Source organism: Streptomyces sp. NPDC003035, assembly GCF_042888285.1.
Classification (GTDB): domain Bacteria; phylum Actinomycetota; class Actinomycetes; order Streptomycetales; family Streptomycetaceae; genus Streptomyces.
The window spans coordinates 335,581-448,094 of sequence record NZ_JBIAPJ010000004.1 but is presented as its reverse complement, the minus strand read 5'-3'; the positions used below and the strand labels follow the sequence as shown (position 1 = coordinate 448,094).

General features: G+C 70.9%; 102 protein-coding genes, 3 tRNA genes and 1 pseudogene (2 of these 106 only partly in view). 59 read left to right on the top strand and 47 right to left on the bottom strand.

The window, feature by feature from the left end:
- The 11 genes from recF to ACFYV5_RS15205 form a co-directional block, all read left to right on the top strand.
- Positions 1-857 carry the 3' portion of a DNA replication/repair protein RecF gene (recF, locus tag ACFYV5_RS15255; RefSeq protein ID WP_355110704.1) on the top strand. The gene continues 265 nt to the left of window position 1, outside the view, so only the last 857 of its 1,122 coding nucleotides appear in the window; its start codon lies off the left edge, out of view; it ends in the stop codon at positions 855-857.
- A gap of 4 nt (positions 858-861) precedes the next feature.
- Positions 862-1,419, top strand: a complete 558-nt coding sequence (locus ACFYV5_RS15250; RefSeq protein ID WP_389168558.1) for a DUF721 domain-containing protein — start codon at positions 862-864, stop codon at positions 1,417-1,419.
- A gap of 316 nt (positions 1,420-1,735) precedes the next feature.
- On the top strand, positions 1,736-3,802 hold the full coding sequence (gene gyrB, locus ACFYV5_RS15245) for a DNA topoisomerase (ATP-hydrolyzing) subunit B (RefSeq protein ID WP_389168556.1): 2,067 nt from the start codon (positions 1,736-1,738) through the stop codon (positions 3,800-3,802).
- Positions 3,803-3,843: 41 nt separating this feature from the next.
- The gene (gyrA, locus tag ACFYV5_RS15240) at positions 3,844-6,480 is read left to right on the top strand and encodes a DNA gyrase subunit A (protein ID WP_355110701.1); all 2,637 of its coding nucleotides are present in this window, start codon (positions 3,844-3,846) and stop codon (positions 6,478-6,480) included.
- Between the two features lie 105 nt (positions 6,481-6,585).
- Complete coding sequence (locus ACFYV5_RS15235) at positions 6,586-7,182, top strand: DUF3566 domain-containing protein (RefSeq protein ID WP_355110700.1); 597 nt, start codon at positions 6,586-6,588, stop codon at positions 7,180-7,182.
- 96 nt (positions 7,183-7,278) lie between these two features.
- Positions 7,279-7,355: transfer RNA gene (locus ACFYV5_RS15230), tRNA-Ile, on the top strand.
- A gap of 69 nt (positions 7,356-7,424) precedes the next feature.
- Entirely contained in the window at positions 7,425-7,889 is a 465-nt protein-coding gene (locus ACFYV5_RS15225; RefSeq protein WP_389168553.1) for a hypothetical protein, read from the top strand.
- Between the two features lie 164 nt (positions 7,890-8,053).
- Positions 8,054-8,188: a DLW-39 family protein gene (locus ACFYV5_RS15220; RefSeq protein WP_003958712.1), complete on the top strand. Its 135-nt coding sequence runs from the start codon at positions 8,054-8,056 to the stop codon at positions 8,186-8,188.
- 169 nt (positions 8,189-8,357) lie between these two features.
- The gene (locus ACFYV5_RS15215) at positions 8,358-8,933 is read left to right on the top strand and encodes a VWA domain-containing protein (protein WP_389168551.1); all 576 of its coding nucleotides are present in this window, start codon (positions 8,358-8,360) and stop codon (positions 8,931-8,933) included.
- 11 nt (positions 8,934-8,944) lie between these two features.
- On the top strand, positions 8,945-9,331 hold the full coding sequence (locus ACFYV5_RS15210; RefSeq protein ID WP_389168549.1) for a hypothetical protein: 387 nt from the start codon (positions 8,945-8,947) through the stop codon (positions 9,329-9,331).
- 158 nt (positions 9,332-9,489) lie between these two features.
- Entirely contained in the window at positions 9,490-10,776 is a 1,287-nt protein-coding gene (locus ACFYV5_RS15205; protein ID WP_389168953.1) for a hypothetical protein, read from the top strand.
- A gap of 9 nt (positions 10,777-10,785) precedes the next feature.
- On the opposite strand, the gene ACFYV5_RS15200 is transcribed toward ACFYV5_RS15205, so the two are convergent.
- Positions 10,786-12,099 (bottom strand): protein kinase, encoded by a 1,314-nt coding sequence (locus ACFYV5_RS15200; protein WP_389168547.1) that lies wholly within the window; start codon positions 12,097-12,099, stop codon positions 10,786-10,788.
- Positions 12,100-12,160: 61 nt separating this feature from the next.
- Positions 12,161-12,709, bottom strand: a complete 549-nt coding sequence (locus tag ACFYV5_RS15195; RefSeq protein WP_355110696.1) for a DNA-binding protein — start codon at positions 12,707-12,709, stop codon at positions 12,161-12,163.
- Between the two features lie 128 nt (positions 12,710-12,837).
- Between ACFYV5_RS15195 and ACFYV5_RS15190 the strand changes: the two genes are divergently transcribed.
- Positions 12,838-12,910, top strand: a tRNA-Ala gene (locus ACFYV5_RS15190).
- Between the two features lie 330 nt (positions 12,911-13,240).
- Here ACFYV5_RS15190 and ACFYV5_RS15185 read toward each other — a convergent pair.
- Positions 13,241-13,663, bottom strand: coding sequence for an STAS domain-containing protein (locus tag ACFYV5_RS15185; RefSeq protein ID WP_355110695.1), 423 nt, complete (start codon positions 13,661-13,663; stop codon positions 13,241-13,243).
- Between the two features lie 399 nt (positions 13,664-14,062).
- Between ACFYV5_RS15185 and ACFYV5_RS15180 the strand changes: the two genes are divergently transcribed.
- On the top strand, positions 14,063-15,472 hold the full coding sequence (locus tag ACFYV5_RS15180; protein ID WP_389168544.1) for a DUF6344 domain-containing protein: 1,410 nt from the start codon (positions 14,063-14,065) through the stop codon (positions 15,470-15,472).
- A gap of 102 nt (positions 15,473-15,574) precedes the next feature.
- Here ACFYV5_RS15180 and ACFYV5_RS15175 read toward each other — a convergent pair whose 3' ends face one another.
- Positions 15,575-16,333, bottom strand: a complete 759-nt coding sequence (locus ACFYV5_RS15175) for a DUF5324 family protein (protein WP_355110987.1) — start codon at positions 16,331-16,333, stop codon at positions 15,575-15,577.
- A 168-nt stretch (positions 16,334-16,501) separates the two neighbouring features.
- On the opposite strand from ACFYV5_RS15175, the gene ACFYV5_RS15170 reads away from it, so the two are divergent.
- Together ACFYV5_RS15170 and ACFYV5_RS15165 are read left to right on the top strand one after the other, a co-directional pair.
- Complete coding sequence (locus ACFYV5_RS15170; RefSeq protein WP_389168542.1) at positions 16,502-17,029, top strand: peptidylprolyl isomerase; 528 nt, start codon at positions 16,502-16,504, stop codon at positions 17,027-17,029.
- Between the two features lie 86 nt (positions 17,030-17,115).
- Positions 17,116-17,982, top strand: a complete 867-nt coding sequence (locus ACFYV5_RS15165) for a rhomboid family intramembrane serine protease (RefSeq protein ID WP_389168540.1) — start codon at positions 17,116-17,118, stop codon at positions 17,980-17,982.
- A 285-nt stretch (positions 17,983-18,267) separates the two neighbouring features.
- Here ACFYV5_RS15165 and crgA read toward each other — a convergent pair whose 3' ends face one another.
- Positions 18,268-18,522: a cell division protein CrgA gene (gene crgA / locus ACFYV5_RS15160; protein WP_355110690.1), complete on the bottom strand. Its 255-nt coding sequence runs from the start codon at positions 18,520-18,522 to the stop codon at positions 18,268-18,270.
- A 151-nt stretch (positions 18,523-18,673) separates the two neighbouring features.
- Between crgA and ACFYV5_RS15155 the strand changes: the two genes are divergently transcribed.
- The 6 genes from ACFYV5_RS15155 to ACFYV5_RS15130 are packed head-to-tail and all read left to right on the top strand — an operon-like array spanning position 18,674 to position 22,830.
- The gene (locus ACFYV5_RS15155; RefSeq protein WP_389168539.1) at positions 18,674-19,441 is read left to right on the top strand and encodes a DUF881 domain-containing protein; all 768 of its coding nucleotides are present in this window, start codon (positions 18,674-18,676) and stop codon (positions 19,439-19,441) included.
- A gap of 33 nt (positions 19,442-19,474) precedes the next feature.
- Positions 19,475-20,170: a class E sortase gene (locus tag ACFYV5_RS15150; RefSeq protein WP_389168537.1), complete on the top strand. Its 696-nt coding sequence runs from the start codon at positions 19,475-19,477 to the stop codon at positions 20,168-20,170.
- 55 nt (positions 20,171-20,225) lie between these two features.
- The gene (locus ACFYV5_RS15145; protein WP_355111018.1) at positions 20,226-20,393 is read left to right on the top strand and encodes a hypothetical protein; all 168 of its coding nucleotides are present in this window, start codon (positions 20,226-20,228) and stop codon (positions 20,391-20,393) included.
- Positions 20,393-21,031, top strand: a complete 639-nt coding sequence (locus tag ACFYV5_RS15140) for an aminodeoxychorismate/anthranilate synthase component II (protein ID WP_355110687.1) — start codon at positions 20,393-20,395, stop codon at positions 21,029-21,031. Before ACFYV5_RS15145 ends, ACFYV5_RS15140 begins: the two co-directional genes overlap by 1 nt.
- Positions 21,028-22,116, top strand: coding sequence for a class E sortase (locus ACFYV5_RS15135; RefSeq protein ID WP_389168535.1), 1,089 nt, complete (start codon positions 21,028-21,030; stop codon positions 22,114-22,116). The genes ACFYV5_RS15140 and ACFYV5_RS15135 overlap by 4 nt, the downstream gene beginning before the upstream one ends.
- A 39-nt stretch (positions 22,117-22,155) precedes the next feature.
- Positions 22,156-22,830, top strand: a complete 675-nt coding sequence (locus ACFYV5_RS15130; protein ID WP_355110685.1) for a class E sortase — start codon at positions 22,156-22,158, stop codon at positions 22,828-22,830.
- A 149-nt stretch (positions 22,831-22,979) separates the two neighbouring features.
- Here ACFYV5_RS15130 and pknB read toward each other — a convergent pair whose 3' ends face one another.
- From pknB to ACFYV5_RS15100, 6 genes are all read right to left on the bottom strand, one after another.
- Positions 22,980-24,995, bottom strand: coding sequence for a Stk1 family PASTA domain-containing Ser/Thr kinase (pknB, locus tag ACFYV5_RS15125; RefSeq protein WP_389168533.1), 2,016 nt, complete (start codon positions 24,993-24,995; stop codon positions 22,980-22,982).
- A 163-nt stretch (positions 24,996-25,158) separates the two neighbouring features.
- A complete protein-coding gene (locus tag ACFYV5_RS15120; protein WP_355110683.1) occupies positions 25,159-26,625 on the bottom strand; it encodes a penicillin-binding transpeptidase domain-containing protein in 1,467 nt (488 codons plus the stop codon).
- Positions 26,622-28,052 (bottom strand): FtsW/RodA/SpoVE family cell cycle protein, encoded by a 1,431-nt coding sequence (locus ACFYV5_RS15115; protein ID WP_355110682.1) that lies wholly within the window; start codon positions 28,050-28,052, stop codon positions 26,622-26,624. The genes ACFYV5_RS15120 and ACFYV5_RS15115 overlap by 4 nt, the downstream gene beginning before the upstream one ends.
- A gap of 26 nt (positions 28,053-28,078) precedes the next feature.
- Complete coding sequence (locus ACFYV5_RS15110) at positions 28,079-29,566, bottom strand: Stp1/IreP family PP2C-type Ser/Thr phosphatase (protein WP_355110681.1); 1,488 nt, start codon at positions 29,564-29,566, stop codon at positions 28,079-28,081.
- A gap of 176 nt (positions 29,567-29,742) precedes the next feature.
- Positions 29,743-30,267, bottom strand: a complete 525-nt coding sequence (locus tag ACFYV5_RS15105) for an FHA domain-containing protein (RefSeq protein ID WP_389168530.1) — start codon at positions 30,265-30,267, stop codon at positions 29,743-29,745.
- Between the two features lie 10 nt (positions 30,268-30,277).
- Positions 30,278-31,168: a DUF3662 and FHA domain-containing protein gene (locus ACFYV5_RS15100; RefSeq protein WP_355110679.1), complete on the bottom strand. Its 891-nt coding sequence runs from the start codon at positions 31,166-31,168 to the stop codon at positions 30,278-30,280.
- A gap of 484 nt (positions 31,169-31,652) precedes the next feature.
- On the opposite strand from ACFYV5_RS15100, the gene ACFYV5_RS15095 reads away from it, so the two are divergent.
- The 3 genes from ACFYV5_RS15095 (at position 31,653) to ACFYV5_RS15085 (ending at position 34,358) form a co-directional block, all read left to right on the top strand.
- Positions 31,653-31,739: transfer RNA gene (locus ACFYV5_RS15095), tRNA-Leu, on the top strand.
- A gap of 243 nt (positions 31,740-31,982) precedes the next feature.
- Complete coding sequence (locus ACFYV5_RS15090) at positions 31,983-33,659, top strand: sensor histidine kinase (RefSeq protein ID WP_389168951.1); 1,677 nt, start codon at positions 31,983-31,985, stop codon at positions 33,657-33,659.
- 39 nt (positions 33,660-33,698) lie between these two features.
- On the top strand, positions 33,699-34,358 hold the full coding sequence (locus ACFYV5_RS15085) for a response regulator (protein WP_389168527.1): 660 nt from the start codon (positions 33,699-33,701) through the stop codon (positions 34,356-34,358).
- Here the strand turns inward: ACFYV5_RS15085 and ACFYV5_RS15080 are convergent.
- Positions 34,355-34,840 (bottom strand): MarR family winged helix-turn-helix transcriptional regulator, encoded by a 486-nt coding sequence (locus ACFYV5_RS15080; protein WP_355110677.1) that lies wholly within the window; start codon positions 34,838-34,840, stop codon positions 34,355-34,357. The two genes, ACFYV5_RS15085 and ACFYV5_RS15080, sit on opposite strands and share 4 nt — an antisense overlap.
- A gap of 91 nt (positions 34,841-34,931) precedes the next feature.
- Here ACFYV5_RS15080 and ACFYV5_RS15075 point away from each other — a divergent pair, with 91 nt between their 5' ends.
- The 4 genes from ACFYV5_RS15075 (at position 34,932) to ACFYV5_RS15060 (ending at position 38,937) form a co-directional block, all read left to right on the top strand.
- The gene (locus ACFYV5_RS15075; protein ID WP_389168524.1) at positions 34,932-35,999 is read left to right on the top strand and encodes a hypothetical protein; all 1,068 of its coding nucleotides are present in this window, start codon (positions 34,932-34,934) and stop codon (positions 35,997-35,999) included.
- 144 nt (positions 36,000-36,143) lie between these two features.
- Positions 36,144-37,592 carry a DUF2252 domain-containing protein gene (locus tag ACFYV5_RS15070; protein WP_389168523.1) on the top strand — a complete coding sequence of 483 codons (1,449 nt, stop codon included), beginning with the start codon at positions 36,144-36,146 and terminating at the stop codon, positions 37,590-37,592.
- Positions 37,593-37,719: 127 nt separating this feature from the next.
- Entirely contained in the window at positions 37,720-38,550 is an 831-nt protein-coding gene (locus ACFYV5_RS15065) for a hypothetical protein (RefSeq protein ID WP_389168949.1), read from the top strand.
- Between the two features lie 42 nt (positions 38,551-38,592).
- Entirely contained in the window at positions 38,593-38,937 is a 345-nt protein-coding gene (locus ACFYV5_RS15060) for a rhodanese-like domain-containing protein (protein WP_389168521.1), read from the top strand.
- A gap of 7 nt (positions 38,938-38,944) precedes the next feature.
- Here the strand turns inward: ACFYV5_RS15060 and ACFYV5_RS15055 are convergent, their stop codons facing one another.
- The 6 genes from ACFYV5_RS15055 to paaA form a co-directional block, all read right to left on the bottom strand.
- Positions 38,945-40,078, bottom strand: a complete 1,134-nt coding sequence (locus ACFYV5_RS15055) for an acyl-CoA dehydrogenase family protein (RefSeq protein ID WP_355110983.1) — start codon at positions 40,076-40,078, stop codon at positions 38,945-38,947.
- Between the two features lie 88 nt (positions 40,079-40,166).
- Positions 40,167-41,255 carry a 2Fe-2S iron-sulfur cluster-binding protein gene (locus tag ACFYV5_RS15050; RefSeq protein ID WP_389168520.1) on the bottom strand — a complete coding sequence of 363 codons (1,089 nt, stop codon included), beginning with the start codon at positions 41,253-41,255 and terminating at the stop codon, positions 40,167-40,169.
- Positions 41,256-41,753, bottom strand: a complete 498-nt coding sequence (gene paaD / locus ACFYV5_RS15045; RefSeq protein WP_355110672.1) for a 1,2-phenylacetyl-CoA epoxidase subunit PaaD — start codon at positions 41,751-41,753, stop codon at positions 41,256-41,258.
- Positions 41,747-42,472: a 1,2-phenylacetyl-CoA epoxidase subunit PaaC gene (paaC, locus tag ACFYV5_RS15040; protein ID WP_389168517.1), complete on the bottom strand. Its 726-nt coding sequence runs from the start codon at positions 42,470-42,472 to the stop codon at positions 41,747-41,749. The genes paaD and paaC overlap by 7 nt, the downstream gene beginning before the upstream one ends.
- Positions 42,469-42,756 (bottom strand): 1,2-phenylacetyl-CoA epoxidase subunit PaaB, encoded by a 288-nt coding sequence (paaB, locus tag ACFYV5_RS15035; protein WP_355110670.1) that lies wholly within the window; start codon positions 42,754-42,756, stop codon positions 42,469-42,471. Before paaB ends, paaC begins: the two co-directional genes overlap by 4 nt.
- The gene (gene paaA, locus ACFYV5_RS15030) at positions 42,753-43,787 is read right to left on the bottom strand and encodes a 1,2-phenylacetyl-CoA epoxidase subunit PaaA (RefSeq protein ID WP_389168515.1); all 1,035 of its coding nucleotides are present in this window, start codon (positions 43,785-43,787) and stop codon (positions 42,753-42,755) included. Before paaA ends, paaB begins: the two co-directional genes overlap by 4 nt.
- A gap of 111 nt (positions 43,788-43,898) precedes the next feature.
- Here paaA and ACFYV5_RS15025 point away from each other — a divergent pair, with 111 nt between their 5' ends.
- The 3 genes from ACFYV5_RS15025 (at position 43,899) to ACFYV5_RS15015 (ending at position 46,710) form a co-directional block, all read left to right on the top strand.
- Complete coding sequence (locus tag ACFYV5_RS15025) at positions 43,899-44,627, top strand: DUF5819 family protein (RefSeq protein WP_389168514.1); 729 nt, start codon at positions 43,899-43,901, stop codon at positions 44,625-44,627.
- Positions 44,628-44,773: 146 nt separating this feature from the next.
- Entirely contained in the window at positions 44,774-46,033 is a 1,260-nt protein-coding gene (locus ACFYV5_RS15020) for an HTTM domain-containing protein (protein ID WP_389168947.1), read from the top strand.
- Positions 46,030-46,710 carry a TrmH family RNA methyltransferase gene (locus ACFYV5_RS15015; RefSeq protein WP_355110666.1) on the top strand — a complete coding sequence of 227 codons (681 nt, stop codon included), beginning with the start codon at positions 46,030-46,032 and terminating at the stop codon, positions 46,708-46,710. The genes ACFYV5_RS15020 and ACFYV5_RS15015 overlap by 4 nt, the downstream gene beginning before the upstream one ends.
- A 70-nt stretch (positions 46,711-46,780) precedes the next feature.
- Here the strand turns inward: ACFYV5_RS15015 and paaN are convergent, their stop codons facing one another.
- Positions 46,781-48,493: a phenylacetic acid degradation protein PaaN gene (gene paaN, locus ACFYV5_RS15010; protein WP_389168512.1), complete on the bottom strand. Its 1,713-nt coding sequence runs from the start codon at positions 48,491-48,493 to the stop codon at positions 46,781-46,783.
- A 124-nt stretch (positions 48,494-48,617) separates the two neighbouring features.
- Here paaN and ACFYV5_RS15005 point away from each other — a divergent pair, with 124 nt between their 5' ends.
- A complete protein-coding gene (locus ACFYV5_RS15005) occupies positions 48,618-50,201 on the top strand; it encodes a 3-hydroxyacyl-CoA dehydrogenase (RefSeq protein WP_389168511.1) in 1,584 nt (527 codons plus the stop codon).
- Positions 50,198-50,791 carry a TetR/AcrR family transcriptional regulator gene (locus tag ACFYV5_RS15000; RefSeq protein ID WP_355110663.1) on the top strand — a complete coding sequence of 198 codons (594 nt, stop codon included), beginning with the start codon at positions 50,198-50,200 and terminating at the stop codon, positions 50,789-50,791. Before ACFYV5_RS15005 ends, ACFYV5_RS15000 begins: the two co-directional genes overlap by 4 nt.
- 48 nt (positions 50,792-50,839) lie before the next feature.
- Here the strand turns inward: ACFYV5_RS15000 and ACFYV5_RS14995 are convergent, their stop codons facing one another.
- Entirely contained in the window at positions 50,840-51,370 is a 531-nt protein-coding gene (locus ACFYV5_RS14995; RefSeq protein WP_389168945.1) for an Lrp/AsnC family transcriptional regulator, read from the bottom strand.
- A 192-nt stretch (positions 51,371-51,562) separates the two neighbouring features.
- On the opposite strand from ACFYV5_RS14995, the gene pdhA (ACFYV5_RS14990) reads away from it, so the two are divergent.
- From pdhA (ACFYV5_RS14990) to ACFYV5_RS14960, 7 genes are all read left to right on the top strand, one after another.
- Entirely contained in the window at positions 51,563-52,723 is a 1,161-nt protein-coding gene (gene pdhA / locus ACFYV5_RS14990) for a pyruvate dehydrogenase (acetyl-transferring) E1 component subunit alpha (protein WP_389168944.1), read from the top strand.
- Positions 52,723-53,754: an alpha-ketoacid dehydrogenase subunit beta gene (locus ACFYV5_RS14985; protein ID WP_389168509.1), complete on the top strand. Its 1,032-nt coding sequence runs from the start codon at positions 52,723-52,725 to the stop codon at positions 53,752-53,754. The genes pdhA (ACFYV5_RS14990) and ACFYV5_RS14985 overlap by 1 nt, the downstream gene beginning before the upstream one ends.
- The gene (locus tag ACFYV5_RS14980) at positions 53,754-55,157 is read left to right on the top strand and encodes a dihydrolipoamide acetyltransferase family protein (protein WP_389168507.1); all 1,404 of its coding nucleotides are present in this window, start codon (positions 53,754-53,756) and stop codon (positions 55,155-55,157) included. The genes ACFYV5_RS14985 and ACFYV5_RS14980 overlap by 1 nt, the downstream gene beginning before the upstream one ends.
- Before the next feature lie 91 nt (positions 55,158-55,248).
- Complete coding sequence (locus tag ACFYV5_RS14975) at positions 55,249-56,157, top strand: DUF6457 domain-containing protein (protein ID WP_389168505.1); 909 nt, start codon at positions 55,249-55,251, stop codon at positions 56,155-56,157.
- The gene (locus ACFYV5_RS14970; RefSeq protein ID WP_389168942.1) at positions 56,157-57,614 is read left to right on the top strand and encodes a molybdopterin molybdotransferase MoeA; all 1,458 of its coding nucleotides are present in this window, start codon (positions 56,157-56,159) and stop codon (positions 57,612-57,614) included. The genes ACFYV5_RS14975 and ACFYV5_RS14970 overlap by 1 nt, the downstream gene beginning before the upstream one ends.
- A gap of 20 nt (positions 57,615-57,634) precedes the next feature.
- Complete coding sequence (locus tag ACFYV5_RS14965) at positions 57,635-58,696, top strand: potassium channel family protein (protein ID WP_389168940.1); 1,062 nt, start codon at positions 57,635-57,637, stop codon at positions 58,694-58,696.
- Positions 58,697-58,759: 63 nt separating this feature from the next.
- Positions 58,760-59,746: an NAD(P)H-quinone oxidoreductase gene (locus ACFYV5_RS14960; protein ID WP_389168503.1), complete on the top strand. Its 987-nt coding sequence runs from the start codon at positions 58,760-58,762 to the stop codon at positions 59,744-59,746.
- Positions 59,747-59,816: 70 nt separating this feature from the next.
- Here the strand turns inward: ACFYV5_RS14960 and ACFYV5_RS14955 are convergent, their stop codons facing one another.
- From ACFYV5_RS14955 to ACFYV5_RS14935, 5 genes are all read right to left on the bottom strand, one after another.
- Entirely contained in the window at positions 59,817-60,362 is a 546-nt protein-coding gene (locus ACFYV5_RS14955; protein ID WP_355110654.1) for a bacterial proteasome activator family protein, read from the bottom strand.
- A gap of 105 nt (positions 60,363-60,467) precedes the next feature.
- A complete protein-coding gene (locus tag ACFYV5_RS14950; protein ID WP_389168501.1) occupies positions 60,468-63,326 on the bottom strand; it encodes an FtsX-like permease family protein in 2,859 nt (952 codons plus the stop codon).
- Positions 63,323-64,057 (bottom strand): ABC transporter ATP-binding protein, encoded by a 735-nt coding sequence (locus tag ACFYV5_RS14945; protein ID WP_389168499.1) that lies wholly within the window; start codon positions 64,055-64,057, stop codon positions 63,323-63,325. The genes ACFYV5_RS14950 and ACFYV5_RS14945 overlap by 4 nt, the downstream gene beginning before the upstream one ends.
- 139 nt (positions 64,058-64,196) lie before the next feature.
- A complete protein-coding gene (locus ACFYV5_RS14940; protein ID WP_389168497.1) occupies positions 64,197-64,940 on the bottom strand; it encodes a PadR family transcriptional regulator in 744 nt (247 codons plus the stop codon).
- Positions 64,941-65,927: 987 nt separating this feature from the next.
- The gene (locus tag ACFYV5_RS14935; RefSeq protein WP_389168495.1) at positions 65,928-67,562 is read right to left on the bottom strand and encodes a protein kinase; all 1,635 of its coding nucleotides are present in this window, start codon (positions 67,560-67,562) and stop codon (positions 65,928-65,930) included.
- Positions 67,563-67,832: 270 nt separating this feature from the next.
- On the opposite strand from ACFYV5_RS14935, the gene ACFYV5_RS14930 reads away from it, so the two are divergent.
- The gene (locus ACFYV5_RS14930; RefSeq protein ID WP_389168493.1) at positions 67,833-69,440 is read left to right on the top strand and encodes a protein kinase; all 1,608 of its coding nucleotides are present in this window, start codon (positions 67,833-67,835) and stop codon (positions 69,438-69,440) included.
- Positions 69,441-69,466: 26 nt separating this feature from the next.
- Here the strand turns inward: ACFYV5_RS14930 and ACFYV5_RS14925 are convergent, their stop codons facing one another.
- The 3 genes from ACFYV5_RS14925 to ACFYV5_RS14915 form a co-directional block, all read right to left on the bottom strand.
- Positions 69,467-70,483, bottom strand: a complete 1,017-nt coding sequence (locus ACFYV5_RS14925) for a phosphotransferase (RefSeq protein WP_355110648.1) — start codon at positions 70,481-70,483, stop codon at positions 69,467-69,469.
- Between the two features lie 15 nt (positions 70,484-70,498).
- Complete coding sequence (locus ACFYV5_RS14920; protein ID WP_355110647.1) at positions 70,499-70,915, bottom strand: pyridoxamine 5'-phosphate oxidase family protein; 417 nt, start codon at positions 70,913-70,915, stop codon at positions 70,499-70,501.
- Between the two features lie 85 nt (positions 70,916-71,000).
- Positions 71,001-71,660 (bottom strand): response regulator transcription factor, encoded by a 660-nt coding sequence (locus tag ACFYV5_RS14915; protein WP_355110646.1) that lies wholly within the window; start codon positions 71,658-71,660, stop codon positions 71,001-71,003.
- A 336-nt stretch (positions 71,661-71,996) separates the two neighbouring features.
- Here ACFYV5_RS14915 and pdhA (ACFYV5_RS14910) point away from each other — a divergent pair, with 336 nt between their 5' ends.
- Genes pdhA (ACFYV5_RS14910) through ACFYV5_RS14900 form a run of 3 tightly spaced genes read left to right on the top strand, consistent with a single transcriptional unit; the run spans position 71,997 to position 75,563 of the window.
- On the top strand, positions 71,997-73,172 hold the full coding sequence (gene pdhA, locus ACFYV5_RS14910; RefSeq protein WP_389168489.1) for a pyruvate dehydrogenase (acetyl-transferring) E1 component subunit alpha: 1,176 nt from the start codon (positions 71,997-71,999) through the stop codon (positions 73,170-73,172).
- Positions 73,173-73,174: 2 nt separating this feature from the next.
- Positions 73,175-74,155 (top strand): alpha-ketoacid dehydrogenase subunit beta, encoded by a 981-nt coding sequence (locus ACFYV5_RS14905; protein WP_355110644.1) that lies wholly within the window; start codon positions 73,175-73,177, stop codon positions 74,153-74,155.
- A 31-nt stretch (positions 74,156-74,186) separates the two neighbouring features.
- Positions 74,187-75,563 (top strand): dihydrolipoamide acetyltransferase family protein, encoded by a 1,377-nt coding sequence (locus ACFYV5_RS14900; protein WP_389168938.1) that lies wholly within the window; start codon positions 74,187-74,189, stop codon positions 75,561-75,563.
- A 75-nt stretch (positions 75,564-75,638) separates the two neighbouring features.
- Here ACFYV5_RS14900 and ACFYV5_RS14895 read toward each other — a convergent pair whose 3' ends face one another.
- Entirely contained in the window at positions 75,639-76,484 is an 846-nt protein-coding gene (locus ACFYV5_RS14895; protein WP_389168487.1) for an NAD(P)H-binding protein, read from the bottom strand.
- A 101-nt stretch (positions 76,485-76,585) separates the two neighbouring features.
- Here ACFYV5_RS14895 and ACFYV5_RS14890 point away from each other — a divergent pair, with 101 nt between their 5' ends.
- From ACFYV5_RS14890 to ACFYV5_RS14880, 3 genes are all read left to right on the top strand, one after another.
- On the top strand, positions 76,586-76,978 hold the full coding sequence (locus tag ACFYV5_RS14890) for a winged helix-turn-helix transcriptional regulator (RefSeq protein WP_389168485.1): 393 nt from the start codon (positions 76,586-76,588) through the stop codon (positions 76,976-76,978).
- A gap of 96 nt (positions 76,979-77,074) precedes the next feature.
- Positions 77,075-77,716 carry a GntR family transcriptional regulator gene (locus ACFYV5_RS14885; protein ID WP_389168483.1) on the top strand — a complete coding sequence of 214 codons (642 nt, stop codon included), beginning with the start codon at positions 77,075-77,077 and terminating at the stop codon, positions 77,714-77,716.
- Complete coding sequence (locus ACFYV5_RS14880; protein WP_389168480.1) at positions 77,713-79,026, top strand: nitrate/nitrite transporter; 1,314 nt, start codon at positions 77,713-77,715, stop codon at positions 79,024-79,026. Before ACFYV5_RS14885 ends, ACFYV5_RS14880 begins: the two co-directional genes overlap by 4 nt.
- 75 nt (positions 79,027-79,101) lie before the next feature.
- Here ACFYV5_RS14880 and ACFYV5_RS14875 read toward each other — a convergent pair whose 3' ends face one another.
- On the bottom strand, positions 79,102-79,929 hold the full coding sequence (locus ACFYV5_RS14875) for a maleylpyruvate isomerase family mycothiol-dependent enzyme (RefSeq protein ID WP_389168478.1): 828 nt from the start codon (positions 79,927-79,929) through the stop codon (positions 79,102-79,104).
- A 155-nt stretch (positions 79,930-80,084) separates the two neighbouring features.
- Here ACFYV5_RS14875 and ACFYV5_RS14870 point away from each other — a divergent pair, with 155 nt between their 5' ends.
- Complete coding sequence (locus ACFYV5_RS14870) at positions 80,085-80,903, top strand: carbon-nitrogen family hydrolase (protein ID WP_389168476.1); 819 nt, start codon at positions 80,085-80,087, stop codon at positions 80,901-80,903.
- Positions 80,904-81,045: 142 nt separating this feature from the next.
- A complete protein-coding gene (locus ACFYV5_RS14865; RefSeq protein ID WP_389168474.1) occupies positions 81,046-82,245 on the top strand; it encodes a trans-sulfuration enzyme family protein in 1,200 nt (399 codons plus the stop codon).
- Here the strand turns inward: ACFYV5_RS14865 and ACFYV5_RS14860 are convergent.
- From ACFYV5_RS14860 to ACFYV5_RS14850, 3 genes are read right to left on the bottom strand one after another with little or no spacing between them, the layout of a single operon-like run.
- The gene (locus ACFYV5_RS14860) at positions 82,242-82,733 is read right to left on the bottom strand and encodes an LURP-one-related/scramblase family protein (RefSeq protein WP_389168472.1); all 492 of its coding nucleotides are present in this window, start codon (positions 82,731-82,733) and stop codon (positions 82,242-82,244) included. The genes ACFYV5_RS14865 and ACFYV5_RS14860 overlap by 4 nt on opposite strands.
- Positions 82,734-82,763: 30 nt before the next feature.
- Complete coding sequence (locus ACFYV5_RS14855; protein ID WP_389168470.1) at positions 82,764-83,519, bottom strand: hypothetical protein; 756 nt, start codon at positions 83,517-83,519, stop codon at positions 82,764-82,766.
- Positions 83,520-83,547: 28 nt separating this feature from the next.
- Positions 83,548-84,993 (bottom strand): hypothetical protein, encoded by a 1,446-nt coding sequence (locus ACFYV5_RS14850; RefSeq protein ID WP_389168468.1) that lies wholly within the window; start codon positions 84,991-84,993, stop codon positions 83,548-83,550.
- 160 nt (positions 84,994-85,153) lie between these two features.
- Here ACFYV5_RS14850 and ACFYV5_RS14845 point away from each other — a divergent pair, with 160 nt between their 5' ends.
- Entirely contained in the window at positions 85,154-86,947 is a 1,794-nt protein-coding gene (locus ACFYV5_RS14845) for an NHL domain-containing thioredoxin family protein (RefSeq protein WP_389168466.1), read from the top strand.
- A gap of 31 nt (positions 86,948-86,978) precedes the next feature.
- Here the strand turns inward: ACFYV5_RS14845 and ACFYV5_RS14840 are convergent, their stop codons facing one another.
- From ACFYV5_RS14840 to ACFYV5_RS14830, 3 genes are all read right to left on the bottom strand, one after another.
- Positions 86,979-87,353, bottom strand: coding sequence for a hypothetical protein (locus ACFYV5_RS14840; RefSeq protein ID WP_389168464.1), 375 nt, complete (start codon positions 87,351-87,353; stop codon positions 86,979-86,981).
- A gap of 74 nt (positions 87,354-87,427) precedes the next feature.
- The gene (locus tag ACFYV5_RS14835) at positions 87,428-88,717 is read right to left on the bottom strand and encodes a M18 family aminopeptidase (protein WP_355110631.1); all 1,290 of its coding nucleotides are present in this window, start codon (positions 88,715-88,717) and stop codon (positions 87,428-87,430) included.
- A gap of 187 nt (positions 88,718-88,904) precedes the next feature.
- Positions 88,905-90,734 carry an acyl-CoA dehydrogenase gene (locus ACFYV5_RS14830; protein WP_389168462.1) on the bottom strand — a complete coding sequence of 610 codons (1,830 nt, stop codon included), beginning with the start codon at positions 90,732-90,734 and terminating at the stop codon, positions 88,905-88,907.
- Positions 90,735-91,021: 287 nt separating this feature from the next.
- On the opposite strand from ACFYV5_RS14830, the gene ACFYV5_RS14825 reads away from it, so the two are divergent.
- Positions 91,022-91,459, top strand: coding sequence for a calmodulin-binding protein (locus ACFYV5_RS14825; protein ID WP_389168460.1), 438 nt, complete (start codon positions 91,022-91,024; stop codon positions 91,457-91,459).
- 39 nt (positions 91,460-91,498) lie between these two features.
- The gene (locus tag ACFYV5_RS14820; protein ID WP_355110628.1) at positions 91,499-91,990 is read left to right on the top strand and encodes an SseB family protein; all 492 of its coding nucleotides are present in this window, start codon (positions 91,499-91,501) and stop codon (positions 91,988-91,990) included.
- A gap of 100 nt (positions 91,991-92,090) precedes the next feature.
- On the opposite strand, the gene gcvH is transcribed toward ACFYV5_RS14820, so the two are convergent.
- Positions 92,091-92,483 (bottom strand): glycine cleavage system protein GcvH, encoded by a 393-nt coding sequence (gene gcvH / locus ACFYV5_RS14815; protein WP_389168457.1) that lies wholly within the window; start codon positions 92,481-92,483, stop codon positions 92,091-92,093.
- 205 nt (positions 92,484-92,688) lie between these two features.
- Between gcvH and ACFYV5_RS14810 the strand changes: the two genes are divergently transcribed.
- Both ACFYV5_RS14810 and ACFYV5_RS14805 read left to right on the top strand, forming a co-directional pair.
- On the top strand, positions 92,689-93,651 hold the full coding sequence (locus ACFYV5_RS14810; RefSeq protein WP_389168455.1) for a pirin family protein: 963 nt from the start codon (positions 92,689-92,691) through the stop codon (positions 93,649-93,651).
- A gap of 244 nt (positions 93,652-93,895) precedes the next feature.
- Positions 93,896-94,939, top strand: coding sequence for an AI-2E family transporter (locus ACFYV5_RS14805; protein WP_389168936.1), 1,044 nt, complete (start codon positions 93,896-93,898; stop codon positions 94,937-94,939).
- Between the two features lie 23 nt (positions 94,940-94,962).
- Here ACFYV5_RS14805 and ACFYV5_RS14800 read toward each other — a convergent pair whose 3' ends face one another.
- Both ACFYV5_RS14800 and ACFYV5_RS14795 read right to left on the bottom strand, forming a co-directional pair.
- On the bottom strand, positions 94,963-95,781 hold the full coding sequence (locus tag ACFYV5_RS14800; RefSeq protein WP_355110625.1) for an MBL fold metallo-hydrolase: 819 nt from the start codon (positions 95,779-95,781) through the stop codon (positions 94,963-94,965).
- 238 nt (positions 95,782-96,019) lie between these two features.
- A complete protein-coding gene (locus ACFYV5_RS14795) occupies positions 96,020-98,206 on the bottom strand; it encodes a SpoIIE family protein phosphatase (protein ID WP_389168452.1) in 2,187 nt (728 codons plus the stop codon).
- Between the two features lie 135 nt (positions 98,207-98,341).
- Here ACFYV5_RS14795 and aspS point away from each other — a divergent pair, with 135 nt between their 5' ends.
- A complete protein-coding gene (gene aspS / locus ACFYV5_RS14790) occupies positions 98,342-100,168 on the top strand; it encodes an aspartate--tRNA ligase (RefSeq protein ID WP_389168450.1) in 1,827 nt (608 codons plus the stop codon).
- A 204-nt stretch (positions 100,169-100,372) separates the two neighbouring features.
- Positions 100,373-100,939: a Uma2 family endonuclease gene (locus ACFYV5_RS14785; RefSeq protein ID WP_389168448.1), complete on the top strand. Its 567-nt coding sequence runs from the start codon at positions 100,373-100,375 to the stop codon at positions 100,937-100,939.
- Positions 100,940-100,948: 9 nt separating this feature from the next.
- Here the strand turns inward: ACFYV5_RS14785 and ACFYV5_RS14780 are convergent, their stop codons facing one another.
- Both ACFYV5_RS14780 and ACFYV5_RS14775 read right to left on the bottom strand, forming a co-directional pair.
- Positions 100,949-101,287: an SMI1/KNR4 family protein gene (locus ACFYV5_RS14780; RefSeq protein ID WP_389168445.1), complete on the bottom strand. Its 339-nt coding sequence runs from the start codon at positions 101,285-101,287 to the stop codon at positions 100,949-100,951.
- A complete protein-coding gene (locus ACFYV5_RS14775) occupies positions 101,284-102,168 on the bottom strand; it encodes a helix-turn-helix domain-containing protein (RefSeq protein WP_389168443.1) in 885 nt (294 codons plus the stop codon). Before ACFYV5_RS14775 ends, ACFYV5_RS14780 begins: the two co-directional genes overlap by 4 nt.
- A gap of 276 nt (positions 102,169-102,444) precedes the next feature.
- Between ACFYV5_RS14775 and ACFYV5_RS14770 the strand changes: the two genes are divergently transcribed.
- The 3 genes from ACFYV5_RS14770 (at position 102,445) to ACFYV5_RS14760 (ending at position 103,864) form a co-directional block, all read left to right on the top strand.
- Positions 102,445-102,660, top strand: a complete 216-nt coding sequence (locus ACFYV5_RS14770) for a hypothetical protein (protein ID WP_389168441.1) — start codon at positions 102,445-102,447, stop codon at positions 102,658-102,660.
- 116 nt (positions 102,661-102,776) lie between these two features.
- Positions 102,777-103,658: a helix-turn-helix domain-containing protein gene (locus ACFYV5_RS14765; RefSeq protein WP_389168440.1), complete on the top strand. Its 882-nt coding sequence runs from the start codon at positions 102,777-102,779 to the stop codon at positions 103,656-103,658.
- The gene (locus tag ACFYV5_RS14760) at positions 103,655-103,864 is read left to right on the top strand and encodes a DUF397 domain-containing protein (protein ID WP_389168438.1); all 210 of its coding nucleotides are present in this window, start codon (positions 103,655-103,657) and stop codon (positions 103,862-103,864) included. Before ACFYV5_RS14765 ends, ACFYV5_RS14760 begins: the two co-directional genes overlap by 4 nt.
- Positions 103,865-104,114: 250 nt before the next feature.
- Here ACFYV5_RS14760 and ACFYV5_RS14755 read toward each other — a convergent pair whose 3' ends face one another.
- The 6 genes and pseudogenes from ACFYV5_RS14755 to metG form a co-directional block, all read right to left on the bottom strand.
- Positions 104,115-104,564: a hypothetical protein gene (locus tag ACFYV5_RS14755; protein WP_389168436.1), complete on the bottom strand. Its 450-nt coding sequence runs from the start codon at positions 104,562-104,564 to the stop codon at positions 104,115-104,117.
- Positions 104,561-109,084: pseudogene (locus ACFYV5_RS14750) on the bottom strand (putative T7SS-secreted protein). Before ACFYV5_RS14750 ends, ACFYV5_RS14755 begins: the two are co-directional and overlap by 4 nt.
- A 2-nt stretch (positions 109,085-109,086) precedes the next feature.
- The gene (locus ACFYV5_RS14745) at positions 109,087-109,716 is read right to left on the bottom strand and encodes a hypothetical protein (RefSeq protein ID WP_355110613.1); all 630 of its coding nucleotides are present in this window, start codon (positions 109,714-109,716) and stop codon (positions 109,087-109,089) included.
- Positions 109,713-110,171, bottom strand: a complete 459-nt coding sequence (locus ACFYV5_RS14740; RefSeq protein ID WP_389168434.1) for an SseB family protein — start codon at positions 110,169-110,171, stop codon at positions 109,713-109,715. Before ACFYV5_RS14740 ends, ACFYV5_RS14745 begins: the two co-directional genes overlap by 4 nt.
- A gap of 110 nt (positions 110,172-110,281) precedes the next feature.
- Entirely contained in the window at positions 110,282-110,908 is a 627-nt protein-coding gene (locus tag ACFYV5_RS14735) for a hypothetical protein (RefSeq protein ID WP_355110611.1), read from the bottom strand.
- A gap of 322 nt (positions 110,909-111,230) precedes the next feature.
- Positions 111,231-112,514: the 3' portion of a methionine--tRNA ligase gene (metG, locus tag ACFYV5_RS14730; RefSeq protein WP_389168432.1), read on the bottom strand. 336 nt of this gene lie beyond the right edge of the window; only the last 1,284 of its 1,620 coding nucleotides appear in the window; its start codon lies off the right edge, out of view; its stop codon occupies positions 111,231-111,233.

The window sequence follows — 112,514 nt, the reverse complement described above, 5'->3', positions numbered from 1 at the left end:
CGGGCCGCGCCAATCGCGCCCGTATCAACAGGTCCTCCCAGGTCAAACCGCGTGACGTGCTGGGGATCGTACGGACCGTGCTGTTCGCGCCGGAGGATCTGGCCCTGGTCAAGGGCGATCCCGGGGAGCGCCGGCGCTTCCTCGACGAGCTGATCACGGCGCGCTCGCCGCGCATGGCCGGCGTCCGCTCCGACTACGAGCGGGTGCTCAAGCAGCGCAACACCCTGCTGAAGTCCGCCGCCATGGCCAGGCGGCACGGCGGTCGTGGCATGGACCTGTCGACGCTGGACGTGTGGGACCAGCACCTGGCCCGGGCGGGCGCCGAGCTGTTGGCGCAGCGGCTGGATCTGATCGCCGTACTGCAGCCGCTGGCCGACAAGGCGTACGAGCAGCTGGCGCCGGGAGGCGGACCGATTCTGCTGGAGTACCGGCCGTCGGCGCCGGGCCCGGGGCACACGCGCGAGGAGCTGTACGAGCAGCTGATCGCCGCGCTCGCGGAGGTGCGCAAGCAGGAGATCGAGCGGGGCGTGACGCTGGTCGGGCCGCACCGGGACGAGCTGCTGCTCAAGCTCGGTGAGCTGCCGGCGAAGGGCTACGCGAGTCACGGGGAGTCCTGGTCGTACGCGCTGGCGCTGCGGCTGGCCTCGTACGACCTGCTGCGGGCGGAGGGGAACGAGCCCGTGCTGGTCCTCGACGACGTCTTCGCCGAGCTGGACGCGCGGCGGCGGGAGCGGCTCGCGGAGCTGGTGGCGCCGGGCGAGCAGGTGCTGGTGACGGCGGCGGTGGACGACGACGTGCCGGGGGTCCTCGCGGGGGCCCGGTACGCGGTCGCGGGGGGCTCGGTGGAAAGGCTGTGAGGTCGTGAGCGAGAACGAGAGTCCCCAGGCCGCCCCTGCCCCCAAGGCGCCCGAGGTGTCCGGGGTGGATCTCGCGCGGGTCGCGCTGCGGGCCGCCAAGGAGCAGGCGAGGGCGCGGGGCGCCGCGGCCCAGCAGAAGAAGCAGGCCCGGCGGGGCGGTGGGCTGCGCTCGGGCGCGCACGCCGACGGGCGGGACCCGGTCGGGCTCGGTGCCGCGATCAACCGGCTCATCACCGAGCGCGGCTGGGAGACGCCGGCGGCGGTCGGCGGGGTCATGGGGCGCTGGCCGCAGATCGTGGGCGAGGACCTGGCGAAACACTGCGTACCGCTGAAGTACGACGAGGCGCCGGAGGAGCGGGTGCTCACCGTGCAGTGCGACTCGACTGCGTGGGCCACGCAGCTGCGTCTTCTCGCGCCGAGGCTGGTGGCGCGGCTGAACGAGGATCTCGGGCACGGGACGGTACGGGTGATCAAGGTGCTGGGGCCGTCGGCCGGGCTTCGGCGGGGGTACGGGCCGCTCAGGGCGCCGGGGTCCGTCGGACCCGGAGACACGTACGGATAGAGCGCCGGGCGGGGGCGTTCGTCACAGCGCGCGGGCCCGCGTGGTGGAGGCCGGGTACTGGTGCGGAGCGCGCTCGCGGAGCGCCGTTCCGCTGTGCCTACCCACCCACAGCGGGGCGTCACAGCCCGAAGCGCTGGGTGGCCGTCAGAACCCTTTGGAGCCCCTCCCTGGATATGGGGAGTCGTCTCGCTCCCGCTCAGGGCGGCACATGCGGACTCAGGTACCGGCAAACCCCCATGAGTGTCAGCGCTACCGGTAGACTGGAAGACAATCCCGCCACCCTGCGGAACATGTCGAACGACGCAGCCGCTCCGGTATGCCCGGAGAACGGCCTGTGCTGTGCCAGAAAGGGCGCTTCGTGGCCGATTCCGGCAACCCCAACGAGAACACCCAGTCCGCCAACGCTGCGTCCTACGACGCCAGCGCGATCACCGTCCTCGAGGGTCTTGACGCGGTCCGCAAGCGACCCGGCATGTACATCGGATCGACCGGTGAGCGTGGCCTGCACCACATGGTGCAGGAGGTCGTCGACAACTCGGTCGACGAGGCCCTGGCCGGTCACGCGGACACGATCGAGGTCACGATCCTCGCCGACGGCGGCGTCCGCGTCGTCGACAACGGCCGAGGCATCCCGGTGGGCATCGTCCCGTCCGAGGGCAAGCCGGCCCTCGAGGTCGTGCTGACCGTGCTGCACGCGGGCGGCAAGTTCGGTGGCGGCGGCTACGCGGTCTCCGGCGGTCTGCACGGCGTCGGCGTCTCCGTCGTGAACGCCCTGTCCACGAAGGTCGCCGTCGAGGTGAAGACCGACGGCCACCGCTGGACACAGGACTACAAGATGGGCGTCCCGACGGCCCCGCTCGCCCAGCACGAGGCGACCGAGGAGACCGGCACGTCGGTCACCTTCTGGTCCGACCCGGACATCTTCGAGACCACCGAGTACTCCTTCGAGACGCTCTCGCGGCGCTTCCAGGAGATGGCCTTCCTCAACAAGGGCCTGACCATCTCCCTCACCGACGAGCGCGAGTCCGCCAAGGCGACCGTGGGCGCCGACGACCCCGACGCCGAGGCGGCGGAGGAGCAGCCGGCGAGGACGGTGAAGTACCACTACGAAGGCGGCATCGTCGACTTCGTGAAGTACCTCAACTCCCGCAAGGGTGAGCTGATCCACCCCACCGTCATCGACGTCGAGGCCGAGGACAAGGAGCGGATGCTCTCGGTCGAGATCGCGATGCAGTGGAACTCCCAGTACACCGAGGGTGTCTACTCCTTCGCCAACACGATCCACACCCACGAGGGCGGTACGCACGAAGAGGGCTTCCGCGCCGCTCTGACGGGTCTGGTCAACCGGTACGCGCGCGACAAGAAGCTGCTGCGCGAGAAGGACGACAACCTCACCGGTGAGGACATCCGCGAGGGTCTGACGGCGATCATCTCCGTCAAGCTGGGCGAGCCGCAGTTCGAGGGCCAGACCAAGACCAAGCTGGGCAACACGGAGGCGAAGACCTTCGTGCAGAAGGTCGTGCACGAGCACCTCAACGACTGGTTCGACCGGAACCCGAACGAGGCCACGGACATCATCCGTAAGTCGATCCAGGCGGCCACCGCGCGCGTGGCGGCCCGCAAGGCCCGCGACCTGACCCGTCGCAAGGGCCTGCTGGAGAGCGCCTCGCTGCCGGGCAAGCTGTCCGACTGCCAGTCGAACGACCCCTCCAAGTGCGAGATCTTCATCGTCGAGGGCGACTCCGCCGGCGGCTCGGCCAAGTCCGGCCGTAACCCGATGTACCAGGCCATCCTGCCGATCCGCGGCAAGATCCTGAACGTCGAGAAGGCCCGGATCGACAAGATCCTGCAGAACACCGAGGTCCAGGCGCTGATCTCGGCCTTCGGCACCGGAGTCCACGAGGACTTCGACATCGAGAAGCTCCGCTATCACAAGATCATCCTGATGGCGGACGCCGACGTCGACGGCCAGCACATCAACACCCTGCTGCTGACCTTCCTCTTCCGCTTCATGCGTCCGCTGGTCGAGGCCGGTCACGTCTACCTCTCGCGCCCGCCGCTCTACAAGATCAAGTGGGGCCGGGACGACTTCGAGTACGCGTACTCGGACCGCGAGCGCGACGCGCTCGTCGAGCTGGGCAAGCAGAACGGCAAGCGGATCCGCGAGGACTCGATCCAGCGCTTCAAGGGTCTCGGTGAGATGAACGCCGAGGAGCTGCGCATCACCACCATGGACCAGGACCACCGCGTGCTCGGCCAGGTCACCCTCGACGACGCGGCGCAGGCCGACGATCTGTTCTCGGTGCTGATGGGTGAGGACGTCGAGGCACGGCGCTCGTTCATCCAGCGCAACGCCAAGGACGTTCGCTTCCTCGACATCTGAGTCGGCCTCAGCTGACCGTACGAAAGGACTGAAGACCAGCAATGGCCGACGAGAACACCACTGTGATGCCCGAAGAGGAGCCGACGGTTCCGGGCGTGGGCATGCGTGTGGAGCCCGTGGGGCTCGAGACCGAGATGCAGCGTTCGTATCTCGACTACGCGATGTCCGTCATCGTGTCGCGTGCGCTGCCGGACGTACGGGACGGTCTCAAGCCCGTCCACCGCCGCGTGCTGTACGCGATGTACGACGGCGGCTACCGGCCCGAGAAGGGCTTCTACAAGTGCGCCCGTGTCGTCGGTGACGTCATGGGTACGTACCACCCGCACGGCGACTCCTCGATCTACGACGCCCTGGTCCGGCTGGCCCAGCCGTGGTCGATGCGTCTGCCGCTGGTGGACTCCAACGGCAACTTCGGCTCCCCGGGCAACGACCCCGCGGCCGCCATGCGGTACACCGAGTGCAAGCTCATGCCGCTGTCGATGGAGATGCTCCGGGACATCGACGAGGAGACCGTCGACTTCCAGGACAACTACGACGGCCGTAACCAGGAGCCGACGGTCCTGCCGGCGCGCTTCCCGAACCTGCTGGTCAACGGCTCGGCGGGTATCGCGGTCGGTATGGCCACCAACATCCCGCCGCACAACCTGCGCGAGGTCGCCGCCGGTGCCCAGTGGGCGCTGGAGCACCCGGAGGCCACCCACGAGGAGCTGCTCGACGCGCTCATCGAGCGGATCAAGGGCCCGGACTTCCCCTCCGGCGCGCTGGTCGTGGGCCGCAAGGGCATCGAGGAGGCGTACCGCACCGGCCGTGGCTCGATCACGATGCGCGCGGTCGTCGAGGTCGAGGAGATCCAGAACCGCCAGTGCCTGGTGGTCACGGAGCTTCCGTACCAGGTGAACCCCGACAACCTCGCGCAGAAGATCGCCGACCTGGTCAAGGACGGCAAGATCGGCGGCATCGCCGACGTCCGCGACGAGACCTCGTCCCGTACCGGCCAGCGCCTCGTCATCGTGCTCAAGCGCGACGCCGTCGCCAAGGTCGTGCTCAACAACCTTTACAAGCACACCGACCTGCAGACGAACTTCGGCGCGAACATGCTGGCGCTCGTCGACGGTGTGCCGCGCACGCTCTCGCTCGACGCGTTCATCCGTCACTGGGTGACGCACCAGATCGAGGTCATCGTCCGCCGGACCCGCTTCCGGCTGCGCAAGGCCGAGGAGCGCGCGCACATCCTGCGCGGTCTGCTCAAGGCGCTGGACGCGATCGACGAGGTCATCGCCCTCATCCGGCGCAGCCAGACCGTGGACGTCGCGCGCGAGGGCCTGATGGGCCTGCTGGAGATCGACGAGATCCAGGCCAACGCCATCCTCGAGATGCAGCTGCGCCGGCTCGCCGCCCTGGAGCGCCAGAAGATCGTCGCCGAGCACGACGAGCTGCAGGCGAAGATCAACGAGTACAACGCGATCCTCGCCTCCGAGCAGCGCCAGCGCGCCATCGTCAGCGAGGAGCTGGCGCTGATCGTCGAGAAGTTCGGCGACGACCGCCGCTCCAAGCTGGTTCCCTTCGACGGTGACATGTCCATCGAGGACCTGATCGCCGAGGAGGACATCGTCGTCACCATCACGCGTGGCGGCTATGTGAAGCGGACGAAGACCGAGGACTACCGCTCGCAGAAGCGCGGCGGCAAGGGCGTGCGCGGCACGAAGCTGAAGCAGGACGACATCGTCGACCACTTCTTCGTGTCCACCACCCACCACTGGTTGCTCTTCTTCACGAACAAGGGCCGGGTCTACCGGGCCAAGGCGTACGAGCTTCCGGACGCCGGCCGGGACGCGCGCGGCCAGCACGTCGCCAACCTGCTGGCCTTCCAGCCGGACGAGCAGATCGCCGAGATCCTGGCGATCCGCGACTACGAGGCCGCGCCGTACCTGGTGCTCGCCACCAAGGGCGGTCTGGTGAAGAAGACCGCGCTGAAGGACTACGACTCGCCGCGTTCCGGTGGTGTCATCGCGATCAACCTCCGGGAGACGGAGGATGGCAGCGACGACGAGCTGATCGGCGCGGAGCTGGTGTCGGCGGAGGACGATCTGCTGCTCATCAGCAAGAAGGCGCAGTCGATCCGGTTCACCGCGACGGACGACGCGCTGCGTCCGATGGGACGAGCGACGTCCGGCGTCAAGGGGATGAGTTTCCGCGAGGGCGACGAGCTGCTCTCGATGAATGTCGTCCGGCCCGGTACGTTCGTCTTCACCGCCACCGACGGTGGGTACGCGAAGCGGACCAACGTCGACGAGTACCGCGTCCAGGGTCGCGGTGGCCTCGGTATCAAGGCCGCCAAGATCGTGGAGGACCGCGGCTCGCTCGTGGGCGCGCTGGTGGTCGAGGAGACGGACGAGATCCTCGCCATCACGCTGTCCGGCGGTGTGATTCGTACGCGAGTCAACGAAGTCAGGGAGACCGGCCGTGACACCATGGGCGTCCAGCTGATCAACCTGGGTAAGCGTGATGCCGTCGTCGGCATCGCACGGAACGCCGAGGCGGGCAGCGAGGCCGAAGAGGTCGAAGGTGCCGAGTACGTCGACGGCGCGGCCGATGTCGAGGAAGGCGTCGAGGTCGCGACCGCGGCCGAGGCAACAGCCGAGGGCATGCAGCCCTCGGCCGGGGAGCACGAGGAGTAGAGCGTGAGTGGAGCCACGGGCGCCGGATCGGCGGCTGCCGGAGCTTCTGCTGGTGCTGGAGCGAACGGTGCCCGTGGTTCCGCCACGGACTCCCAGGGGGTTGCGGTGACGGACACCCGAGGGCCCAAGCCCTCGTACGAGACGTACAACGGGCCGCTGCCCGGCGAACGCGCGGGAGCGCAGCAGCCGAGCGGGCCGTACCACCCGCCACAGGCGTACGGCGCTCAGGCGCCGGCCGCCGGGGCGGGCGGTGGAGCCGGCGCGGCCGGCCCTGCCGGTCAGAACACGGGCGCCGTGCGCCGCCCGCGTACCGGGGCCCGCACCACGCCCCGTACGCGCAAGGCGCGGCTGCGGGTGGCCAAGGCCGATCCGTGGTCGGTGATGAAGGTCAGCTTCCTGCTCTCCATCGCGCTGGGCATCTGCACGGTCGTGGCTGCGGCGGTGCTGTGGATGGTCATGGACGCCATGGGCGTCTTCTCGACCGTCGGCGGCACGATCAGCGAGGCGACGGGCTCGAACGAGTCCAACGGCTTCGATCTCCAGTCGTTCCTCTCGCTGCCGCGGGTGCTCATGTTCACCTCGGTGATCGCCGTGATCGACGTGGTCCTGATGACCGCGCTGGCGACCCTCGGGGCGTTCATCTACAACCTGTCGGCCGGTTTCGTGGGCGGTGTGGAGCTCACGCTGGCGGAGGACGAATGAGCTGCGTGGGGGCCTTGAGGAACCGATTTTGGGACTGGCCCCCACGTGCGCTAATCTTCAGGAGTCAGCGCGCGGGACATCCCGCAGAAGCGCGGCGGGGCTATAGCTCAGTTGGTTAGAGCGCATCCCTGATAAGGATGAGGCCACAGGTTCAAATCCTGTTAGCCCCACCAGCACGAAGACCCCCAACCGATCATGGTTGGGGGTCTTTGACGTATCCGGCGGACATCGAAGGAGCTGCCATGGGCGAGGACGCCCGTCGACAGTTCGCAGTGGGTGACGTTCTGCTGGTCAGCTGCCCGCCGACGCCGACACGAGTCGTTCATGCGACGCCGTTCGACATCACTGTCGCGTGGCCATGGGCAGAGATCGATCCGGAGTCCGCGTATCGATGGAACGGCCACAGGGCGATTCCGCGCACTGAGCGTCTTCATGAGTGGAGCGGGCTCTTTCGCACCGTCCCCGATCCCCGGCACCTCCAGGCCGGCGACTTCTGCACGGTGGGCATTCCCGAAACCCGCGTACGCGTCATCGACATCGGTCACTACGACCCGCCGGCCGACGTGGGGTGGCTGCCCAGGCCCCACACCATGGTGATCGTGGTGCCGGTCGATCACCCGCGCCATCCTCATGCGGAGGCGGAAGGCGACACCATCGACCTCGAATCCGCGGCTCCCCTCAGAATCGAGCGGGTGGCGGGCGGCTGACCGCGCCCGCATGGCCCAGGGCCGCCGACCGGTGGTGGTGCAGCGTCCGGGGTGATTGGTTTGAGCGGGGGAACGGCTGCTCGGGTAGGTCACCGATCGGTATCGGTCGGTGTGTAGAGTGGGCGTCAGAAGTCTCCTACGTCAACGAAAGACGAGGTCGCGCGGTGAAGAAGCTTCTCCTGGTCGCACTGGCCGCCATCGGCGGGCTCCTCGTGTACCGCCAGATCCAGGCGGATCGCGCCGAGCAGGATCTGTGGACGGAGGCGACCGACTCCGTGCCCGCAGGTTCGGGTGTCTGAGACGCAGCTTGTCCGAGGGTGAAGCCCCGGCCGCGATCGAGCGGCCGGGGCTTCACCCTGTTCGCGGCGTTGTTTCAGGACCGCGACACCACCCCTCTTGAGTTCACTCTCGCAAATGATTAAGTTGCGAGAGCAAAGTTGAGTGATCGCGGTCAAGGGGGGCGGTGGCATGGGAGTGCGACGAACAGCGGCGGGCTGGGCGGTGGGGGCGTTGCTGACGCTGCTCCTCGCGCCGGCGCAGGGAGCGGCCGCGGCCGAGGGAGAGGTCTCCGGCGGCGGCAGCCTGGTGATGGTGCTCGACTCGTCCGGTTCCATGGGCGACGACGACGGCTCGGGGCGTACGAAGATGGAGGCGGCCCGCGCCGCTGTCGGCACCGTCGTCGACGGCCTGCCCGACGGGCACCCCACCGGCCTGCGGGTCTACGGTGCCGACGGGCCCCAGGGATGCACGGACACGCGCCTCGTCCGGCCGGTCGCCCCGCTGGACCGGGCCGGGCTCAAGGCCGCCGTCGCGGCGGTGAAGCCCACCGGAGACACCCCCATCGGGCTGTCGCTCCAGAAGGCCGCCCAGGACCTTCCCGAGCCCTCCGGCGGCCTCATCGGCACGCGCACGATCCTGCTGATCTCCGACGGCGAGGACAACTGCGGCAGCCCCCCGCCCTGCGAGGCGCCCGGCACCCGGTCGGCGTCGGAACGGGCGAGTTCGGCTCCTCGACCACGTACGTGGGGCGTCCCGCCGCGCTGAGCATGGGGACGGTGCCGGTCGCGTGGACGAACCGGTACGAGAGCGACTCCAACGTCGTCCCGGTGCACGCCCCCGGTGGCTTCTCCATCGCGGTCACGCTCGGCGCGGAGGCCGCCGAGATCGCGCGGACCCCCCAGATCGCCGTGGTCCTGCGGGTCGCGGTCCTCGGTGAGGAGCTCGCCGGACCGGAGCACGGTGCGGCGCCGGTCGCCGGAGAGTCCGACAAGCGGGGCGAATCACCCGCCCGCGCAGACAGCGGAGGGACGGGCGGGGCAGGATGGACTGTCACCGCAGCCGCCTCGGCGGGCGGCGGAGCCGTCGTACTGATCGTGGCGGCGGTGTTCGTGGTGAAGCGGGTACGGGGCGGGACGGCTACGGACACGAGGAGAGGCGCGTGACAAGGCGCGTGAAGAGGCAGCGCGGGAGGATGCGGGCGGCCGGGTCCCCGGTCGCCGCGACGGGTACGGCGACGGGTACGGCGATGGCCGCGCCGGCCACGGCGGCGGTGTTCAAGGCCGCGGTGTTCAAGGCCGCGGTGTTCACGGCGGCGGTGTTCATGGCCGCGGCGCTGCCGGGCGTCGCGTGGGCGGCCGGAGAGAGCCCGTACGCCTTCGACGGTGGGGCCACGCGGGTCCAGGGCGCCACGACCAGCCTGGACGCACAGCAGTTGAAGGCCGGGCAGAGCTACCGCGACAGCATCAAGAAGGACGGCAAGCTCTACTACCGGGTCGATCTCGACACGAAGCAGAACGCGTACGTGTCGGTGGTCGCCGTGCCCAAGCCCGGCGGCAAGGCGGAGTACGGCGACGGCATCAAGGTCAGCCTCCAGGACGGCTCGGGCTCGCAGTGCGGTTACCAGGACGCGGCGTTCGAGTCCGCCGGGTTCACCCGGCCCATCACCGCGTACGCCCACCGCACGATCGAGCCCGACAGCTCCACCTGCCAGCGGGCGGGTGCCTACTACGTGCTGGTCGAGCGGACCTCCAAGGCCGTCTCCACGCCCGACGACTGGGAGCTGGAGATCCGGTACCTCGCCGAGCCGGGAGTGAAGCAGACCGGCCCCACGGCGCTGCCCGAGAACTGGCCCTCCTCCTCACCCCCGCCGCCCTCCGGCGGCCCGCAGAAGCGGCAGGGCGGCGCGGGCTTCCACGACGCCACCTCGCTGAAGCAGGGCGAGTGGCGCGCCGACATCAAGCCCGGGCAGACGCTCTTCTACCGGGTGCCCGTCGACTGGGGGCAGCAGATCTTCGCCACCGGGGAGCTCGGTAGCAGTCCCACCGGCGCCACCGAGTACGTGAGCAACGCGCTGGTGCTGTCGCTCGACAACCCGGCCCTCGGCCACGTCGACCAGGACACCATCAGTTACGACGGCAAGCCGGCGACGCTGGCGCTCGATCCGCACCGGCCGGTCGCCTTCGAGAACCGCTACTCCTCCAACAGCTACACGAACGCCATGCGGTTCGCGGGCTGGTACTACCTGTCGGCCACGCTCAGCCCGGAGATCACGAAGGCGTACGGGGACAAGCCGGTGCCGCTGACCCTGAGGGTGAACGTCACCGGCACGGCGAAGGCCGGTCCCGCGTACGACGGGGACGCCGGGGTCTTCAAGGTCACCGACGACGACCGGGACGCGGCGGCCAGCGGGGCGAGCGGGGCGCAGGCGCAGAAGAGCGCCGGCATGGCCCTGGTCGCGGCGGCCGGGATCGGCGCCGGAACCGTACTGATCGTCGGGCTCGGCCTGTGGACGTTCGCCGGGCGGCGCCGGGCGGCGCGGCAGGCGCCGCCCGCGTCGCGCGCGTCGCAGGACGGTCCGCCGCAGTTCGGCCCGCCGACGGCCTGGTAGGCCGTCGGGTCAGGTCTGGGTGAGTGCCCAGATGCCGACCGCGAAGCAGATCAGCGCGACGACCAGGACCGGGATCGCCACCTTCGGGGGCGGTCCCGGTCGCCGTGCCGGGGTGGCGGGCGTCGCGTGGGTGGGAACCTGTCCGGCCTGAGCGGTGTATTGACGAGTAGAGGCTTGTGGGTACGACACCGCGGCCGTCGGGGCCTGGGCGAAGTCCGGCGCGGCGGCGGAATGGGGGGAGGCCGTATGCGCGGAAGGGGCGGGGACCGGGGGCTGCGTGGGGGCGGCGACCGGCTGTGGGGGCGGGGACAGGTGGAAGCTGCCCGTCTCGGAGGGGCTCGGCACCGGCTGCTGTGGCTGTGCCAGGGCTTGTGCGTGTGGCTGGGGGTGCGGCTGTGGCTGTACGGGGGCAGGGGCGGGGGTGGCCTGCGCCTGGGCCGGGGCCTCGGGGCCGTTCGGGCCGAAACCGGCGGGCAGCGGGCCGATCTGGTCGAAGACCTCGACCGGCTCCTCGTCCGGGCGGGGCTCGGGCAGCATCTCGACCGCCGAGGTCAGCGCCTTGCGCACGCCCGTCGCCGTCTTGAAACGAGCCTGCGGGTCCGGCTGGAGCAGGCCCGCGAGGACCTGCCACAGCGGCTCAGGAATGCCCTCGGGGGCTCCCGGCGTCCCGTGCGTCATGAAGTACTCGATCAGCGCGCGGGAATCGGGCTTCTGGCCTTGGAGGAGATAGAGCGCGACCAGGCCGACCGCGAAGAGGTCGGCCGGGAAGTCCGGTTCCGCGCCCATCATCTGCTCGGGCGCGAAGTAACCGGGCGTCCCCACCACATAGTTGGTCTCGGTGAGCCGGGGCTCGCCCTTGCGCATCGAAATGCCGAAATCGGACAGCCGCAGATGCGGCCGCCCGGTTCCGGTGACATCGAGCAGGATGTTCGCCGGCTTGATGTCGCGGTGCACGACCCCCTCCGCGTGCACCGCGGCAAGTCCGGAGAGCAGCTGGTCGAGCAGGGTGCACACGAACCGCGGCGGCAGCGGACCGTAGTCGCCGATGACGTGCGCCAGAGATCCGCCGGCCACCAGATCCATGGTGAACAGCACCTTGTCGTCGTCGGCGGCCCAGCTGGCCGGGGCGAGGACATGAGGGTGGTCGATCCGGAGCGCCTGCTCCCGGACGAAGCGGAGCAGTGTGTGGGCGTCGCTCTGCTGGAGCACCTTGGCCGCCACATAGCGGCGCCGCCGGTGATCCCAGGCACGCCACACCGCGCCGACGCCACCGCGTCCGATCGGGTCGATCAGCTCGTACCGACCGGCGAAGACCTCACCCATTGCGCTGCGCCCGCTCCCCGTCGTCCCCGGCCCGTTCCGACGGACCGGCTGCTGTTCCGCGTCAGTTCTGGTGCGACTCGTAGTGCGCGACCGCGTCCGCCGTGCGCCCGGCGCCGTACACCCGGAGGAACTCTGCCAGTTCCGGGTGGGCGGGGGCGAGCGAGTCGGCCGCATCGATGATGTCGCCGGCGGCCGCGACCGAGCGGAGCAGCGACTGGATCTCGCGGACCACGCGACGGACGGTCGGCGCGCCCGAGCTGGTGGTGGTCTGGCTGGTGCCGGTCAGCACGGAGCCGCCCTGGGACTTCTTGATCTCGCCCATGCGGTCGGTGGCCTCGGCCGCGCTGACGCTGCCGTCGGCGACCTGCGAGGCGAGCTCCTGAAGGGCCTGGACGCGCTGCACGACGGCCGGGTTGCCGATCTTGGCCCGCTGGCCGCTCATCAGCTGGGAGAGCATGGGTGCCGACAGTCCGAGCACAGCAGCGAGCCTCGCCTGATTCAGCCCGAGATCGTCGATCAGGCGACGGAAGAGCGCCCCCAGCGGCTCTCCGTACCAACTGCGCTGAAGCTCCCTGGCTCTTGCCGTGGCTTCTTGCTGCACTGCGTCCATTACTTCTCCCCATCCCTGCGGTTCGCCACTGCGAACCTCGTCAGCATCTTACGGAGCGTGGTCGCGGACCGGGAGTCCCAATCCTTTTGCAGGAAAGAGGGTGTGACCCGGTACTCTGTTCTCGTTCCGGGGCCTTAGCTCAGTTGGTAGAGCGCTGTCTTTGCATGGCAGATGTCAGGGGTTCGACTCCCCTAGGCTCCACCGGTGAAATGCCCTCTGATCTGCGGAAACGCGGTTCAGGGGGCATTTTTGGTGTGCCCACGGCGGTGCGCGTGGGTGCGCACGCATGGCGGGCCGAGGGGCGGGGATGGTGGTGCGGGTGTCGGGGCCTGCGGTTGCCGCGGGCCCCGACACCTTCCCTTGTCTACGCCGTGGAGCACAGAAGCGGAGGCGCCAGGCGGCAGTGGATCAGCGTCCTGCGAGGTGTGGGCCGGGGAAGTCGCGCACCACGGCGGTGCCGTCGCTCGCGGGGTTCCCAGTGGACAAGGAGGAGCGCCGCGAGCATCGGCCCGCAGGTCAGGAGTATGAACGTCATGACGTGGCCGCTGCGGTCGGTGAGCCGGCCAGGGCCGTCCGCCGTCCCGATGCGGCAGCCGCGTTCAGGAGGCGCTGAACGGCCCGGGAGCGATGCACGAGTCTGAGGCGACGTCCGCGCCGGGGCCACCAGCCGACGGCGGCGAGGAAGCCGGAGTCGCAGAAGGTGACTCGGGAGGTGTCCAGGACGAGGCCGGTGCAGCCGTCGTCGGATGCCGAGGCCAGGAGCGCACTCAGCGGGGCGGCGCTGTAACGATCGATCTCCCCGGCGAGGCGGACGACCAGCGTGGTGCCGAGGGTGGTGCAGGAGTCGATGACTATGACGCCGGGCGCGGTGTCCGCGCCCGAGTCGTGCAGGAGGGGAGGGGCGGGAGTCGCGAGAGGGCGGGCCAGTATCGGGGCGGTGCTTGAGGTACTCACATCTCCCTCAACGGCGCCCCCCTGGGACCGGGGAACGAGTCACGCGGCCCTTTCACTCCATGTGACCAGCGCCGATCCCCGGGAAGAGGGAAAGAGTCCACCCGGACGAGGGTGCCAGGCACGTGTGGGCGACCGAGGTCCCACGGCCGCGCGGGGTGACGTCCGGAACCGGCCCGGCCTCTACTCGTTCTGCGAAGCCCGCTGGCGCAAAGCCGCTGAGCACGGGACTCCGGCGGAACAGCCGACCGGTGCCGCGGGCTCGGGGACACGCCCCGGAGCTCCCTAGCAAGGGGAACTCGCCTGGCGGCGTGGGTCGTTCGTCTCTGTTCGGGCGGTGGTGCCGCACGTCCCGCCGTGTGCGGGCCGGGCGCCGATGGCGCGCCGGCCGGGAGGCCGAAAGTGGCCCAGGCGCTGCTGGCGGGGCTGGTCGCCCCCTCGGCCCGTACGGAGGTGCTGGCACGCCTGCAGTCCACCCTCAACGCCGGCCTCGCCGTCGGCGCCGGGATCGGCGGCCTCGCCCTGCACGCGGGCACCCGTCACGCCTATCTGTCCCTCTTCGCGCTGGACGCGGCCGGGTTCCTGCTCTGCGCCCTGGTGCTGCGCGGCCTGCCGTCCGTGCCCGCCACCCCGGCCGCGACCGCCGGCGAACCCCGCCTGGCGGTGCTCCGCGACCGCCCGTACGCGCTGCTCACTCTCCTCAACGCGCTGTTGCTCCTGCGGCTCCCGCTGCTCAGCCTCGCCCTGCCGCTGTGGATCGTCGAGCGGACCACGGCGCCCGGCTGGATCGTCTCGGCACTGTTCGTGCTCAACACGGCGGCCGTCATGCTCCTCCAGGTACGGACGGCCAGGGCGGTGACCGGACTTCCCCAGGCCACGCGCGCGGTGGGCCGGTCCGGGGCCGTCATGCTCGCCTCCTGCGCCGTGTTCGCCGTGACGGGCACCGGCCTCGGGCCGTGGACGACCGTCGCGGTCCTCGGCCTCGGCGCCGTGCTCCAGGTCGCCGCGGAGATGCGCCACTCCGCCGGGTCCTGGCAGATCGGCTTCGCCCTCGCGCCGGCCGGCCGGATCGGGCAGTACCAGGGCTTCTACGGCACCGGCGTCCCGGTCGCGCGGACCCTCGGCCCGCTGCTCGTCACGACGCTCCTGGTGAGCTGGGGAACGCCGGGCTGGCTCGTCCTCGGCGCGATCTTCCTGCTGGCCGCCGCGGCGACGAGACCCGCGGTCCGGTGGGCGAGAGGACGCGCGCGCAGGCGCCCGCCACCGACGGGGCGACGCAGCTCGTCGGCGCCCGCTGAGCCGGACGGGTGGTGTTCATCGGAAGAACTGCGCGGTGACGGCGTCGCTCCGAGAAATCCCGGCACTGGTCCACATCATGAGGAAGGTACGAAAAGCGCGCAATTCGAAATGAACCATCCGAGAACGTCACGAAAGCGAGGGGCCATGGCCACCGCCAAGGTCAAGCAGTTCTGGACCGCCTTCATCTCCGTACTCTTCGCCCTGCTCGCCTCCGTCGGCCTGGCGAGCACCGCCACCGCCGCAAAGGCTCCCGCCGTCCAGCAGCCGGAGGAGCCGGCCTCCGCCACCACCGGCGCGCGCACCACCGCCGCCGTACCGGCACAGCGGGCGGCGTATCAGTGGCCCGCCGCGCGCGACCGCGCCCTGCCGCCCACGATCAAGCAGCGCATCCGCGCCGAGGCGCACAACTCCTCGCCCTCCGTCCGCCACCTGCGCGCCGACGCCCCGGTCGAGACCGCTCTCGCGGACCAGTCGGAGCTGTCGGACCTCGCACTCGCCGCGACGGCGAAGTAGGGCGCAGGGAGTCGAGATGCTCCCCGCGCCCCACGTTCCACCGCACGAGACCTCCCTGCCGGAGACGCCACCGCACCACGCGGAGGCAGCCCGCGGGCGGCGTCAGCGACGGTCGTCGCGATCCGTATCGGTCTCGGCTTCGCTTCCGGCTTCGGCCTCCTTGGCCTCCACCTCAGGATCGAGAGCCCCACTGCCGTCGACGGACGACAGCGGCGACGTCAGGGACGACGGTTCCGACAGGCCCTCATCGACCTCGGTGGGAGCGGGCGGTTCGACCAGCCAGTCCGGGTTGGCCTGCTTGTCCCACCACTTCCACGCGGCGAAGGCGCCGCCGGCCAGCACGCCGAGGACCGCCAGTCCCTTGGCGAGGCGTCCGGCCCTGGCCCGACGCTCGTGCTTCCTCACGATCTTCTGAATTTCCTTCGGTGTCACCTGTCCGCGCAGCGCGGCCCAGGCGGCCACCGAACGCGAACCCGCCTCGTCGAGGACGGGACCGGTCGCGGCGACCGCGTGCTCGACACGCGGAACGGTGTAGTCGGCCGCCTGACGGGCGGCCTTGCGGGTGACGTGCGCGGCACGCTGTGCGGCCTCGTCGACCCGCGGCGGTACATGCGGTGCGACATGGCAGGCGTACTGCATACGAGCCTGCTTACGGGCCCGCTGAGCCGCCTTCGAGACTTTCGGCGCGAGCCGGACCCGTGCCTCGTGCGCATAGAGCGCGGCGTGGTCCTTGGCCGTGCCGGCGTACTGCACGGCCTGGTGCTTGGCCGTGCCGGCGTAGGGCGCCACCACGTCCGCGGCGTGCAGCACGCTGTCCTTGGCCGAATCGGTCGCGGCGCGCACGCTGTCCATCCGGGTCACGGGATCCTCCTCGTCGGTGGCCTCATCGGTTTTTCGCCTTTCCACCCATTTCGAAATCATGCCTGCCGCGGCGCGGTCCGGCATGCGGGGCGGGCATCCGGGGCATTCCCCTGTCTCTTCCGTGCGAGGATGCGATGCGCGTCAGTGGAGACTTACGGAAGGCGGACCGTGGCCGAGCAGCTCTACGCCACCCTCAAGACCAGCCTGGGCGACATCGAGATTCGGCTGCTGCCGAACCACGCCCCGAAGACGGTCAGAAACTTCACCGAACTCGCGCAGGGCGAGCGGGAGTGGACGCACCCGGTCACCGGAAAGGTCGCCGCGGACCGTTTGTACGACGGCACCGTCTTCCACCGGGTCATCGAGGGCTTCATGATCCAGGGCGGCGATCCGCTGGGGAACGGCACGGGCGGGCCGGGGTACGAGTTCGCCGACGAGTTCCACCCGGAGCTCTTCTTCGACCGCCCCTACCTGCTGGCGATGGCCAACGCGGGTCCGGGCACCAACGGTTCGCAGTTCTTCATCACGCTCGGGGCGACGACCTGGCTGAACCGCAAGCACACGATCTTCGGCGAGGTCGTCGGCGCGGAGAGCAAGAAGGTCGTCGACGCGATCGCCGCGACGCCCGTCAACGCGAAGACCACGCGTCCCCTCGCCGACGTGGTCCTGGAGTCCGTCGTCATCGAGACCCGCTGACCGCACGGGAACCTTTCCGCCCCGCCCGTCCGTATCAGGAGGGCGGGGCGCTGCCTCGCCGCCCCATCTCCTCGGGAGGGATCTCCATGGAGCCGCAGTCCGGCCTGCCGCGCTGTTACCGCCACCCGGACGTCGAGACAGGCATCCGCTGCACCCGCTGCGACAAGCCGATCTGCCCGCAGTGCATGGTCTCCGCCTCCGTCGGCTTCCAGTGCCCGGACTGTGTGCGGAACGGCTCCGGCACGGGCCACGCGCCCGACGCCAACCAGCCCCGTACGCTCGCCGGCGGCCGGGTCGCGGCCGACGGGCGCTTCGTCACCAAGATCCTCATCGCGATCAACCTCGCCCTCTTCATCGCCGTCCAGGTGGCCGGCGACCGGCTCGTCGACGAGCTGACGCTGATCGGCGGCAACACCATCCTTCTGAACGGCGAAGTGGTGGGCGTCGCGGAGGGCGAGTGGTACCGGCTGCTGACCTCGACCGTCCTCCACCAGGAGGTCATGCACTTCCTCTTCAACATGCTGGGGCTGTGGGTCATCGGCGGGATCGTGGAGCCGGAGCTCGGCCGGAGCCGCTACGCCCTGCTCTGTCTGCTCTCCGGACTCTCCGGTTCCGCGCTCGCCTATCTGCTCGCGGCGCCGAACCAGCCCTCGCTGGGCGCCTCCGGCGTCGTCTTCGGCCTGATCGGCGCCTGGGCGGTGCTCACCCGCAGGCAGCGCTACGACATGCGGCCGGTGGTCCTCTTCGTGGCCCTGTCGCTGCTGCTGACCTTCACCCGCCCCGGCATCTCCTGGGAGGCGCACATCGGCGGCCTCGTCGGCGGCGCCCTGGTGGCCTACGGCCTGCTGCACGCCCCCCGGGCCCGGCGGAACGTCGTCCAGTACACGGCCTGTGGACTGGTGCTCCTGATCGACCTGGGCCTCATCCTCGCCCGCTCGGCCGCGCTCACCTGAGCGTCGAGGGCTGTGGACGAGCTCCCCGGTAAAGCTTTCCCCAGAGTTATCCACAGCGCGTGGCGGCTCGTGCGGATCCCCTGGGGAACGACTGCGCCCCTCGCCGCTGAGCTGGGATTTTCCAGCGGCGGCGAGGGGCGGGGCACTCTTTTGGCGGGCGTGCGGCAGTCACACCGGCGTCAACCTACCCTGGAGTTATCCACAGATCTTCGTAAGTTATCCAGTGCTGTGCACAACGCTGTGGATAAGTTCAGGGCAGGGCTTGACGAGCAGGGCGCGGAAAAGCTACTTCCACTGGGTGGAGACGCCGAACCCCGCGGCGATGAAGCCGAAGCCCACCACGATGTTCCAGTTGTTGAGGGACTTCACCGGCAGCGTTCCGTCGGTGACGTAGAAGACGACGATCCACACCAGCCCGATCGCGAACAGCGCCAGCATCACGGGAGCCACCCAGCTGCGGTTGGTCAGCTTGATGTTGGTGGCCTGCTTGGCGGGCGGGGGCGTGAAGTCGGCCTTCTTGCGGATACGTGACTTCGGCACGAGGGACTCTCCTGTCGATGCGCTGCGTGACCGCGCAGGGAACTGTGGCTGGCGCCGGGGCGGGACGGCTGGGTGACGTAGGAGGACCACTGCGTCCCCCGGGCGTCCGTTAGCGTAGTGGTTCCGCGGCACCGAAGGGGATCAGGGTACGTTGAGCAATTCCGCCGTCTCCTCCCCCGGGCCGGGCCGACCCACCAGGTGGCGCCCCGTCCGGGTGCTGACCGCTGCCGTTTTCGCCCTCGCCGGACTGATCTTCGTGACCAGTTTCAACACCGCGAAGGGCACCAACATCCGGACGGACGCCTCCCTGCTGAGGCTCTCCGACCTGATCCAGGAGCGCAGCCACAAGAACGCCGGCCTGGACGAGTCCACCGCCACCCTGCGCGGACAGGTCGACGCCCTCGCCGCCCGCGACGACGGCTCCACCCGCGCCGAGGACGAGAAGCTGCGCGCCCTGGAGACCGCCGCCGGGACCACCCCGACCTCGGGATCCGGCCTGACCGTCACCCTCAACGACGCCCCGCCGAACGCCCAGGCCGCCCCCGGCTACCCCGAGCCGCAGGCCAACGACCTCGTCATCCACCAGCAGGACCTCCAGGCCGTCGTGAACGCCCTGTGGAAGGGCGGGGCCCAGGGCATCAAGGTCATGGACCAGCGGCTGATCTCCACCAGCGCCGTGCGCTGCGTGGGCAACACCCTGATCCTCCAGGGCCGCGTCTACTCGCCTCCGTACAAGATCACCGCTGTGGGCGACCGAGGGAAGCTGAACAAGGCGCTCGCCGACTCGCCCGCCGTCCAGAACTACCAGCTGTACGTGAAGGCGTACGGGCTCGGCTGGAAAGTGGACGAGCACAGGGCGGTGACTCTTCCCGGCTACTCCGGCACAGTGGATCTCCACTACGCGAAGCCTGTGAGCTGACTGCTGTGAGCTGACTGCGGGGAGGCCCGGCCGGTGGCGGTGCGAATGATCGTCAGGACGTTCAGCGAACTGTGCATCACCGCCGGAGCCCTGATCGTCCTCTTCGTCGCGTACGTGATGTTCTGGACCGGCGTCCAGGCCGAGAGCGCCACGGCCGGCCAGATCGACACCCTGCAGCAGGAGTGGGTCGAGCAGCCCGTCCCCGACGCCACGGCGGCGCCCCCGCCACCCCCGAAGGCGTACACGCCGGGCCGGGGCATCGCCGTCATGTACGTCCCCCGCCTCGGCGGGAAGTGGGAGTGGCCCGTCCTGGAGGGCACCTCCCCGGCCGTCCTGAAGAAGGGACTCGGCCACTACGCCGCCACCGCCCGCCTCGGCGAGACCGGCAACTTCTCCGTGGCGGGGCACCGGCGCACGTACGGAGATCCGTTCAAGGACTTCCCCCGGCTGCGCCCGGGTGACGCGGTCGTCCTCACCGACGGCACGACCTGGTACACGTACCGCATCACCACGAAGCCGTACCGGACCGTTCCCACCGACGTCGGCGTGATCGACCCCGTGCCCCGGCCCCTGAGGAAGAACGCCGCCGGATTCGACCGGCCCGGCCGCTACCTCACCCTCACCACCTGCGAGCCCGAGTGGGGCAGCAGCCACCGGCTGATCGCCTGGGGGCGCCTGGACGCCACCCACCCTGTGACGCAGGGCAAGCCACCGGCTTTGGCCGGCTGACCCCTCAGGGCGCCGATGCCCCGTACTCTGGTGCCCGTAACGAACGGAAGGGGCAGTGGACGTCATGTACGGCTGGATCTGGCGGCATCTGCCGGGCAACGCGTGGGTCAGGGCGATCCTTTCGCTCGTCCTCGTCCTCGGGACCGTCTACGCCCTCTTCCAGTACGTGTTCCCCTGGGCGGAGCCACTGCTTCCGTTCAACGATGTGACGGTGGACCGATAGTGAGCGCGCGGATTCTCGTCGTCGACAACTACGACAGCTTCGTCTTCAACCTCGTCCAGTACCTCTACCAGCTCGGCGCCGAGTGCGAGGTGCTGCGCAACGACGAGGTCGAACTGAACCACGCCCAGGACGGTTTCGACGGCGTTCTGCTCTCGCCCGGCCCCGGCGCGCCCGAACAGGCCGGTGTCTGCATCGACATGGTGCGCCACTGCGCCACGACCGGCGTGCCCGTCTTCGGCGTCTGCCTGGGGATGCAGTCGATGGCGGTGGCGTACGGCGGTGTCGTCGACCGCGCCCCCGAACTGCTGCACGGCAAGACCTCGCTCGTCACCCACGAGGGCAAGGGCGTGTTCGCCGGCCTCCCGTCGCCGTTCACCGCGACGCGCTACCACTCGCTGGCCGCCGAGCCCGCGGCGCTCCCGGCCGATCTCGAGGTCACGGCGCGGACGGACGACGGCATCATCATGGGGCTGCGCCACCGTGATCTGGCCGTCGAAGGCGTGCAGTTCCACCCCGAGTCGGTGCTCACCGAGCACGGCCACCTGATGCTCGCCAACTGGCTGGAGCAGTGCGGCGACAAGGGGGCGGTGGGCCGGTCGGCGGGGCTCGCGCCGGTGGTGGGCAAGGCCGTCGCGTGACGGCGGGGTCGCCGTGGTTCCGGGCGACGAACCTGTCGGACCAGGAGCCCGAGCCGATACCGACGCCGACGCCGACGCCGGCACCTGCTCCGCAGTACGAGGCGCAGCAGTACGAGACGGCCGCGTACGAGCCGATACCGGCGCCTGAGGCGGGTTTCGCGACGTACGACGACGCGTACGGCACGACGTACGAGGCCGCGCCCGACATGACACAGGACGACACGCACGACGAGACGATGGCCCTGCGCACCGTGGAGCCCTCTCCCGCGCCCGTACCGGGCCCCGGCAGGGCCGAGCGCCGCCGCGCCGCCAAGGGCAGGGGCAAGGGGCGCAGGGGCGCGCCTGAGCCGGTCGCCGAGGCCCCCGCGGCCCCGCTCTCGCGCGTCGAGGCCCGCCGGGCCGCCCGGGCCCGCAAGGAGAGCGTCGGCGTCGTCGCCAGCCGCGTGGTGGGCGAGCTGTTCATCACCTTCGGCGTGGTCATGCTGCTCTTCGTCACGTACCAGCTGTGGTGGACGAACGTGCGCGCCGGTCAGCAGACCGACCGGGCCAAGGAGCAGATCGAGGACGCCTGGGCCAAGGGCCGCGCCCCCGGCGCGTTCGAGCCGGGGCAGGGCTTCGCCATCATGTACATCCCCAAGCTGGACGTGGTCGTCCCGGTCGCCGAGGGGATCAACAAGCCCAAGGTCCTGGACCGGGGCATGGTCGGCCACTACGCGGAGGGCGCCCTGAAGACGGCGATGCCCTCCGACAAGCAGGGCAACTTCGCGGTGGCCGGACACCGCAACACACACGGCGAACCCTTCCGCTACATCAACCGGCTGGAGCCCGGCGACCCGATCGTCGTCGAGACCCAGGACGCCTACTACACGTACGAGATGGCGAGCATCCTGCCCCAGACCTCGCCGTCGAACGTGTCGGTGATCGACCCGGTGCCGAAGCAGTCGGGCTTCACGGAGCCGGGGCGTTACATCACGCTGACCACCTGCACGCCCGAATTCACCAGTACGTACCGCATGATCGTGTGGGGCAAGATGGTCGAAGAACGCCCGCGCAGCAAGGGGAAACCGGACGCGCTCGTAGGCTGAGACCCTACGACCCCCACACTTCAGGACGGGACGACGTCAGTGGCACGTGCGCGCAACCGGATCGCCGGAGTCATCAGTTTCTTCGGTGAGCTTCTCATCACCGCGGGCCTGGTCCTCGGCCTCTTCGTCGTCTACTCGCTGTGGTGGACCAACGTCCTCGCCGACCGCGCCGCCGACAAGGAAGGCAACCAGGTCCGCGACCGCTGGGCGGACGGCCCGGGCGCCCTGGACACCAAGGACGGCATCGGCTTCCTGCACGTCCCGGCGATGGGCGGCGGCGAGATACTGGTCAAGAAGGGCACGGACACCGAGACGCTGAACAACGGTGTCGCCGGCTACTACCTCGACCCGGTGAAGTCGGCCCTCCCGCAGGACAAGCAGGGCAACTTCACGCTCGCCGCGCACCGGGACGGGCACGGGGCGAAGTTCCACAACATCCACAAGTTGAAGAACGGCGACTCGATCGTCTTCGAGTCCAAGGACACGTGGTTCGTCTACAAGGTCTACAAGTCCCTGCCGCAGACGACGAAGTACAACGTGGACGTCCTCCAGCCGGTCCCGAAGGTGTCGGGCAAGACCAAGCCGGGCCGCTACATCACGCTGACGACGTGCACGCCGATGTACACGTCGGACTACCGGTACATCGTGTGGGGCGAGCTGGAACGCACGGAGAAGGTGGACGCGGCGCGGACACCGCCGGCGGAGCTGCGGTGACCGGCTCCTACGAGGAGGCCGGTGGTCCTAGGACGGCCGAGGCCCACTCACTTCATGGCATGGATGGGCGCCGCGCGTGATCCCGCGCAGGCACAGAGCCCCGGCATCCTTCTGGATGCCGGGGCTCTGTGCATGGGGGGGCGGTGCGGCTAGTCGAAGAAGCCGCCGCCGTTGCCGTCGTTTCCGCCGTCGCCGCCCACCGTGAAGACGGTGACCGTCTGACCGGGGGTGGCCGGGCTGCCCTCCGGCGGGTTCGTGCCCATGACCGTCGCGTTGTTCTTGTCCGAGCCCTGCTGCTGCACGCTCAGGCCCAAGGCCTCGAGCTGCAGCTTCACTTCCTCGAACTTCTTGCCCGTGAGACCCGTCGGGATCGTCGTCTGGGTCTGCTGCGGGCCCTTGGAGACCTTCAGCGTGATCTGGACGTCCTTGGCCTGCTGCGTCTCACCGTCGGGGCTCTGGCCGAGGACCGTGCCGGCGGGCTGCTGCGAGTCCTCCGGCTGCTGGGTGATGTTGGTGAACCCGAGCTGGTTGAGCTGCTGGATCGCGAGATTGACGTCCCGGCCGGTGACGTCGGGAAGCCGTGTCTGCTTCTTCTTCGCCACCGTGATCGTGACCTCGGAGTTCTGCTCGGCCTTGGAGCCGCCCGGCGGGTTCTGCTCGAGGACGCGGCCGACCTCTTCGTCGGACTCCTGGTACTTGATCTTGACCTTGAAGCCCTTGTCCTTGAGGGACTGCTCCGCGCTCTCCTGCGACTTCTCGGTGACGTCCGGGACCTCGACCTGCGGCGCGCCCTCGGAGACGACGACGGAGATCGTCTCGCCGATGTTCATCTTGGCCACGCCGTCGGCCACGGGGGTCTGGCTACAGATCTTGCCCGCGGGCTGGTCACAGCGCTCGGAGCCCGACTGGGCCACCTTCACCTGGGCGTTGGTCGCCAGGCCCTCGGCTTCCTTGAGCGTGTGGCCGACCAGTTGCGGCACGGGCACCTGGTCCGCGCCTTCCTTGGTCTTGAACACCGCCTGGCCGATCAGGATCGCGCCGACCAGCACCAGGATGCCCGCGAGCACCAGCAGGATCGTCGAGGTGTTCGACTTCTTCTGCTGGCGGCGGCGGTCCGGACGGTCGTCGTAGCCATAGCCGCCGTCGTCCGGGTTCATCGGCGGAAGCATCGAGGTCTGGCCGGCCGGGTCGGTCTGGCGCAGCGCCGTCGTCGGCTGGTCGTCCGGCGGGTAGCCGCCGTAACCGTTTCCGTAACCGCCGCCGTACCCCGCCGCACCCATCGCGGCCGCTGCCGCGACCGGCTGCCCGTCGAGGCAGGCCTCGATGTCGGCCCGCATCTCGTCCGCGGACTGGTAGCGGTAGTCGGGGTCCTTGACCAGCGCCTTCAGGACGATGGCGTCCATCGACGGCGTGATCTCGGGGTCGAAGTTGCTCGGCGGCTGCGGCTCCTCCCGTACGTGCTGGTACGCGACCGCGACCGGTGAGTCGCCCACGAAGGGCGGCCGGACGGTCAGCAGCTCGTACAGCAGACAGCCGGTGGAGTACAGGTCGGAGCGGGCGTCGACCTGCTCGCCCTTGGCCTGCTCAGGGGAGAGGTACTGCGCCGTGCCGATGACCGCCGCGGTCTGCGTCATGGTCATGCCCGCGTCGCCCATGGCGCGCGCGATGCCGAAGTCCATGACCTTGACCTGACCGGTCCGCGTCAGCATGACGTTCGCCGGCTTGATGTCACGGTGCACGATGCCGGCGCGGTGCGAGTACTCCAGCGCCTGGAGGATGCCGACCGTCATCTCGAGCGTGCGCTCGGGCAGCAGCTTGCGCCCGGAGTGCAGCAGCTCACGCAGGGTCGAGCCGTCCACGTACTCCATCACGATGTACGGGATGGAGACGCCGGAGCCCCCGCCCGAGGCGCTGTCGTACACCATGTCCTCGCCGGTGTCGTAGACAGCGACGATCGCGGGGTGGTTGAGCGAGGCGGCCGACTGGGCCTCACGGCGGAACCGGGCCTGGAAGGACGGGTCGCGGGCGAGGTCGGCCCGCAGCGTCTTCACGGCGACGGTGCGGCCGAGCCGGGTGTCGTGGGCGAGGTAGACCTCCGCCATGCCACCACGGCCGAGCACCGAGCCCAGCTCGTACCGGCCGCCGAGGCGACGCGGCTCTTCCATAACTGATCCAGCCCTCTCCGTCTGTCCCGACCGCACCCGTGTGTGGTCCGGCGGTGTGCTGTTCGCGCATACGCTACCGGCCACGGGAAGGCGTTCCGCCCGCGACCGGCACCTGATACCTGACCGGTACCTGGCCGGTACTGGCCAGTGCCCGGCCGCAGGGTCAGCCCCTGCTCTTCACTACCGCCTTCATGACATCCCGGGCGATCGGGGCGGCGAGACCGCCACCGCTGATGTCCTCGCGGTTCGTGCCGGCGGAGTCCTCGACGATCACGGCGACGGCGACCGGGGAGCCCTGGTCGGTCTTGGCGTAGGAGATGAACCAGGCGTAGGGACGCTTGGCGTTCTTCTCGCCGTGCTGGGCCGTACCCGTCTTGCCGCCGACCTTCACGCCGTCCATGTTCAGATCGGCCTTGCCGCCCGTGCCGTTCTCGACGACGTTCTCCATCATCCGCTGGAGCTGCTGCGCGGTCTGCGCGGAGACCGGACGGCTCATCTCCTCGGGCTCGTTCTGCTTGATCACGTCGAGGTTCGGCGCCTCGAGCTTGTCGATCATGTACGGCTTCATCAGCTTGCCGTCATTGGCGATCGCGGCCGTGACCATGGCCATCTGGAGCGGGGTGGTCGCGGTGTTGAACTGGCCGATGGAGGACAGCGCGTTACCGCCGCGGTCCATCTGCTTGTCGTAGACGGAGGCCGCCGAGCGGACCGGGGTGAACTGCTCCGCGTTGAAGCCGAACTTCTCGGCCGTCTCGACCATCTTGTCGCGGCCGACGTCGTCACCGAGCTTGGCGAAGACGGAGTTGCAGGAGACCTCCAGCGCCTTGTTCAGGCTGGCGTTCTCACACCCGCTCGCGTGGTTGACCATGTTCTTCGTCGAAAGCGGGATCTTGTACGGCTCGGGGGTGTCCGTCGGCGCGTTGATGTCGGTGACCTTGCCGCTCTCCAGCGCCGCGGCCGCCGTGACGACCTTGAAGACGGAGCCGGGCGGGTAGATCTCGCGCAGGGCGCGGTTGAGCTTCGGCTTGCTCTTGTCCTTCTCCAGCGCGACCCACGCCTTCTCGTCCTTCGCGGAGTAGCCGGCGAAGGAGGAGGGGTCGTACGAAGGGGTCGAGGCGAGCGCGAGGATCTTGCCGGTCTTCGGCTCGATGGCCACGACCGCGCCCGTCTTGCTGCCGAGGCCCTCGAAGGCGGCCTTCTGGGCGGCGCCGCTCAGCGTCGTGACGACGTTGCCGCCCTTCTTCTTGTCGCCCGTGAACATCGACAGGGTGCGGTCGAAGAAGAGCCGGTCGTCGTTGCCGGTGAGGATGCCGTCCTCGATCTTCTCGAGCTGGTTGGCGTCGTACGCCTGCGAGGCGTAGCCGGTCACCGGCGCCCACATGGGGCCGTCGATGTAGGTCCGCTTGAACCGGTAGTACGGGTCCTGGGAGTCCACGGAGCCGGTGATGCGCTTGCCGTCCACGATGATGTTGCCGCGCTCGTTGGCGTACCGCTCGATCGTGACGCGGCGGTTCTTCGGGTGCGCGTTCAGCTCGTCGGCGCGGACGTACTGGAGCCAGTTGTCGCGGAGCAGCAGGGCGAGGACCAGCAGGCCGCAGAAGACGGCGACCCGGCGCAGGGGCTTGTTCACGGACGGACCACCTGGGTCATCTCGGCGTCGGGGGACGGTGCGGGGGCGGGCGCCGGGCGGCGCGCGGTGTCGCTGATCCGGATCAGGATGCCGATCAGGGCCCAGTTGGCGATCACGGAGGAACCGCCGTACGCGAGGAACGGCATCGTCATACCGGTCAGCGGGATCAGGCCCATCACACCGCCGGCGACGACGAAGACCTGGAGCGCGAAGGCGCCGGACAGGCCCATCGCGAGCAGCTTGCCGAACGGGTCGCGGGCCGCGAGCGCGGTGCGGACACCGCGCTCGATGATCAGGCCGTACAGGAGCAGGAAGACCATGACGCCGGCCAGTCCGAGCTCCTCGCCGACGGTGGCGAAGATGAAGTCGGAGTTGGCGGCGAAGCCGATCAGGTCGGAGTTGCCCTGGCCGAGGCCGGTGCCCAGGATGCCGCCGGAGCCGAAGGACATCAGCACCTGGGTCATCTGGTCACAGGCGGCGGCCATGTTCGATCCCTCGGGGGCCGTCTTCAGGCACTCGAAGGGGTCGAGCCAGGCGGCCACGCGGGACTTGACGTGGGTGGCGGTGGAGCCGACCACGACGGCGCCGGCGGTGGACATCAGCAGACCCATGACGACCCAGCTGGTCCGCTCCGTCGCCACGTACAGCATGATCACGAACATGCCGAAGAACAGCAGCGACGTACCGAGATCGTTCTCGAAGACCAGGATGAGAAGGCTGACGGCCCAGATGGTGAGGATCGGGCCGAGGTCACGGCCACGCGGCAGGTAGAGGCCCATGAAGCGGCGGCTGGCCAGGGCCAGCGCGTCCCTTTTCACCATCAGATAGCCGGAGAAGAACACCGCCAGGACCAGTTTGGCGAACTCACCGGGCTGGATGGAGAAACCGCCGACGTTGATCCAGATCTTGGCGCCGAAGACGTCGGCGCCGAGGCCCGGCACGAGCGGCAGCAGCAGCAGCACGAGGGCCGCCACCATCGAGATGTACGTGTAGCGCTGGAGGACCCGGTGATCCTTCAGGATCAGCAGGACACCCACGAACATCGCGACCGCGATCGCCGAGTACAGCATCTGGCTCGGGGCGTCCGGGCTGAAGGTCTTGTAACGGGCGATGATGCGCGGCGACTGGTCCAGACGCCAGATCAGCACCAGGCCCATGCCGTTCAGCAGGGTCGCCAGCGGCAGCAGCAGCGGGTCGGCGTACGGCGCGAACTTGCGCACCACGAGGTGCGCGACGCTCGCGAGCAGGCCGAGGCCCAGCCCGTACCCGAGCATGCCCGCGGGCACCTCGCCGTCGATCGCCAGGCCCACGTTGAGGTAGGCGAACACCGGGATGACGACGGCGAACGCCAGCAGCGCCAGCTCGGTGTTGCGCCGGCTCGGCGCCTCGATCGCGCCGATGGTGGTCGTGTTGGTGACAACGCTCATGGTGGTGAAAGGCCCCCTACGGGTGCTTACTGCTTGCCGCAGTTCGAGGCCAGCTTCTGCTCGTCCTCCGTGAGGGTGGGGCTCGGGGAGGGAGCGGCTGTGGTGGGCTTGGAGTCGGGGGTGGAACCGTCGGCGGGCGGCTTGCTCGCCTGGTCCGCGGCCTTGTCGGCGGCCTCGCGGCGCTGCTCGGCCTTCTTGCACGCCGACGCCTGCGCGGAGAGCTCCGCGATCTTCGTCTGCGCCTTGCCGAGGCTGCCGCCGGCGATCGTGTCCTCGACCTGCTTGCGCTGGTACGGCGGGAGGTACTTGAGTTCGATCTCGGGGTGGTCCTTCTGGACCTCCGAGAGCGAGACCCACGCCAGGTCCTGACTGATGCCCCGGTACAGCGCCACGTGCTCGTCCTTGGAGCCGACGTAGTACTGGGTCTGCGTCCAGCGGTAACCGCCGTACGCGCCGCCGCCGAGCACGGCGAGCGCCAGGAGCAGGAAGAAGCTCCGCTTCAGCCACTTACGGCCGGTGCGCGGCTTGGCGTACTTGTCGAGGTTCTCGTCGCTGTAGGCCCCGAAGGAGCCCTGCGGAGGCATCCCGCCGTAACCGTGGTCGTCGCCGCTGCCGGGCGGGCCGAAGCCGCCCGCGGGGGGCTGCTGGTGCGGCGCCGTGCGGCCCAGCCCGGAGGCCCGGCCGGCCGGGGTCTGCATCGCCCCGCCGTCGGCCTGCTGCACCTGGTTCTCGGCGACCGCGCCCACGATCACCGGGGTGTCGCTGAGCTGACCGGCGAGGGTGTCGCCGCCGTCGACGTCCAGGACGTCGGCCACGATCACCGTGATGTTGTCGGGGCCACCGCCGCGCAGCGCGAGCTGGATCAGCTCCTGCACGGTCTCCTGCGGGCCCTGATAGCTGGCGAGGGTGTCCTCCATCGTCTGGTGGGAGACGACTCCGGACAGCCCGTCGGAGCAGATCAGGTACCGGTCGCCGGCCCGCACCTCACGGATCGACAGATCCGGTTCGACATGGTCGCCACTGCCCAGCGCCCGCATGAGGAGCGAGCGCTGCGGGTGGGTCGTGGCCTCTTCCTCGGTGATCCGGCCCTCGTCGACGAGGCGCTGCACCCAGGTGTGGTCCTGGGTGATCTGCGTGAGCACCCCGTCGCGCAGCAGGTACGCCCGGGAGTCGCCGACGTGCACCAGGCCGAGGCGCTGACCGGTCCACAGCAGGGCGGTGAGCGTGGTGCCCATGCCCTCCAGCTGGGGGTCCTCCTCGACCATCATCCGCAGCTGGTCGTTGGCGCGCTGCACCGCGGCACCGAGCGAGGTGAGGATGTCCGAGCTGGGGACGTCGTCGTCGAGGGTGACGAGGGTGGAGATCACCTCGGAGGAGGCGACCTCACCGGCGGCCTGGCCGCCCATGCCGTCGGCGATGGCGAGCAGCCGGGGACCGGCGTAGCCGGAGTCCTCGTTGCCCTCGCGGATCATGCCCTTGTGCGACCCGGCGGCGAAGCGCAGTGACAGACTCATGCGCACCTGCCCTGTCGACGCCGCCTCGGGGTACAGCCGGTCTCGAGCCACACTGCCCACCCTCCGGTCGGGAGCCCGTGCCGGGACGCGGCCGGGACCTGGCGGTCCGCCGCGCGGCCCGCCGTGGGAACCGCCTCGGCCGGCTCGCTCCGCTCGCGCTCATTCATGACGTAGCACTACTTCCGCAGCTCGATGACGGTCTTGCCGATGCGGATCGGCGCGCCCAGCGGAATCGGCGTGGCCGTGGTGAGGCGGGTCCGGTCGAGATACGTGCCGTTGGTGGACCCGAGATCCTCGACGATCCACTGGCCGTCCCGGTCCGGGTAGATCCTGGCATGGCGGCTGGACGCGTAGTCGTCGTCCAGCACGATCGTCGAGTCGTGGGCCCGCCCCAGCGTGATGGTCTGCCCCTGCAGGGCGACCGTCGTGCCGGTGAGGGTGCCCTCGGAGACGACCAGCTTGGTCGGGGCGCCGCGGCGCTGCCGCCCGCCGCCCGTGTTCTGCTGTCCGCGCTGCTGAGGCGGCGCGGTGGCCGCCTGGCGTGCGTTCTGCTGCGGACGGGCGTCCTGGCGGCGCGAACCGCGCTGCGTGACACGCGTGCCGAACAGGTCGCTGCGGATGACCTGGACGGCCACGATCACGAACAGCCACAGAACGGCCAGGAAACCCAGCCGCATGACCGTCAGGGTCAGCTCTGACATTGCCCCCGCTTCACCCTTCGGCTTGCCGGTAAACGATGGTGGTGCTGCCCACGACGATCCGCGAGCCGTCGCGGAGCGTAGCGCGGGTGGTGTGCTGCCCGTCCACCACGATGCCGTTGGTGGATCCGAGATCCTGGATCGTCGAGGGCGTTCCGGTCCGGATCTCGCAGTGCCGGCGGGAGACGCCGGGATCGTCGATCCTCACGTCCGCGTCGGTGCTGCGGCCAAGGACCAGGGTCGGGCGGGAGATCTGATGGCGGGTGCCGTTGATCTCGATCCACCGGCGCACCTGGGCGCCGGAGGCAGGCATGGGGCCGGGGCCACCGGCCGTGGGACGGCCCGCGACGGGCGCATGGCCGGGTGCCTGGCCATGCGCCTGGCCGGGCCGGTGTGCACCGGCCGCGCCCGGCGGCGGGGCGGCGGGCATCGGCGGAGCACCGGCCGGCGGATAGCCGTATCCACCCGGAGCGCGGCCCTGCTGGTGGCCGGCGGCCGGGGACTGCTGAGGTGCGGAGTGCTGTGACGAACTCGACGCGAGGGTGCGACTGCGCACCCGGTACAGACCGGTGTCGAGGTCGTCGGCCTTCTCCAGGTGGACCTTGATGGGGCCCATGAAGGTGTAGCGCTGCTGCTTGGCGTAGTCCCTGACCAGGCCGGCGAGCTCGTCGCCGAGCTGGCCCGAGTACGGGCTGAGGCGCTCGTAGTCCGGCGCGCTCAGCTCCACGATGAAGTCATTGGGGACGACGGTCCGCTCGCGGTTCCAGATCGTTGCGTTGTTGTCGCACTCGCGCTGGAGAGCACCCGCGATCTCGACGGGCTGGACCTCGGACTTGAAGACCTTGGCGAAGGTGCCGTTGACCAGACCTTCGAGCCGCTGTTCGAAACGCTTCAGGACTCCCATGGGGCACCTCCTCCGTCGTTGTCGTCCTGGTACTGCTTACTGATCGTATCCACGCGTCGGGAAATCGGCTGGTTCCCCTTCTCTGCCCTGTGGACGAGTGTCACCTCTCACAGGCCTTCCCCATGGATCGTAGAGGCGGCCCCTGGACAGTGTCCCGCACCCGAGGAGCGAGCAGGGGGAGCGGGGCAGGGCGGCGAGGGTGGTCCGTCCCGTTCCTCCCGTTACCCGTGGGCTCGTCGTTCACGCCGAGTGTCCCTCCTTTCCCTGTGCGTCCGTCGATCTGTCCGTCGATCCGTCCGTCCATGTGTTCGCGCGTCGGTTCGTTCGGCTGTTCGCCCGGCTCTCTGTGGGTGCCCCTGTCTTCCTTGTTCGCTGTGGGAGGGGGGCAAACAACGGATGTGAATCCACGGTCTGCGACGTGCTAATCTTCTGATGTCGCCAGGCGATCGCACCGAAAGGTGAGGGAGCCCGGAGCACACCCAATGCGCGGGTGGCGGAATAGGCAGACGCGCTGGATTCAGGTTCCAGTGCCCGAAAGGGCGTGGGGGTTCAACTCCCCCCTCGCGCACCAGACGGAAGCCCCGTAGGTCATCGACCTACGGGGCTTTCGCGTGTGTGCGCGGTGCGTCGTGTGTGTTCGTGCGCGTTGAGGGCGTCGGGGTGAGGGCGTCGGGGTGAGACGTTCGTCGCGGTGGGACGAGACGAAAGAGAGCCGCGGGCCGGGCCGGGCGCTGCCTAGGGTGCGGGCGTGGACGCGACTTCGAAGATCAGGGTCCGGATCGGCGCCGGATGGAAATGGTTCGCGGCGCCCGCCATGTGGTCGCGGCGCAGGGTCGCCGGCGAGGCGGTGCTCGCCGTCGTCATGGCGCTGCTGGCCGCCGGTACGGAAGAACTGCTCGGCGGAGAAGGCTGGCAGCTCGCCGGGGCGGCGCTGGCCGCCGCCGTGCTGTCGGTGCTGCGCCGCCGGCTGCCCTCGACCGTCCTCATCGTCACCGGTGGGCTCGCCCCCATCGTCCCCGGCTTCCTTGTGCTGCTGATACTCGTCGGCTGGTCGGCCGGCAGGTACATCGCCGGCGCCGGGCGGGCCCTGATCGCGTTCACCGTCGCGTACGTACTGAACATCGCCGCGAGCCTGCTGGAGATCTGGGACCTCCACCGGTCCCTCACCGTCGTCTTCATGGCGACGCTGTACTACCTGGCGACGACGCTGGCGCCCGGCCTCGCCAACCGGTACTGGACCCAGCGCAGGAGCCTGCTGCACGCGCTGCAGGAGCGCAACGCCCAGCTGCTGCGGGAGCGCGCCATGGTGGCGGGGCAGGCACGGCTCCGCGAGCGGCAGCGCATCGCCCAGGACATGCACGACAGCCTCGGCCACCAACTGGCGCTGATCTCCGTGCACACCGGAGCCCTGGAGGTCGACCGCGAACTGACCGACCGGCAACGCGAGGTCGTCGGAGTGCTGCGGAACGCGTCGGTGACCGCGATGCACGAGCTGCGCGAGGTCGTCGGCATCCTGCGCGACGGCGTCGAAGCGCCGGCCGAGGAGCTCGCCGCACCGATACGGGCCGGCGACGAATCGGGACGGGCGGCGCGGGGGACCGCCGGTATCGAAGGGCTCGTCGAGGCGGCGCGGGCCGCGGGCAACCGGGTGGAGCTGCGGCGGCGCGGGGAGCACCAGCCCCTGCCGCCGGCCGCCGACCACGCCGCGTACAGGATCGTCCAGGAGGCCCTCACCAACGCCTACAAGTACGCGCCGGGCGCGCCGATCGACGTCGAAGTGCGGTACGAGCCGGACTCCTTCGTCATCGAGATCGTCAACGAGGCCGTGGCGACCCCGCCGCGGGACGTGGTGAGCGGCGGACAGGGGCTGACCGGGCTGTACGAGCGGGCCCGGCTCGTCGGCGGCATGGTCCACGCCGGCCCGGCCGACGGCGGCGGGTTCCGGGTGGCCGGCGTACTCCCCTACGGGGTGGTGGAGGCAGCGCCTTTGGTCGATGCGGCCGACGACTTCCGGCAGCAGTCGACGCGGCCTGTGGTGGGCGACGGTGGTCCGGTCGCGGTCGGACCGACCGACTGGACGTTCACGGAACGGGAGCTGGCGATGGCGTTGCGCGGGGGCAGGGGCAGGGGTGGCGGGGTCGCGCTGGGATGCGGGATCGCCTTCGCCGCGCTGGTGCTGCTGTTGGTGGCCGGGGGCTTCGGCATCTACTTCCTCATGGGATCGATGCGGGAGGGGATGATCGAACCCGCCGCGTACGACCGGGTCCAGGTCGGCACGGCCGAGCAGGAGGTGCGCGACCAACTGCCCTCCGGCGACACGATCGCCACCACCGGGCTGCACGGCAAGGGCCCGAAGGAGCCGGAGGGTTCGAAGTGCCTGGTCCTCATGTCCTCGGAGGTCGGCGACAGCCTGGAGACCGAGCCGGTTTTCCGGTTCTGCTTCAAGGACGGCAAGCTGATCGAGAAGAAGTCGTACGAGGTCGAGCGCTAGCGCTGACCCGCCCGAATCGGTAGCCGTGGGGGAGTAGCTGTGACAGGGCAGCGCATCAGGGTCGTGATCGCCGACGACGAACCGCTGATCAGGGCCGGGATCCGGATGATCCTCACTTCGGATCAGGACATCGAGGTGGTGGCGGAGGCCGCGAACGGCCGGGAGGCGGTCGAGCAGGCGCGGTCGCACGCCGCCGACGTCGTGCTCCTCGACATCCAGATGCCGGTTCTCGACGGGCTCTCCGCACTGCCCGAACTGCGCCGGGCGGCGCCCTCGACGAAGGTGATCGTGCTCACGACCTTCGGTGAACGGGAGAACGTGCTGCGCGCCCTCGAGCACGGGGGCGCGGGGTTCCTGCTCAAGGACACGGCACCCGCCGAGCTCATCCGGGCGGTACGGGCCGCGGCGGCGGGCGACGCCTATCTCTCGCCCGCGGCGACCCGGCACGTGGTGGAGCAGCTGGCCTCGGGGCGGGAGGTGGCGCGCGCCGAGCAGGCGCGGGGGCGGGTGGCGGCGCTGAGCGAGAAGGAACGCGAGGTGCTCGCCCTGCTCGGGGAGGGGCTGTCCAACGCGGACGCGGGGCGGCGCCTGCACATGAGCGAGGCCACCGTGAAGACGTACGTCAGCCGGATCCTGGCCAAGCTGGGGTGCGAGAACCGGGTGCAGGCGGCGCTGCTGGCGCGCGACGCCGGGCTCTAGCGGCCTGTCGTGGAGGCGCCGGGGCCGTCGGAGAGACCGGCCGTGCCGGCCGCGTTGTAGCGGAGCAGGTACGCGGCGAACCGGGCGAGGTCCTCGGCCGACCAGTCGTTGAGGCGTTCCTGGTAGGCGGCGAGACGGCTCGCCTGGGTGGAGGCCAGCAGACGGGTGCCCGCCTCCGACGGGTGCAGCACCTGGACCCGGTGGTCCTGGGGGTCCGGCCGGCGCTCGACCAGGCCGAGTTTCTCCAGGCCGGCCACCTGGCGGCTGACCGTCGACTTGTCCAGCAGGTAGTGGGCGGCCAGGTCGGTGGCGCGGCAGCCCCGCTGGTCCACGATGTGCGCGAGCAGGGTGTACGAGACGAGCGGCAGCTCCGGGTGAAGCCGGGCGGCCGTGGCGCGGGCCCGGCGGGCGAAGGCCGTCAGCTCCCGCTGGATGGTGTCGACCGATGTCTCGCGCGGGGCGTCGGTCGGGACGTCGGTCATGTGCGCTCCTCAGAGGCCCGCTGTGCTCGGGCGCTTTTCGGTTGTATAGTACAACGGTTGTTTAGTTGTAAAAGCCAACCATGGAGGGCTCATGTCCGCAGAAACGAGATCGCCAGCGCTGCGGCACGTGCTCGGGCACCTGCTCACCCCGCTGCTCATGTGCCTCGGCATGGGACTCGCCTACCTCGGCGCCTTCCACGCCCCCACGCCCCACGACCTGCGCGTCGACATCGTCGGCTCGGGGCCCACCACCCAGGTCCTCGCCCAGACCCTCCACGACAAGAGCGCCGGCGCGCTCGACGTCCGCACCGTCGCCGACCGGGAGACCGCCGTCTCCGCACTGCGCGACCAGTCCACCTACGGCGCCTACATCCCCGGCGCCCGCCCCGAACTGCTCGTCGCCTCCGCCTCCTCGGACACCAGCGCCATGGCCGTCGAGAAGGCCTTCACCAAGGTCGCGGCCGGACAGGACGCGCCCCTGAAGATCACCGACGTCGCGCCCGTCTCCGACGGCGACCCGACCGGGCAAGGCATCTTCTTCCTGCTGGTCGCCCTCAGCATCGGCTCGTACGCCTCCGTCGCCGTCATCGGCGGCGCGGGCGCCGTCCTCCCCCTGCGGATCCGCGCCCTCCTCGCCACCGGAATGTCGCTCATCGTCAGCCTCATCGGCACCGTGTTCGCCGGACCGATGTTCCACCTCGTCGACCGCGGGCTGGGCGGGATCTGGGCCATGTCGTGGCTGTACTCGGCCGGGATCCTGCTGATCGGCGTCGGACTCCACACCTTCCTGCGCCGCTGGACCACCCTCGGCGTGATGGTCCTGTTCGTCATGCTCAACTTCACCAGCTCCGGCGGCATCTACCGCCCCGAACTCCAGCCCGGCTTCTTCGCCGCACTGCATGCCTTCTGGAACGGCGCCGGCTTCGTCGAAGGCGTCCGCAGCCACGTCTACTTCGACGGCAACGCGCTCGGCGAACACCTCCTCGTCCTCGGACTCTGGTTCCTCGCGGGAGTCGCCGCGATGGCCCTCGCGGGCCTGGCGGAAGCACGTCGACGGCCTGCCGCCGCCGTTCCCGCCGTTCCCGCCGTTCCCACGGGGGCGGGGAGCATGGCCGAGGAGGAGAGGGAGCAGGAGGTGGAAGAGGCCGTCGGCGTCTGAGCTTCTGTTCGCAGAAGTCCGTCGTCCACAGGCCGTCGTCCACAGGCCGTTGTCCACAGGGGCAGACGGGCCGCCGAGCGCGGCGGTACCGTCAGGCCCAGTTGATGTTGGACAGCGTCACACGAGGTCGGGGGAGGACGTCCCATGGGCGAGATCCGGACACTGGTACCCGAACAGCGAGGCATGGCAGGGCGGCGCGTTCCGCACGTGCCCGGGTTCGCACAGCGGGCAGCCGCAGGGGCGACGAACGTCCCCAAGGAACAGGGAAAGATCCTGCGCGAGCGCGTCCCGCGCACCACCCACAGCACGCTGACACTCACCGGCGACCGGCCCGACGCCGTCCGGGCCGTCGAGGAGTCGAGCCGCGACCGCGTGCCGGGACTCGCACCGATGCGCGTCGGGAGGATGGCCGCCAGCCCCTTCGCGTTCCTGCGCGGCTCCGCCGGGCTCATGGCCCACGACCTCGCCGGCTCCCCCGTCACCGGCGTCGCTGCCCAGATATGCGGCGACGCGCACGCGGCCAACTTCGGCCTCTACGGCGACGCCCGCGGCCGCCTCGTCATCGACCTCAACGACTTCGACGAGACCGTCGTCGGCCCCTGGGAATGGGACCTCAAGCGGCTCGCCACCTCCCTGGTGCTCGCCGGACGGGAGGCGGGAGCGAGCGAGGACACCTGCCGGGCCGCCGCCTTCGACACCGTCGGCGCCTACCGCCGCACGATGCGCCTGCTCGCCAAGCTCCCCGCGCTCGACGCCTGGAACGCCATCGCCGACGAGGAACTCGTCTCGCACACCGACGCCCGCGACCTCCTCGGCACCCTCGAACGGGTCTCGGAGAAGGCCAGGAACAACACCAGCGCACGGTTCGCCGCCAGATCGACCCAGTCCGTGACCGACGCCGACGGCGGAGGCCGGCGCTTCGTGGACGCGCCACCGGTGCTGCGGCGCGTACCGGACCAGGAAGCGGCGGCCGTCGCCGCCTCCCTCGGCGAGTACCTGGCCACCGTGTCCGAGGACCGGCTGCCCCTGCTCGCCCGGTACGCCGTCCACGACGTCGCCTTCCGTGTCGTCGGAACCGGCAGCGTCGGAACCCGCTCGTACGTCGTGCTGCTCCTCGACCACCGAGGCGAGGCACTGGTCCTGCAGGTGAAGGAGGCACGGCCCTCGGCCCTGCTCCCCCACCTTCCGGCCGTCGGCTTCACCGCCCCGGATCCGGGACACGAGGGGCGGCGCGTGGTCCTGGGACAGAAGCGGATGCAGGTCGTCAGCGACATCCTGCTCGGCTGGACCACAGTGCAGGGGCGCCCCTTCCAGGTGCGTCAGTTCCGCAACCGCAAGGGCAGCGTCGACCCGGCCGCCCTCACACCGGACCAGGTCGACGACTACGGCCGCATGACCGGCGCCCTGCTGGCGCGCGCGCACGCCCACAGCGCCGACCCGCGCCTGATAGCCGGCTACTGCGGAAAGAACGAGGAGCTCGACGAGGCGATCGCGGCCTTCGCCGTCGCGTACGCGGACCGCACCACGGCGGACCACGCCGATCTGGTCGCCGCGGTGCGCGACGGCCGGATAGCGGCCGAGCTCGGAGTGTGACGGCCGACGCCTGCCCGCCACAGGGCGGCACCGGCCACGGGGGGACGGGGGCGGGGGGAGGGAGGGGGGAGGGGGCCCCCGGGGATCGTAGGCTGGTGGGGTGACGGACCGGAGCGAGGACGTGGGCGTGGACCAGGACGTGGACCCGGGCGCGAGCTCGGGCGCGGGTGGTGAGGCCGGTGCGGAGCGGCCCGAGGCACGGCTGGAGAAGGCCGTGCGGGCGGCCGAGCAGGCGCTGATCGAATTCGAGATCGCGGTGGAGACGTTCCGCGTCGAGGTGGACAACTTCTCCCGGCTGCACCACCAGAAACTCGGCCCGATGTACGCCCGGCTCGACGAGCTGGACGCGCAGATCGCCGAGGCGCGGGCGGCCAGGACCGGGGATCCGGAGGATCTGCGGCGGGCGGAGGAAGCGCGGGCGATCGTGATGCCGATGCCCGGCGTCGAGGAGCTCTTCCACGACTGGATCGACTCCGACGGGCTGTCCCCCGAGGCCGCCGCGATGCTGACCGAGCGGCCGGTGCAGCCGCCCAAGCGGGTGCGGCCCGGCGAGGAGGCCCGGAAGCTGTACCGGGAGCTGGTCCGTCAGGCCCATCCGGATCTGGCGCGGGACGAGGACGAGCGCAAGCGGCGTGACGCGTTCATCACGAGGGTGAACGCCGCGTACGCGCGCGGGGACGTGGCGCTGCTGCGCGAGCTGTCCGCGGAGTGGGCCGCTGGTCCCGCGCCGGAGGAGGAGCGGCTCAGCGAGAGCGAGGAGCTGTACGCGCGTCTCGAGTGGCTGTCGCAGCGCAAGGAGCTGCTGACGCTGGTGACGCGGGAGCTGGAGGAGAGTGCGATCGGCGCGATGCTGCGGATGGCGCCCGATGACCCGGACCGTCTGCTGGAGGAGATCGCCGAGCAGCTGCTCGCGCAGGTCTCCGAGCGTGAGGCGGAGCTGGCTTCACTGGTGCAGTAGGTTTTTCCGAGACCTCGGTTCTGATGAGAGAAGGCCTGTCCCATGAACTTCGCCTCGCTGCCCTCGGTGGACGCGGCCTCCGTGCCGGCCGATGCCCTGGTGCTGGATGTCCGGGAGGACGATGAGTGGGCGGCCGGTCATGTCGTGGACGCGCTGCATGTGCCGATGAGCGATTTCGTGGCGCGTTTCGGTGAGGTGACCGAGGCGGTGGCCGAGGGGCGGCGCGCGTATGTGATGTGCCGGGTCGGTGGCCGTTCGGCGCAGGTCACGCAGTATCTGGTGCAGCAGGGCATCGACGCGGTGAACGTCGATGGTGGGATGCTCGCCTGGGACGGTGCCGGGCGGCCGGTGGTGGCGAACGACGGCAGCCCGGGCTTCGTCCTGTAGTCGGCCCTCAGCCGAGGGGGTGGGCGGCCAGGAGGTCGCCGAGGGCTTCCTCGTGGGCGGCGGCGGGGCCGAGGGCGAGTTCGAGCTGTTTGGCCCAGGCGTGGTAGCGGTGCAGGGGGTAGTCGGTGTCTGCGCCGAAGCCGCCGTGGAGGTGCTGGGCGGTCTGTACGACGCGGCGGACGCCTTCCGATGCCCAGATCTTGGCTACGGCGATGTCCGCGGCGGGGGGCAGTGGGCCGCCGGCTCCGGTGCTGATGCGCCAGGCCGCCTGCCAGAGGGTGGCTTCCATGGCGCGTAGGTCGATGTAGCGGTCGGCGGCCTGGACGGCGACGGCTTGGAACGTGGCCACGGGGTGGCCGAACTGTTCCCGTTGGCCGGTGTACCGGCTCGTCATGGCGAGGACGTTCTCGCCGAGGCCGAGGGCGAGGGCGCAGGTTCCGGTGGCGAGGACGCCGCGGAGCCATTCCCAGGCGTCATCGGTGTCGATGACGTCCGTGTGGTGGAGGCGGACGGAGTCGAGGTGGAGTTCGGCGAGGAGCTCGCCGTTCGTGGAGTACTGCTCGGCCAGGGTGAGGCCGTGGTGGGTGCGGGGGAGCAGGGCGAGGACGGTGTGTCCGTCGGTGGTGTGGGCGGGGACGGCGATGCGGTCGGCGCCGTGGGCCCAGGGGACGGCGCTCTGGAGGCCGTCGAGGATCCAGTGGGTGCCGTCGCGGTGGGCGGTGACGGCGAGTTCGGCGGGGTCGTGGCCGGTGCGTCCGTTGGAGGCGGCGGTGAGGACGAGTTCGCCGCGTCCGATGCGGGGGAGAAGGGCGGCGGCGGTGTCACTGGTGGCGTAGCGCTGGATGGTCATGGCGACCGCGCTGGTCTCCAGGAGGGGCACGCGGGCGAGGACGCGGGCTGATTCGCGCAGGACGAGGCAGAGGGCGATGGTGTCGAGGCCGGCGCCGCCGTGTTCGGGGGCGAGGACGAGGCTGAGGAGGTCGGCCGCGGCGAGGCGGGACCAGAGGGGTCGGTCGAAGTCGTCGGCGACGGCGTGGGCGGTGAGCGCGGGGCTCGGTACGCCGTCGGGTGTGACGTCGGCGAAGACTGCCTTGGCCGCCTCGACGGCCGCCTGCTGTTCTTCGGTGAAGGTGAAGTCCACGGCCATGCCCTCCCGTTGTCTATCTGACGGGTCGTCAAGATAGAACACGTTCTAGGGGAAGGGAATGGCCGCGGTGCCGAGGGGGCCGTCAGCGGTCGAAGTCGAGCTCCACTTCCGCGGTGGCCGGGTGGGACTGGCAGGCCAGGACGTAGCCGGCCTCGGTCTCTTCCGGTTCCAGGGCGAAGTTGCGGTCCATCCGCACCTCGCCGTCGACCAGGAAGGCGCGGCAGGTGCCGCACACTCCGCCCTTGCAGGCGTAGGGGGCGTCGGCGCGGGCGCGGAGGACGGTTTCGAGGAGCGTCTCGCCTTCCTGTACGGGCCAGTTGCCGGAGCGGCCGTGCAGGGTCGCGGTCAGGGTGGCGTGGACGGGGGCGCGGACGCCGGGTGCCGGGGTGGGTGTCGAGCCGTCGTCGACGTGGAAGATCTCCTGGTGGATCCGGGTGCGGTCGACGCCGAGTCCGCGCAGCGCGCGTTCGGCGCTCTGTACGAGGCCGAAGGGGCCGCACAGGAACCAGCCGTCGATGTCCGTGACCGGCAGGAGGGCGGGGAGCAGGCCGGTGAGCCGTTCCTGGTCGAGGCGTCCGGACGGGAGGCCCGCCTGCTGCTCCTCGCGGGAGAGCACGGTGACGAGTTGGAAGCGGTCGGGGTAGCGGTCCTTCAGGTCGGCGACCTCGTCGAGGAACATCGTGGAGGACGCGGTGCGGTCGCTCCGTACGAGGCAGAACCGGGCGGCCTGTTCCTGTGCGAGGAGGGTCGCCGCCATCGACAGGACCGGTGTGATGCCGCTGCCGCCGACGACGGCGGCGAAGTGGCCGGGGCGGGGGGCGAGGGTGAAGCGGCCCATCGGTTCCATGACGTCGACGGTGTCGTCGACGGCCAGTTCCTTGAGGGCGTACGTGGAGAACTCGCCGCCGTCGACGAGCCGGATGCCGACGCGCAGGACGGGCTCCTGGCCGGTGGGGGCGGCGGGGGCGCAGATCGAGTAGGTACGGCGGATCTCGTCGCCGTCCCGCCCGGAGCGGCGCAGGGCGAGGTGCTGGCCGGGGGTGTGGCGGTAGGTCTCGCGCAGCTCGGGCGGGACCGCGAAGGTGACGGCCACCGAGTCGTCCGTGAGCTGCTCGACGTCGCTCACCCGGAGCGGGTGGAACCCAGCCCGACCGACCTGTGAGGACGGCATCTACAACTCCTTGAAGTGGTCGAACGGTTCGCGGCAGGCCGTGCAGCGGCGCAGCGCCTTGCACGCGGTGGAGGAGAACCGGCTGAGCAGTTCCGTCTCAGTGGAGCCGCAGTGCGGGCAGCGGATCGCCAGGGTGAGGGGGACGGGTCCACCGGCGGGGCCTTGGGGGCGGGGCGGGGCGATGCCGAACTCGGCGAGCTTGCGCCGTCCTTCGTCGGTGATGTCGTCCGTCGACCAGGCGGGTGCGAGGACGGTGACGACGGAGACCTCGGGCACACCGTGCTCGTGCAGGGCGCGCTCGATGTCGCTGGACATCGCCTCGATGGCGGGGCAGCCCGTGTACGTGGGGGTGAGCTCGACCTCGACGCGGCCCGGGCCGAGGACCTGGACGCCGCGCAGGACGCCGAGATCCTCGAGAGTGAGGACGGGCAGCTCGGGGTCGGGGACGGCGCCGGCGATCCGGCTCAGCTCCCGCTCCAGGTCCGTCATGGTCACCATGTCGCCCCCGGGTGGCTGCGGTGCAGGTGCTGCATCTCGGCGAGCATGCGTCCGAAGGGCTCGGTGTGCAGGCCCTGTCGGCCGGCTCCGGCGGCCCAGGCGCCGGTGCGGGGCCCGCTGGGGACGGTGAGGGTGGCCTTTTCGAGGACGGTGGTGACGGAGTCGAGCCAGGCGCTCTGCAGGGCTTCGTGGTCCACGTCGAGGCCGTCGACGGGCTGGAACAGCTCGCCGGTGTAGCGCCAGAGCGCGTCGCAGGCCCGCTGCATCCGCTGGTGGCTCTCGGGGGTGCCGTCGCCGAGGCGGAGGGTCCAGTGCTCGGCGTGGTCCTGGTGGTAGGCGACTTCCTTGACGGCCTTCGCCGCGAGGCCGGTCAGCGGTCCGTCGCCGGTGGCCAGCCGGGCGTAGAGGAGTCGCTGGTAGGTGGAGAAGTAGAGCTGGCGGGCGATGGTGTGGGCGAAGTCGCCGTTCGGCTGCTCGACGAGCTGGGTGTTGCGGAAGGCCCGTTCTTCGCGGAGGTAGGCGAGCTCGTCCTCGTCGCCGACGAGGGAGAGCAGGATGCGGGCCTGGCCGAGGAGGTCGAGCGCGATGTTGGCGAGGGCGACATCCTCTTCCAGGACGGGGGCGTTGCCGGCCCACTCCCCCAGGCGGTGGGAGAGGACGAGGGCGTCGTCTCCGAGGGCGAGGGCGGCGGCCGTGGTCGCGGTGCTGTGTGCGGTCACAGGTGCTTCACTCCCTCGGGGATCTCGTAGAAGGTGGGGTGGCGGTAGGGCTTGTCGGCCGACGGCTCGAAGAAGGGGTCCTTCTCGTCGGGCGAGGAGGCGGTGATCTCGGCGGAGGGGACCACCCAGATGGAGACGCCTTCGTTGCGGCGGGTGTACAGGTCGCGGGCGTTGCGCAGGGCCATCTCGGCGTCCGGCGCGTGGAGGCTGCCCGCGTGGGTGTGGGACAGTCCGCGGCGCGAGCGCACGAACACCTCCCAGAGGGGCCATCCGTCGGTGGTCATGCGCCTGCCTCCCCGTGCTTCGTCTTCTGCTGTGCGTGCTTGTCGGCGTATGCCGCGGCGGCTTCCCTGACCCAGGCGCCGTCCTCGTGGGCCTGGCGCCGCCTGTCGAGCCGCTGCTCGTTGCAGGGTCCGTTGCCCTTGAGGACGTCCCAGAACTCGGCCCAGTCGATGGGTCCGAAGTCGTAGTGCCCGCGCTCCTCGTTCCACCGCAGGTCCGGGTCCGGGAGGGTGAGTCCGAGGGCTTCGGCCTGGGGGACGGCGATGTCGACGAAGCGCTGGCGCAGCTCGTCGTTGGAGTGACGCTTGATCTTCCAGGCCATGGACTGGGCGGAGTGCGCCGACTCGTCGTCCGGGGGGCCGAACATCATCAGGGAGGGCCACCACCAGCGGTTCACCGCGTCCTGGGCCATGGCGTGCTGGGCCTCGGTGCCGCGGGAGAGGGCGAGCAGGGCTTCGTAGCCCTGGCGCTGGTGGAAGGACTCCTCCTTGCAGACGCGGACCATCGCCCGGGCGTACGGGCCGTAGGAGCAGCGGCAGAGCGGGACCTGGTTGGTGATGGCGGCGCCGTCCACGAGCCAGCCGATCGCGCCGACGTCGGCCCAGGTCAGCGTGGGGTAGTTGAAGATCGAGGAGTACTTCTGGCGGCCGGAGTGGAGCTTGTCGAGGAGCTCGTCGCGGCTGGTGCCGAGGGTTTCCGCGGCGCTGTACAGGTACAGCCCGTGGCCGGCCTCGTCCTGGACCTTGGCCATGAGGATCGCTTTGCGGCGCAGTGAGGGCGCGCGGGTGATCCAGTTGGCCTCGGGCTGCATGCCGATGATCTCGGAGTGGGCGTGTTGCGCTATCTGGCGGACGAGGGACGCGCGATAGGCGTCCGGCATCCAGTCGCGTGGTTCGATGCGCTCGTCGGCGGCGACGGCGGCGTCGAACACCGCCTCGTAGGCGGCCTGGGTCGCTGCCGTGGCCGCGTCCCGCGCGGACTGTGTGTCTTCCGCGTCCGCGGTCACCGCTGTCGCTGACGTCCCTGTGGTCATCGGACCCCCTACCGACCGATCGTTCGGTTGAATGACTTCAATGGTCGGTCGACGGCCCGTATGGTGTCAACCCTGTGGATAACTGCGGTGGACCGATAGGGCGGGGCGGGGATGGACGCGTACGACGGCGTGCGGGGGCGCGAGGGGCGCCCAGCCACCGGATCGGGGGAACACGAAGGCGCCGGGATCGCCTCGCTCTCGCTCCCCTACCAGGTCGTCGCGGCCGTCGCGCTCGCCGTCGTGGGAGTCTTCACCTGTGTCCACCTCGCGATGGTGTTTCTGCACGTCGCACCCTCGAACACGCTGACCAAGCAGCACGGGGCGGCCGTCGACGACTGGATCTACCCCGAGTTCGAGCAGAACTGGAAGCTCTTCGCGCCCAACCCGCTCCAGCAGAACATCGCCGTCCACGTCAGGGCGCAGGTCGCCGGTGACGACGGCAGCCGGCGCACCACCGACTGGATCGATCTGAGCGGGCAGGACGCCGAGGCCATCCGCGGCAGCCTCCTTCCCAGCCATACGGAGCAGAACGAGCTCCGCCGGGCGTGGGACTTCTATCTGAACTCCCACACCGATGATCATCGGCCCAACGGCCTGCGCGGTGAGCTCTCCGAGAGCTACATCCGCCGGATCGTCATGCTCCGCCTCGGTGAGCAGCGCCTCGGCGGCACCGTGGAGCAGATCCAGCTCCGCTCCGCCGCCCGCGCCGTCCGGCCCCCGTCGTGGAGCAACGAGAAGACCGACACGGAGCCCGTCCACCGGGAGTTCCCGTGGTGGAAGGTGACAGCCGCCGATCTGCCCGGCGGCTCCGAGAACGACCGTACGGAGGCGGGCCGGTGAACCAGCCGTTCGCGAACCAGCCATCCGCCGAGCGGACCGCGGCGCAGGGCCCGGAGCAAACACCCGATCAGGCCCCCGATCAGGCCCCCGATCAGGCCCCCGAGCGGGCCCTCGATCACGACATCGATCAGGCTCGCGATCACGACATCGATCAGGCTCGCGAGCAGGCCCCGGACCGGGTCCCCGGCCGTGGTCGTTCCCGCGAGCCGTTCGACCGGCGGCTCGCGCGGGCCGTCCAGCAGGTCACGGCCCGCGCCCTCGGCCCGTACCAGAGCGCGATCATCCGCATCGGCTTCTCGCTCACCTGGCTGCTCTTCCTGCTCCGCGAGCTGCCCCACCGCCATGAGCTGTACGGCCCCGACGGCCCCTGGTCGTGGGAGATGGGCCGACGGCTGATCTCCGACAACGGCGCCTTCACGGCGCTGATGTGGTCGGACAGCGGGCTCTGGTTCGAGATCGTCTACGCGCTCGCCGTGCTCTCCGCCGCCCTGCTGCTGGTGGGCTGGCGCACCCGCGCCGTGTCGGTGGTCTTCATGGTCGGGGTGCTGTCCCTGCAGAATCGCTCCGTCTTCATGGGTGACGGCGGCGACAATGTCATCCACCTCGCCGCGATCTACCTCGTCCTGACCCGCTGCGGCCAGGTCTGGTCCCTGGACGCCCGTCGGGCCGCCCGGGAGGCGAGCCGGGTGTCCGACGGGTTGGCGCCCCGCCGCGACGTCGTCGGACCGCTGCTGTGGGTGGTGTGCGGCGGCTTCCTGATCGCCGCCACGTACTTCCTCGGCGCCACCGGCTCCCTGTGGCTGCTGGTATTGATGTGGGTGCTGTGGCTGTCGCAGGCGCTGTGGTGGGTGGTGTGCCGCTACGCCCCGGGCGAGCCGCGCACACTCCTCGACGTGTTCGCCAACCTGGCGCACAACGCGGCGCTCGTCGTGATCATGGCCGAGGTCTGTCTGATCTACGCCACGGCCGGCTGGTACAAGATCCAGGGTTCGCGCTGGCAGGACGGCACCGCGCTGTACTACCCGCTCAAGCTGGACTACTTCGCGCCGTGGCCCGCCCTGTCCGATCTGCTCGGCTCCAACGGCGTGATCGTGATGCTGCTGACCTACGGCACCGTGCTGATCCAGGTCGCCTTCCCCTTCGCCCTGTTCAACCGCAAGGTCAAGAACGTCCTGCTGGTGGCGATGATGCTGGAGCACGCCGGGATCGCGGTACTCCTCGGACTGCCCCTGTTCTCGCTCGCGATGATCTCCGCGGACGCCGTGTTCCTGCCGACGGCGTTCCTGGTGTGGCTGGGCGCACGAGTGGGGCGCGGCAGGGACCGGCTGCTGCCCCGGGCGCGTGCCGATGTGCCCGACCAGCGCCGTACGGGTGAGGAACCGGCCCCCCGTACCCTCGTGGGGTGAGCACCGCTGAACAGTCCGAGCCGATCCAGTACGACGAGGGGTACGCCCCCGAGGTCGGTGTCGGGCCGCATCCGCTGCCCTGGCCGGACGGTGAGCGCTACGACCCCGAGCTGCTGGCCGACGGGGACCGGCGCAATGTCGTCGACCGGTACCGGTACTGGACGCGGGAGGCGATCGTCGCCGACCTGGACACCCGTCGGCACGACTTCCACGTCGCGGTGGAGAACTGGGGCCACGACTTCAACATCGGGTCGGTGGTGCGGACCGCCAACGCCTTCCTGGCCAAGGAGATCCACATCGTGGGCCGGCGGCGGTGGAACCGGCGCGGGGCGATGGTCACCGACCGCTACCAGCATGTGCGTCACCACCCGGACACCGAGTCGCTGACAGCGTGGGCCGCGGCCGAGGACCTGCCCATCATCGGGATCGACAATCTGCCGGGCGCGGTGCCGCTGGAGCGGACCGTGCTGCCGCGGCGCTGTGTGCTGCTGTTCGGCCAGGAGGGGCCTGGCCTCACCGAGGAGGCTCGCGAGCACGCCGAGATGGTCTGCTCGATCGCCCAGTTCGGTTCGACCCGGTCGATCAACGCGGGGGCCGCGGCCGCGATCGCGATGCACGCGTGGGTGCAGCGGTACGCGGAGATCGGGGAGCCGGGGGCGATCGCGGAGGCCCCGTAGGGCCTCCGCGTCACCGTGGCTCACGCCTGGCGGTCACCGTGTGGCTCACGCCCGGCGGTCACCGTGTGGCTCACGCCTGGCGGCGGACCTCCACCACGCGGAAGCGGTTGGCGACGAACGCTCCGTCGCACAGTGCCGCGTTCGCGGCGGGGTTGCCGCCGGAGCCGTGGAAGTCGGAGAACGCCGCCGTCTGGTTGACGTACACCCCGCCCGTCAGGTTCAGCGAGAGCTGGGCCGACTCCTCCAGGCAGACCTCTTCGACGGCGCGCTCGGTGTCGGCCGAGGTGGTGTACGCCCCGACCGTCATCGCACCCTTCTCACGGACCGTGCGCCGCAGCAGCTCGAGAGCGTCGGCGGTCGAGTCGACGGAGACGGCGAAGGCCACCGGGCCGAAGCACTCGGAGAAGTACGCGGCCTCCGGGTCGGCCCCTTCCCAGTGCTTCCGCGAGCCGTCCAGCTTGACGATGACCGGCGTACGGACGACGGCGTCCGGGAAGTCCGGGTTCGCCACCTCGCGGGAGGCGAGCGCCACCTCGCCCAGGTCGGCCGCGGCCTCCAGACGCGCCTTCACGTCCGGGTTGACCAGCGCGCCGAGCAGGGCGTTCGCCCGGGCGTCGTCGCCCAGCAGGCCGCCCACCGCCGACGAGAGATCGGCGACCACCTCGTCGTACGACTTCGGCCCCGCGTCGGTGGTGATGCCCTCGCGGGGGATCAGCAGGTTCTGGGGGGTCGTGCACATCTGCCCGCTGTAGAGCGACAGCGAGAAGGCCAGGTTGGAGAGCATCCCCTTGTAGTCGTCGGTGGAGTCGACGACGACCGTGTTGACGCCGGCCTTCTCCGTGTAGACCTGCGCCTGGCGGGCGTTGGCCTCCAGCCAGTCGCCGAAGGCGGTGGAGCCGGTGTAGTCGATGATCCGGATCTCGGGGCGGACGGCCAGCGTCTTGGCGATGCCCTCGCCGGGACGCTCGGCGGCCAGCGCCACCAGGTTCGGGTCGAAGCCGGCCTCGGCGAGGACCTCACGGGCGACACGGACGGTGAGCGCCAGCGGGAGGACGGCCCGGGGGTGGGGCTTGACCAGGACGGCGTTGCCGGTGGCCAGGGAGGCGAACAGGCCGGGGTAGCCGTTCCACGTCGGGAAGGTGTTGCAACCGATCATCAGCGCGATGCCGCGGGCGACCGGAGTGAACTTCTTGGTCAACTCCAGCGGGTCGCGCTTCCCCTGCGGCTTGGACCAGGAGGCGGTGCCACCGGGGGTGCGGGTCTGCTCCGCGTACGCGTACGCCACCGCCTCCAGGCCGCGGTCCTGTGCGTGCGGGCCGCCGGCCTGGAACGCCATCATGAAGGCCTGGCCACTGGTGTGCATCACCGCGTGCGCGAACTCATGGGTGCGGGCGGAGATCCGGGCGAGGATCTCCAGACACACCAGGGCGCGTCCCTCGGGGCCGGCCTCGCGCCAGGCGCCCATGCCGGCGCGCATCGCGGGCAGCAGGACGTCGATGTCGGCGTGCGGGTACTCCACGCCGAGCGACGGGCCGTACGGCGAGATCTCGCCACCGGTCCAGCCGTCGGTGCCGGGCTGGTCCAGCTCGAAGCGGGTGTCGAGCAGTGCCTTGTACGCGTCGAGACCGGCGGCCGCGTCCAGCGAGCCGTTCTCTCCGTACGCCTTCGGGTGCTCGGGATGGGGCGACCAGTAGGCACGGGTGCGGATGGTGTCGAGAGCCTGGTCGAGTGTGGACCGGTGCTTCTCGGCCAGGGCGTCGGTGGTCAGCTGAGCGGTGGCCATTGCGGGACCAACTCCTCGTCGAGCTGGGCAGGGAGTGACTGACAGAGTTAGAGTAACCGAACGATCGGTCGGGACAAGGGGGTCTGTCGAAGCTGTGGACAACCCATCGGGGAGGATCAGTCGTATGACCGCCAATGTGAGCGACTCCGCGCCGGACGCCGACGCCATCGACCGGAGCCGGACCGTCGCCGTCGTCGGCACGGGGACCATGGGCCAGGGCATCGCCCAGGTCGCCCTGGTCGCGGGCCATCCCGTACGGCTCTACGACAGCGCGCCCGGCCGGGCCGAAGAAGCTGTGGCCGCCCTCGCCGCCCGTCTGGACCGCCTTGTCGAGAAGGGGCGGATGGACCGGGCCGAGCGCGACGGCGCCGTGGGCCGCCTGCACGCCGCGGCCGATCCCGCCGAGCTCGCCGACGCCGCGCTCGTCGTCGAGGCGATCGTCGAGAACCTCGCGGTCAAGCAGCAGCTCTTCGCCGAGCTGGAGAAGATCGTCGCCGACGACACTCTCCTCGCCACCAACACCTCCTCCCTCTCCGTCACCGCGATCGCGGGAGGGCTGCGGCTGCCCGGCCGGTTCGTCGGGCTCCACTTCTTCAACCCCGCCCCGCTGCTCCCGCTCGTCGAGGTCGTCAGCGGCTTCGCGACCGACGCTTCCGCCGCCACGCGCGCGTACGAGACCGCGAAGAGCTGGGGCAAGACTCCGGTGCGCTGCGCCGACACCCCCGGCTTCATCGTCAACCGGGTGGCCCGTCCCTTCTACGCCGAGGCGCTGCGGGTGTACGAGGAGGGTGCGGCGGACCCCGCCACCATCGACGCCGCCCTGCGCGAATGCGGCGGTTTCCGCATGGGCCCCTTCGAACTGACCGACCTCATCGGCCAGGACGTGAACGAGGCCGTCACCCGGTCCGTCTGGGACTCCTTCTACCAGGACCCCAAGTTCACCCCGTCCCTCGCCCAGCGGCGGCTGGTGGAGTCGGCGCGGCTCGGCCGCAAGTCGGGACACGGCTGGTTCCCGTACGGCGAGGGCGCCCCGGCCCCCGCGCCGCACACCGCGCCGCACGCCGAGCCGCCGGCCTCGGTGACGGTCCAGGGCGACCTCTACCAGGCGCGCGACCTGGTGCGGCGGATCGAGGGGTCCGCCGTCGCGGTCGGCTTCGGGGACGACGCCGTGCCCGGCTACCCGGGCTGGATCGAGCTGCCGAGCGGTACCCGGCTCTTCCTCGCCGACGGGACCTCGGCCGACGACGCCGAGATGCCGGTCGTCCACTTCGACCTGGCGCTGGACTTCTCCACCTGCGAGCGGATCGTGCTCGCGCCCGCCGCGACCGTGGACGACCGGTCCCTCCAGGAGGCGGTCGGCCTCTTCCAGGCGGCCGGCATGAAGGTCAGCGTCATCCGCGACGTCCCCGGCATGATCGTCGCCCGCACGGTCGCGATGCTCGCCGACTTCGCCTTCGACGCCGCCGCGCGCGCGGTGGCCGACGCCGACGACATCGACACCGCGATGCGGCTCGGTGTGAACTACCCCCGCGGGCCCCTCGCCTGGGGTGAGGAAGTGGGCGCCCACTGGGTCCTCGAGACGCTGTCGAACCTCCACGAGGAGTACCCGACGGGACGCTACGCGCCCTCGCAGGCGCTGCGCCGCCGGGTCGCCGCCGAGCAGGCCGCCGCCGAGCAGGCCGTGGCCGAGGAGGAGGCACCGGCATGACCACCGCGAAGCGCGACACGTACACCCCCGAGACGCTGCTCTCCGTCGCCGTACGGGTCTTCAACGAGCGCGGTTACGACGGCACGTCCATGGAGCACCTCTCCAAGGCCGCCGGGATCTCCAAGTCCTCGATCTACCACCATGTCGCGGGCAAGGAGGAGCTGCTGCGGCGGGCCGTGAGCCGGGCGATCGACGGGCTCTTCGGGATCCTCGACGAGCCGGGTGCGGGGCGCGGGCGGGCCATCGAGCGGGTCGAGTACGTCACCCGGCGCACCGTCGAGGTGCTGATGGCGGAGCTGCCGTACGTGACGCTGCTGCTGCGGGTCCGGGGCAACACCGACACCGAGCGGTGGGCGATGGAGCGGCGCCGGGAGTTCGACCACAAGGTGGCCGAGCTGCTGAAGGCGGCCGTGGCCGACGGGGACCTGCGGGCGGATGTGGACATCAAGCTGGCCACCCGGCTGCTCTTCGGCATGATCAACTCGCTGGTGGAGTGGTACCGGCCGCAGCCGGGCGCCGACGCCGTGCGCGAGCAGCTCGCCGACACCGTCGTGCACCTCGCGTTCGACGGGCTGCGTACGGCCCGCTGAGGCCCCTGGGCAGCCCTGGGGTCGCCCCAGGGCTGCCTAGGGCTGTGATCAGTGGTCCGGGTCGAGGTCCGTCTCCTCGAAGACCAGCAGGGTGCGGGTGGAGAGCACCTCGGGGATCGACTGCAGCTTGGTGAGCACCAGCTCGCGCAGGGTCCGGTTGTCGGGCGTGTGGACCAGCAGCAGAACGTCGAAGTCCCCGCTGACCAGCGCGATGTGCGCGGCGCCGGGCAGGGCCTGGAGCTGCTCGCGCACGGTGCGCCAGGAGTTCTGGACGATCTTGAGCGTGATGTAGGCCGAGGCGCCCTGGCCCGCCCGCTCGTGGTTGACCCGGGCGCTGAAGCCCCGGATCACCCCGTCGTCGATGAGCCGGTTGATCCGCGCGTAGGCGTTGGCCCGGGACACGTGCACCCGTTCGGCCACGGAACGTATCGAGGCGCGCCCGTCCGTCTGGAGGATGCGCAGGATGTCGCGGTCGATGGCGTCCAGCGGGCGCGCCGGGGGGCCCTGGGGCCCCTGGGACGCCCCGCCGGGCGCCGCGCCCGGCCCCGTGGAGAGCGCCCGCTCCCAACCCTCGGCCATTTGTTCATCCGCCATGTCCCCCCGCCTCTCTCCCATGGACGACATGCTCCTATCCCAGGCTGTGGAGAACCGATTGTCCACAGGCTGAGGGCGCCTGTAGCCAAAATGCCTCCACGACCGAACAATCGGTAGGTGAGGCGCGCCACACCCGCGCCACCCGCCTTCGGGTGTTATGCCCGCTCCCACGAGGAGGTGGACTCGTTGCAACAGCGCAGTTCGACAGTCCAAGAGCCGCCCGGTGCCGCTGCTGTCTACCGGCCCACCCCGCCCCCGGCGTGGAAGCCGCGTACCGACGCCGCGCCGCTGCTGCCCGACGCCGAGCCGTTCCGTGTCCTCGGTACGGACGCGGTGGCCGACGCCGACCCGGAGCTGCTGCGGCGGCTCTACGCGGAGCTGGTGCGCGGCCGCCGGTACAACGCGCAGGCCACGGCCCTGACCAAGCAGGGCCGGCTCGCCGTCTACCCGTCGACGACCGGCCAGGAGGCCTGCGAGGTCGCGGCCGCGCTGGCCCTGGAGGACCGGGACTGGCTGTTCCCCTCCTACCGCGACACCCTCGCGGCCGTCGCCCGCGGCCTGGACCCGGTCCAGGCACTGACCCTGCTGCGCGGCGACTGGCACACGGGATACGACCCGCACGAGCACCGCATCGCGCCGCTGTCCACGCCGCTCGCCACCCAGCTCCCGCACGCGGTGGGCCTGGCCCACGCCGCCCGGCTCAAGGGCGACGACGTGGTCGCGCTCGCCATGGTCGGCGACGGCGGCACCAGCGAGGGCGACTTCCACGAGGCGCTGAACTTCGCGGCCGTCTGGCAGGCCCCCGTGGTCTTCCTGGTCCAGAACAACGGCTTCGCGATCTCCGTGCCGCTCGCCAAGCAGACCGCGGCGCCTTCGCTGGCTCACAAGGCCGTCGGGTACGGCATGCCGGGCCGGCTGGTCGACGGCAACGACGCCGTCGCCGTCCACCAGGTGCTGACCGAGGCCGTGGCACGCGCGCGACGCGGTGGCGGACCGACGCTGGTCGAGGCGGTCACGTACCGCATCGAGGCCCACACCAACGCCGACGACGCGACCCGCTACCGCGGCGACAGCGAGGTCGAGGCGTGGAAGGCACATGACCCGATCGTGCTCCTGGAACGGGAACTGACGGAGCGCGGGATGCTCGACGAGGACGGAAGGCGGGCAGCGGCCGAGGCCGCCGAGACGATGGCGGCGGCGCTGCGCGAGCGGATGAACGCCGACCCGGTCCTCGACCCGATGGACCTGTTCGCGCACGTCTACGCCGAGCAGACCACACAGCTGCGCGAGCAGGCGGCGCAGCTGCGGGCCGAGCTCGACGCCGAGAGCGAGGCGTGATGACGACCAGCACGGCGGCCCGGAGCGGAGCCAAGGCCGCGGCCAAGCCGGCCACCATGGCGCAGGCGCTGCAGCGGGCCATGCGCGACGCGATGGCCGAGGACCCGACCGTCCACGTCATGGGCGAGGACGTCGGCACGCTCGGTGGTGTCTTCCGGGTCACGGACGGCCTCGCCAAGGAGTTCGGCGAGGACCGCTGTACGGACACCCCGCTGGCCGAGGCCGGCATCCTGGGCACGGCCGTCGGCATGGCGATGTACGGGCTGCGGCCGGTCGTCGAGATGCAGTTCGACGCCTTCGCCTACCCGGCGTTCGAGCAGCTGATCAGCCATGTGTCGCGGATGCGGAACCGCACGCGCGGTGCGATGCCGATGCCGATGGTGATCCGGGTGCCGTACGGCGGCGGGATCGGCGGCGTCGAGCACCACAGCGACTCCTCCGAGGCGTACTACATGGCGACCCCGGGTCTCCATGTCGTCACCCCGGCGACGGTCGAGGACGCGTACGGGCTGCTGCGCGCGGCGATCGCCTCCGACGACCCGGTCGTCTTCCTGGAGCCGAAGCGGCTGTACTGGTCGAAGTCCGACTGGTCGCCCGAGGCGCCGACGGCGGTGGAGCCGATCGGCAAGGCCGTGGTGCGGCGCCGCGGCAGCAGCGCCACGCTGCTCACGTACGGGCCGTCCGTACCGGTCTGCCTGGAGGCGGCCGAGGCCGCCCGGGCCGAGGGCTGGGACCTGGAGGTCGTCGATCTTCGCTCGCTGGTGCCGTTCGACGACGAGACGGTCTGCGCCTCGGTGCGGCGCACCGGCAGGGCGGTCGTCGTCCACGAGTCGGCCGGGTTCGGCGGACCGGGCGGGGAGATCGCCGCGCGGGTGACCGAGCGCTGTTTCCACCACCTGGAGGCGCCGGTGCTGCGCGTGGCCGGGTTCGACATCCCGTACCCGCCGCCGATGCTGGAGCGGCACCATCTGCCCGGCGTGGACCGCGTGCTCGACGCGGTGGCGCGGCTCCAGTGGGAGGCGGGGAGCTGATGGCCCAGGTGCTCGAGTTCAAGCTGCCGGACCTCGGCGAGGGGCTGACCGAGGCGGAGATCGTGCGCTGGCTGGTGGACGTCGGTGACGTCGTCGCCATCGACCAGCCGGTCGTCGAGGTCGAGACCGCCAAGGCGATGGTCGAGGTCCCGTGCCCCTACGGCGGGGTGGTGACCGCCCGCTTCGGCGAGGAGGGCACCGAACTGCCCGTCGGAGCACCGCTCCTGACGGTCGCCGTGGGTGGAGCGGAGGCCACGGTGACAGCGCCGGCGACGTCCGCGACGTCTCCGTCCTCCGCGTCGTCGGCGAAGTCCGCCGCGTCGGCCGGGGACGCCGAGTCCTCGGAGTACTCCGGCAACGTGCTGGTCGGCTACGGGACGGCGGGGCCCGCGGCGCGCCGGCGCCGAGTCCGCCGGGACACCGTTCCCACGCCCCCGCAGGCGGCGCCCCCGCAGGCGGCGCCCGAGAAGCAGGCGGTGGCCGAGAAGCAGGCGGTGCCTGCGCGGTCGGCGGTCGCCGAGGGTCCCGTGCCGGTCATCTCACCGCTCGTACGGAAGCTCGCCCGGGACAAGGGGCTCGATCTGCGCGAGGTGCGCGGATCCGGCCCGGACGGGCTGATTCTGCGGGCCGACGTGGAGTCGGCCCTGGCCGCCGCCGAGTCGGCCGCCGCGCGCCCGGGCCCGGCCGCCGCACCGGCACCGGCGTCCGCGGCCGTGGGTGAGAGGATTCCGCTGCGCGGAGTGCGTGGTGCCGTGGCCGACAAGCTCTCCCGCAGCCGTACGGAGATCCCGGACGCGACCTGCTGGGTCGACGCGGACGCGACCGAACTCATGGCGGCGCGGGCCGCGATGAACGCGGCCGGCGGACCGAAGATCTCGCTGCTCGCGCTGCTCGCTCGGATCTGCACCCATGCCCTCGCCCGGTTCCCGGAGCTCAACTCCACCGTGGACACGGCGGCCCGGGAGATCGTCCGGCTGCCGTCCGTGCACCTCGGGTTCGCGGCGCAGACCCCGCGGGGACTGGTCGTCCCCGTGGTCCGGGACGCGGGCACGCGGACCGCGGAGTCGCTGACGGAGGAGTTCGCGCGGCTGACGGAGTCCGCCCGGCAGGGCACGCTGACGCCTGCGGACCTGACCGGTGGGACGTTCACGCTGAACAACTACGGCGTGTTCGGGGTCGACGGCTCGACGCCGATCGTCAACCACCCGGAGGCGGCGATGCTCGGGGTGGGCCGGATCATCCCCAAGCCGTGGGTGCACGAGGGCGAACTGGCCGTCCGCCAGGTCGTCCAGCTGTCGCTGACCTTCGACCACCGGGTCTGCGACGGAGGCACGGCGGGCGGCTTCCTGCGCTACGTCGCGGACTGCGTCGAACACCCCGCGGTCCTGCTCCGCACCCTCTGACGGCCCGGCCACCGGCGCCGCCCGTCTCCCTGGGTGAGACGGGCGGCGATCTCCGGGGTCGTACCGGGCGGGCGCGGATCATACTGCTGGGATGACGACCGTGTATGACGCCATCGTGCTCGCCGGGGGCGCCGCGAAGCGCCTCGGCGGCGCGGACAAACCCGGGGTACGGGTCGGGGGCCGGGCGTTGCTCGACCGGGTCCTGGCGGGCTGCCGGGGGGCCGGGCGCACCGTGGTCGTCGGCGGGCGCCGGGCGACCGTGCGCCCCGTGGTGTGGGCCAGGGAGGAGCCGCCGGGCGGAGGGCCGCTGGCCGCGCTCGACGCCGGGGTGCGGGCGGTGGGTGCCGGCACGGTGCTCGTGCTCTCCGCCGACCTGCCGTTCCTCGACGAGCGGACCGGCCGGCAGCTTCTCGACGCCCTGTCCGCGGCGGCCGATGCCGAGGCCGCGCTGCTGGTCGACCCCGACGGCCGGGACCAGCCGCTCGTCGCCGCCTACCGCACCGAGGCGCTCCGGCGTGAGCTGGATCTCATCGCCGCCGCGCACGGCACCCTCGCCGGCCTCCCGCTGCGTCTGCTCACGCGGGAGTTGCGCATCGTCCGGGTCGCCGCGGAACCCCTCGCCTCCTTCGACTGCGACACCTGGGAGGACATTGCCGCGGCCCGGGCCCATATCAGGGAGCATGGGAACGTGCTGGATGAATGGATCACCGCAGTCAAGGACGAGCTGGGCATCGAGATCGACGTCGACACCGGCGTCCTGCTCGACCTGGCCCGCGACGCCGCTCACGGGGTCGCCCGGCCCGCCGCGCCGCTGACCACGTTCCTGGTCGGGTACGCGGCGGGGCGCGCCGCCGGTGGAGACGGTGGCCCCGAGGAGGTCGCCGAGGCCGCCCGCAAGGCCGCCGCCCTCGCCAACCGCTGGGCAGCCGAAGCGGAGCAGGGTGGAGCCGGGCAGGGCGAAGCGGGGCAGGGCGAAGCGGGGCAGGGCGAAGCCGGATGATGCCCCAGGAGCGCGCGGCCGAGCCAGGGACCGGGAGCGGCACCCGGAGCGGCACCGGGACGGGGAGCGGGACCGGGCCGGACACCGTGCCGGCGACCGCTCCCGTGCCCGAGAGCGACGGCGTGGACGAAGCCCTCGCCCTCGTCGCCCCGCAGCGCGCCGTCCGACCCCAGCCCGGCGACCGCGAGTCCCGCCCCGCCGAGCCCCCCGAGACCCGCCCCGCCGAAGCGCACCGTGCCACCGCGTGGCCCGCCGCCCGGGAAGTCGCCGCCCGTGCCGGGGCCGCGATCGGGGCGGCGCGCGAACCCCGCCGTACGCCCCTCGCGCAGGCGCTCGGCCAGGTCCTCGCCCAGCCGCTCCGCGCGCTCACCGATCTGCCGTCCTTCGACACCTCGGCCATGGACGGCTGGGCCGTCGCAGGCCCCGGCCCCTGGGCGATCCGGTCCGAGGGAGCGGTGCTCGCCGGGCACTCCGCCGCCCCGGCGCTGGAGGACGGGACCGCCGTACGGATCGCCACCGGCGCCCGCGTTCCGGCCGAGACCACCGCGGTCATCCGCAGCGAGCACTCCCGCACGGACACCGGCGGCCATCTGCACGCCCGCCGCGAGGTCGTGCCCGGCCAGGACATCCGCCCCCGGGGCCAGGAGTGCCGCTCCGGTGACCGGCTGCTGCCCGCCGGCACGGTGGTGACCCCCGCCGTCCTCGGCCTCGCCGCGGCGGCCGGGTACGACGACCTGCCGACCCCGCACCGCCCCCGTGTGGAGGTCCTCGTCCTCGGCGACGAACTCCTGACGGCCGGACTCCCCCACGACGGTCTGATCCGTGACGCCCTCGGCCCCATGCTCGGCCCCTGGCTGAACGCCCTCGGCGCCGACGTGCTCGCCACCCGACGGATCGGCGACGACGCCGAGGCCCTGCACACCGCGGTCACCGATTCAGCGGCCGATCTGGTGATCACCACCGGGGGCACGGCCGCGGGGCCTGTCGACCACGTCCACCCCGTCCTCGCCAAGGCCGGGGCCGTCCTCCTGGTCGACGGCGTGAAGGTCCGCCCAGGCCACCCCATGCTGCTCGCGCGCCTCGACGGCGCCCGGCACCTGGTCGGCCTGCCCGGCAACCCGCTCGCCGCGGTCTCCGGGCTGCTCACCCTTGCCGAGCCCCTGCTCCGCGCCCTGGCGGGCGCCCCGGTCCCGCCGCCGTACCGGGTGCCCGTACGGGACGAAATCCACGGTCATCCGCACGACACCCGGCTGGTCCCCGTCGTCCACCAGGGCGACGAGGTCGTGCCGCTGCACTACAACGGCCCGGCGATGCTCCGGGGCATCGCCGCCGCGGACGGGATGGCGGTGGTCCCGCCCGGAGGCGCCCGTCCCGGCGACGCACTGGAGATCCTCGACCTGCCCTGGTCCGGGTTCCCCGCTCACGGCGCGACGGACCAAGGAGCGTGTTTCACGTGAAACTTCCCAGTCGGGACGTCATGGCCCGGCAGGCGGACGAGAAGACGTCGCCCTCCCAGGTGCGGATGCCCCGGCAGATCGTCGAGAGGCCGCTGTGGCAGGTGGGCAAGCGGCTGCTGATGGCGCTGGGCGTGCTGGCCCTCACGACCGGCATCGTCTACGTGGACCGCGGGGGCTACCACGACAACGCCAACGGGACACTCGACTTCCTCGACTGCGCCTACTACGCGACCGTCACTCTCTCCACCACGGGCTACGGCGACATCGTCCCGCACAGCGACTCGGCGCGGCTCGTGAACATCCTGCTGGTCACGCCGTTGCGCGTGCTGTTCCTGATCATTCTGGTCGGCACCACTCTCGAGGTCCTCACCGAAAGGACCCGGGAGGAGTGGCGGCTGAACCGCTGGAGGTCCACCTTGCGCGACCACACCGTCATCGTCGGCTTCGGCACCAAGGGGCGTTCCGCGATCCAGACGCTCTGCGCGACCGGGCTGCGCAAGGAGCAGATCGTCATCGTGGACCCGTCCACGAAGGTGATCGACACCGCGAACGCGGACGGTTTCGTGGGCGTGGTCGGCGATGCGACCCGGAGCGATGTGCTGCTCCGTGCCGAGGTGCAGAAGGCCCGTCAGATCGTGATCGCCACCCAGCGCGACGACACGGCCGTCCTGGTCGCGCTGACCGCCCGGCAGCTCAACCGGGGCGCGAAGATCGTCGCCGCCGTACGCGAGGAGGAGAACGCCCCGCTGCTGCGCCAGTCCGGTGCGGACGCCGTGATCACCAGCGCCAGCGCGGCCGGACGACTGCTGGGTCTCTCGGTGCTCAGCCCCAGTGCCGGCACGGTCATGGAGGACCTCATCCAGCAGGGTTCGGGTCTCGACCTGGTGGAACGGCCGGTCATAAAGGCCGAGGTGGGCAAGAGCGTGCGAGAGACGGAGGACCTCGTGGTGAGCGTGCTGCGTGGCCACCGGCTTCTCGGTTACGACGATCCGGCCGCCAGCCCCCTGCAGTTGACGGACCGTGTCATCACGATCGTGCGCGCGGCCCCCATCACTCCGCTGTCGCCACCGCCCCACGACTAGCCCGCGGCCCCATCACTCCACTGACACCGCCGCACGACGAGCCCGCGGAGTAGCCTCGCCGCCATGCATGCGATCACGATTCCGGAACCCGGTGGTCCCGAGGCCCTCGTCTGGGCCGAGGTGCCCGATCCCGTGCCCGCCGAGGGCGAGGTGCTCGTCGAGGTGGTGGCGAGTGCCGTCAACCGTGCCGATCTGCTCCAGCGGCAGGGCTTCTACAACCCACCGCCGGGCACGTCCCCGTACCCCGGTCTCGAATGCTCGGGCCGGATCGCCGCGCTCGGCCCCGGAGTGTCCGGCTGGTCCGTCGGCGACGAGGTGTGCGCGCTGCTCGTGGGCGGCGGTTACGCGGAGAAGGTCGTCGTGCCCGTCGGCCAGCTGCTCCCCGTTCCCGACGGGGTGGACCTGGTCACGGCCGCGGCGCTGCCCGAGGTGACCAGCACCGTCTGGTCGAACGTCTTCATGATCGCCCATCTGCGCCCCGGCGAGACGCTGTTGGTGCACGGCGGCGCGAGCGGCATCGGCACGATGGCGATCCAGCTGGCCAAGGCGGTCGGCGCGCGGGTCGCGGTGACCGCCGGCAGCCCCGAGAAGCTGGCGCGCTGCGCCGCGTTGGGCGCGGACATCCTGATCGACTACCGCGAGCAGGACTTCGTCGAGGAGCTGCACAAGGCCACGGACGGGGCCGGTGCCGATGTCATCCTCGACATCGTCGGAGCCAAGTATCTGGACCGCAATGTGAAGGCCCTCGCTGTCAACGGACGCCTGGCCATCATCGGGATGCAGGGCGGCGTGAAGGGCGAGTTGAACCTCGGCGCCCTGCTCGCCAAGCGCGCCGCGATCACGGCGACCACCCTGCGCGCCCGCCCCCTGGAGGAGAAGGCGACCATCGTCGCCGCCGTACGCGAGCATGTCTGGCCGCTGATCGGCGCGGGAACGGTCCGCCCGGTCGTCGACCGTACGGTGCCCATGCCGGACGCCGCCGAAGCCCACCGGGCGCTGGACTCGGGTACGCACGTCGGCAAGGTGCTGCTGCTGGCCCCACAGGCCTGACGCCGTCACACACGAAAGAGCCCGGGCGCACACACGTGCGCCCGGGCCCTTCCGTACGTACGGAGACGGCCTACAGATACGGCCCCGAGCGGACCGCGTGTCCGGGACCCTGGTCGTCGTCATCGTCGTGCGACGCACCGGGCGGCAGGGCCCGGCGCATCTGCTCCAGCTGGGCACGGGCCGCCATCTGCTGGGCGAACAGCGCCGTCTGGATGCCGTGGAAGAGGCCTTCGAGCCAGCCCACCAACTGGGCCTGCGCGATGCGCAGTTCCGCCTCGGAGGGGATCGCCTCGTCCGTGAACGGCAGGGAGAGGCGCTCCAGTTCCTCGACCAGCTCGGGCGCGAGCCCGTCCTCCAGCTCCTTCACGGAGCTCGCGTGGATGTCCTTGAGCCTGACTCGGCTGGCCTCGTCGAGAGGTGCCGCGCGTACTTCCTCCAGGAGCTGCTTGATCATGCTGCCGATGCGCATGACCTTCGCAGGCTGCTCGACCATTTCCGTCACCGGGACCTCGCGGGATTCGTCGTCACCCTGAGTGCCGCCGAGCGCCATCCCGTCCTGTCCCACGATGAGGACCTGGGGGCTCTCCTGCGACCGTTCATTCCTCGGCATCTCCATGCCGCCATTCTCTCGCACGCATGCCTCACCACACGGTGTGCCCCTGTACGAGAGTGATCCACCCTCGTACAGGGGCACAGGAACGCAACGAACCGGTCAGGTCGGTCAGATTGCGGCGCGGCGGGCCAGGGCCCCGCGCGAGCGGGTCACCAGCGCGGCCAGGAGCGCGGCGCCGATCGGCACGACCACCAGCAGCCCCACCAGCGTCTCCCAGGGGACGACGACCGGCACGTACGGCGGCGAGGACATCGCGCCCCAGCCCTCGTCCAGGGCCTGCTGGTAGAAGCGCAGCTGCTGGCGTTCCTCGGTGAGCCGCAGCCCTATCGCCGGCAGGACACCCGCCGCCGACCCGAGGACCACACCCATCGCGGCGACCACCCCGCACTGGAAGCCGCTCAGCGTGCGGCGGACCCGCGGGGGCGCTCCCACGGCCGAGAGCGTCTTGAGATCGGCCTCGGCGTCGGCCTGCGCCAGACCGGTCGCGATACCGGCGGCGCCGATGGTGACCAGGCCGGCGAAGACGGCCAGCGAGAGGAGCACGATGCTGCTGTCGTTGACGAAGCCGTCCTCCACGCGCAGCTCGACATCGCTGCCGATCTTGGAGATCTCGCCGTCGAGCTTCTGGCGCTGCTCGGTGCTCGGCATCGTGTCGGTGGAGAACAGCGAGCCCATCGGTACCGTCGTGAGACCGGCCGCCTTGGCGGCCGCCGGGCTGAGGAGCGCCTGGACGCCGTACGACTTCTCCTCGTCGGGCACGAGGTAGGCGGGCAGGGCCTTCATCTCGCCGGGTGCCGGCTTGCCCTCCTGCAGGGCCTGGTTCGCCTTCACGGTGTCGGTGATCAACTTGACGCCGACCTTGCCGTTCTGGTCGACCTGGGCCTTGGCGAAGGAGATGACCTTGCCCTCGGCGAGGGCCTTCTCGGCGCCCGGGTCCTTGATCCCGAGGACCTTCAGGATCGTGGCGTCACCGACCATCAGGCCGCCGTCGACGTAGATGCCGCCCTCGTCGTTCTGCTTGCAGCGCCAGTCGTCGGCGAGCTTGCGCCGCTGCTCCTTGGTGAACTTCGCCGCGGGGTCCTCGCCGCGGTCGGAGCCGGACCACAGCGGGCACTCGTTGGCCCGGGGAATGACGATCTCGTACGTGCCGCAGCCCGGGGACTCCTCGTGGGGCGAGCAGCCGGCCCTTCCGACCTGCACGCGGTCGACGTCCGCGCGGGTGTCGACGGGAAGGTGGCGCTGGACGGCGTCCCGGACGGCCGGAACGTCCCGGCCACCCTCCTCGACGACCAGGGCCGCGACCGCGCCGTGCGGCAGGCTCGCCCGGTACTCCGCCCGCTCCTGTGCCTCGGTGCTCGCCGCGTACGTGGAGACGGCGACCGTTCCGGCGACCGCGGCGAGCACGGCGGCGACGGCGGGGGCGGTACGGCCCCGGTTGCGCACGGCGTCCCGCAGGGCGAGGCGGGGCGACAGCGGCAGCCAGCGGCCGGCCCGGCCGAAGAGACCGACCAGCGCGGGGGTCATGGCGACGACACCGAGCTCGGCGAGGGCGCTGCCGCCCGCGACGATGGCGAACTGGTCGGAGACCACCGATCCGTACAGCGCGATCGCCGCGCCCAGGAGGAGGGCCGTCAGGCCGATCAGCGGCAGCACACGGCTGCTGCGGCGGACACCGCGGCGGCCGGTCAGCGAGGCCAGGACCGTCTGCCGGGACGCGGTGACGGCCGGGACGATCGCCGCCAGCAGGCCGGTCAGCACGGCGAGCAGCGCGATGGCGAGCAGTTCCAGGGGGCGTACGTCGAAGCTGCCGAACCGCTGCCCGAACGCGTCCTCGAGGACCGGCTGGAGGAGGAAGGTCAGGATGAGGGCGAGGACCGTGCCGGTGACCGCCGCGGCGACGCCGATGACGAGTCCGCCGCCGAGGACGATGGCCCGGATGTGGCGCCGGTCGCCGCCGTTGGCGCCGACGAGCCCCAGCTGGCGGCGCGAGCGGCGGGCGCCGACGGCGAACGCCGGTCCGGCGAGGAGGCAGATCTCCAGCATCGCCAGGCCGACGACCGTGCCGACAGCGGCGAGTTCGGCGGCCTCGGCCCCCGCACTGGACTCGAAGTTGGCCCAGCCGTCCTTCTGGTAGAGCGGGACCTCGGAGTCGGCCGGCGGGTTCATGAGCACGGCACGCGAGGTGACGACCACACCCTTGGTGTTGATCTGCTGGACGGTGTTCCACGTGAAACCACCGGGGGCCTTCACCAGATGGACGGTGGAGACCCCTCCCCTGGCCATACCGGCCTTCTCGGCCACCTTGGCGTACGGGGCGAGGAAGGCGCCGGGCAGGGCGTTGACCTGGTCGGCCTTCAGATCGTTGGGGAGCTCGTACGAGCCGACGATCCGATAGGTCCGGTCGTAGCCGCGCGCCGACAGGGTCGATCCGACCGACAGGCCACTGCTCTCCAGGAAGTGCGTGGTCGCGGCGACCTCGTCCGCCTTCTCGGGGAAGCGTCCCTCCAGCAGCGTCAGGATTCCCCTGGCCATCGGGTCGGCGGCCTTGAGTTCGCGGACCTCCGTCTGGAGCAGTCCGTGCGTGGTCGTGAGCTTGGCGCTGCCGGAGCTGTCCGTGAGGACGGTGGCGCCGGCCGGGAGGGTCTTGGTGACATCGGTGGAGCCGCTCGGCCAGACCGTGTCCCCGTAGTCCTTGGCCGGCGTATGCATCTCGCCGTCCGGAGACTGGAGGATCGGCACACCGCCCGCGCCGGCGTCGTTGAACCGGGCGTCGGCCGCGCCCATCATCCGGTCCAGCTTCTCCTCGGTGGAGAGCTCGGAGCTGCGCAGGGTCAGATCGGCGGCGCTGACGCCGAGGATGGGCAGGGCGATCATGGCCAGGACCAGGAAGCTGCGGCCCTTGTAGCGCCAGGCGTCGCGGCGGGCTATGCGGATGGCGGCGCGCCAGGAGTGGAACCAGTTGTTCACCGCTCGGCCGCCTGGACGGACAGGAGCGAGTCGGCCTCGCTGCGTACGGTCTGGTCGACGACGGCGCCGTCCCGCAGGAAGACGACGCGGTCGGCCCAGGCGGCGAACCGCGGCTCGTGGGTGACGAGGACGCCCGCGGCGCCGGCGTCGCAGCGCGAGCGCAGCAGGGCGAGGACGGACTCGCCGGTCTCGGAGTCGAGGGCGCCGGTGGGCTCGTCGGCCAGGACGAGGCGACGGTCGCCGACGAGGGCGCGGGCGATGGCCACCCGCTGCTGCTGACCGCCCGACATCTCGTCGGGGAAGCGGTCGGCGAGGTGGCCCAGCTCCATCTCGTCCAGCGCGGCGAGGGCCTCGCCCCGCGCCTTGCGGGCGGAGGTGCCGTCCAGCTCGCGGGGCAGGGCGACGTTCTCGGCGGCCGTGAGGGCGGGGATCAGGTTGTAGTCCTGGAAGACGTACCCGATGCTGCGGCGGCGCAGGGCCGCGAGGGCCTTGCGGCCGGCGGTGGTGATGTCGGTGTTCTCGACGATCACCCGGCCGGAGGTGGGGGTGTCGAGGCCGCCCGCGATGGTGAGCAGGGTGGACTTGCCGGAGCCGGACGGGCCCATGACGGCGACGAGTTCACCGGGGAAGACATCGAGGTCGATGCCGCGCAGGGCGTGCACCTCGGTCTCGCCGGAGCCGTGGACACGGGTCAGGTTCTGCAGTTGCAGCACGGGCTGCTGTGTGGACATGGAGGGGTCCCCCCTTGGGCGTACGCCGACGGACGGCCGTGTGACGTGTGGTCACGGGCGGTCCGGTGCCGTCTGGGTACGGAGCGGTCGAAGAGGTGGTGCGGGATGAAGAGGTGGTGCGGGATCTGGGGCCGCGTGGTCAGCGCAGCGGGGCCGGGCGGGCGTCCTGGGAGGACGTTCCGGCCGGGCCAGGGGCGGAGCCGGGCGGCCGCGCGTCCCCGGTGGCCGGAGTGGCCGGGCCAGGGGCGGAGCCGGTGACCGGGCCGGGGCCGCGGCCGGTGACCGTGGTGGAGCCGGATGCGGTGGAGGCGTCCGACGTTGCGGTGGCCGTGGCCGTGGCCGTGGAGAGGCGGATCAGCCGGGCCTCGCAGTGGTCCAGCCAACGGGCCTCGGCCTCGGTCCGGAAGATCAGCTGCTCCAGGACGAGGAGCCAGGCCACGTCGTCGCGCTCCCGGGACCCGCCGCTCTCCAGGGCGGTGAGTGCCTGGGCCTTGAGCCGGGTGTAGTCCTGCATCGCCTTCACGGTGTGCCGGCGCTGCGACTGGATGACGGCGCGGATGTCGACGCCGGGTGCCCCGACGGCCATGGCGAGCTTGATGGCGAGCTCGTCGCGGGCCGGGCTGGTGCGGTCCACGGGCTTCTCGAACCAGTTCCTGAGCTCTTCGCGACCGTCGTCGGTGATCGCGTACAGGGCGTGGCCGGCCTCGTCCTCCCCGCTCTGGGCGACCATGCCGTCCCGTTCGAGACGGTTGAGGGTCGTGTAGACCTGGCCGACGTTGAGGGGCCAGGTGGAGCCGGTGCGGGACTCGAACTCCGTACGGAGCTGCGAGCCGTAGCGTGGCCCGCGTTCGAGGAGGGCGAGGAGCCCGTGGCGGATCGACATACTCAGTATGTATACCGAGTATGTCCGAGCCGACAAGCGACCTGAGACGGAACCTCCGGGTCCGTCTCAAGGGGGACGGGGCGGGGATCCGCAGGGGACGGGCCGTCAGCGGCGGCGCATCCGGAGACCGAGGAACCCGATCCCGAGCCCCATCAGCGCGAGCCCCACGCCCATCGTGAGGACAGGAATCTGCCGGTCAACGGCGGATGTACCGGCCCGTGGGCTGAGTCGGGGAGCCGCGGCGGGCGCGGACGCCGGTGCGGTCGTGGTGGCCGCGGGGTCCGTCTCGGGTACCCCTTCGAGCACCTCGTCCGCCGTGTCCCGGTCGCCGGAGGGGTCGTCGGCTGTTGCCGTTTTGGTACGTGAGGGGCCGTCCGGCTCGGCGGAGTCGCTCGCTCCGGGGGGCGCGGGGGGCCGGCCGGGCCGCTCACGTCCCGCCCCGGCGGGGCGCCCCGCCAGGGAGCCCGCGGGGGAGGGCTCGGCGGTACGGGAGGCCCCGGGCCGTCCCGGGGCGGTCGCGGACGGGGTGGCGGCGGGAGGTCCGGAGGCCCCGGGGTCGACGGGGCCGACGGTCCTCGTGGGCGAAGGGGACGGCCTCGACGGCTTCCACGCTCCCGGCGGCTGCCACGCTCCCGGGGGCTTCGACGCTCCCGGGGGCCTTTGCGGCTTCTGCGACTTCTTCGACGGTCGTGACGGCTTCGTCGGCGCCCCCGAAGCCGAGGGGGCGGCCGTCGCCGCCTGGGCCCTGGGCTCCGCCGTCGGCCCTGTCCCGGCCCCGTACGCCACCGGCGCGGCACCCACCACCAGCCAGCAGGCGACCACCGGCCCGAGGGCCCGCGTCCGCGTACCGCGGAGTCCTGGAGTCACCGGGGACCCCCTCCCGTGCCGAGCCGCCGTTGTCGACTCAGCGTCACATGCCAGGACATATCCGGCATCCCGGATGGGAGGAGGGGGTGAGAACGCCGCCTGGGGGCGCCCGGAGGGTGCCTACTGCGGCGGGTTGCCCGTCGAGATCTCGAGCGTGAACTCGGCGTCATCCTTGGACGCGTCCTCACCGGCCGGCGGGTACTGGCTGAGGACCGTGCCCTCGCCGTACGTGTTCTCGTCCACCGGCGTCTGGGTCTTGATCTTCCAGCCCGCCGCCTGGATGCAGTCCTTCACCGACTGGATGTTCTTGTACGTGAAGTTCGGGATCTCGAACTTCGACGGGTCGTCGCTCGACTCGGTCGGCTCCGTGCACTTCTTCGTCGCGATGGTCTTGGTGAGGTCCGGGCCCTTGTGACCGGCGACCGCCGACTGGCTCTGGCTCGGATCGCCGCCGGCGTTGGTCCCCGGGTCGTCCTCCTTGAGGGAGATCGCGGTGATGACACCGCCGATCGCGATCAGCGCCACGACGATCGCGCCCACGATCACCGGCGTGTTCCGCTTCGACCCGCCGGAGCCGCCGGAGCCGCCGCTCGTCGTCATCGACGACTGCTGCGGCGACATCGTGTACGGCCCGGGGGCGGGCGTCTGGTACGCCGGGGCGGGGGTCGGGGTCGGGGCCTGCTGCGGGTAGCCGTAGGAGGGGGCCGGCGTCGGCGGACCGTACGGGCCCGGCTGCGGCGTCGGAGCCTGGTACGGCTGGTGGACGCCGTGCGTCGAGGGCGGCGGCGTCTGGCCGACCGGCGGGAAGACCGCCGAGCCCACGCCCGAGCCGCTGCTGACCGGACCGCCCGCCACGATCACCGGGGCGCCCGTCTGACCCGCCGACAGCACGCGCAGGCACTCGTCCTGCATCGCCGCCGCGCTCGGGAAGCGCTCGTTCGGGTTCTTCTTCAGCGCGCGGGCGACGAGCGCGTCCATCGCCGGCGTCACCGAGCGGTTGATGGAGGACGGCGCGACCGGCTCCTCCTGGACGTGCGCGTACGCGATGGCCAGCGGCGAGTCCGCGTCGAACGGAAGACGGCCCGTCAGCAGCTGGAACAGCATGATGCCGACCGAATAGAGGTCGGAGCGGGCGTCCACGGCGCGGCCGAGGGCCTGCTCGGGGGAGAGGTACTGCGGCGTGCCGACGACCATGCCGGTCTGCGTCATCGAGGTGACACCGGACTGCATGGCCCGCGCGATGCCGAAGTCCATGACCTTGACGACCCCGCGCTTGGTCATCATCACGTTGCCCGGCTTGATGTCCCGGTGGACCAGGCCCATTTCGTGGCTGGTCTCGAGCGCGGCCAGCACATCGGCCGTCACCTTCAGCGCCTTGTCGGCCGGCATCGCGCCGAACCGCTGGACGTCGGAGGCCAGCACCGAGCCGAGCGGCTGCCCCTCCACGTACTCCATGACGATGTACGGCATGACGGCGCCGTCGAGGGTGTCCTCGCCTGTGTCGAAGACGGAGACGATATTGGTGTGCGAAAGCTTCGCGACCGCCTGCGCCTCGCGTCGGAACCGCTCGCGGAACGACTGTTCCCGGCCGAGCTCCGAGTGCAGCGTCTTGATGGCGACCTGACGGTCCAGCGCGCTGTCGTACGCCAGGTAGACGGAGGCCATGCCGCCCTCGCCGAGCAGGTCGCGAAGCTGATAACGGCCGTTCGCGACCGAACCGCCCGCATAGCGGCCCTGTGCGCCGTCCTGGCTCATTCGTGCTCCCCCTACGCGCGCGTGGCGGCGCTGTTCCGGAATTTCCTGGCCAAGTCTGCCCCAGGGCAGTGACACGTCAAGCCAGGTGCCCGTTCCGTGACCGTCCGCGCAAGAAGCGTCTCGCAAGCGTTACAGGAACCGGCTGGAATTTGCACAGGCGTACGTGGACGGGGTTGGATGGCCGGTCCATCTCGAACCGTGATGTCCGACGAAGCCTGTAGCGTGACGGCGGTACGGCACTGCACGGTAGACATACGACGGCGAGGACTGATGGCACCCGAATCCGAAGCAGGCGGCGGCGGCCTGTCGGGCGCCGCCGCGGAGTCCTGGGGCATCGGCGGAGTGGTCGGTGACGGACGTTACCGCCTGACGCACCGTCTCGGACGAGGCGGCATGGCCGAGGTGTTCGCCGCCGAGGACGTCCGCCTGGGCCGCACGGTCGCCGTCAAGCTGCTCCGTTCGGACCTCGCCGAGGATCCGGTCTCCAAGGCCCGCTTCACGCGCGAGGCGCAGTCGGTCGCCGGCCTCAACCACCATGCGATCGTGGCGGTGTACGACTCCGGGGAGGACGTCGTGGGCGGCCACTCCGTGCCGTACATCGTGATGGAGCTGGTCGAGGGCCGCACCATCCGCGACCTGCTGATCAGCGCCGAGGCGCCGGGCCCCGAGCAGGCCCTGATCATCGTCTCGGGCGTCCTCGAGGCGCTCGCGTACTCGCACCAGCACAACATCGTGCACCGGGACATCAAGCCCGCGAACGTCATCATCACGGACACCGGCGCGGTGAAGGTGATGGACTTCGGTATCGCGCGCGCCCTGCACGGCGCACAGTCGACGATGACCCAGACCGGCATGGTCATGGGCACACCGCAGTACCTCTCCCCCGAGCAGGCCCTCGGCAAGGCGGTGGACCACCGCTCCGACCTGTACGCCACCGGCTGTCTGCTCTACGAACTGCTCGCGTCGCGGCCCCCGTTCACCGGCGAGACCCCGCTCTCGGTGGTCTACCAGCACGTCCAGGACGTTCCCGTCCCGCCGTCCGAGGTCGCCCAGGCGGCGCCGCCGGAGCTCGACGGGCTGGTGATGCGCTCGCTCGCGAAGGACCCGGACGACCGGTTCCAGAGTGCCGAGGAGATGCGCGGGCTGATCCAGTACGGCCTGCAGATGCTTCAGCAGCAGGGCGGCCACACCGGCATGTGGAACACCGGCCCGGTGGACATCCACGAGGGTGGGCACACGCCGGTCGGCGGCATGGCCGCGACGACGGCGATGGGCCACCCCATGCACCACGAGACGGCGCAGGGTCCGATCCTCCCGCCGATGAACCCGGACGACGGCGGGGTCGGCGGGTACGACGGCGGTGGCCACCACGGCCCGTACCAGGGGAACGGCAAGGGCGGTCGCGGCAAGCTCCTGCTGTTCGTGGCGCTCGCGGTGATCGCGATCGTCGCGGGTGTCGTCTACGCGCTGGACCGGCCGAGCGGCACGTCCGGCGGGACGACCGACAAGCCGACGGTCACCAACACCCCGTCGTCGCAGACGCCGTCCGAGCAGCCGTCGCAGGAGCCGTCCCAGGAGACGCACGAGCCGGACACCTCGACGGGCGGCACCCAGGACTCCTGGAAGACCCCGACGTACCGGCCCTCGTACCGGCCGTCGACGCCTTCCACGCCGTCTGGCGAGCCGTCGACGGAGCCGACGGGTACGGACGACGGCGGTACGACGGATGGGAACACCGGGGAGCCCACGGGTGAGCCGACCGGTGACCCCACGGGTGACCCCACGGGTGAGCCGACCTCGCCGACCGAGGGGGCGAACGGGGGCCCCGTCACGGCGGGCAACACCTCCACCGGGAACACCGGGAACACCGGGAACTGAACCGCCTCGCCCCGTCTGCCCCTGCTTCACCCCGTGAACGCGTCGCGCACCGCCTCGTACTCCCGGGTCCACCACACCGCCAGGGCCGACGCCGCAGGAAACTGCGGGTCGGCCCTTCGGTCGTGGAGCTGGTAGCGCCAGCGCAGTATCCAGAAGTCGTTGAGCCGCTCCCACCACACGCGGTGCACCGCCGACGCCAGTTCCGCCGCGTCCGCGCCGACCGCCCGCCGGTAGGCGCGCGCGTAGGCCCGCACCTTCTCCAAGGCCAGCTCACCGGCGGGGCGTACGAAGAAGATGGCGGCGGCCCTGACCGCCTCCTCCGCCCGTGGCTGGACGCCCAGGCGGTCCCAGTCGACGATCGCGGCCGGCTCCGCGCCCCGGTAGAGCAGGTTCAGCGGGTGGAAGTCGCCGTGCACCCAGCCGGCCGCGGCGGCGGGCGGGGGACGGCGGTGGGCGTGCTCGGCGAGGAGCACCCGGCGTTCGAGCAGCCGGTGTTCGGCGAGCGCGTCGAAGGCGGTGCGGGGGCGGCCGGCGCGGGCGAGCCGCAGCAGCTCGTCGATGAGCCGGAACGTGTCCTCGGGGCGTGCGCTCTCGTGCTCCGCGCCGGGCGGCGGGGACTCCATCACCTGCTCCAGACAGGTGTGGACGTGGCCGAGGAGCGCGCCCAGGCGCCGCGATCCGCCGGCGGAGAGCTGGGCGCCGTCGCGGTGGCGGCCGTCGATCCACGGGTGCAGGGCGTAGCAGCGGCCGCCGATGACGGCGACGGTGCGGCCGGTGGAGTCAGCGAGCGGCGGGGCGACGGGCAGTCCGAGGGCGTGCAGGCGCTGGGTGGCGCGGTGCTGGCGGCTGATGGTGTCCCGGTCGGCGGTCGGGGCGTCGAGGTGCTGCTTGAGGAAGTAGGCGCCGCGGGTGGTGGCGAGGCGGTAGCCGCGGTTGAGGAGGCCCTGGGTGACGGGTTCGCAGGAGAGCGGCTCACCGGCCTCCCGGTAGCGGCGCAGCAGGGCGCCGACGGGCGGAGCGAGCGTTTCAGATGAGCGCGGCACTCCCCAGATGTTAGATCACGCTACGTGGTGGAGATGTCGCTCCGTGGAGTAGTCCAGCTGGTGCACGGTTACGAACTGGGGTTCGATGCGCAGATAGATCGGGTCGAAGGGCTCGCCGTCCACGATCCGCGGGGCGGGGCCGAAGGCCGCCAGCTGCTCCTCGGTCGGCTCGACGACCTCCGCGGTGCCGGTGAACTGCACGGACCAGAGGTTCTCGGCGCCGGAGTCGAAGTTGTCCGCGCCATAGGCGACCACACTGCCCGCGCAGGCGCGGTGGTACCCGAGGCCCCGGTGCATCCGGAGCAGGACGCCGCCGTCGTCCACGAGGTGCCGGGCGGGAGCGACGAACGGCATCGCGCGCATGCTCGTCGCCACCCGGCCGTACGCCACACGGTTCAGCAGCTCGACGGCGCGGATCTCCTCGGTGGACATGGCTTCCACTCTCCGCCGCCGGCGCCTCGCCCGAAAAGGGCCCCCTGCCCCGGTTCGCCGGGACGTTGGTCCCGAATCTCGCCGGTCAGCGCCGCTCGGCCTGCATCCGGGCCACGTACGCCGCGGCCTGCGAACGTCGCTCCATGCCCAGCTTCGACAGCAGGCTGGAGACGTAGTTCTTGATGGTCTTCTCCGCCAGGTGGAGCCGCTCGCCGATGGCCCGGTTGGTCAGGCCCTCGCCGATCAGATCCAGGATCTTGCGCTCCTGCTCCGTCAGGTTGGCGAGCCTGTCGTCACCCTTCGGGTTGTTTCCGTCGCGAAGACGCTCCAGGACGCGGGCGGTCGCGACCGGGTCGAGCAGCGACTTGCCGGCCGCCACGTCCCGTACCGCCGAAAGGAGCTCGTTGCCGCGGATGGCCTTGAGGACGTATCCCGAGGCCCCGGCCATGATCGCGTCGAAGAGCGCCTCGTCGTCGGCGTACGAGGTGAGCATCAGGCACTTGATGTCCTCGTTCCGCGAACGGACCTCGCGACAGACCTCGACACCGCTGCCGTCCGGCAGCCGCACGTCGAGCACGGCCACGTCGGGACGGGTCGCCGGGATCCTGACCAGGGCATCTGCCGCCGTACCGGCCTCGCCGACCACCTCGATGTCGTCCTCCACGGTGAGCAGCTCGTGGACGCCGCGCCGGACGACTTCGTGGTCGTCCAACAGAAATACCCGGATTTTTCCCTCTTCGCGCACGCGGTCAGTCTCACATATTGGCTCTTCCCGTGCCCGGGGGTGCCGGGATACCGTGCCCGTGTTCCGGCGGCCTCGTGGCCGTTGCACCGCGCTGACCAGCTGTGTTCCCGCATTTCTCGATTTACTTGGAAATCCAAGCAAAATCGCAGGTCAAATGGGGTTTCGCAGGAATGCGGCGCACTGGGTAACGTGCCTATGACAGGGCGCTCGCCGGGGCACCTGTCACGCCTGACCCCGGCCGCGTCGCACCCACCCCGTGCGCGGGTACGGATACAGGCGGAGCCGCACTGGCCCACCCGGCGAACCCGGGGGCCGGACCGACGGAGGAGCACGCACGTGACCGTGGAAAGCACTGCCGCGCGCAAGACGACGCGACGCAGCAGCGGCGCCAAGCGCACCGCCAGCGCGGGCGTCAAGAAGGGCCAGGGCGCCGAGCCCGAGCTCGTTCAGCTGCTGACGCCCGAAGGGGAGCGCGTCCAGCACCCCGAGTACGACATCGACCTGAGCGCCGACGAGCTGCGCGGGCTCTACCGGGACATGGTCCTCACCCGGCGCTTCGACGCCGAGGCCACCTCCCTGCAGCGACAGGGCGAGCTGGGGCTGTGGGCCTCGCTGCTCGGCCAGGAGGCCGCTCAGATCGGTTCGGGCCGCGCGCTGCGGGACGACGACTACGTCTTCCCGACCTACCGCGAGCACGGTGTCGCCTGGTGCCGGGGTGTCGACCCGACCAATCTGCTCGGCATGTTCCGTGGTGTGAACCACGGTGGCTGGGATCCCAACACCAACAATTTCCACCTGTACACGATCGTCATCGGCTCGCAGACCCTGCACGCCACCGGCTACGCCATGGGCGTCGCCAAGGACGGCGCGGACTCGGCCGTGATCGCGTACTTCGGCGACGGCGCGTCCAGCCAGGGCGATGTCGCCGAGTCGTTCACCTTCTCCGCGGTCTACAACGCCCCGGTCGTCTTCTTCTGCCAGAACAACCAGTGGGCGATCTCCGAGCCCACCGAGCGGCAGACCCGCGTCCCGCTCTACCAGCGCGCGCAGGGCTACGGCTTCCCCGGTGTCCGTGTCGACGGCAACGACGTCCTCGCCTGCCTGGCCGTGACGCGGTCCGCGCTGGAGCGCGCCCGCCGCGGCGAGGGCCCGACGCTGGTCGAGGCGTTCACCTACCGCATGGGCGCCCACACCACCTCCGACGACCCGACCAAGTACCGCGCCGACGAGGAGCGCGAGGCCTGGGAGGCGAAGGACCCGATCCTGCGGCTCAAGGCGTACCTGGAGAAGGCCGGCCACGCCGACGCCGCCTTCTTCGAGGAGCTGGAGGCGGAGAGCGAGTCGCTCGGCAAGCGCGTCCGCGAGGCCGTCCGTGCCATGCCCGACCCGGACCACATGGCGATCTTCGAGAATGTCTACGCCGACGGGCACGCGCTCGTCGACGAGGAGCGCGTGCAGTTCGCCGCGTACCAGGCGTCCTTCGCCGACTCCGGCGCCGAGGAGGGCAAGTAACCATGGCCGTACAGAAGCTTCCCCTGGCCAAGGCGCTCAACGAGTCGCTCCGCAAGGCCCTGGAGACCGACCCCAAGGTCCTCATCATGGGTGAGGACGTCGGCAAGCTCGGCGGTGTCTTCCGCGTCACCGACGGGCTGCAGAAGGACTTCGGCGAGGACCGGGTCATCGACACCCCGCTCGCCGAGTCCGGCATCGTCGGCACCGCGATCGGCCTGGCCCTGCGCGGCTACCGGCCCGTCGTGGAGATCCAGTTCGACGGTTTCGTCTTCCCCGCGTACGACCAGATCGTCACCCAGCTCGCGAAGATGCACGCCCGCGCGCTCGGCAAGATCAAGCTGCCGGTCGTCATCCGCATCCCCTACGGCGGTGGCATCGGCGCGGTCGAGCACCACTCCGAGTCCCCCGAGGCGCTCTTCGCGCACGTCGCCGGCCTCAAGGTCGTCTCGCCGTCGAACTCCTCCGACGCGTACTGGATGCTCCAGCAGGCCATCCAGAGCGACGACCCGGTCATCTTCTTCGAGCCCAAGCGCCGCTACTGGGACAAGGGCGAGGTCGACACCGAGGCCATCCCGGGCGAGCTGCACAAGGCCCGCGTGACCCGTCAGGGCACGGACCTCACGCTCGCCGCGTACGGCCCGATGGTGAAGGTCTGCCTGGAGGCCGCCGCGGCCGCCCAGGAGGAGGGCAAGTCGGTGGAGGTCCTGGACCTGCGCTCGATGTCCCCGATCGACTTCGACGCCATCCAGACCTCGGTCGAGAAGACCCGCCGCCTGGTCGTGGTCCACGAGGCCCCGGTCTTCTACGGCTCCGGCGCGGAGATCGCCGCCCGGATCACCGAGCGCTGCTTCTACCACCTGGAGGCCCCCGTCCTGCGGGTCGGCGGCTACCACGCGCCGTACCCGCCGGCGCGCCTGGAGGAGGAGTACCTGCCGGGTCTGGACCGCGTGCTCGACGCCGTCGACCGCTCGCTGGCGTACTGAGGAGAGCATCGTGACGATCCGCGAATTCAAGATGCCCGATGTGGGCGAGGGCCTCACCGAGGCCGAGATCCTCAAGTGGTACGTCCAGCCCGGTGACACGGTCACCGACGGGCAGGTCGTGTGCGAGGTCGAGACGGCGAAGGCGGCCGTCGAGCTGCCGAGCCCCTTCGACGGCACGGTCCACGAGCTGTGCTTCCCCGAGGGCACGACGGTCGACGTCGGCCAGGTGATCATCTCGGTGAACGTGGGCGGTGCCGCTCCGGCGGCCGAGGCCCCCGCCGCCCGGGCCGAGGCGCCCGCCCAGGCCGCTCCGGTCCAGGCGACCGTGGAGGCCCCCGAGGAGGAGGCCGAGCCCACGGGCCGGCAGCCGGTCCTGGTCGGTTACGGCGTCGCCGCGACCTCCACCAAGCGCCGGGCGCGCAAGACCACGGTCGAGGCCGCCGTCTCCGTACCGGAGCAGCTGAACGGGCATGCTCCGGCGGCCGCCCGGCCACTGGCCAAGCCGCCGGTGCGCAAGCTCGCCAAGGACCTCGGAGTCGACCTCGCCACGGTCACCCCGACCGGCCCGGACGGGATCATCACCCGCGAGGACGTCCACGCGGCGGCCGCCCCGGCGCCCGCCGTCGAGGCACCCGCGCCGGTGACCGTGCCGGCCCCCGCGGCCGAGGCCCCCGCCCCGGTCGCAGCCGGCGCCGTCCCGGCGGGAGCCCGGGAGACCCGTATCCCCATCAAGGGCGTACGGAAGGCCACGGCGGCGGCGATGGTCGGCTCGGCCTTCACCGCGCCGCACGTCACCGAGTTCGTGACCTTCGACATCACGCGCACGATGAAGCTGGTCGAGGAGCTCAAGTCCGACAAGGACATGGCGGGCCTGCGGGTCAACCCGCTCCTCCTCGTCGCCAAGGCCGTCCTGGTCGCCGTCAAGCGCAATCCGGAGATCAACGCGGCCTGGGACGAGGCGAACCAGGAGATCGTGCTCAAGCACTACGTCAACCTGGGCATCGCCGCGGCCACCCCGCGCGGTCTGATCGTGCCGAACATCAAGGACGCGCACGCCCAGACCCTGCCGGAGCTGTCGCGGTCCCTGAGCGAGCTGGTCGCCACCGCCCGCGACGGCAAGACCACCCCGGCGGCGATGCAGGGCGGCACCTTCACCATCACCAACGTCGGCGTCTTCGGCGTCGACACCGGTACGCCCATCCTCAACCCGGGCGAGTCCGCGATCCTCGCGGTCGGTGCGATCAAGCTGCAGCCCTGGGTCCACAAGGGCAAGGTGAAGCCGCGTCAGGTCACCACCCTGGCCCTGTCGTTCGACCACCGTCTGGTCGACGGCGAGCTGGGCTCCAAGTTCCTGGCGGACGTCGCCGCGATCCTGGAGCAGCCGAAGCGCCTCATCACCTGGTCGTAACGGACCAGGCGTCGTTTCACGTGAAACGCCCGACCGGGCTCCCCGGTCGGGCGTTTTCGCTCACCCGCCCCTTTCCTACCGGAACGCGGCGACGTAGCGCTGCGCCCAGTCGGCGAAGGCGCGGGGCGCGCGGCCGAGGACCTGCTCGATGTGGGGGCTGACGCGCTGCTCGGCGGGGAGTGGCTCGCCGAGGATGGTCAGCGTCGTCTCGACCACGGGCTCGGGCATGAACCGCAGCATCTGCGCCCGGGCCTCGTCGCGGGTCTGTTCCACGAACCGGACGGGCTCGCCGAGGGCGTCGGCGATCGCCGCGGCCCGTTCCCGGGGCGTGCTGAGGCCGGGACCGGTCAGCTCGTAGATCCGCCCGTCGTGGCCGCCATCCCGCAGGGCGGCGGCACCGACCTCCGCGATGTCGTCCGGGTCGATGACGGGCAGTCCCGTGTCGGCGAACGGCGCGGCGATCTCCCTGCGGGCGCGGACCGACTCGACCCAGGCGAAGGCGTTGGAGGCGAAGCCGCCGGGCCGCAGGATCGTCCAGGCCGTGCCGGAGTCCCGGACGGCGTCCTCGATGGCGCGTGCCGTGTCCCCGTGGGAGGCCGAATCCGGCCGGGTCGCGACGCCCTGGGAGGACAGCAGGACGACCCGCCGGACGCCGCCGGCCTTCGCGGCGTCGAGAATGTCGTGCGGGCTCAGCAGATGCGCGCTGGGTCCCCCGCTCTGCAGGAACAGCGCGTCCGCGCCGTCGAGGACCGGCCGCAGGCTGTCGGCGTCGATCAGATCCGAGCGTATGTGCCGGACACCCGGCGGCACGTCCGTGGCCGAGATCCCGCGGGACGTCGCGGTCACCTGCTCACCGGCCGCCGCGAGCGCCTGTACGAGCGATCGGCCGACGTTACCCGTCGCCCCCGTCACCACCAGCATGAACAACTCCCTTGTGAGGTCGTGCGCTTGATGTCGAGGACGCTAACAGCCTCGGTATAGTAGGTACCTAGAGGAAAGTGACTATGCCCGAGGGGGAGCGCATGGCGACCGAGACGATGCGGACGGTTTCGGCGGACACCGCCCCGGAGCTCGCCTGCCCGGTCGCTCCCGTGGTGGACATCGTCTTCAGCCGCTGGACCACACCGATCCTGTGGACCCTCAACGCCCGTGGCCGGCAACGGTTCGTGGAGCTGGAGCGGGCGATCGGCAGGATCAGCCCGAAGGTGCTGACCCAGCGGCTGCGCCAGCTGGAGCGCGACGGCCTGGTCGTCCGGACGTACCACCCGGAGGTCCCGCCCCGGGTCGAGTACGAGATCAGCGACCTCGGCCGCAGCCTCGCCCCGCTCTTCGCCCATCTGGCCGAATGGGCCGCCGACAATCTGGAGAAGGTCGACGAGGCGCGCCAGGTCTACGACTCCGACCCGGCCCACTAGAACCCCCGCTTCCGCCGCCGGCCCGCTGGAGCCCAGCCCCGTCCGGATCGCGGACGGGGCCTCCTGTTGCACCCCTCTTGTATCTAAGCTGTGCGCATGGCATCCGCACCCCCAGCAGCCGACCGTGTCTACATGCACGTCAAGCAGGCCGTCCTCGAGCGCCGGTACGAGGGGGGCACGCTGCTCACCGAGGGAGAGCTCGCCCTGGCCGTGGGCGTCTCCCGCACTCCGGTACGGGAAGCGCTGCTCAAGCTGGAGATGGAGGGGCTGCTCAAGCTCTATCCCAAGAAGGGCGCCCTGGTCCTCGCCGTCTCCGCCCAGGAGATCGCCGACGTGGTCGAGACCCGGCTGCTCGTCGAGGAGTTCGCCGTCCGCCGCGCCGTGCCCGCGCCGGCCGTGCTGATCGAGCGGCTCGAAGAGCTCCTGGAGGAGCAGAAGCGGCGGGCCGAGGCAGGGGACCTGGCCGCGGTCGCCGTCACCGACCGGTGTTTCCACGCCGAGATCGTCAAGCACGCCGGCAACCAGATCCTCGCCCGCCTCTACGACCAGCTGCGCGACCGCCAACTGCGGATGGGCGTGGCCGTGATGCAGTCACAGCCCGACCGCATCACCAAGAACATCACCGAGCACGCCGAGATCCTGGAGCGGATCCGCGCGGGCGACGCCGAGGGCGCGGCGCACTGCGTCCGGCAGCACCTGAGCTGGGTCAAGGTCCTGGTCCGGGGTGAGGCGCGGTGAGCGGACGCGGCTTCGGATCGGCCGTCACCCTGCCCGGTGACCCTCCCGGCGGCAGGCGCGCCGCCCTCGTCTGGGGCGTCGGCGTCGCCGTCTACTTCGTCGCCGTCATCTTCCGTACGTCGCTGGGCGTCGCCGGACTCGACGCCGCCGACCGCTTCGACGTCAACGCCTCCGCCCTGTCCACCTTCTCCATCCTCCAGCTACTCGTCTACGCCGGGATGCAGATACCCGTCGGCCTCATGGTCGACCGGCTCGGTACCAAGAAGGTGCTGACCCTCGGCGTCGTGCTCTTCACCGTCGGGCAGCTGGGCTTCGCGTTCTCCCCCTCGTACGGCATGGCACTCGCCGCCCGCGCGCTGCTCGGCTGCGGCGACGCGATGACCTTCATCAGCGTGCTGCGGCTCGGCAGCCGCTGGTTCCCCGCCCGGCGCGGCCCGCTGATCGCCCAGCTCGCCGGCCTGGTCGGCATGGCCGGCAACCTCGTCTCCACGATCGTCGTCGCCCGGCTCCTGCACGGCGTCGGCTGGACCGCCGCCTTCGCGGGCAGCGCCGTCGCCGGTGTGGTCGTCCTCGTCCTGCTGCTGCTCTTCCTCAAGGACCACCCCGAGGGCCACGAACCCCAGCCCGTCCCGCACGCCGGCGCCGCCTACGTCCGCCGCCAGATCGCCGAGTCCTGGCGCGAGCCCGGCACCCGGCTCGGCATGTGGGTGCACTTCACCACCCAGTTCCCCGCCATGGTGTTCCTGCTGCTGTGGGGCCTGCCGTTCCTGGTCGAGGACCAGGGCATGAGCAGGGGCACCGCCGGAGAACTGCTGACGCTCGTGGTGCTCTCCAACATGGTGGTGGGGCTCGCGTACGGACAGATCATCGCCCGTCACCACGCGGCCAGGGCCCCACTGGCGCTCGGCACGGTCGCGGCGACCGCGCTGCTGTGGGCCGCCACCCTCGCGTATCCCGGTGACCGGGCCCCGCTGTGGCTGCTGATCACCCTCTGCGCGGTCCTCGGCGCCTGCGGCCCGGCCTCGATGATCGGCTTCGACTTCGCCCGCCCCGCCAACCCGCCGGAGCGTCAGGGAACGGCCTCGGGAATCGTCAACATGGGTGGTTTCACCGCCTCGATGACGACCCTGCTCGCGGTCGGCGTCCTCCTCGACGCCACCGGGGACAACTACCGGATCGCCTTCTCCTCCGTCTTCGTCCTGGAGGCGCTCGGCGTCGTACAGATCCTGCGCCTGAAGGCCCGTACGGCCCGCAGGGAGAAGGAACGCCTCGTCGCCAGCCGCGTCGAGGCCGTGCACGTACCGGCATAGCGGGACCCGGTCGGCGTCACCGGCCGGCCCGGATCAGCGGCCCGCAGTCAGCGGCCCGCAGTCAGCGGCCCGCGGTCAGCGAGGCGTCACGGTGAAGTTGTCCAGGATCGCCTGCGCCAGGTCGAGGTCGCCCTCGGTCTTGATCCGGTCGGCCACCTCGGCCGGCCGGACCCGGCCGCAGGCCAGGCGCACGTACGTCTCCCAGTCCAGCGCCAGCGTCGCCAGGGGGCCCAGCGAGGGCGCTCCGTCGACCGTCCCGCGGCCCTCCGCGTCCACCCGTACCGTCCGCAGGAACTCGACCGGCCCGTGCACGTCGAAGACGACCGCCGAACTCGCCGGAGCGCCCGCGTCCTTGGCGACCACCTTCGGCAGCGCCTCCAGGAGGACATCGCGGGTGACCTGGGCGCCGGGGGAGTCCAGGTTGCCCGGTCGGCCGAGCGCGTTGCGCAGGTCCTGCTCATGCACCCAGACGTCGAAGGCGCGCATCCGGTAGGCCAGTTCCAGGGTCTGCTCGGCGCCGAGCGGGGCGCGGATCAGGTGGTCGGGCTTGCGGTTCTCGTTGCGCAGCTGGCGCGCGCGGCGGATGAGGACGTACTCCAGCTCCGAGGTCATCTCGGGGCCCGTGTGGTGCCGCCGCACATCGACCTGCATCTCCATGTAGCGGGCGAAGTCACTGCGTACGTGGTAGAGGTCGCGGGGCAGCGAGTGGATCGGGCGCGGATCGCCGAGCATCTCGCACTCCATGCCGATCACATGGGACACGATGTCGCGCACCGACCAGCCCGGGCACGGTGTGGCACGGTTCCATTCGCCTTCCACGAGCGGCTGCACCAGCTCGGATATCGCTTCGATGGAGTGGGTCCAGGCGTCGGCGTAGGTCTGAAGGCTGGGATGGACGGTCACGGGACCCCTCGGCGGTTCTGCGGTGCGCGGGCTGAAAACAAGACTGCGTGGGAGGCTCGGACGCTAAGTTACGCTGCCCGAAGGCACCCCGGCAGTGCTTTCGTGTGACGATCGTAGGCCCGTGTTGACGGCTCGAATGCCAGGACGGTGGTAGTGTGCGCGCCTCGCTGATCCAGATCGCAGTAGACCCGGACGAATCGGTCGAATCTCGCCGGGTGCGGGTGGCCGATCTCGTACGCCAGGAGCGCGGCGCCGCAGACCTCGTCGTCCTGCCGGAGCTGTGGCCGATGGGCGCGTTCGCGTACGAGTCCTTCGCGGCGGAGTCCGAGCCGGTGAACGGCCCGACGTACGAGGCGATGGCGGCGGCGGCCCGGGACGCGGAGGTCTGGCTGCACGCCGGATCGATCGTCGAGGCGGCGGGAGGGGCGCTGTCGGCGGGAGGGGCGTTGTACAACACCTCGCTCGTCTTCTCCCCGGCGGGCGAGCCGGTCGCCACCTACCGGAAGATCCACCGCTTCGGCTTCGACAAGGGCGAGGCCGTGATGATGGCGGCGGGCGACGAGCTGGTGACGGTCGCGCTGCCGGGGCTGACGGTCGGCGTCGGCACCTGCTACGACCTCCGCTTCCCGGAGCTGTTCCGCGGGCTGGTCGACGCCGGCGCGCAGGCGTTCGTCGTCCCGGCGGGCTGGCCCGCCCGCCGGCGCTCGCACTGGACGCTGCTCGCACGCGCGCGGGCCGTGGAGAACCAGGCGTACATGCTGGCCTGCGGCACGGCGGGCACGCACGCGGGCGTGGAGCAGGCGGGGCACTCGATCGTGGTGGACCCCTGGGGCGAGGTCCTCGCGGAGGCGGGGCCGGACGAGGAGATCCTGCGGGTCGAGCTCGACCCGGCGAAGGTGACGACGACCAGGGAGCAGTTCCCGGCACTGAAGGACCGGGTGCTGGGGGTGGCACGGCCCCGACGGGACGGGTAGGCCTGGCGGCCTTGGCGGTTCTGACGGCGTGTTGATGGCGCGACCCCCGGTCGTCCACAGAGCGAGAGAGCGGCCCGGCCGGCGGACCAATCCGGTGGGATTGGTCCTGGGACCGCCGGCGCCGCCCCTGTTCACTGACGCCATGAGCGACGACACCGGAGCCCTCCGTCCCGAGACCCTCGCCGTCCACCCGCCCCAGCCGGAGATCACCGGCAGCAGGCCGATGAGCGTCCCCCTGTACCAGGGGCACGTCTTCTCCTTCGAGAGCGCCGACGCGATGGCGGACGCCTTCCACGCGCCCGACACCTTCCTGTACAACCGCTTCGGCAACCCCACCGTCCGCGCCCTGGAGGACGCCGTCGCCCGCCTGGAGGGCGGAGTCGCCGGGCTCTCGTACGCCTCCGGCATGGGCGCCATCAACGGCCTCCTGCTCGCGCTGCTCTCCGCCGGCGACCACGTCGTCGCCCAGCGCTGCCTCTACGGCGGTACGTACGCGGTCCTCAGCGACCTCACCGAGCGATGGGGCGTCGAGGTCACGTACGTCTCCGGGTCGGACCCGGAGGAGGTACGTCGTGCTCTGCGCCCCGAGACGCGCCTGCTGTACCTGGAGACCATCGCCAACCCGACCACCCGGGTCAGCGACCTGCCCGCCCTGATCGCCGTCGCCGCCGAGGCCGGCGTCCCGAGCGCCGTGGACAACACCTTCGCCTCGCCCCTGCTGTTCCGGCCGATCGAGTACGGCGCCGACATCGTCGTCCACTCGGCGACCAAGTACCTCGCCGGGCACGCGGACGTCCTCGGCGGCATCGCGGTCTTCAAGGACGCCGAGCTGTACGACCGGGTCCGGCACTACGCGATCGAACTGGGCGCCTCGACCGACCCGTTCGCCGCCTGGCTGTCCCTGCGCGGCCTGCAGACCCTGCCGCTGCGGATCGAGCGGCAGAGCGCGACCGCCCTCGACCTGGCCGGCCGGCTCGCCGCGCACCCCGCGGTGTCGGCGGCGCGCCACCCGGCTCTACCCGGACACCCGGACGAGGCCGTCGCCCGGCGGCTGCTGCGGAAGGGCGGCGGCGGAGTGATCTCCTTCGACCTCGCGGGCGGCCGCGAGGCCGGCCGCGCCTTCGTGGGGGCGGTCCGGGTGGCCTCGCTGAGCGCCTCGCTCGGCGATGTGAAGACCCTGGTGATGCATCCGGCCTCCACCTCGCACCGCCAGCTGGACGCGGCGGCCCTGAAAGCGGCGGGCATCGGCCCGGGGACGGTACGGATCTCGGTCGGCATCGAGCACGTCGAGGACCTGTGGGCGGACCTGGAACAGGCCCTGGAGGCGGCGGCGAAGGCCTAGTCCTCGCGTTCCCGCTCCGCCATCCGGATCACGCACACCGCGACCGCGATCAGCAGCGCCGTGTCGGCGTCCTCGCGGACGACGTTCACGGCGTAGGTGTCCCGCACGTGGAACCATTGCCGGGAGATGTGAGCGAGGAGTTCGCCGTCGTACTCGACGGTGAACTCCCGGTCCAGGATCCGGCCGCTGATGTCGAGCTCCGTGCCCTCGACCAGCGTGACCCGGTAGTGGTTGCGGAGCAGCGAGAGCCGTTTCCTGCGGATCGTGGCGAGCGGGCGGTCGTCCCGCTCGATCGTCATCGCGTCCCGCAGGCTGAACATCTTCTGCCGCAGCGTGACCAGGACCCGCCCCTCCGGATCCTTCAACTCCAGGGTGTCGCGCAGCCGCAGGGCCTTGCCGTCGACGAGGAAAGCGTGGCGACCGCGCTCGTCCTCGATCCAGTAGTCGTCGCCGACGGCGAAGATCTTGTCCCGTACGAGGTATTTCATGGGGTCAGGGCTTCCCCCGTGGGCCCCGTTTCACGCAGGCGCGAAGTAGCGGGTGAAGGGCTCGGCGGTGGCGCCGAGCAGCGCGCCGAAGGGGGCGTCGAGCTGGTGGATCAGGAGAACCGTGAAGGCGATGAAGCCCGACAGGCCCATCACCATCACCACATGGGTGAAGTTCCGCTTGATGCCGAAGAGGAACATGAAGGCCAGGGTCAGCGCGCCGCCCAGGAGCAGGCCCGCCCACAGCACGGGTGACAGCTGTTCCTGGGCCGCCGCCTCCCGGCCCCGCCGCGCCTCGTCCACGTAACCGAGCTGGGCGAGCACCTCCTGCGCGGTGAGCTGGTCGGGCATCGGGTCCGAGGCGCGCGCCTCGCCGGCGGCGCGGAGCCTTTCGAGGAGCTGCCAGCCTGTCTGGCCCAGGGGTTCGCGTTCGGCCATCCTCGGCCACTCGACGTCGACCACGTGGGTGGCGTAGGCGCGGGCGGCGTCGCGCACGGGCTGTCGCCGGTCGGCGGGGAGGACGTCGGCGAGCAGATACGTCTGGTGGAGGGCGCTCGCCTCGGCCTGGACGTGGTCGGCGGCCGAGGCACGGTTGTCCCAGACGGAGACCAGGCACAGGCCGAGCACGACGGCGTAGAGGACCGAGACCATCATCGCGATGTACTCGGCGACGTCCTCGCGCGACTCCTCGTCCTCCTTGGCCGGGAACAGCTTGGTCTTGACGACCACGGCGAGAGCGGAGGCCAGCGCGACTCCCAGGACGATGACGAGGGTTTCCAGCAGGGCCATGGTCTCTTCCGTGGTCAGCGGTCAGCGGTCAGCGAATGCGGGAGCCGAGGAGGGCGGCGGCGATCGCCGCCGGGATCAGGATCAGCAGCAGCATCAGAACGGGTCCGAGCTCAGGCAGTTCACGTGCCCGGCGGCGCAGACGGGGGAGAAGGCCTTCCGTCTCGTCGGTGGCGGTGGTGGTGGCGGGCGGTACGCGACCGGGCGGCACGACAGCGGGCGGTACGGCAGGCGTTGGCGGTACCGCAGGGGGCGGTACCGGACGCGGGGGTACGGGAGGGGGTGGTACGCGAGGGGGCACTGCGGCACCCGGACCCGTGCCGACGGGTGGGCCGACGGGTGGCTCGACGGGCGGGCCGATGGGCATGACGTACGCCCCCGGCGCCCCCGCCGCGGCAAGAGCCCCAGCGGCCCCAGCCACCCCAGCAGCCCCACCTGCCCCTACCTCCCCAGCGGATACCTCCTCCCCCGCCGGTCCCGCCGGCCCTGCCGCGCCTGGCGCCCCGGGAACGGCCCCGGGAGCACCGCTCCCCGCCGTCTCCCCCACTCCCGCCCCCGCTCCCGCCCCCGCTCCCGCCCCCGCTCCCGCCCCCGCTCCCGCGCCCGCCTCCGCCCCTGCTCCTGCTCCTGCTCCCGCCCCTGCTCCCTCCCCTGTCCCCGCCGTCGTCCCCGCCCTCGCCCCCGCGTCGGGGCCGGACGGTGCCCGCAGCGTGAAGGTCGCCGAGCTACGGGCCGTCAGGAGCGGCGGGGCCACCGGGCCGCCCGTGGCGCTCAGCGTCGTGACCCGGTCGCTTCCGGCGGCCAGCCCGCTGCTGCGGTGGGTGCCCGGCGGCCGGCGGACGTTCGCCGTGCAGCGGGCGGAGGCCCCGGGCGCGAGCTCGGGCACGGTGCCGGGCCGCCCCGCGCAGTCGATGCCGGTTGCCGCGAGCCCCAGGACCGCGTCGGTGAGCCGGATCGCGTGGACCGGCCGGTTGCCCCGGTTGGCGACCGCGTACTGAACGGTGGCCGTCTGCCCGGCCCCGACCCGTACCGTCTCGGTCAGCTCCAGTGCCCCGCCCACCCCCGTGTATCCGGAGCGGGCGGTCGCCGTGAGCCGTATCCGTAGCGAGGGAACCTCCCCCACGGCCGTCGCCGTCCCGCCGTGGTGCCCCGCCCGGGCCGGGAACCGGGCCGTGCACTCGGTCGAGGAGAGCGCGGCCAGCGGCCCGGCCGGACACCGCACGGTGACTCCCGGATCGCTCACGCGGATCCCGTACAGATGCGCCTCCCCGCTGTTCACCAGCCGGTACCGCTTCACCACCGCTTCCCCGACCCGCACGTCCGGCGGCCGGGTCCCGCTGCCGCCGCGCGTGTTGACGGTGACCGTGAGCCGCAACGCCCCGTCCCCCGTGCCGCCGGCCCGGGCGCCCGGACCGGGGAGCAGCAGGGCGCCCAGCGCCGCCAGGAGCGGCAGGGACACCGCGTATCGACGACGCATGGCACCTCACCCTCGGAGACGACGATCGGATGATCGTCACGCCATGCTTGCCAGCCGCCTGTCACATGCCAGCGGCAAGACACGCCCCCTCCCGCCCTCCGCCCCCCGGTTTCACCCTCCCGGTCCCGCCGCCCCGCGCTCCGTACGGCACCCTTGAACCATGAACGACTCCGCGCCCGCCGCACCCCGCGCCCGCGCCCGTGTCCGCGCCCCCGAGCTCATCGGCAAGGGTGGCTGGCTGAACACCGGCGGAGACGAACTGACCCTCGCCGATCTGCGAGGAAAGATCGTTCTGCTCGATTTCTGGACGTTTTGCTGCATTAACTGCCTGCATGTCCTCGACGAACTCCGTGAGCTGGAGGACCAGCACCGCGACACCCTGGTGATCATCGGTGTGCACTCCCCGAAGTTCGTCCACGAGGCCGATCACCGGGCCGTCGTCGATGCCGTCGAGCGGTACGAGGTCCATCACCCCGTCCTCGACGACCCCGAGCTCGCGACCTGGAAGCAGTACGCGGTCCGGGCCTGGCCGACGCTCGTCGTCATCGATCCCGAGGGGTACGTCGTCGCCCAGCACGCGGGCGAGGGACACGCCAACGCGATCCGGACGCTCGTCGAGGAGCTGGAGGCCGAGCACGAGGCCAAGGGGACGCTGCGGCGCGGGGACGGGCCGTACGTGCCGCCGGAGCCGGTCGCGACCGATCTGCGGTTCCCCGGCAAGGCGATCATGCTGCCCTCCGGGACCTTCCTGGTCTCCGACACCACCCGCCACCAGCTCGTCGAGCTCGCGGCGGACGGGGAGACCGTGGTGCGGCGGATCGGGGACGGCGAGTTCCGCGAGCCGCAGGGGCTCACCCTGCTCCCCGACGGCACGGTCGTCGTCGCCGACACCGTGAACCACGCGCTGCGCACGTACGACCCCGAGAGCGGCGCGATCGAGCTGCTCGCCGGCACCGGGAAGCAGTGGTGGCAGGGGTCCCCCACCTCCGGGCCCGCCCTGGAGGTGGACCTCTCCTCGCCGTGGGACGTGGCCTGGTGGCAGGGCAAGGTGTGGATCGCCATGGCCGGTGTCCACCAGCTGTGGACGTACGACCCCGCCACGCGGACGGTCGAGGTCGCCGCCGGTACGACCAACGAGGGGCTCGTCGACGGGCCGGCCGCCGAGGCCTGGTTCGCGCAGCCCTCCGGGCTCGCCGCGACCGAGGACCGGCTCTGGATCGCCGACTCTGAGACCAGTGCCGTGCGCTGGATCGACACCGAGGGCGTCGTCCACACCGCCGTCGGCACCGGGCTCTTCGACTTCGGCCACCGCGACGGCGCCGCCTCCCTGGCGCTCCTCCAGCACCCCCTGGGCGTGACCGCCCTCCCCGACGGCTCGGTCGCCGTCAGCGACACGTACAACCACGCCCTGCGCCGCTTCGACCCGGCGACCGGCGAGGTGACGACCCTCGCCACCGATCTGCGCGAGCCGAGCGACGCCGTGCTCGTCGGGGACGAGATCGTCGTCGTCGAGTCGGCCCGGCACCGGCTGACCCGCCTGCGGCTGCCCGAGGAGGCCGTCCAGGTCGAGGCGGTCGCCCACCGCACCCAGCGCGAGGCCACCGAGGTCGCCCCCGGCCGGCTCCGGCTGGACGTCGTCTTCCAGGCGCCGACGGGTCAGAAGCTGGACGAGCGCTACGGCCCCTCGACCCGGCTCCTCGTCTCCTCGACCCCGCCCGAGCTGCTGCTCGCCGGCGAGGGCACCGGCTCGGACCTCTTCCGGGAGCTGGACCTCAACCCGGAGGTCACCGAGGGCGTGCTGCACGTCTCGGCGATGGCGGCGTCCTGCGACGACGACCCGGCCAACGAGTACCCGGCCTGCCATGTGCACCAGCAGGACTGGGGCGTTCCGGTGAAGCTGACGGAGTCGGGCGCCCACCGGCTGCCGCTCATCCTCGCGGGGATGGACGCCTAGGGAGTGTCCTTGGCCTCAGGCGTACGCAGTCTCAGCGGACGAAGCCCTGGTTCCTCGACTGGCGGCCCGCCGCCCCGTCGAGGCAGCCGTCCACCCACGCCTCGGGGTCGTGGACGGCCCGGTCGCCGCCCATGCCCTGGCGCTCCATCGTCGCGCACTCGCCGGCCAGTAGCGCCCGGGTCCGCTCCCCTTCCCGGTCGGCCTTCCGGATTCGGACGGCCTGCAGATAGCCGCCCTCGTAGGCGATGTCCGTGCCCCAGGGCGGGCGTTCGTCGTACCGCGCGACGGCGAATCCGGCGACCGCCGTGCCGAGCAGCACGGCGACCGTGAGACCGGCGACGAACCTGCCCCGGGAGGGGCCCTCCTGGGCCTGGACCTTGTTGACCTGGGCCTTCTGACGCTCCATGAGGAGACCGTGTCAGGAGGGACCTTTCCCCGATGTTTCGCTCCGAATCCGGAGCCCCGGTCCGGGCCCCGGACTCAGCCCTCCAGGAACGCCACGATCGCGTTCGCGAGCAGGTACGGGTCCTCCGCGCCGCACAGTTCGCGGGCGCTGTGCATGGAGAGGATCGCGACGCCGATGTCGATGGTCGTGATGCCGTGGCGGGCGGCGGTGAGGGGGCCGATCGTCGTGCCGCACGGCATCTCGTTGTTCGACACGAACGTCTGCCACGGCACGCCGGCCTTGTCGCAGGCCGCGGCGAACAGGGCCCGGCCGCTGCCGTCGGTGGCGTAGCGCTGGTTGACGTTCACCTTGAGGATCGGGCCGCCGTTGGCGCGCGGGTGGTGCGTCGGGTCGTGGCGCTCCGCGTAGTTGGGGTGGACGGCGTGGCCGGTGTCGGAGGAGAGGCAGACCGTGCCGGCGAAGGCGCGGGCCTTGTCCTCGTACGCGCCGCCCCGGGCGAAGACCGAGCGCTCCAGGACCTGGCCGAGCAGCGGGCCCTGGGCGCCGGTGTCGGACTCGGAGCCGTTCTCCTCGTGGTCGAAGGCGGCGAGGACCGGGATGTACGCGAGGTCCGGCCGCGCCGACACGGCGGCCAGGGCGGCCACGCCCGCGTGCACCGAGATCAGGTTGTCCATGCGGGGGCCGGCGACGAGCTCGCGGTCGCGGCCGAGGTAGGAGGGCGCCTCGATGGAGTGGACCATGAGGTCCCAGCCGGCCACGTCCTCGGCGTCGACGCCGGCCTCCTCCGCCACGAAGGAGATCAGGTCGCCCTCGTGGACCTCGCCGAGGCCCCAGATGGGCTGCATGTGGCGCTGCCGGTCGAGCTTGAGGCCGTCGTTGACCTGCCGGTCGAGGTGGATGGCGAGCTGCGGGACGCGCAGCACGGCGCGGTCCACGTTCACCAGGTGGTGGCTGCCGTCCCGGAGGGTGAGGCGGCCGGCGAGGCCGAGGTCGCGGTCGAGCCAGGTGTTGAGCAGCGTCCCGCCGTACGTCTCGACGGCCACCTGCCGCCAGCCCTGGGCGCCCATGTCGGGCTGGGGCTTGACCCGTAGGTTGGGGGAGTCGGTGTGGGCGCCGACGATCCGGTACGGGGTGTGGGGGGCGGCGCCCTCGGGCACGTACCAGGCGATGATCGCGCCGCCGCGGATCACGTACTTCCCGCCAGACGTTCCGTCCCAGGCCGCGGTCTCCTCGACCTGACGGAAGCCGACCTTCTCCAGCCGCTCGGCGGTGTTCGCCACGGCGTGGTACGGCGACGGGGAGGCCGCCAGGAAGGTCATGAGGTCATCGGTGTGGCCGCGGTCGAAGCGGGCGGTGCTCGTCATGGGTTCACCTTACGCACGCCCCGGAATGCGGCGCCGCGACCCCGAAAGGCGGAACCATGGGCTCCCCGACAGGCGACGCAAAGGCGGAACGGCCCGCTCCCCTCCCCGGGAGCGAGCCGTTCCTCAGTGGACGGGGCGCGTACGAGAACGCGGCCTCGTCCAGGTCCATCAGTGGACGGGGCGCGTCCTAGAACGCGGCCTCGTCCAGGTCCATCAGCGAGCCGTCGACGGCCTCGGCGAGCGCGCGCTCGGTGCCGACGCCCGGCAGGATGTTGGCGGCGAAGAACTTCGCGGCCGCGATCTTGCCCTGGTAGAAGGCCTGGTCCTTGGCGGAGGCGCCGGCGGCCAGCTTCTCGGCGGCGACGGCCGCGCCCTTGAGGAGCAGGTAGCCGACGACCACGTCACCGGAGGCCATCAGCAGGCGGGTGGTGTTGAGGCCGACCTTGTAGATGTTCTTGACGTCCTCGCCGGTGGCGGTGAGGTCGGTGAGCATCGTGCCGACGATGCCCTCCAGGTCCACGGCCGCCTTGGCGAGCGCGTCACGGGCGCCGGCCAGCTCCTCGCCGCCGGTGCCGACCGCGAGGAACTTCTTGATCTCCTCGGCCAGCGCGTTCAGGGACGCGCCCTGGTCGCGGACGATCTTGCGGAAGAAGAAGTCCTGGCCCTGGATGGCCGTGGTGCCCTCGTAGAGGGTGTCGATCTTGGCGTCCCGGATGTACTGCTCGATCGGGTACTCCTGCAGGAAGCCGGAGCCGCCGAAGGTCTGGAGCGACTGCGCGAGCTGCTCGTAGCCCTTCTCGGAGCCGTAGCCCTTCACGATCGGGAGCAGCAGGTCGTTCAGGCCGATCTCGGCCTTTGCGTCCTCGCCGGCCGCTTCCTTGAGCTGGATCGCGTCCTGCACGGCGGCGGTGTAGAGGACGAGGGAGCGCATGCCCTCGGCGTACGCCTTCTGCGTCATCAGCGAGCGGCGGACGTCGGGGTGGTGCGTGATGGTGACCTTGGGGGCGGTCTTGTCCATGAACTGCGCCAGGTCGGTGCCCTGGACGCGCTCCTTGGCGTACTCCAGGGCGTTGAGGTAGCCCGTGGAGAGGGTGGAGATCGCCTTCGTGCCGACCATCATGCGGGCGAACTCGATGATGAGGAACATCTGGCGGATGCCGTCGTGCTTGTCGCCGATCAGCCAGCCCTTGGCGGGGTGCTGGTCGCCGAAGGTCATCTCGCAGGTGTTGGAGGCCTTGAGGCCCATCTTGTGCTCGACGTTGGTGGCGTAGACGCCGTTGCGCTCGCCCAGCTCGCCGGTCTCCCAGTCGAAGTGGTACTTCGGCACGAGGAAGAGGGACAGGCCCTTGGTACCGGGGCCCGCGCCCTCGGGGCGGGCGAGGACGTAGTGGAGGATGTTCTCCTCCATGTCGTGCTCACCGGAGGTGATGAAGCGCTTCACGCCCTCGATGTGCCAGGAGCCGTCCTCCTGCTGGATCGCCTTGGTGCGGCCGGCGCCCACGTCCGAGCCCGCGTCGGGCTCGGTGAGGACCATGGTGGAGCCCCACTGGCGCTCGACGGCGATCTGGGCGACCTTCTTCTGCGCCTCGTTGCCCTCGGTGAAGAGGATGCCGGCGAAGGCGGGGCCGGAGGAGTACATCCAGACGGCCGGGTTCGCGCCGAGGATCAGCTCCGCGTAGGCCCAGATGAGGGAGCGGGGGGAGGTGGTGCCGCCGATCTCCTCGGGCAGGCCCAGGCGCCAGTACTCGGAGTCCATGAACGCCTTGTACGACTTCTTGAAGCTCGCCGGGACCGGGGCGGTGTTCGTCTCCGGGTCGAAGACCGGCGGGTTGCGGTCGGCGTCGGCGAAGGACTCGGCCAGCTCGTTCTCGGAGAGGCGGGTCAGCTCCTCCAGGACGCTCTTGGCGGTCTCGACGTCCATCTCCTCGAACGGACCGGTGCCGTACACCTTGTCGCGCCCGAGCACCTCGAAGAGGTTGAACTCGATGTCGCGGAGATTCGACTTGTAGTGCCCCATGGCGACGGCTCCGTAAGGCTCGGGGAGGCAGGTTCCTCGTACACGTACCAGCGAGTAGCAAAACGCTCTCTCCGATGATGCTACCCACCGGTAATAAGAAGCAACCCCTAGCGGACATCTGTGACGTCAATCGCTGGCGTCAAGGCGGAGGCGGGGCTCGCCGACGGGAGGGTGAAGATCCTTGGCGGGCGGGGCGTGGCGCGTAACCGATCGATTACGGTGCGTGACGGAAGTGCCCGTTGTGATCTTGGCGGGCGGCCCCCCCTTTCTCCCGGAGGAACACTCACGTGTCACGTCTGACCGCACGCCTCGGCGCCCTCTTCGCCGGCACCTTGCTCGCCCTGACCGCCGCCGCCTCGGGCGCCCCGGCCGGCGCCGCCGACCCGGCGTACTTCGAGTTCACCGACTACAGCCAAGAGAGGTTCGTCTTCCGGCTCGACGACGGGGCGAAGATCGCCCAGGCCCGCGCGATCCTGAGCGGCACGGAGCGGGAGGAGGTCCACGTCCACGGCCGGATCATCAAGCGGACGCAGCCCTACAACACCAGGTGGAGCTACCACCTGGACCCGTCGACAGTGGACTTCTTCGCGTCCGCCATCGAGGTCTGCGACGCCTCGATCCCTTACGTCGAGGATCACCTCGACGAGGCCGGCGGCGCCTTCCTGCCCGGTAGTCACTGGTGCCCCTGGGAGTCGCGGCTGACCCGCGAGGTCACCGCCCCGTAGGGGTCCTGCCGGGGCGGTCCGCTCGATAGGCTGGGGGCCATGTACGGCTACGACCAGAATCAGGGCGCCCAGCAGCAGTACGCCCCGCCGCCGCAGCAACCCATGCCGGGCGGTGTGCAGGGCGGGATGCAGGGTGGGTACGGGCAGCAGCCTCCCCTGTACCCGGAGCCGTCGCCGCCGTCGCTCGCCGACGCCGTGCGGGCGTTCACGACCGGTTCTCTGGCGGCCGAGGACTTCCAGCAGATCTTCGCGACCTCGAAGGTCTACTGCCCGCGGGGTGACAACCCCGGCTTCCTCGCGCTGCACAACACCCAGCAGCCGGTCATCCCGATGTTCACCTCCCTGAAGGAGCTGCGGCGGTACGCGGGCAAGGAGTCGAAGTACTTCGTGATCACCGGAGCCGAGGTGATCGACCTGCTGCCGACCGGCTACGGCTTCGTCCTGGACATGGAGGGCGACCACCGGATGGTCTTCGACGCGAAGGCCGTGGAGCAGATGGTCGACTTCGCGATGCGGCGGATGTACGGCTGAGAGAACGGCTGAGCGGTCGGTTCCGATCGCGCCGGAGCCCGGTCGCGCGCCTGACGGTGCGCGGCCGGGCTCCGGCCGTTCCGGGTCCGGTCCCGGGCGGCTAGTCCTCCTCCGCCTTGACGAAGTCCGTGTACTCCTGGGCGCTGAGCAGCTCGCCGAGCTCACCCTTGGCGGAGATCCTGAGCTCGATCAGCCAGCCGTCGCCGTAGGGATCGTCGTTGATCAGCTCCGGCTCCCTGTCCAGCCGGTCGTTCAGGGTGGTCACCTGGCCGGAGACCGGCATGTAGGACTCCGTGACCGCCTTGACCGACTCCACGGAGCCGAAGGGCTCGTTCTGCCCGAAGGTGTCGCCCTTCGTGGGCAGCTCCACGAACACGATGTGGCCGAGCTGCCTCTGGGCGAAGTCGGTGAGGCCGACGCGGGCCGTGTCCCCGCTCACCCGCACCCACTCGTGTTCCTTCGTGTACTTCAGGTCGTCCGGGTTGTACGACACGGGGGCTCCTTCGCCGTGGGGGTGCCGAGTCGTGGTCGTCGATCGGCGGGGACAGCCTGCATGAGTGCGGGGGGCTGTGGCGGGCATTGCGCCCGAAAGGAGGAGCGGATTCCGGCCATGGAATGAAGGGGGGCGGGCGGGCGTTCCAGGTAGCGGAAAGTTCGAGATTCAACTAATCTGAAGGTACAAGGATGGAGGTCCTGACATGCCCGCCGTAACCGTCGAGAACCCGCTCACCCTGCCGCGCGTCAGCGCGCCCGCCGATGCCGTCTCGCGCCCGGTGCTCGCCGTGACCACGGCACCTTCCGGCTTCGAGGGCGAGGGCTTCCCGGTGCGCCGCGCGTTCGCCGGGATCAACTACCAGTATCTCGACCCGTTCATCATGATGGACCAGATGGGGGAGGTGGAGTACGCCCCCGGTGAGCCGAAGGGGACGCCGTGGCACCCCCACCGCGGCTTCGAGACCGTCACGTACATCATCGACGGCATCTTCGACCATCAGGACTCCAACGGCGGTGGCGGCACCATCACCAACGGCGACACCCAGTGGATGACCGCCGGGTCCGGACTCCTCCACATCGAGGCCCCGCCGGAGCATCTCGTCGTCAGCGGCGGGCTGTTCCACGGGCTCCAGCTGTGGGTGAACCTGCCGGCGTCCGACAAGATGATGGCCCCGCGCTACCAGGACATCCGCGGCGGCCAGGTGCAGCTGCTGACCTCGCCCGACGGCGGCGCGCTGTTCCGCGTCATCGCCGGCGAGCTCGACGGCCACGCCGGTCCGGGCATCACGCACACCCCGATCTCGATGATCCACGCGACGGTCCGGCCGGGCGCCGAGGTGTCCCTGCCCTGGCGCGAGGACTTCAACGGACTCGTCTACGTCCTGGCCGGGCGCGGCTCCGTCGGCGCGGAGCGGCGGCCGGTCCACAGCGGCCAGACCGCGGTCTTCGGCAAGGGCGGAGCGCTGACCGTCCGGGCCGACGAGAAGCAGGACGGGCACACGCCCGACCTGGAGGTCGTCGTCCTCGGCGGACAGCCGATCCGTGAGCCGATGGCCCACTACGGTCCGTTCGTGATGAACACTCAGGCCGAGCTGCGCCAGGCGTTCGAGGACTTCCAGGCGGGCCGGCTGGGCAGGATCCCGGCCGTCCACGGGATGGGCGAGTAGCGGTACAGGGTGTACGGGGCCGGGGCCGGGCACACACCCGGCCCCGTACCGCGTCTGCCTGACGGGGCGTCACTCGTCCGGCCCGTACCGCAGGACGCCACGCCGAACGGCGTGGTCCGGTGGACGGGTGCAGCCCCCACAGCCGCAACCCCGGAGCCCGCAGGACCCCCGGAGCCCGGGCCTCCAGAGCCCGCAGCGTCCGCTTCTTCCCGAGCCCGTCCGCCGGGTCGCCGCCTGGTGCGCCGTGCTGCTGCTCGTCGCGGGGGTCGCCGCCGTCGGCATCTGGCTGTGCGTCGTGTTCAAGACAGCCGTGACGCCCGTCCTGCTCGCCATCCTCGGCACCGCGCTCCTCGGGCCGCTCCACCGGCGCCTGCAGCGCATGAAGGTGCGGAAGTCGCTCGCCGCCGGGCTCACGGTCCTCGCCGTCCTCGGCTTCGTCGGCGGCGCCACCTACATCGTGGTCGTCGCGCTCATCGAGACCGGCGACCAGATCATCGCCTCCCTGCGGCAGGCCGCGGGCGACATCGCCGAGCACCTGGGCGCGGCCGGCACCTCGCTCGACGACATCGCCAAGAACGCCAGAGACCTGCTGGAGAAGTTCGGCGGGACCGCCGCCTCAGGGGTGATCTCGGGGCTGAGCGTCGTCGGTGAGGTGGCGGCCACCGCCCTCCTCGCCCTGCTGCTGATCTTCTTCTTCCTCCGCGACTCCGACAAGGCCGTCGGAGCCCTGCGCTCGCTCGCCCCACGCTCGACCGGCGACACCCTGGAGGCCATGGGCCGCCGCGCCTTCGAGGCCGTCGAGGGCTTCATGCGGGGCACGACCGTCGTCGCCCTGGTCGACGCCGTCCTCATCACCCTCGGGCTGCTGATCCTGCGGGTGCCCGGCGCCATCGGGCTCGGCGCGCTCGTCTTCGTCACGGCCTACATCCCGTACCTCGGTGCCTTCCTCTCCGGAGCCGTCGCCGTCCTCGTCGCGCTCGCCGACCGCGGCTTCGTCATCGCGCTGTGGGTCCTGGGTGTCGTCCTGGCCGTCCAGGTCATCGAGGGCAACGTCCTCCAGCCCGTGATCCAGAGCCGGACCGTGCAGATGCACCCGGCCGTCGTCCTGCTCGCCCTCACGGCCGGGGCGTCCGTCGCGGGAATCCTGGGCATGCTGCTCGCCGTCCCCGTGACGGCGGCCTTCTTCGGCGTGGTCGGCGAGCTGCGCAGCCGGTACGGGGACGGTGGCGCGGGCGCTCCACCGGCGCCGACCACCCCCGCCGCTCCGACCGCTCCCGCGGAGGACTGACCGGGACCGGCCAGGACCGGCTCTCAGGTCGCCGCCGGAATGCCACCCGGCTCGAAGGAGGCCAGCATCTGCTCGAGCGCCGCCTGGTCCGGGCCCACGAACGGGTCGGCGTCCGGGGCCATCGTGATCGTGTCGATCATCAGGTCGGTCATCCGTACCGCCGGCGGCAGATGCGTGGACAGCACGATCTCCGGATTCATCTCCCGCAGCGGTTCGATCGTCGCCCGGTACTTCGCCGGGTCCACGACGTGCACCCACGGGCTGTCCAAGGTCGCCCACAGCAGCTGCGCCTCCCGCAGTTGCTCGGGCTTGAGGTCGTTCGCGTGCCCGCTCTCGGCGAGCTCCCCGGTCGGCACCGGACCGCCGAAGCAGTCCGAGCTGAAGCAGATCCGGGTCTTCTCGTCGTAGAAGCCGACCGTGGCGGGGTTGTCGAAGAGCGGTGGCTTGAAGGCGCGCAGCATGCGGTCGCCGACGTCGAGGGACTGGCCGGGGTTGAGGAAGTAGACGCGGTCCATCGGCAGCGGCCGCTCGGTGGTCATGATCCCGGCGCCGATGAAGGTGGTCACGACCTTCGCCCGGGGCGCGGCCACCAGCAGGTCGAAGATCCCGCCCGTGTGGTCGCGGTCGGGGTGGGTGAGCCAGATCCAGCGGACGTCGGCGGGGTCCATGACCGCGCCGAGCGCGTTGACGAAGTTCCGGTCGGATATCGAGAGCCCGGTGTCGACGACGACCGGCTCCTCGGCGGTGACGACGTACGCGTTGATGGGGAGGTGGCCGATTCCCGGCACTTCGAGGCTGTCGGCCAGGACGGTGGTGTCGCTCCCGACCTTGTGGGTGTCCATGGCAAGCTCCGTGGTCCCCCCGGGCGGCCGTACGACACCAGTCTCCTCCGCCGCCGCACACCCCGCGAGACGGGCCCGCGGCCCAAGCGCCCTTGTGCGCGGCGGCCTTACGCGCCAGAGCCGGCCTCCCCGCACCGCCTCCCCGCACCGGCTTACGCGCCGCAGCCCTACCCCCGCACGAGCCCTACCCCCGCACCAGCTCTACCCCGCACCAGCCCTACCCCCGCACCAGCTCTCTCTACGTGCAGCAGCCCTTCCCCGACGCCGGTTCGTTCAGCTCGAACCAGATGGACTTGCCCTCGCCCCGCGGATCCACGCCCCACGCGTGCGCCAGCATCTCCATCAGCACCAGGCCGCGCCCCGACGACGCCATCTCGCCCGGATGCCGCTTGTGCGGCAGCTCGTCGCTGCCGTCGGAGACCTCCACCCGGAGCCGCCGCGCGTCGTCGTCGCAGGTCACCGAGGCGACCAGGAGCGCGTCACCGTCGGTGTGGATGAGGACGTTGGTGAGCATCTCGGAGACCATCAGGACCGCCGAGTCGACCTGGTCCTCGTCGGTCCAGTCGTGCAGCAACTGGCGCAGGTGCTGGCGGGCCGCCGCGACCCGCTCCGGTTCCGCCTGGGCGACGGTCATCATCGTGCGGCGCGGCGCCTCGCGGACGGCCGGGCCCTGGCGGGAGAGGAGCAGGACCGCGATGTCGTCCTCGCGCCGGTCCGCGAGCGGCCCGGTGGTGTGGTGGGAACCGGGGCCGTGGACGGCCTCGACGAGGCTGTCGGCGAGCTCCTCCAGGGAGTCTCCCTCATGCCCTTCGAGCAGTGCGCGGATGCGGTCCCAGCCGGTGTCGAGGTCGTGGCCGCCGGTCTCCAGGAGCCCGTCGGTGCACATCATCAGGGTCTCGCCGGGCTCCAGGGTGAACCGCGTGGTGGGGTAGTCGGTGTCCGGGACGATGCCAAGGGGCAGCCCGCCGGCGGTGGGACGCAGGAGAACCGTTCCGTCAGTCATCCGGACCGCGGGGTCGGGATGTCCGGCCCGGGCGATGTCCACGACGCCGGTCACCGGGTCGATCTCCAGGTAGAGGCAGGTCGCGAAGCGCGGCCCGCTGCCCACGACGTCCCCGCCACCCCGGTTCACCCCCTCCTCGTCACCGTTCTCGGTGCCCGTGCCCGTGCCCGTGCCCGTGCCCGGGCCCCCGCTCCCGCCCGCGCCCACGTCCCCGTCCCCGTCGGTGATCCCGTACAGGAAGCGCGAGGCGCGGGAGAGCACGGCGTCCGGCCGGTGACCCTCGGAGGCGTAGGCCCGCAGCGCGATCCGGAGCTGGCCCATCAGCCCGGCGGCGCGGACGTCGTGGCCCTGGACGTCGCCGATGACGAGGGCGATGCGTCCACCGGGGAGCTGGATCATGTCGTACCAGTCGCCGCCGACCTGGAGCCCCCCGCCGGTGGGGACGTACCGCGCGGCGACATGCAGGCCCGGGATGCCGGGGCCGAGGACGGGCATCATCGTGCGCTGCAGGCCGAGCGACAGCTCGCGCTCGGACTCCGCGACCCCTGCCCGGGCGAGGGCCTGGGCGAGCATCCGGGCGACGGTGGTGAGGACGGACCGCTCGTCGGGGGTGAAGGCGACCGGGTGCTTGAAGGCGGCCATCCAGGCGCCCATGGTGCGCCCGGCGACGATGAGCGGGAGGTACGCCCACGACTGCCGGCCGAAGCGCTGGGCGAGCGGCCAGGTCACCGGGAAGCGCCGCAGGTACTCCTCGGGCGTCGGCAGGTAGATCGCCCGCCCGGTCCGTACGACCTCGGCCGCCGGGTAGTCGGTGTCCACCGACATCGAGGTGAACGGACCCTCGTCGCCCGCGCTGTGCCCGTGGTGGCCGATGATCGTCAGCCGCTCGCCGGCGACGCCGAAGACGGCGAGGCCGTCGGGCGAGAAGCCCGGCATGGAGAGCGAGGCGGCGACCCGCAGCACCTCGGCGGTCGACCGTGCCTCGGCCAGCGCCCGGCCCGCGTCGAGCAGGAACGCCTCGCGCGAGCGGCGCCAGTCACCGGTGACGGGCGTACGGGCGGCGGTGCCGGGCTGGGGTTCGGCGACCTCCTGGAGCGTGCCGACCAGCTGGTAGTCGTTCCCCTCGATGAGCGGCTTCGACCTGCTCCGTACGGTACGGATCACCCGTCCGTGTCCGTCCATGATCCGCAGCCGGGCCTCGGCGAGTGTCCCTTCGGCGACGGCGAGGTTCACGACCCCGTCGATCTCGTTCCAGTCGACGGGATGAAAACGGGAGCGTACGGCCGCTTCCGTGAGCTGGGCGGGTTCGGCGGGCAGCCCGAGGAGCCGGGCCGCCTCCGCGTCGAGCGTGACGATCCCGGAAGCGTTGTCCCAGCGCCACAGGCCGGTCGCGATCGCGGCCAGGACGTCCTCGATGCGCATTGCCCTACTTTATGAATATCGGACTCCAGGTCGCCACTGAGAGTATTCGAAAAGGGATCTTGGGTCGCCCGGTACCCTTGACGGGCCTGGATACGTCCGGGCTCCCCACCGATTCCGAAGACTGGATGAACGACGATGCATCGGTACAGGTCCCACACCTGCGGCGAGCTCCGCGCCTCTGACGTCGGCACCGACGTCCGGCTGAGCGGCTGGCTGCACAATCGGCGCGACCTGGGCGGCATCCTCTTCATCGATCTGCGCGACCACTACGGCATCACGCAGCTCGTCGCCCGGCCCGGCACCGCCGCCGCTGAGGTGCTCGACAAGCTGACGAAGGAGACCGTCGTCCGCGTCGACGGCAAGGTCGTCTCGCGTGGCGCGGAGAACGTCAACCCGGAGCTGCCCACCGGCGAGATCGAGATCGAGGCCGCCGAGGTCGAGGTCCTGGGCGCGGCCAAGCAGATTCCGTTCACGGTCAACACGGACGACGGCGTGAACGAGGAGCGGCGCCTGGAGTACCGCTTCCTCGACCTGCGCCGCGAGCGCATGCACCGCAACATCATGCTGCGCTCCGCCGTCATCGCCGCCATCCGCTCCAAGATGGTGGCTCTCGGCTTCAACGAGATGGCGACGCCGATCCTGGCCGCGACCTCCCCCGAGGGCGCCCGTGACTTCGTGGTCCCGTCCCGGCTGAACCCGGGCAAGTTCTACGCCCTGCCGCAGGCGCCGCAGCAGTTCAAGCAGCTGCTGATGATCTCCGGCTTCGACCGCTACTTCCAGATCGCGCCCTGCTTCCGTGACGAGGATGCCCGCGCGGACCGTTCGCCGGGCGAGTTCTACCAGCTCGACGTCGAGATGAGCTTCGTCGAGCAGGAGGACGTCTTCCAGCCGATCGAGAAGCTCATGACGGAGATCTTCGAGGAGTTCGGCGGCGGGCGGCACGTCACGTCCCCGTTCCCGCGGATCCCGTTCCGCGAGTCGATGCTCAAGTACGGCAACGACAAGCCGGACCTGCGCACCGACCTGGAGCTCGTCGACATCTCCGATGTCTTCGAGAACTCCGAGTTCAAGGCCTTCGCGGGCAAGCACGTGCGGGCGCTTGCGGTGCCGAACACGGGTGACCAGCCGCGCAAGTTCTTCGACTCGCTGGGCGACTTCGCGGTCTCCCTGGGCGCGAAGGGCCTGGCCTGGGTCCGCGTCGGCGAAGGCAACGCCCTTACCGGCCCGATCGCCAAGTTCCTCACCGAGGAGAACGTCAAGGTCCTCTCCGAGCGCCTCGGCCTGGCCCCCGGCCACGCGGTCTTCTTCGGCGCCGGTGACTTCGACGAGGTCTCCAAGATCATGGGCCCGGTCCGGGTCGAGGCCGCCAAGCGCGCCGGCCAGTTCGAGGAGAACGTCTTCCGCTTCGCGTGGATCGTCGACTTCCCGATGTACGAGAGGGACGAGGAGACCGGCAAGATCGACTTCTCGCACAACCCGTTCTCGATGCCGCAGGGCGGCCTGGAGGCCCTGGAGACCCAGGACCCGCTGGACATCCTCGGCTGGCAGTACGACATCGTCTGCAACGGCATCGAGCTGTCCTCGGGCGCGATCCGGAACCACGAGCCCGAGATCATGTTCAAGGCGTTCGAGATCGCGGGCTACTCGCGCGAGACGGTCGAGCACGAGTTCGCGGGCATGCTCCGCGCCTTCGAATACGGCGCCCCGCCGCACGGCGGCATCGCCCCGGGCGTGGACCGCATCGTGATGCTCCTGGCGGACGAGCCGAACATCCGCGAGACGATCGCCTTCCCGCTCAACGGCAACGCGCAGGACCTGCTGATGGGCGCCCCGACGGAGCTGGACGAGGCGCGGCTGCGGGAGCTGAACATCCAGCTGCGCAAGCCGGTCGAGAAGGCCGTCGAGAAGCCGACGGACGGCCGCCCGATCACGGACGCGGTCCACCCGGACGCGGCGCGGTAAGCAAGCTCGGCGAGAGGGCCCGGGACCGTCTTCGGACGGACCCGGGCCCTTTTGTGTCACTCACCAGGGTGAAGGAGCAGCGGTCTACCGACCCACAGGCGTGGCATATGCCACGGTCGCCGCATGGCGACTGCGACGAAACCGACGGATGCCGCGGGCAAGCACGTACCGTGGGAGGCACCACCGATCCGGGAGGAGTCTGCCGTGAGCGTCCTGTCTCAGGAGGGGTTCGAGGAACTCGCCCGTCTTGGCGAGCGTGTGGACGAATCGCTGCGTCTGGAGTTCATCGGCGGGAAGATCGGGGAGAAGGCGTTGCCGGACGGGGACCACGGGCGGATCATCGCTTGGCTGACGCGACTGTGCATTCAGGCTGACGCGGGCTGGTGGCTCTACCCGGATCAAGGCTTGCGGGTCGAGAAGTACCGCAAGGGCAACGCCCGGCCCGACGGTTGTCTCGTTCCGGTGGACGCGTTCGTGGGTCAGGGCGAGTGGGCGAGCGCCGACGCTGTACTGATGGTCGTCGAGGTCACCTCCGGTGACTCCGACACCGGCCGCCGGGACCGCGTCGAGAAGCCCCGCGCCTATGCCGAGGCAGGCATCCCCGTGTACTTGCTGATCGATCGCACCACTTGCGAGGTCAAGGTCCACTCCCAGCCGGACGGCGAGCGCTACGAGATGGTCGCGACGGTGCCGTTCGGGAAGTCCGTCCCGCTTCCCGAGCCGGTGGGCTTCGAGCTGGACACCGAGCCGCTGAAGAACTGGGTGCACTGACCCGGCCGGTCAGCGATACCAGTCTTCGCCGTCGCTTCCCAGGGAGCTGCGCAGGTAGTTCTCCAGAGACGACGTGAGCCACGTCCGGCTGTCCGTCTCGTGATCCCACACGAACACGTCGTCGCGTTCTGGGGCGCGGACGAAGGCGAACTGATCACCGCCACCGTTGTCCCCGAAGAACATCAGCGTCTCGAACGGCTGGTAGAGCTTGCGGAACTCCTCCGAGCCACGGAACGCAAGGTTCTCACTGAGAATCTTCTCCGCATTCCAGACGGTCTCCGTGCCGTACTCGTCCTCGATCCCGTTCGAGCCGGGGATCGTGCTGGAAGATGCGGTGCATCGCTTCATGGGGCGAGCTGACCACGGGGTTCCTCGGTGTTCGAGGGCGTGTGTCCCGGCGGCGCGCACGCTCCGCAGACGCCCGGCTCGGGGGCGCGGTAGGCGCGGTCGCAGTGGTCGCAGTTCTGGAGCGGGTGTCTGGCGACCGGGGCGCGGAACGGTGGCAGGGGCGGGAGTTTGGCGGCGAGGCGGTGGGCCAGGAGTGCGGCCGGGCGGTGGAGGGGCTCCGCGGGAAGGCCGGAGGTCAGGGCGCTCTGGACGGCCTCCGGCGTGAGGTCGCGTTCGAGCCAGGCGACGACTCCGGGGGCGAGGTGTTCGGCGTCGGTGGCGGAGAGCAGGAGGCGCGGGTCCTCACGGCGGAGGCCGGAGAGGACTCCGAGGGCGATCTGGAGGAGGTCGGGGGTGGGGTAGGCGGGCCGCGGTACGGCGGGCAGGGCGCGCCGCTGCGGCTTGGCCTCCTGGCGGTCAGGGCGCTTGGGCTTCGGCTTCGTCTCGTCCGTGTCGCCGGACCGGCGGCCCGGCTGGTTGCAGGACACCGTGCGGGTGACGATGCGGCCGCTGCTGGTCCGTTCGCAGGTGCGGCGCAGATAGCCGTGGGCCTCCAACTCCCGCAGGGCGGAGGCGATCCGCGTCTTCCCCTCGGGGAAACGTGCGGCGAGGGTCCTGATGTCGATGGGAGCGCCGCTGGGCAGGGACTGGATGTGGGTGGCCAGACCGATGGCGTGCAGTGACAACTCGGCGTGCTGGGCGAGGTGGTTGCCGATCACTGTGAAGCGGGTGGTGTGCCGGGAGTTGTCGTGGATGACACCACCGACTCGCCGGGAGGGGTGGTTTTTCCCGCTGTTACGGGACTGGGCGTGCGGGCGCACGCTAGTGTTCTGGGTATCCATCGGGAAGGGGCTTTCTTCCTCGGTGGTCAGGCCCTCGCACTGGGATTCGCAGTCCCGGCGGGGGCCGACGCATGTCAGCAGTGATGTGGTGTGTCGCGCTGAGCGTAGATCATGCAACCCGTCCCGAAGCCAGCCAAGTTGGTGCTTTTCACCCGTGTGAGTGAGCGTGCGCCGTGGGCGGGAAGGGGTGGGGTTTGGTGCGGTCCTTTCACCTCATGTGTCTTGGTTCATGGGATCGCCCCTGCCACCGGAGCCCAGCCGACGGGCCTCCGGTGCGTGAACGATTTCCGCAGGTCAGGGGCGCGGAAGGTCGAGTTCGCCCATACGGTCTTCTGGGGGTACGGGACCGAGCCCGACGCCCCACCGGTCGGCGAGGGCCTCGACGAGGAGCAGGCCGCGCCCGAGCCCGCGCCGGGGGAGGTCATCGCCCGTGTCGGGCACAACACTGAAGTGACGTGTCTGCGAGCGAAGTTGGGCGGCATTCAACAGTGACGATGCCGCTGCGTAACGTGACTGTCCGGGGCTTGTCCACTGTTGTCCGGGCTGTCGGAACCCGTCCGATGGGTTGGGGCGTCGCGGCACGGAGGCGCGGACAGAGGGGTGCGGGCATGTCGGTGGACAGCGAGGCCGGAGTACGGCGGCTCAAGAGTGAGGCGGACGAGCCGGGCTGGGAGGTGGATCCGGACGACGACTGGGGTGTGGCCGTCGTCGCCACCGTGGGGCGGCAGTTGAGGCTGCGCAGGGAGGCGGTGGGGATGCGGGCCGCCGACTTCGGCGAGGCGGTCGGCTACGGCGAGGACATGGTCTACAAGATCGAGGGCGGCAAGCGGATCCCGCGCCCCGAGTTCCTGGACAAGGCGGACGAGGTCCTGGACGCGGGCGGGCTGATCGCGGCCATGAAGGAGGACGTACGGAAGGTCCGCTACCCGAAGAAGGTCCGGGACCTGGCGAAGCTGGAAGCCATGGCGGTGGAGCTCCAGCTGTACGACCCCCTCAACATCCATGGGCTGTTGCAGACACCGGAGTACGCGCGCGGGCTGCTCCTGATGCGACGGCCGGCGTACACGCAGGACGAGGTGGAGCGGATGGCGGCGGGTCGTATGGCCCGCAAGTCGGTGTTCGAGCGGGATCCCGCCCCCGAACTCAGCTTCGTCCTGGAGGAATGGACGCTCCGCCGCCCGCTGGGCGGCAGGACGTCGCTGCGCCGCCAGCTTGAACACCTGCTGGAAGTCGCACACATGCGGAACGTCGAGCTTCAGGTGATGCCGATGGACCGCGAGGAGCACGCCGGGCTGGCAGGTGGCATCGAGGTGCTGAAGTTCGGGGACGGATCGGCGGTCGGACGCTCGCCGGCCGTGGTCAGCGGCCGCCCCGTGACCGAGCCGCGGCAGCTCCGTATCCTTGAGCTGCGGTACGGCATCATCCGGGCTCAGGCGCTCACGCCCCGTGAGTCGACCGCCCTCATCGAGCAACTGCTGGGAGAGACATGATCCGCAACACCTCGGCCGGCGACGCCTCCGAACTGGCGTGGTTCAAGAGCAGTTACAGCAGCAGCAGCGAAGGCGACTCCTGCGTCGAGGTCGCCACCACCCCCGGCGCCATCCACGTCCGCGACTCCAAGTGCCTCGACGGCCCCCGGCTCGCGCTCACCCCGGGCGCGTGGTCGGGCTTCGTGACGTACGCATCAGCCAACTGACATCTCCAACCGCTCGCATCCCACGCCTGGTTGTCACCGGGTGTGGGGCGCGTGGTCGCTCACCGTCGGGGTTTCAGAACCGTATCGCCGTGTACTTGCTGATCGACCTGACGACCTGCGAGGTCAAGGTCCACTCGCAGCCGGACGGCGAACGCTACGAGAGCTGAAAAACTGGGTGCATTGACCTCGTTGATCGAATCGGATTCGAGTGGCCGGCTCGATTGGCCTCATGCTGACAAGCGTTGGACGGTTACGTAGCCGGAGTGGATGCAACGAAAGCCACGTACTCGTATTCCTCTTCGAAAAACACGAGCAAACGCCCGCTGCCTTGCGATAGCAAGGTGAGGTTCTTCCCCAATGTTTCCATCAGGGTTACACCCCATCCCATTTCAAGGTGTCGAAGTTTGATCCAGGGGAAGTTTTCCAAATTTGTCGCTGCCATGAGCGGAGCGCTCATTCCCTGCTCGGTCACAATCCTCTCGATCCAATGGCCCAGTTCTTCTGGGGTCGTCAACGGCGTGGAGAAGCTCGCACGTGTGTCACTGCGATAGAACCGAGACCGTTCTTCGACGGTCCAACGTGGCGGGACGAATTCTTCAAAGTAGGCCGCGAGACCTGCGGTGGCCAGGTGCTGCTCGATCCGGCGTCTCTCCTTGATCTCTCGCGCCGAGAGAAGTCGTCTCCGAAGCTCTTCGCTCATCTGTTGGTCACGCTCTCTCCCGTGTAATAGAAATGATGGTTTTCGCCGATCTGAACGTATCTTTTCCCCATCATGTCGACATTGAATGTGCCCTCTGGGGGGCGGCCCGCATGGAAATGCGGGTATGGAGCCTTAGGGTCGTTGGTGTGCTCAGCGATAACTCTTGTCCCATGAGGGGTTTCGTACTGATAGTATCGCCCGTGCGAGCCCTCATTCGTGCTGTACGCGTAGTTGCTGTAGCGCCGCTGCTTGCTCTCGTCGTCGCCGACTTCCCACTGCTTTGTCGGCTGCTGGCTATTGGGGATTCCTGCTCGCTCTCGAGCCGCATTGAAAGCTTCGGTCCGAGTTTCGAAGTACGTGTTACAAGCGGCCAGCCCCAACGGATCGCTCCACGTGTGGGGGTTGTGGACGTACGTGACCGGGTTGTCGGCCGGGGCGAGGCCCAGGGGGTCCGGGGAGAGGTAGCGCGCCGATTCCGGGTCGTAGTAGCGGAAGTGGTTGTAGTGGAGGCCCGATTCGGGGTCGAAGTACTGGCCCGGGAAGCGGAGGGGGGTGTACGCCGTGGCGTCTCGCGTCCAGGTGGTGGTGCCCCAGAGGGTGGCGCGGGTGCGCCAGGCCAGGGTGCCGGACTCGTCGACGAGTTCCGTCGGGGTGCCGATCAGGTCCGTGACGATGGCGAAGAAGCGCTCGTCCGTGGAGTCCGTGCGGCGCTCCGTCTGGGTCAGGGGGCGCAGGCCCGCGTGGTCCCAGGTCATGGTGAGCTCGTCCGTCGTCTGTTCGCAGAGGGTCGTGCCGTCCCACGTGAAGTGGACCGTTTCCAGCGGTGATCGCTTGGATATGCGGCGGCCCAGGGGGTCGTACGCGTATCGCCAGACCGTGCCGTCCGGGGTGGTGACGGAGGTGAGGCGGTCCTCGGCGTCCCACGCGTACCGCCAGGTGTCCGGCTTCCGTGACAGGCGGGTCTTCTGGCGCAGGACCGTCCGGCCCTGGGCGTCGTGTTCGTAGCGGACCGAGCCGGCCCGGGTGATGCGGGTGCCCTGGTACGTCCGCGTGCCCGTCGACTCGTGGGACGGGTGGGTGGACGGCCAGGATGCCTCCGACTGGTTGCCCGCCTCGTCGTAGGCGTAACGCTCCGTCCAGCGGTCCGCCCGGACCGCCGTGACGCGGCCCGCCCCGTCCAGGTCGAAGCGGCGTGTCCCCGACAGCGCGTCCGTGACGGATATCAGTCCCCCGTCGGGGCGGTAGCCGTAACGGCGGTGCTGGAGGTGGTTTCCCTGGGACGTGATCTCTTGAGTCGTCAGGCGGCCCAGCTCGTCGAAGGACGACGTCAGCGAGGTGAAGCCCCCGATGTCGCGGGTCACTTCGCGCCCCAAGGCGTCGAAGGAGAAGTCGAGTGTGCGGCCGGAGGTGGTGAGCCGGCTCCTGCGGCCCACCGCGTCGTACGACCACTCGCTCACCGAACCGGCCGGCGTCGTCCGCCCCACCCGGCGGCCGATCCCGTCGTACGCGTACGTCAGCGTCCGGCCGTTGACCGTCTCCGACTTCAGGCGGCCGTAGCGGTCCCGGAGGCGGATCAGCGTCGCGTCAGGTCCCGTCGCCGCCGCCAGTTCGTCGAAGATGTCGTACTCGTATGTGGTGACCGCCCCCTCCGCGTCCTTGCGCACGACCTGACCGAGCTCGTTGTGCTCGAACAGGACCGTCTGACCGAGGGGGTTGGTACGGGAGGTCAGCCGGCCCGCCCCGTCATAGCCGTACGTCAACGTCCGGTCGTCGAAGTCCGTCTCGGACAGCAGCCGGCCGGCCGGGTCGTAGTCGTAGTCCCACGTCAGGCCCTGGGGGTTGGTGACCTGGGTCAGCTGAAGCGTGGCGTCGTGGGTGAAGGCGTAGCGGACCCCGTCCGGCTCCGTACGGGACCTCACCACGTCGAAGTGGCCGTACTCGAAGCGCGTGGTGGCCCCCAGCGCGTCCGTGTGGGTCAGGCAGTTGCCCTCGCCGTCGTACGTCCACGACTCCTCCGAGCCGTCCGGCGCCAGGCGCCGCGACAGCCGGCCCTCCACCGTCCACTCGAAGCGGGTCACGGCACCGAGCGGGTCCGTGATCGCGATCGTACGGCCGAAGGCATCCCGCTCGTACCGGGTCGTCGCGCCGAGCGGATCGGTGATCTCGGTGGGGAGGCCGTGGCCGTCCAGGGCCAGCCGGGTGGTGTGGCCGAGCGGGTCGGTGATCGCGGTCAGACTCCCCGCGGCGTCGTAGGAGAACTCCGTCCGCGCCCCCGATGCCTCCGTCGCCGACGTGAGGTTGCCACGCTCGTCGTACGTCTGGCGGACCGTCGTGCCGTCCGTGCGCGTGACGCGGACCGGGAGGCCGAGGGCGTCGTACTCGGCCGTCGCGGTGCGGCCGTCCGGCCGGACCGCGGAGACGAGCCGGCCCTCCTCGTCGTAGGAGAAGCGGGTGACCGCGCCCAGGGGATCCGTACGGGACAACAGGCGGCCCCGAGCGTCCCGTTCGTACGTCGTGACGGCCCCGGTCGGGTCGGTCTCCGCGACGATCTGCCGCCGCTCGTCCACCTCGTACCGGGTCGTGCGGCCGAGGGCGTCCGTGATCGTCGTCAGGTCCTCGGCCCACGTGTACCGGAAGGCCATGACACCGTCGGCGCCCGACTGCGAGACGCAGCGGTGCTCCTCGTCGTAGACGTAGTCGTAGCGGCTGTCGTTGGTGTCGGTCCACGAGGTGATCCGGCCGTGCTCGTCGTAGCCGAAGCGCAGCGGGCGGCCCGAGGAGTTGGTCACGGAGGTCAGATGACCGTCGGTGTAGCCGTAGCGGAGGATCTCCTGCTCGCCCAGGTGCAGAGCGGTCACACGGGAGCCGTCGGTCGTCAGCCGCAGGTGGTAGCCGCCGTGATGGACGACGGAGGCCGGGACGCCGCCGGCGTCGTACTCGAAGGTGATCCAGTTGCCGTTGCGGTCGTCGATCTGGGAGAGAAGGGCGAGGTCGTCCGTGTGCAGGGTGAAATGCAGGACGCGGCCCGTTCCCGGATCGGTGACGGTGTACGTGTCCCCGTCGCGGTCCAGCGTCCAGCGCCGGCTGCCGTGCGTGGGCAGCACAGGGACGCCGGGAGCGGGGTGGGGATACGCGAGCAGGCTGGTGTCCTCGCAGAGAAGGACGACCCCCTCGGAGTCGATCTCCAGTCGCTGGTCGAGCGTGCTCGCCCACGTCGGGCCTCACCAGCGGCCCGCCCGGTAGGAGGACTCGAAGGTCCGCGCGAGGACCAGCGGCAGGGAGCCCGGCAGCGTGATGTCCGTCTGCGGCAGGATCATGCGGCCGGTCGCCATGTCGACGGGGTCGCCGCCTTTGCACTTCTCCCCGTCGGGGCGGCAGGTGCCGTGCGGGTCCGTCGTATGGCCCTGCCGGCCTTTGCCGTTCGGGCTGTCGACGAGGTCCTTCGCGCGGGCGATCGTCTTCAGACCGCCCGCACCCTTGGTTCCGGCCGCCTCGAGCACCGCGCGCCCCAGGAACTCCTCCGGGTCGCTCTTGGCCGCCTCCCACGCGGCCTGTAGCGCCCGGTCGGGGTGGGCGGCGGTCGAGACGACCCCGGCCAGGGTCATGTTGACGTTCTCGTAGTACTCGGCCGGATGGGCGCGGTTGTACGCGTCCCGTGGATCCATCGAGCGGATGAAGTTGGTGAGGCCGACGACACCCTTCACGGCGCCTCCGGCGAAGTGCAGCCGTGACGCGCCCGTGGCCAGGGCGTAGTCCATCGCGTCGTTCTTGAGCCGGTCACCGAGTGACGGCTCGGCCGGGGCGTGCGCCAGTGCGGACGCGATCGCCTTCTTCGCCGTATCCGCCGCCTCGTTCCGCTGGCGTCGCGCGTCGGCGAGGATCTCCTGGGCGCGGGCCCGCTGGGCGTCTCCCGGGTCCGTCCCGGGGGCGGGGCAGGGCAGTGGAGCATCACCGTCGAGCGATGCCTTGTAGTCGGCGACCTTCTTCTCGTACGCCGCCTGCGCCGATGTCGAGGATTCGTTTCCTCGCTTGTACAGGGCGATCGCCTCGCGCGCCTTGCCCTGCGCCCAGGTGACGGTCGTCCCGTACGCCTCCAGGGCGGCCGCCGCCGAACCGAAGGCATCGGACGCGTGCAGCCAGCTTGTCGGCAGGGCCCGGAACTCCTCCTGGAAGGTCTTCTGCGCCTCGCCCTTCCAACGGCCCGAGCCCTCCACGGCCTTCAGACCACGGCCGACGCTGTCGAACGCCGACTGGAAGTCACGCAGGTTCTTCGCCGTCGCGGTGATCTCGCCCACGTCGCCGTGCACGAGCTCGTTCGGCTCCTCGGACTGCCCGAGCTGAGCCTCCCCGACCTCCGCCCCGAGTGCGGACGCGGCCCGGTCGCCCCAGTCCTCGACCTTGTCCGCGGCCCCCTCGGCGCCCACGTGGTCCAGGCCGTCCCCGATGAGGTTCGTGGCGCCGTCGACGGTCTCTCCGAGCAGCCGCTTGCCGCCTTCGAACAGGTCCCCCCATTCCGGCATCTTCAGCGCTCCCGGGCTCGGTCGACGGCCGTCTGTGACGGGTCGAGCCCCTCACGCAGCTGCTCGTCCATCGCCTCACGCTGACGGGGATCGATGACGCCGGCGTCGCCCATCGAGTCGAGCAGCCCGTCCTCGACGTCGTACGCCGTGTCCCGCCACGTCTGCTCGACGTTGTCCTGGGCCCGGCGTATCGACTCCGGGCTGTGGTCGGGGTTGTCGGTCGGGCTCTGGTTCTTGATCTCGTCCCAGCTCTTCTGCTTGACCTCGTCCTCGGACAGGTGGGGATTGCCGTTGGCGGCGTTCGTCGCGATCTTGATGGTGTCCTTGATGTAGCGCTCCTGTTCGGCGAACGCGCCCGCCGACACCCCCAGAGCGGCCGTGAAGACGTTCGCCTTCTGCATCAAGTCCCGTACGCCCCAGCCCCAGCGGTCACAGAAGGTCTCGAACTGCTCCGCGAGCCCCTGATGCCCGAGCTTCACTCCGGACATCGCCAGCGTGGAGAAGCCGCGGCCCGTGATGGCCTGCTGGCCGATCGACAGATCCTTCAGCTCTCCGTGTGCCTTGTCGATGCCCTGCGCGATCAGTTCGAGCGCGCCCTCCGGCGCCGCCAGGTCCGGATCACTCCCGCTCATGCCCCACCCCCGAGATCCACCACCGCCGAGTCCGGGACGACGCCCTCGACCGGCGGGAACACCATTCCGTCGTCGCTGCCGGCATCCAGCGCCACCCCGGCGGGCACGCCGGACGCGGCGGTCAGCTTCGGGACGAGCACGTCCAGCAGCCGGGCGCCGAGGAGCGTGCGGTACTCCCACTCGCGGCCGGCGTCACCCTGTGCCCTCGCGAATCGCGCCAGGCACTCCTCGTTCGAGAAGGCGCATATCCAGCGCACCCCGCCGTGCTCGGCCGTCCACAGACTGCCGTACGGATCGATCGGGACGAGCACCGCCGTACGCCGGAACTCACCCAGCAGCACCGCGAATTCGCGCAGGGCGGCGACAGACGGCTCTGCCGGTGCCGGTGCCGGTGTCGGTGCCGACGCCCGTGCCGGTGTCGCCATCGATGTGTCGGCCAGGTCCGACAGTCGCATGTGCCCCTCCCCCGTCACGCACACGCGTGCGATCGTCACACACCGCCCTTCCCGACTGCAATCATTTTGGCCGAGAACGAACCTGCGGGGCGTCGTCCTCCGTTCCGCGGTCAGCCGAGCGGGCGGCGTGTCTCCTCGCGGACCTTGAGTGTGGTGTCGGCCGCCTTCGTCAGGTCGACGGACTCCGGGCTCAGGTCCGCGGATTCCGTCGTCATCTCGGCGACGGCGGCGTTCGTGTTGTCGTCCGCCCAGGCGCACATGGGGTAGGTCGCCCGGCCTCCGCCCGCCTGTTCCGTGGCGAGGACCTGGCAGGTCACCGTCGTGGTCGCGCCGGACGGGGTGACGTCCTTCGGGGCGACGAGCACGCTGGTGCCCGCCGCCTCGCGAGCGCCCTTGAGGATCCTCTCCCTCGCCAGGTCCGGGTCCTTGATCCGCCCGTACAGGCCGGAGACGACCAGGACCCCGGCCCCGTCCTCCCCGGCGGCCGCGTACTGGCCCAGCACGCCCTTCGGGTCGCGGACGACGGCCTCGCTCGCGTTCTTCAGCCCGGCGTCGGCCTGGCCCGAGCGGTCGTCGGCGAGGGTGTACCGGCCGTCCAGCAGTGTCTTGGGGAGGGTGAGCCGGTGCGTCGCGGCGGGGTAGGACCCGGAGCTCGAGCCGCCGCGCAGGCCTCCGTTACCGATCCACGAGAGCGTCAGAAGGCCGATGACGGACGCGGCGGCGATCCCCAGGATCATGCCGGTCCGGTTCTTCGGTGGCGGCGGGGGCGGAAGCGGGGGCGGGTACCCGCCCCAGGCACCCTGCGGCGGATAGTACGGCGAGGGGACGGGGCCGGGCCCGTACGCGCTTGCGTTCTGAGGGGGCCCGGGAGGCGGAGGCATGGACATGCCCCCGACCGTATGCCCACCGCCATGGTGACCGATCCTGTTCGGCCACCCGGTCGACGTGGTCCGCGTCCGTCCGCGTACGACAGTGGCCGCCCGCGTACGACGGTGGCCGTCCGCGTACGACGGTGGCCGCCGCCCCCTCGCCGGAGGGGGAAGCGGCCACGGTCGTGTGTCAGTCCTTCTTCGGCTCCTCCAGGCGCGGGAAGAGCACCGCGCCCTTCGTTACCGTCGCGCCCGGCGGGAGCTGGCCCCACGTGCCGGCGTCCTGGACGCGCTGGTCGGCCAGGGGGCCCAGGTCGGCGGCCTCGGCGCCGAGGGAGTCCCAGAGCTTCTGGGAGGTCTCCGGCATGATCGGGTTGAGGAGGACCGCGACGCCCCGCAGGGATTCCGCCGCCGTGTAGAGGATCGTCGCCAGGCGGGCGCGGCCCGCCTCCGACTCGTCCTTCGCGACCTTCCAGGGCTCCTGCTCCGTGATGTAGCCGTTGACCTGCTTCACGAAGTCGAAGATCGCCAGGATGCCGCCCTGGAAGTCCAGTTCCTCGCCGATCTTCCGGTCGGCCGTCGCGACCGCCTTCGCCAGGCCCTCGTGGATCGCCTTCTCCGCGTCGCCGTCGGCCGTCGCGGCCGGCAGGGCGCCGTCGAAGTACTTGCCGACCATGGCCGCCACGCGCGAGGCGAGGTTGCCGTAGTCGTTGGCGAGCTCGGAGGTGTAGCGGGCGGTGAAGTCCTCCCACGAGAACGAGCCGTCGCTGCCGAAGGCGATCGCCCGCAGGAAGTACCACCGGTACGCGTCCACGCCGAAGTGCGAGGTCAGGTCCTGCGGCTTGATGCCGGTCAGGTTCGACTTCGACATCTTCTCGCCGCCGACCATCAGCCAGCCGTTGGCGGCGACCTTGCCGGGCACCGGCAGGCCCTGCGCCATCAGCATGGCCGGCCAGATCACCGCGTGGAAGCGCAGGATGTCCTTGCCGACGAGGTGGACGTCGGCCGGGAACGTCTCGTCGAACTTCGCCTGGTTCGAGCCGTAGCCGACGGCCGTCGCGTAGTTCAGGAGCGCGTCGACCCACACGTAGATGACGTGCTTGTCGTCCCACGGGACCGGGACGCCCCAGTCGAAGGTCGACCGGGAGATGGACAGGTCCTGAAGGCCCTGCTTCACGAAGTTCAGGACCTCGTTGCGGGCCGACTCCGGCTGGATGAAGTCCGGGTTCGCCTCGTAGAACTCCAGCAGCTTCGGGCCGTACTCGCTCAGCTTGAAGAAGTAGTTCTCCTCCTTGAGGATCTCCACCGGCTTCTTGTGGACGGCGCACAGCTTCGTGCCGTCCTCCGCCTCGATGAGATCGCCGGGGAGCTTGTACTCCTCACAGCCCACGCAGTACGGGCCTTCGTACCCGCCCTTGTAGATCTCGCCCTTGTCGTACAGGTCCTGCACGAACTCCTGGACGCGGTCCGTGTG

Coding starts and splice junctions, on each gene's coding strand:
- ACFYV5_RS15075 (WP_389168524.1), top strand. CDS start 34,932: ATGTCCGCAGAAACGAGATCGCCAGCGCTGCGGCACGTGCTCGGGCAC.
- ACFYV5_RS15090 (WP_389168951.1), top strand. CDS start 31,983: ATGTGGTCGCGGCGCAGGGTCGCCGGCGAGGCGGTGCTCGCCGTCGTC.
- ACFYV5_RS14735 (WP_355110611.1), bottom strand. CDS start 110,908: ATGATCCTGGGGATCGCCGCCGCGTCCGTCATCGGCCTTCTGACGCTC.
- ACFYV5_RS14945 (WP_389168499.1), bottom strand. CDS start 64,057: ATGTCCACACAGCAGCCCGTGCTGCAACTGCAGAACCTGACCCGTGTC.
- ACFYV5_RS14985 (WP_389168509.1), top strand. CDS start 52,723: ATGACGACCAGCACGGCGGCCCGGAGCGGAGCCAAGGCCGCGGCCAAG.
- ACFYV5_RS15195 (WP_355110696.1), bottom strand. CDS start 12,709: ATGGACGCAGTGCAGCAAGAAGCCACGGCAAGAGCCAGGGAGCTTCAG.
- ACFYV5_RS14775 (WP_389168443.1), bottom strand. CDS start 102,168: ATGGATACCCAGAACACTAGCGTGCGCCCGCACGCCCAGTCCCGTAAC.
- ACFYV5_RS14955 (WP_355110654.1), bottom strand. CDS start 60,362: ATGGAGATGCCGAGGAATGAACGGTCGCAGGAGAGCCCCCAGGTCCTC.
- ACFYV5_RS14745 (WP_355110613.1), bottom strand. CDS start 109,716: ATGAGCGGGAGTGATCCGGACCTGGCGGCGCCGGAGGGCGCGCTCGAA.
- ACFYV5_RS15100 (WP_355110679.1), bottom strand. CDS start 31,168: ATGGGAGTCCTGAAGCGTTTCGAACAGCGGCTCGAAGGTCTGGTCAAC.
- gyrB (WP_389168556.1), top strand. CDS start 1,736: ATGCCCGGAGAACGGCCTGTGCTGTGCCAGAAAGGGCGCTTCGTGGCC.
- ACFYV5_RS14840 (WP_389168464.1), bottom strand. CDS start 87,353: ATGGAGCGTCAGAAGGCCCAGGTCAACAAGGTCCAGGCCCAGGAGGGC.
- ACFYV5_RS14830 (WP_389168462.1), bottom strand. CDS start 90,734: ATGGGGCACTACAAGTCGAATCTCCGCGACATCGAGTTCAACCTCTTC.
- ACFYV5_RS14780 (WP_389168445.1), bottom strand. CDS start 101,287: ATGAAGCGATGCACCGCATCTTCCAGCACGATCCCCGGCTCGAACGGG.
- ACFYV5_RS14890 (WP_389168485.1), top strand. CDS start 76,586: ATGGCGACCGAGACGATGCGGACGGTTTCGGCGGACACCGCCCCGGAG.
- ACFYV5_RS14860 (WP_389168472.1), bottom strand. CDS start 82,733: ATGAAATACCTCGTACGGGACAAGATCTTCGCCGTCGGCGACGACTAC.
- paaD (WP_355110672.1), bottom strand. CDS start 41,753: ATGGTGACCATGACGGACCTGGAGCGGGAGCTGAGCCGGATCGCCGGC.
- ACFYV5_RS14965 (WP_389168940.1), top strand. CDS start 57,635: ATGGCCCGGCAGGCGGACGAGAAGACGTCGCCCTCCCAGGTGCGGATG.
- ACFYV5_RS15005 (WP_389168511.1), top strand. CDS start 48,618: ATGACCGCCAATGTGAGCGACTCCGCGCCGGACGCCGACGCCATCGAC.
- ACFYV5_RS14960 (WP_389168503.1), top strand. CDS start 58,760: ATGCATGCGATCACGATTCCGGAACCCGGTGGTCCCGAGGCCCTCGTC.
- ACFYV5_RS15080 (WP_355110677.1), bottom strand. CDS start 34,840: ATGACCGACGTCCCGACCGACGCCCCGCGCGAGACATCGGTCGACACC.
- ACFYV5_RS14940 (WP_389168497.1), bottom strand. CDS start 64,940: ATGTCGATCCGCCACGGGCTCCTCGCCCTCCTCGAACGCGGGCCACGC.
- ACFYV5_RS14800 (WP_355110625.1), bottom strand. CDS start 95,781: ATGGACACCCACAAGGTCGGGAGCGACACCACCGTCCTGGCCGACAGC.
- ACFYV5_RS14760 (WP_389168438.1), top strand. CDS start 103,655: ATGATCCGCAACACCTCGGCCGGCGACGCCTCCGAACTGGCGTGGTTC.
- ACFYV5_RS15200 (WP_389168547.1), bottom strand. CDS start 12,099: ATGGGTGAGGTCTTCGCCGGTCGGTACGAGCTGATCGACCCGATCGGA.
- ACFYV5_RS14850 (WP_389168468.1), bottom strand. CDS start 84,993: ATGCGTCGTCGATACGCGGTGTCCCTGCCGCTCCTGGCGGCGCTGGGC.
- ACFYV5_RS15050 (WP_389168520.1), bottom strand. CDS start 41,255: ATGCCGTCCTCACAGGTCGGTCGGGCTGGGTTCCACCCGCTCCGGGTG.
- paaN (WP_389168512.1), bottom strand. CDS start 48,493: ATGGCCACCGCTCAGCTGACCACCGACGCCCTGGCCGAGAAGCACCGG.
- ACFYV5_RS15225 (WP_389168553.1), top strand. CDS start 7,425: ATGGGCGAGGACGCCCGTCGACAGTTCGCAGTGGGTGACGTTCTGCTG.
- ACFYV5_RS14975 (WP_389168505.1), top strand. CDS start 55,249: ATGACGACCGTGTATGACGCCATCGTGCTCGCCGGGGGCGCCGCGAAG.
- ACFYV5_RS14980 (WP_389168507.1), top strand. CDS start 53,754: ATGGCCCAGGTGCTCGAGTTCAAGCTGCCGGACCTCGGCGAGGGGCTG.
- aspS (WP_389168450.1), top strand. CDS start 98,342: ATGCATCGGTACAGGTCCCACACCTGCGGCGAGCTCCGCGCCTCTGAC.
- ACFYV5_RS14900 (WP_389168938.1), top strand. CDS start 74,187: ATGCCCGATGTGGGCGAGGGCCTCACCGAGGCCGAGATCCTCAAGTGG.
- ACFYV5_RS14885 (WP_389168483.1), top strand. CDS start 77,075: ATGGCATCCGCACCCCCAGCAGCCGACCGTGTCTACATGCACGTCAAG.
- ACFYV5_RS14895 (WP_389168487.1), bottom strand. CDS start 76,484: ATGCTGGTGGTGACGGGGGCGACGGGTAACGTCGGCCGATCGCTCGTA.
- ACFYV5_RS14740 (WP_389168434.1), bottom strand. CDS start 110,171: ATGCGACTGTCGGACCTGGCCGACACATCGATGGCGACACCGGCACGG.
- ACFYV5_RS14905 (WP_355110644.1), top strand. CDS start 73,175: ATGGCCGTACAGAAGCTTCCCCTGGCCAAGGCGCTCAACGAGTCGCTC.
- ACFYV5_RS15215 (WP_389168551.1), top strand. CDS start 8,358: ATGGGAGTGCGACGAACAGCGGCGGGCTGGGCGGTGGGGGCGTTGCTG.
- ACFYV5_RS15025 (WP_389168514.1), top strand. CDS start 43,899: ATGGACGCGTACGACGGCGTGCGGGGGCGCGAGGGGCGCCCAGCCACC.
- ACFYV5_RS14820 (WP_355110628.1), top strand. CDS start 91,499: ATGTACGGCTACGACCAGAATCAGGGCGCCCAGCAGCAGTACGCCCCG.
- ACFYV5_RS15060 (WP_389168521.1), top strand. CDS start 38,593: ATGAACTTCGCCTCGCTGCCCTCGGTGGACGCGGCCTCCGTGCCGGCC.
- ACFYV5_RS14970 (WP_389168942.1), top strand. CDS start 56,157: ATGCCCCAGGAGCGCGCGGCCGAGCCAGGGACCGGGAGCGGCACCCGG.
- ACFYV5_RS14865 (WP_389168474.1), top strand. CDS start 81,046: ATGAGCGACGACACCGGAGCCCTCCGTCCCGAGACCCTCGCCGTCCAC.
- paaA (WP_389168515.1), bottom strand. CDS start 43,787: ATGACCACAGGGACGTCAGCGACAGCGGTGACCGCGGACGCGGAAGAC.
- ACFYV5_RS14755 (WP_389168436.1), bottom strand. CDS start 104,564: ATGAGCGAAGAGCTTCGGAGACGACTTCTCTCGGCGCGAGAGATCAAG.
- ACFYV5_RS14795 (WP_389168452.1), bottom strand. CDS start 98,206: ATGCGCATCGAGGACGTCCTGGCCGCGATCGCGACCGGCCTGTGGCGC.
- ACFYV5_RS15205 (WP_389168953.1), top strand. CDS start 9,490: ATGGCCGCGGCGCTGCCGGGCGTCGCGTGGGCGGCCGGAGAGAGCCCG.
- ACFYV5_RS14935 (WP_389168495.1), bottom strand. CDS start 67,562: ATGAGCCAGGACGGCGCACAGGGCCGCTATGCGGGCGGTTCGGTCGCG.
- ACFYV5_RS15105 (WP_389168530.1), bottom strand. CDS start 30,267: ATGTCAGAGCTGACCCTGACGGTCATGCGGCTGGGTTTCCTGGCCGTT.
- pknB (WP_389168533.1), bottom strand. CDS start 24,995: ATGGAAGAGCCGCGTCGCCTCGGCGGCCGGTACGAGCTGGGCTCGGTG.
- ACFYV5_RS15110 (WP_355110681.1), bottom strand. CDS start 29,566: ATGAGTCTGTCACTGCGCTTCGCCGCCGGGTCGCACAAGGGCATGATC.
- ACFYV5_RS14995 (WP_389168945.1), bottom strand. CDS start 51,370: ATGGCCGAGGGTTGGGAGCGGGCGCTCTCCACGGGGCCGGGCGCGGCG.
- ACFYV5_RS14845 (WP_389168466.1), top strand. CDS start 85,154: ATGAACGACTCCGCGCCCGCCGCACCCCGCGCCCGCGCCCGTGTCCGC.
- ACFYV5_RS15165 (WP_389168540.1), top strand. CDS start 17,116: ATGGAGCCGCAGTCCGGCCTGCCGCGCTGTTACCGCCACCCGGACGTC.
- ACFYV5_RS15070 (WP_389168523.1), top strand. CDS start 36,144: ATGGGCGAGATCCGGACACTGGTACCCGAACAGCGAGGCATGGCAGGG.
- ACFYV5_RS15115 (WP_355110682.1), bottom strand. CDS start 28,052: ATGAGCGTTGTCACCAACACGACCACCATCGGCGCGATCGAGGCGCCG.
- ACFYV5_RS14920 (WP_355110647.1), bottom strand. CDS start 70,915: ATGTCCACCGAGGAGATCCGCGCCGTCGAGCTGCTGAACCGTGTGGCG.
- ACFYV5_RS15000 (WP_355110663.1), top strand. CDS start 50,198: ATGACCACCGCGAAGCGCGACACGTACACCCCCGAGACGCTGCTCTCC.
- paaB (WP_355110670.1), bottom strand. CDS start 42,756: ATGACCACCGACGGATGGCCCCTCTGGGAGGTGTTCGTGCGCTCGCGC.
- gyrA (WP_355110701.1), top strand. CDS start 3,844: ATGGCCGACGAGAACACCACTGTGATGCCCGAAGAGGAGCCGACGGTT.
- ACFYV5_RS14810 (WP_389168455.1), top strand. CDS start 92,689: ATGCCCGCCGTAACCGTCGAGAACCCGCTCACCCTGCCGCGCGTCAGC.
- ACFYV5_RS14855 (WP_389168470.1), bottom strand. CDS start 83,519: ATGGCCCTGCTGGAAACCCTCGTCATCGTCCTGGGAGTCGCGCTGGCC.
- ACFYV5_RS14835 (WP_355110631.1), bottom strand. CDS start 88,717: ATGACGAGCACCGCCCGCTTCGACCGCGGCCACACCGATGACCTCATG.
- ACFYV5_RS14765 (WP_389168440.1), top strand. CDS start 102,777: ATGTCGGTGGACAGCGAGGCCGGAGTACGGCGGCTCAAGAGTGAGGCG.
- ACFYV5_RS14930 (WP_389168493.1), top strand. CDS start 67,833: ATGGCACCCGAATCCGAAGCAGGCGGCGGCGGCCTGTCGGGCGCCGCC.